This is a genomic window from Bradyrhizobium sp. GW821-FHT13H06, assembly GCF_058803975.1.
Window position 1 is genome coordinate 1 of sequence record NZ_JBXAPN010000014.1, and the last position, 112051, is coordinate 112051.

Sequence of the window (112051 nt, forward strand, 5' to 3'; positions counted from 1 at the left end):
CCCAACCCTCCCCCGCAAGCGGGGGAGGGAGCCTAGTGCCGATGCCGCCGCACCGTGCGCACCATATGCGATTGCCCTGCCGCAAGCGGGGAGAGGGGGAGGAGAGACCTCGCCCCGGAACAACGATGAATGTGGTTGGACTGTTGCCCTCAGCGCCCGAAGCGCTTCGCCAGCATCTCTTTCAGGATCTGCCGCTTGATGTTCTTGTTGGTGAGCACGCCGTCGTGCCACCAGAAGCCGTCGGCCTTCATCTTTTCGGCGGCGCGGACGAAGCGTTCGGCGACCTCGGTGAAGTCGGCGTCGGTGTAGTTGAGGCTGAAGATCAGCCGGCCGGTGCCGACCCAGCTCAGCGCCAGGCCCTCGGCGCGCAGGTAGTATTGCAGCATCCAGTTGTAGCGGGACGGCGTCGTGTATTTCACCGTCCAGATCGAGGAGAAGTTGGCGAACCGCACCGGCAGGTCGGCGCTCTCCATCATCCGGTTGAGCTTTTGGACGCGGCCGTTCCAGGTCTCCTCGAGGCCGTCATAGACCGCGCGGAAGTTCGGGCTGGCGAGGCGGCTCAGGAACTCGTCCATCGCCGTCATGACGTAGGGGTGGGAGTTGAAAGTGCCTCGGGCAAAGCAGATGTCGGCGGGACGATCGTCGCGGAAGCGGCGCATCAATTCCTTCTTGCCGCAGACCACGCCGACCGGCAGACCGCCGGCGAGGCTCTTGCCGTAGGTCACCATGTCGGCGCGCACGCCGAAATATTCCTGGGCGCCGCCGGCGGCGAGACGGAAGCCGACGAAGACCTCGTCGAAGATCAAGACGATGCCGCGTTCGGTGCAGACTTCGCGCAGCTTCTTCAGCCACTCCGTGTAAGCGGCCCGATCGAAATTGCCGCCGCGGGAGGAATCGACCAGCGAGGAATCGCCGGGCGCGTTGGCGTTGGGATGCAGGCCCTGCAGCGGATTGACCAGCACGCAGGCGATGTCCCTGCGCGTCTTCAGCACGTGCAGCGTCTTCTCCGACATCTCGGCGAGGGTGTAGGTCTCGTGCGCGGGGATAGGATTGCCGACGCCGGGCTGCACGTCGCCCCACCAGCCGTGATAGGCGCCGGCGAAGCGGACCAGATGCGTGCGCTTGGTGTGGTAGCGCGCCAGCCGCACCGCCTGCATCACGGCTTCGGTGCCGGACATGTGGAACGACACTTCGTCGAGGCCCGAGATCCGGCAGAGCCGGGTCACGTTGTCGAGGATGACGGGATGGTAGGGGCCGAGCACCGGTCCGAGCGCATGCGCCCGCTTCTCGGCGCCCTCGATGCATTCCTTGTAGAAGTCGTTGCCGAAGATGTTGACGCCGTACGAGCCGGTGAGATCGTAAGAGGTGTTGCCGTCGACGTCGGTGACTGTGACGCCGCGCGAGGATTCCATGAAGGTCGAGGTGCCCAGGTGCTCGCGGACGAGACGCGAGAACTGGAACGGCACGCGGTAGCTCTCGGTGAAGTTCAGGTCGGAGATTTTCTCCGCCGCCTCCTTCGTCATCGCGCGGCCCTTCGGGTAGCGCTCGGCGTAGAGGCGGGCGAGGCGGAAGAAGCCGTCCTTGCGTTGCGCGGCGATGTTCGCGGGCGCACCGTCGCAGGAGAAATAGTCGTTCTCTCCGTACTCGTAGAACGGCAGCAGCCGCGCTACCCGGCGCGACATCTTGGAGTGCCCGGCGAGCGACCGGTGCTTGGCGCGGGAGAGTTCGATGCGCGCCTTGAGCTTCGGGAAGGCGGCGGCAGCGGACGCTGCGGCGGCCACGGACATCGAGAGAATCGGGAGTGTCGTTTCCATGACAACAAGCGCTAACCCTGCGAGCTGACAGATTCATGACAGTCAAAGCCCTCATCGCCTCTTTCACCCAGCAGGAAGACCTCAACTTCCTGTTGACCAACCGCATCCCCCGCGCGGCCCTGACCCGCTTCATGGGCTGGTTCTCCAAGGTCGAGAATCCGCTCGTCCGCGACTTCTCGATTGCGCTGTGGAAGCTGTTCTCGGACCTCGATCTGTCGGAGGCGCGCAAGACGCATTTCAAGAGCCTGCACGACTGCTTCACCCGGGAGCTGAAGCCGGGCCTGCGGCCGTTTGATCCGGATCCGGCGGTGGTGGCGAGTCCCTCTGATGGAATCGTCGGCGCCCACGGCAAGATCGCCGACACCGAGCTGTTCCAGGTCAAGGGTGCGCCCTATTCGCTGCTCGACCTGCTCGGCGATTCCGCGCTGGTCGACCAGCACCGCAACGGCTCCTTCGTCACGCTGCGGCTGACGTCGAGCATGTATCACCGCTTCCACGCGCCCTATGACGCCCATATCGAACGCGTCACGCTGATCCATGGCGACGTCTGGAACGTCAACCCGATCGCGCTCAAGCGCGTCGAGCGTCTGTTCTGCAAGAACGAGCGCGCGGTGATCCGCACCCACCTCTCTACCGGCGAGGCGGTGACACTCGTGCCCGTTGCGGCGATCCTGGTCGCGAGCATCCGGTTGCACTTCCTCGACATGGTGCTGAACGCGCAGACGAAGGGGCCGGTCAATTTCCCCTGTGACGTCAACGTGGCCAAGGGCGAGGAGCTCGGCTGGTTCGAGCACGGCTCGACCATCATCATCCTGGCGCCCGGCGATTTCAACTTTTGCGACGGCATCGCCGAGGGTTCGCGCATTCGCGCGGGTCAAGCGCTCTTGAGGAGAAACTAGCCTTCAATCTGCCGTCCCCGCTGGCTATATCGTCTGTCGGGGACGACGATTTGGATGTGTGAGCGATGGCGCGGGCGCCGGTCTTGGCCGCGGGGGGTATTGTGCTGCGGCGTGGCTCGGCGCCGCTGATCGCGGTCGTGCGCCAGCGCAAGCGCAACGAATGGGTCCTCCCCAAGGGCAAGCTCGACGACGGCGAGACGCCGAAGGAAGCTGCGCACCGCGAGGTGCTGGAGGAGACCGGCCACGAGGTTGCCGTGCACGAATTTCTGGGCACCCTCGTTTATCAGTCCGGCGGGCGCTCCAAGGTCGTGCATTTCTGGCGGATGGAAGCTGACGGCGGACCGGTCCGCAAGCTGATGAACGACATCAAGGCGGTCGACTGGCTGACGCTGGACGATGCGATTGCCCGCCTGTCGCGCGAATATGAGCGCGCGTTCCTCAACCAGGTCGGCCCGATCGCGCTTGCGGCGGCGGGGCTGGCAGCGTCGCCGCCGCCGCCCGAGCCGGCGCAAGCGGCCGATGACATCGATACCGCCTTGCAGACGCTGACTCCGGCCGAGGCGGCGTCCGTCGACGAGCTGCGCCACGGTTTGCTGCAGAAGGTGAGGGCGTGGCTGCGCGGCGAGGCGTGAGACCTGTTCACGCCGCTCTGCCGCGGTCGCAATGACGGAGGGGCGGCGCCGTCACCGCCGCTCTTTCTTCTCCCTCGGAGAAGGCGCCGGTCTTCGTGGCGGTGCGAGGCGCTGCTGGAATCCACCGGGGCGCTGCATGCCCGGCTGCGGCGGCACGATTCCGCCGGGCTGGGGTTGCATCTGTCCATCGCGCTGCGGCCGGGTTTGCGGCGCGGCGCCCGGCTGCGTTGCTTCTCCGCGGCGCGGTGCGCCTGTCGGGCGACCTGCGCCTTGCTGCTGGCCCTGCTGCTGTCCCTGGCCTGCGCGCCGGCCACCCGGCTGCATGGCGCCGCCTTGTCCCTGCCGCTGCGGCGGCTGCGCGCCTCGCCGGTCAGGCGTACCCGGCTGCTGCTGACCCGGACGGATGTTCTGGCCAGGCTGGCCGTTCGGTCGCTGTTGTTCCGGCGGCTTATTCGGCCGCAATTGCTGCTGCTGCGGCTGGACCGGTCGCGGAATGCGGCTGAGTGCACCCGGATTGGCGCGGCGGAAGTCGCGCTGCTCGGTGACGATCTGGCGGCCCGTGGTTTGTGCCAGATGCACCTGGCTGACGAAGCCGCGGTCGCGCGCGATCTGCTGCGCGGGAATCGTGATCGGTACCGCGGCAAAGCGCATGACGCCGCCGCCCGCACCCGGCCGGATCGCAAAGCCGCTGGACGCCTGTGTCAGCGCGCCGAGCCGCGTGCCGCTGGTGCGGTCGTCGACGTCGATGTGGCCGACCCGGCCATCGGCGTCGGGATAGAGCTTGATGTTGACGTTGCTGGCCCTGCTCGCCGCCGCGCCTTCCGGCACCTCGACGACGCCGGTGGTGCCGCGGATGCCGAGCGTTGCCGTCGGCGTGGTGATCTTCATGTCGCCGGTCTTCGCCACCGCTGCCGCCACGAAGGCAACCGTGCCCTTGCCGACGTCGAAGATCGCCGAATTCTGCCTGCCGCCGTCCTCGTAGACGTAATTGTCGATCGTGATTTTGGCGCTGGCCGAGAGATTGAACGTGGTGGCGTCGTTGAAGGTGATGCCGAGCGAGGAGTTCGACGAAGTCTGCACCACGTCGTTGAGATAGATGTCGTCGCGCACGCGCAGCGGATAGGAGTTCTTGTCGCGGATCACGGTGGCGATCCCCGTCACCGTCGCGACGTTGCCGATCGGCTCGACGGCGGCGGGCTGCGCGTCTACAGACGGCGTCGGTGAGGCCGACGGCGTCGGGGAGGGGCCGGGTAGCGGCTGTGCTTGCGGTTGCGTCTGGGCGAGCTCGAAGGCCTCGAATGCACAAGCCGCGTTGCCGCCGGCCAGCGACAAGGCCAGCAGCACAAGCGCGAACGCGAAGCGGCGCCGAGCCACCATCAAATCCACGAAAAAGTCCCGGTGAGAACGCGAGGCGAGAGCTGCGGATATGAGCCGGGTTTGGCTGAATGGCGGATGAACATGTTTCGCAGGGCGAGGGGCGTTTGAAAGCCACGTTCGCCCAGAATGTGGCGTCGCCTTCTTGCTCGTCATTCCGGGGCGCGACGACGTCGCGAACCCGAAATCTCGAAATTGGAGTGGGTCTGCGGAGCGAGATCCTCAGGTGCGCAATTGCGCACCATAGTTCGATGCTTCGCATCGCCCCACGGTGGTAATATCAGCTCACGCGCTTCCAGGTCTGGCCGCCGCAGAACATGCCGCCGAAGGCGCAGCCCTGCACGCGCATCGCGTTCGGACCCTTCATCGCGATCGTGGAATCGTAGTTGCGGCCGGAGTCGGGATCGTGGATGCGGCCGCTCCACGTCGAGCCGTCGAGCCTCATGTTGATCAGGATGCGCGCATTGGTCTTCTCGGCGTAACCGCAGAGATTGGCGCCGCACTGCTCGACGCGGACATTGCCCTTGTTGCCTTCGGTCGCCCACAGGCCGATCGGCGAGTTCGGCGCCGCCACGGGCGCGGCGGCAACAGGAGCCGGGGCCGGCGCGGGAGCAGCAACGACGGGAGCGGGCGGGGCAACCGCAGCAGGCGCAGCAGCGGGCGCAGGTTGCGTGGCGTCGATGGCGACGGACGGAGCGGCGGCAACGGTCGCTGCCGGGGCGGCGGGCGGGGTCACGGCCGGCGCCGTGGGCGCAGCCGCCGGGACCGGAGCCGGCGCAGGCTGCGCCGTCGTGGGGGCGGGAGCCGGCGTGGCGTCGAGGTCATCGTCCTTGAAACCGCCAAGGCCCTTGAGGTTGATGTCGTTCAGCTTGATCGGCTTGTCCGACAGGCCCGGCGCGACGATGGTCACGCAATCGAGCGAGGCGCAGTTGCGCGGCGTCTCGATGCGAATGCGCTGCCCTTCGATCTGGAACGAGATCGAATTGCCGGCATATGCAGTCGAAGCGAGCAACAGCGCGGTGGCGGCGAAATAGAGCTTCTTCACGAGACCTCCAAAGATGCAGCCTTGAGCGGGTATGGTCTATGTCGCTAAGCCAGCGAGCGTGGTTCGACCCTAGGCCGCAAGCCTCGCTCCCTCTGTGACTGAAGTCACGGCCGCCGGTCCGCGCAGCGCGAAGTGTCGGGCGGCTCGCGGTCGTAACAGCGTCTCGCTGCTTGCTCGGTCTTGCGGAAGAAGCCATCCAGACCGGCAAGCGCCGTGACCCAGAGCAATAACAACTCGTTATCGGGAGTAGTGAATCCGTGCCACGCGTTCTTGGGAATGAACTTGGGAATGAATTTGGGAATGAATATCGTTGCGGCTTTCTCAATTGGGCAACTGACATCCATCATTCGCGTGAGATGTGTCGACGACGCTGTCCGCTTCTCGCCCATTTGCAACCGCCTCGACTTCTGGACTCCCTGTAGCCCTTCGATTAAGTTGATCGCTCCGGCTTCTGAATTGATCGCTCTGCCTTCCTGCGCAGCCAGCCGTCACTGACGCGCTCCTCCGTCCACGACGAACAAGGGGTCACGCATGGTGAAAGACGTTCCGGAGCTGGAGCACCGCTCGCCGCGTGAAGTCGAGCGGGAGCCAAAGAGGCCGCTCGAGACGCAGAGCGTCCCCATGATTCGAGAACTCAAGGATCACCCGAGCGCCAAGGCGTTTCCGGCGAACGACAGGCTCCAGGTCGCCGCTCCGGATACGGTCGTGGCCGACAGGGTGTTGCGGTCGGGGACGGCCGGGCACAACGGGTTCAGGAATTTCGTGTTTGCATACGCGAGAGGGTTGCCGGCGCGCGTATGCGCCGTAGTGCCGGACGGCACGACCGAGTTCACCCGCGCGCTCATCTTCTTCCATCCGCTGCCCACACCACGGGCCGGATACGACGACGGACAGTACGCGGACCAGACCGGCGGCTGGCACAACATCTACCGCTACTGCGAGCAGCAGGGCGCCCAGCTCGCCGCGTCGAACAAGAAGATCGTGCTCATCATGCCGATCTTCAGCCTCGCGTCGACGGAAACGTGCGGCGTGTTTCCCGACAAGTGGAAGGATTTGATCGAGTTGATCCTGAGACATATCCGCGACCAGCGTTTTCCGGGACGGAAAGACGAGGATATGGACCTCAAGGAAGTGATCACGGCGAGCTACAGTGCCGGCGTGGAATACATGAGCACGTTCCTGAACAAAGCCAAGGGCCTCAAGTCCGCTCTGAAAGAGGTGTGGGACTATGACGGCCGCTTCTCGACGAGCAAGGACAGGAGTGAGGGGCTGCGCTCTTTCGCCCCGAAGGTGTTGACCTACGACCAGCGGCCGGTGAAGCTGAACCAGGTCGTGCAGGAGTTCCGCCTCAACAAGGGGATCCACATTCCGCTGCCGCGGTGGCAGGACCTCGGCAAGTCGTCGAGCTTCCTCGACGTTGCCGACCCCAACGTCGCAGCGGTCCCGGGTGCATCGCTGTTCGTCCACGGCGCCATGCCGCGATATCTGATGTTTCACTCGCTGATGCAGAGCTCGGTTGGCTAGCACCCGGCTCAGGCTGGCATTCACACCGCTTTAGAGCCTCGGCTGCCTGATGGCAGGCTGTGATGCGGTCGGTGAACGCTTCTAGATCATGCCGAGGACGATAGCGCCGACGAAGGCCATGGCGAGGTAGGCGGTGATAACGCTCAGTCTGCCGGCGAACGTCATGAGTCGCTCCCGATGGTCGCGCGCTCTGCCACCACCATCATGGTTAACAGAGAGTCTCCTCGCGAAAAAGGCAGTCTCGCTGTCGCTCATCGTCGGCAGCCGACAGCGCGCGCGGCCGCCATGGTTAAGGAAGGCTGAAATCAACGTGTTGAAGAGTCTTTAAGTAAATTCACCGAACGTGCGTGCATGACGCGCGGAGTTCGTTTGTATCTCGTCGGCTCCATCGTCCTTGTTTCGCTAGCGGGTTGCGGTCGCGGCTTCTTTCAGGCCGAACGCGAACCGTGGCGGGCCGAGGCGGAAGCCGCATGCCTGAAATCGGGCGCGGTGAAGGAGGGGCCGGATCTCGTCCGCATCGACCCGATCTCCGGCCCGGGCATGTGCGGTGCCGAGTTTCCGCTCAAGGTCGCCGCCATCGGCGAACCCTCGAGCAGCTATGGCTTTGCCGACGAGGCCCTGCGCCCGCCGGCCAGCATCGGCGGCCAGCCGCGTTGGCCGGTGACGCAGCCGCGATCGAATTATCCGCAGAGCCAGAACGACCCGGCATCGACCTATCCGCAAGGCTCGAACTATCCCCAGAGCGCGGCGCGCCAGCCCGCCGGTTATGGCACCGGGCCGATATCGCTGAACGCGCCCGGCGTGGCGCCGCAGGAGGACGAGATCGACCTGCCGCCCGACGGCACTGACGCCGCGGGTGCGGCGCGCTACATGAACGCACCGAGCTATCCGGCACGGCCGGCGCCTTACTCGCAGGCGCCTGCGCAGCAGCCGCTGCCACGTCTCGGCCCTGCGCAGGGCAATCCCGTCACAACCGTCGGTCCCGTCGCGATCAAGCCGACGGCGACGCTCGCCTGCCCGATCGTATCCGAGCTCGACCGCTGGCTCGCCGACACCGTGCAGCCTTCGGCGATGCGCTGGTTCGGCGTCCGCGTCGCCGAGATCAGGCAGATCTCCGCCTATTCCTGCCGCGGCATGAACGGCAATTCGCGTGCTCACATCTCCGAGCACGCCTTCGGCAACGCGCTCGACATCTCCGCCTTCGTGCTGGCCGACGGCCGCCGCGTCACGGTGAAGGACGGCTGGCGCGGCATGCCGGAGGAACAGGGTTTCCTCCGCGACGTGCAATCGGGAGCGTGTGCGCATTTCACCACCGTGCTCGCGCCGGGCTCGAACGTCTTTCACTACGATCACATTCACGTCGACCTGATGCGCCGCGCCAGCCGCCGCCTGATCTGCCAGCCTGCCGCCGCGTCCGGCGAGGAGGTCGCCGCGCGCGCGCAGTCGCGCAGACCCTATGCGAGCGCGCGCGAGCCATCGGTGACCGGTTCACTCGGTGCGCGCAGGAGCATGGCGCGCAAGCACGAGGAAGACGAGTACATCGACGAATAGCGGCGCGTTTCACCCGTGGCCGAAATGGAGCGAAGCGCAGTCCGGGACAATCGTCCCCGCATTCCGCTTCGCTCCCTGCCGGCTACGATCTACGAGACCGGCTTGACGGTGCCGGGGCCAGCCCCATGCATCGCTGCACCTCACCCGGAACGTTGTAGGTGCGCATGATGTGGCGGCTGTCGCGCAGGCCGGATGCCTCACGTTGGACGACGAACATCCAAAGCGCGTGGCCGGCTTCCATCACCAGCTTGCGCCTGGCCGGCTGCATTGAGGCCGGAACCTCCGAAGGTGCGTGGGCGGCGTCGAATTCGCGCAAACGCGCGAGGCTCTGTTCGAGTGCGCGGCCCATCCGTCCAAGCGCCGAGGCCTGTTCCTGGACGATCTCATAGTGGAGGATGTCGACCGGCGGGCGAAGATCACGAGACATGGCCGCAATATAGTGCTGCCCGGCCCGTCTGCGCAACGCGCTGCTACTTCGTCTTGTATGCCGCCAGGAACATCCGCGTTGCGCTGTCGACCACCTCGGTCATGCGCTGTTCCGAAGGCGCGGGCGCGGCCTGGAAGACGAAGGGCAGGAACAGCGAGGCCTTGCACAGCTCCATGAACTGCGAGGCGGCAAGATCGCAATCGTCGATCTCGAGATCGCCCGCGGCGACGCGGGCCTTGAGATAACCGGAAAGGCGGTTGATGGACTTGTCCAGCACGCGCCCATAGTAACGGCGGCCGACATCGGGCATGCGTTCGGCGATCGCCATCACGGTGCGGATCGCCGATCCGCCACCGGGCCGGCAGACCAGGTGAAGGTAGGCGAGGCCAAACTCCTTCAGCGTGGTCTTGGCATCACGGGTGGGATCGAAATTGAACACGACCTGGCCGTGCTGGAGCGCTTCCTGCTCGAGGATGGCTTCGAACAGCGCGGATTTATCGGCGAAGTAGACGTAGAGCGTGCCCTTCGAGACCTGAGCGGCGCGCGCGATCTCGCCCATGCTGGCGCCATCGAAACCGAGGTCCATGAACACTTTGCGGGCGCCGTCGAGGATCTGGCGGCGCTTGGAGCTGTCCTCTTCATGGACAACCTGCGGATGTTCCTTGGCAACTACAACCATTGGTTTAGAGTCTCGGAAAGTTTTTGGACCGGATCAGGTCCATGAAACCCGAATAAAGCCTTCGAGGTCGTATGGTCTGTCCGTGAAGATTGTTTATATTGACCGAACGGTTCGGTCAATGATACTTGGGATCAGCGAGAGGGAACCGGCTGCGCAGCGGCCGCCCTCGATCGCACCTATTTGGGGGAGGCCTTTATGGCCGTATCGAGAGACCAGACTGCTCGCGTCCTTCGCCAGGACGCGGTGGCGGAGCAGTCGGGGGACGATGCTGCGTCCGAGACATCCGCACCTCATGCCGAGCAGTTGCGCGCTCATGTGGCCGAGGAAGCGAAACGTCCGACCCCGGAGGCGCCAAAGCCCGTGACCGACAAGCCGGCCGCACCCGCGCCAGGCGCACCCGCCGCCGGTGCGCGCAACTCCGGCAAGCGCAAATTCGTCCTGATGGGCATCGGCCTCGTCCTCGCGCTCGCGGCAGCGAGCTACGCCGGCTATTACACGCTGGTCGGCCGCTTCTATGTTTCCACCGACGACGCCTATGTCCGCGCCAACAATACGATGCTCGGCGCGCGCGTTGCCGGCCACATTGCCGCGATCCTCCCCGGCGACAACACGCCGGTGCGTGCCGGCGACATCGTCTTCCGCATCGACGACGGCGACTACAAGATCGCGGTCGAAGCCGCCGCGACCAAGATCGCGACCCAGCAGGCCACCATCGATCGCATCGGCCGCCAGGTCGCCGCGCTCGACAGCCAGGTCGCGCAGGCCAAGGCGCAGCTCGTCTCCGCGGAGGCGGGCCTCAAGCGCGCCGACCTCGATTATGAGCGCCAGCAGGCGCTGAGCAGCAAGGGCTTTGCCTCGCGCGCCACCTTCGAGAGCTCGGAAGCCGGACGCGATCAGGGCGCCGCCGCGGTCAAGGCAGCGCAGGCCGCCTACGACGTTGCCGTCAGCAATGTCGATGTCGCCAGGGCACAGCAGGCCGAGGCCCAGGCCCAGCTCGCCGAGCTCAAGACCACGCTCGCCAAGGCCGAGCGCGACCTCGCCTTCACCGCGGTGCGCGCGCCGGTCAACGGCACCTTCTCCAACCGCCTTGTCAACACCGGCGACTTCGTCGCGGTCGGCCAGCGCCTCGGCAACATCGTGCCGCTCGACGACATCTATATCGACGCCAACTTCAAGGAAACGCAGCTCAAGCGCATCCGCCCCGGCCAGCCGGTGACGATCAAGGTCGACGCCTACGGCATGCGCAAGTTCTCCGGCGTCGTCGACAGCATCGCGGCGGGTGCGGGCTCGGTGTTCACGCTGCTGCCGCCGGACAATGCCACCGGCAATTTCACCAAGATCGTGCAGCGCGTGCCGGTCCGCATCCGCGTGCCGAAATCGGTGGCGAAGCAGAATCTGCTCCGTGCCGGCATGTCGGTCTACGCAACCGTCGACACCAACAAGGGCGCCGCCGACGCCGACAGCGAGGTCGATCTCGACGATCCCGCGGTCCATCCGCAGTAAGCGCGGTGACATGAACCTCGACGCACTCTTACCCCGAGCGCAGGTGCGCTCCCTCCCCCGCCTGCGGGGGAGGGTTGGGGAGAGGGTGTCTCCGCCAGGGAGATTCCCCAAGAGGATAGAGCCCTCACCCGCCGCGCTCTTTGAGCGCGGCGACCTCTCCCGCAAGCGGGAGAGGCGTACCCAACTCGCAGCCTGCTCCAGTCAGAGCTGACACCATGGCAAACGCCACCACCGCTTCACCTGCCATGACGACGGATCCCGCTTCGGAGCGCATTGCGCCGAAGCGGCTGTTCGCGTTCATCATCATGGTGTTCGGGATGTTCATGTCGATCCTGGACATCCAGATCGTCTCGGCTTCCCTCAGCGAGATCCAGGCCGGACTGTCGGCGAGCTCCAGCGAGGTCTCCTGGGTTCAGACCGCCTATCTGATCGCCGAGGTGATCGCGATCCCGCTGTCCGGTTTTCTGTCGCGCGCCTTCGGCACGCGGCTGCTGTTCGCGATCTCGGCGGCCGGCTTCACCGCCTCGAGCCTGCTCTGCGGCTTCGCCACCACCATCGAGGAGATGATCGTCTGGCGCGCGCTTCAGGGCTTTCTCGGCGCCGGCATGATTCCGACGGTGTTCGCCTCGGCCTACACCGTCTTTCCGCGGACGAAATTCCACATCGTCGGGCCCATCATCGGCCTCGTCGCGACGCTGGCGCCGACCATCGGGCCGACGGTCGGCGGCTACATCACCGACCTGATGTCGTGGAACTGGCTGTTCTTCGTCAACGTCGTGCCCGGCATCGGCATCACCATCGGCGTGCTGGCGCTGGTCGATTTCGACGAGCCGCAGTTCGAACTGCTCGACCGCTTCGACTGGTGGGGCCTGCTGTTCATGGCCAGCTTCCTCGGGACGCTGGAATATGTGCTGGAGGAAGGCCCGCAATATGAATGGATGCAGGATACGTCGGTCGCGATCTGCGCCTGGATCTGCGCGATCTCGGCGATCGCCTTCTTCTGGCGCGTGTTCACGGTGGACGAGCCGATCGTCAATCTGCGCACCTTCTCCGATCGCAATTTCGCCGTCGGCTGCACCCTGCAGTTCTGCATCGGCATCGGCCTCTACGGCCTGACCTATATCTATCCGCTCTATCTCGCCCAGGTGCGGGGCTACAGCGCGCTGATGATCGGCGAGACCATGTTCGTCTCCGGCATCACCATGTTCCTGGTCGCGCCGCTGGTCGGCCGGCTGATGGCCACGCTCGACATGCGCTACATGATCGCGTTCGGCCTCATCGTATTCGCGATCGGCTCCTACCAGATGACCTGGATCACCCGCGAATTCGATTTCTACGAGCTGCTGGTGCCGCAGATCCTGCGCGGCGTCGGCATGATGTTCGCGATGGTGCCGACCAACAACGTCGCGCTCGGCACGCTGCCACCTGACCGGGTGAAGAACGCGAGCGGCCTGTTCAACCTGATGCGCAATCTCGGCGGCGCGGTGGGTCTTGCCGTCATCAACACCGTGCTCAACGACCGCACCGACCTGCACATCGCCCGCCTCCAGGAACGCGTGACCTGGGGCAACGCGACCGCGACCGAAACCCTGAGCATGTTCATGCAGAAATTCCAGGGGCTCGGCGATTCCACGCTGATGGCGATGAAGCAGCTCTCCCAGCTCGTGCATCGCCAGGCCGTGGTGATGAGCTTCGGCGACACCTTCCTCATGCTGACGCTGTTCTATCTCGGCCTCAGCCTGCTGGTCGCGCTGCTGAGCAAGCCGGCCTCGCCGTTCGGCGCCGGCGGCGACGCGCACTAGCCTGCTCCACGTTCGCTGTCGTCGCCGGGCGCGACCGGGCGATCCAGCATTTGGCGGAGATTGGTGCGGCGGCGAGGCGCACCAAATTGCAACACTCGTCCGTGATCTCGCGTGGGCCCCGTTGCAAATAGCAAACGACACATCTATAAAGCGCACCTCATTCATTCGAACCGGGAGGGATTTGCATGATTTCGTCGCATTCGCAGATCGTACGCCCGCGCTCGATGATGTCCTGGCTCGGTATGTACGCGGCCTGTTAGAGGCCTCTTCCGCCAGCTTCGATTGGGCCAAGGTTTCGACCCAGCGTCCCGATCGCTCCGCTTCCCAAGTCAAAGTCAGTTTTGAGTGACGCCGTTCCGGCCTTCGCGGCCGGCTTGCGTCCATCGATGGAGCCGGCCCGCGCGTGCGGCCGGATGATGCCATGACCGCTCTGTCAAAGAAGCCCGCCGCGATTCGCGTGGTGCTGCCCTTCGTGTTCCGGCACTGGCTGAAGCAGCCGGGGCGCGGCCTCATCGTGGCCGGCGGGCTGCTGGGTGCGACCGTTGCCGACCTGTTCATGCCGGTATTCTCGGGACATCTGGTCGATGCGCTGACCCGTGGTCCGTCCGATCCGGATGCGCGCCACGCGGCGCTGGTCGCGTTCGGCGCCATCGTGGCGCTCGGCGCGGCCTCGATGGTCCTGCGTCTCGTCGGTCTCCAGGCGATCGTGCCGTTCACGCTCAAGATCATGTCCGACGTCGCGCAGGACGCGTTCACGCGCGTACAGCGTTTCTCGACCGACTGGCACGCGAACTCCTTTGCCGGATCCACGGTGCGCAAGATCACCCGCGGCATGTGGGCGCTCGACCTGCTCAACGACACCATCCTGATGGCTCTGGCGCCGTCGCTGCTGGTGCTGGTCGGCTCGATGATCCTGATCGGCGCGCACTGGACCTCGCTCGGCCTGGTGATCGCGGTCGGGGCGATCTTCTACGTCACGATCACGGTGGTGTTCTCGACCCGCTACATCGCACCGGCGGCGCGCATCTCCAACGCCTGGGACACCAAGGTCGGGGGCACGCTGGCGGACGCGCTGACCTGCAACGCGGTGGTGAAATCGTTCGGCGCGGAGCTGCGCGAGGACACGCGGCTCGCCCGGGTCATCAACCGCTGGCGCGTTCGCGTGCGGCGGACCTGGTTCCGCTACAACTACACCGCCATGTCGCAGCTGGCCCTGCTGCTGTGCCTTCGCGCGTCCGTGATCGGCGGATCGGTGCTGCTGTGGATGTCAGGTCACGCCTCGCCCGGCGACGTCACCTATGTGCTGACGAGCTACTACGTCATTCACGCCTATCTGCGCGACGTCGGCATGCACATCAACAACCTCCAGCGCTCGGTCAACGACATGGACGAGTTGGTGGCGATCCATGACGAGCCGATCGGCATTGCGGATGCTTCCGACGCACGGCCGATCGCGATCGAGGGCGGCGAGATCGTGTTCGACGACGTCACGTTCCATTATGGCGGCCATCGCGCGCCGCTGTACGACGGCTTGTCTGTCAAGATCCGCGCCGGCGAACGCGTCGGCCTGGTCGGCCGCTCCGGCTCCGGCAAGACCACCTTCGTCAAGCTGGTGCAGCGGCTCTACGACGTCACCGGTGGCCGCGTGCTGATCGACGGGCAGGACATCGCGCACGCCACGCAGCAATCGCTGCGCAGCCAGATCGCGATCGTGCAGCAGGAGCCGATCCTGTTCCACCGCACGCTTGCGGAGAACATCGCCTATGGCCGGCCCGGCGCCGGCCTCGAGGCGATCGAGCAGGCGGCGCGGCTTGCCAACGCGCACGATTTCATCCTGCGCCTGCCGAAGGGCTACGGCACGCTGGTCGGCGAGCGCGGCGTGAAACTGTCGGGCGGCGAGCGGCAGCGCGTGGCGCTGGCGCGCGCCTTCCTGGCGGACGCGCCGGTGCTGATCCTGGACGAGGCGACGTCGAGCCTCGATTCGGAATCGGAGGCGCTGATACAGCAGGCGATGGAGCGTCTGATGAAGGGCCGCACCTCGATCGTGATCGCGCATCGCCTGTCGACGGTGAGGAGCCTCGATCGCATCCTGGTGTTCGACCGCGGCGAGATCGTCGAGCAAGGCACGCATGCGATGCTCGCAGCCAAGCAAGACGGCGTCTATCGCGGCCTGTTCGAGCGCCAGGTGGTGGAGCTCGGACAGATCGCAGCGGAGTGAGGCGCGCGGCGGCGGGGCGAAGGTCCCGACGTCACGCCGCCATAGGTGAATGACATGAAAGACCTGGCGAACGGCTCCATCGTGAGACACATCCTGGCCATGACGCCGCCGATCATGGCCGGCATGATCTCGATCATGGTCTGCCAGCTGGTCGACCTGTACTTCGTGTCGGGCCTGGGCGATGCCGCCGTGGCAGGCGTCGCCGCGGCCGGCAATGCCGGCTTTCTCGTCAACGCACTGATGCAGGTGCTCGGCATCGGCACGGTGGCGCTGATCGCGCACGCCGTCGGGCGCAAGGATCGGCCCGATGCCAATCTGATCTTCAACCAGGCGGTTGCACTGTCTGTGCTGTTCGGCGTGTTGACCCTGGTCGCGGGAGCGGTGCTGTCGCGCGCCTACATGCGTTCGGTCGCCGCGGACGAGGCCACGATCGAGGCGGGGACTACTTATCTGTTGTGGTTCATGCCGGCGCTCGCGCTGGAATTCGTCATGCAGGTGACGGCATCCGCCCTGCGCGCGACCGGGATCGTACGCCCGGCCATGTTGGTGCGGGTCATCGCGGTCGTCATCAATATCGCGCTGGCGCCGGTGCTGATCTCGGGCTGGGGCACCGGCTATGCGCTCGGCGTTGCCGGCGCGGGGCTGGCGAGTTCGATCGCGGTCGCGATCGGCGCGCTGATGCTGCTTGTCTATTTCCGCAAGGTCGAGCGCTATGTCACCTTCAATCCGGCGCAGTGGCGTCCACAGCCGCGTCATCTCATGCGCATTCTCAATGTCGGCCTGCCGGCCGGCGGCGAGTTCGCGATGATGTTCATCTTCATGGCGGTGGTCTACTACGTGCTGCGCGATTTCGGCGCGGCGGCGCAGGCCGGATTCGGCATCGGGCAGCGGGTGCTCGGCCTGATCCAGATGCCGGCGCTCGCGGTGGCGCTGGCGGCCGGGCCGATCGCCGGCCAGAATGTCGGCGCCGGCAACGGCGCCCGCGTGCGGGAAACCTTCGTCAAGTCGGCGCTGATCACCACCGCCGTGATGGTCGGCTTCATGATGCTGGCGCAGTTGAAGCCCGAGCTGCTGCTCGCCGGATTCTCGAACGACCGGGAGACGATGGAGATCGCCTACCTGTTCCTGCGGATCATCTCGCTCAACATGGTGGCGCAGGGTCTGATCTTCACCTGCTCGAGCATGTTCCAGGGCCTCGGCAACACCAAGCCTGTGCTGCTGAGCTCGGCGACGCGCGTCTTCACCTATTCGCTGCCGGCGATCTGGCTGTCGACGCGGCCAGGCTTCCGAATGGAGCACGTCTGGTACCTGTCGATCGCGGCGACGACGCTCCAGGCCGCGTTGAGCCTGTGGCTGTTGCGTCGCGAATTCAGGAAGCGCTTCGCGCCGTTGCCGCAGGACGAGGCTGCGGAGCGAGTGGAAGCTGAGCCTGTCGCGCCTCCTGCGCGTGCGCCCGCATAGCGGTTGACCTGCTCCCCACGTCTCCCGCCAATTTGCGGCGCCGTGGGCTAAAGCGGAATGGCTTTAGGTTGAATCGATTGCCATTGGCTCGGTGCCACCTCTCCCGCTTGCGGGAGAGGTCGCGCCGAAGGCGCGGGTGAGGGCTTTCTCCTCTAGGGGATTGTCCCATCGCGGAAACACCCCTCTCCCCAGCCCTCTCCCGCAAGCGGGAGAGGGAGTTCACCTCCGTTGTAGCAGTCAAACCTAATCGCATCGCGCTTTAGTGCGTGCCAACACTGTTCCAGACGAGGCCAAGGCCTGACAGGAACAACAGGCCGAGCACGACATCGCCGAAATGCTTGTCGCTCAGGGCGTGATAGACCCGGGCGCCGGCCCATGCGCCGATCAGCGTGCCCGGAAACGCGACCAGTGCGAGCCAGACCACTTTCAGTTCGACCAGGCCTGATGCCGTCTGCAGCACCAGCGCGGTGGCGAGCACCGTGAAGTTGAAGAGCTGGAAGATGCCGCGACGCTCGTGCTTGTTCCAGCCTCGGATGTTGGCCCAGAGGATCGGCAGCGGCCCCGAGAGTCCGGCGAGGCCGCCGAGAATGCCGCCGGCAAAGCCGATCGCTCCGTCGGCGATCCTGCCGCCGAACTTGAAGGCGAGGGGCCTCTTGTTGAGATAAAGCGCGCTCGAAAAGATCAGGAGCAGCACACCGACGCTCAGCTTGAATACCTTCGGATCGGCCGTGGCGACCATCATGGTTCCCAGCGGGACTCCGATCAGGCCTCCGATCAGGAACGGCCAGACCAGCGAGAGGTCGAAGCTTTTCCACATCGAGGGTAGCGTCGAGATCTGCGCGATCACCGAGCAGATCAGCACCAGCGGTACTGCGAGCGAGGGCGGCAGGACGTAGAGCCAGATGCCGAGCGCCATCAGCGCCGTGCCGAACCCGGCCAGTCCCGAGACGAAGCCGCCGGCCAGCGCGCCGAACAGCAGCAGGACGTAGGTGAGCGTTTCCAACAGATTAGCCTTGTCGCGAGGGGCGATCCCGGATGGCTGACCGCCATCGCTCGCATAACATGCTTGCTGCCGTTCCGGTCAATCCATGCTGCACGCAAGCGTGATCTGCCGCGTCGGGCTTTCCCGGAAGACACGCCTACATGATGGCCGTACTTCAATCCCGGGGCCGCCCGACGCGATCATGCGCCCGGATCGGTCAGTCCTGAATGCGATGATGGAGAATGACCATGACCGGCACCAAGATTGCCGTTGCAGCCGCGCTGCTGGCGGTCGCGTTGACGCCTACAATGGCCCAGGCACAGTTTTCCGAGCCTGCGGCCTATCAGGCCGCTCATCCTGATCGCGATGTGCTCAACGGCGGCCAGCTCACGCCTGCGGCGCGTGCGGCTCTCGGTCAGCGGGGAACGCCGGGCGATGCGTATGCATCGCAGGCCTATCCGTCACCTGCGGCACCCCCCGTGCGCTCCGGCCATCGCCGTCATCGCCGATGATCTAGACGATCTGCCTGGTGTCGGCAGGCTTCTGCAGCGCGCCGACCAGGATGCGCAGCGCCTCCGCCAATTCCGATCTGTTCCGCGCCGCCCCCAGTGAGACACGTGCCGCATGCGGCGGTGCCCCGTCGACCGTGAAGGCATCGCCGGCGACGACCGCAAGTCCGTTCCGCAGAAGATGTGCCGCGATATCGGGCCGGCCTTCCGGCAGCCGCAACCACAGATGATGGGCGGCGGGCCTGGCCAGGAATTGAAAACCCTTCAGCGTGCGCTGCGCGAGCTGCTGGCGGCCGACCGCCTCGCTGCGGATGGCGGCGATGATGCGATCGGCAATGCCGCTTTCGATCCAATGCGTCACCAGCGCGACCATCAATGGCGCCGGCATCTGCACGGTCGCCTGCAAGTACGTGCGCATGTCCCGTTGCGCGCTGCTGTCGGGCGTCACCAAGTAGGCGACGCGCAGCGCGGGCGCGATGCATTTTGACAGTGTGGTCGCGAGATAAGTCCGCTCCGGAATGAGGCTCGCGATCGGCGACGCCGAGCGCTCGAGCAGGCCGTAGGCGTCGTCCTCGATCAAGGTCGTGTCGGCATCGCGAATGATCTTTGCGACGGCATTGCGCCGCTCGGCGGACAGCGTCGCGGTGGTCGGATTGTGCAGCGTCGGAATGAGATAGACGGCCCGTGGCCGGTGCGCGCGGCACGCCTTCGCCAGCGCATCGGGCAGGATGCCGCCGTCATCCATGGCGACGCCGACGAGCTTGACGCCGAGCCGTGCCGCGGCGGCCTTGATGCCGGGAAAGGTGAGGGCTTCCGTCAGAACGATGTCGCCGGGCCGCGCGAGATGGGCGAGCAGGTTGAACAGGATGGTTTGCGCACCGGGGAAGATCAGGAGCTTGTCGGCCTGCGCATGCGGAACGCGTGCGCGCATCCAGCGCGCCGCGACCTCGCGCTCATGCGTGCTGCCGCCGGGCGGCTGATAGTTGAGATACGCCGTCAGGCCCGATTGCGCGCGGATGGCTTCCATGCCGGCGATGATGCGCTCGTCGAGCTGCGCCTCCAGCGGATGCGGCGGCACGTTCATCGAGAGATCGATCGCGACGGGATGCGGCAGGTCGACCGCGCGGCGCGCGCTGGTCTCCGACACGAACGAGCCCTGTCCGACGCGGGCTTCCATGATGCCGCGGCGCCGCGCCTCGGTATAGGCGCGCGTCACCGTGGTCAGGTCGATGCCGAGGGCTTTTGCGAGCGCGCGCTGCGTCGGCAATTGCTGGCCGCGCACCAGCCTGCCCGCAGCAATGTCGGCCTCCATCGCATCGACGATGCGCTGATAGCGCGGGCCGCTCAGCTCCGAGATTGTAGGGGTCCAATCCATGCAATTTAGCCCCATATCCTTTGAATGTATGGATGCAAGATATTATTGTATGGACCGTCGAAAAGGAAGAGGTGTGGTCATGGCGACGGTCTCTCTGGCAAAGGCGATGTGGCGCGGTTTCAGCGGCAAGTGTCCGAATTGCGGGGAAGGGCACATGTTCGGCCGTTTCCTGAAAGTGGCTGATGCCTGCGACCATTGCGGCGAGGAGCTGTTTCACCAGCGCGCGGACGACTTTCCCGCCTATCTCGTGATGGTCGTGGTCGGCCATCTCGTGGTGCCGGCGATCCTCGCGGTCGAGACCGCCTATGCGCCGCCGGAATGGTTGCAACTCGCGGTGTGGCTGCCGGTGACGCTGTTCGCCTCGCTCGCGCTGCTGCAACCGACCAAGGGCGCGATCGTCGGGCTGCAATGGCAGCTGGGCATGCACGGTTTCGAGGCGAGCAAGCTGCGGCGCGAGGCCGCCGAGCTTGCACCGGCCCTGGTGGAGGCGGATACCCGCGCGGCCTGAGCGGCGTTTACATCGCGCGCCCGGCCGCTACACTCCGTCGTACCAACAAGAACGATGGAAACGCCGATGGCCGCACGCGCGAAGACCTTCCTGCTTTGTCATGGCGCCTGGTCCGGCGGATGGGCCTGGAAGAAGATGCATCCGCTGATGGCGCAAGCCGGCCATCGCCTGGTGGCGCCGACCTACACCGGGCTCGGCGAGCGCGCGCATCTCGCAAGCCCCACGATCGATCTGGAGACGCACATCCAGGACATCCTCAACGTCATCGCCTTCGAGGATCTCAGCGACATCGTGCTGCTTGGCCATAGCTATGGCGGCATGGTCGCGACCGGCGTCGCCGATCGCGCGCGCGAGCGCGTGACGCAGCTGATCTATCTCGACGCCTTCGTGCCGCGCGATGGCCAATCGCTGTTCGATCTCAATGAGGGCGGCCGCGAGCCGATGCGAAGGGCGGCAAGCTCGGGCGACGGCTATCGCATCCCGCCGAATCCGCCGCCGCCCGACACGCCCCAAGCCGATCTCGACTGGCTCAATGCACGCCGGGTCCCAATGCCGATCAAGTGCTTCGAGACCAGGCTGAGGCTCGAGCACGGCGAGCCGGCGATGCCGCGCAGCTACATCTATTGCACGCGCATCCCGCCGGGCGACGTGTTCGGGCAGTTCGCCAAGCGGACGAAGAGCGAGGACGGCTGGCGCTATGTCGAGCTCGACGCCAGCCACGCGCCGAACGTGACGGCGCCGGAGGCCTTGATGGGCGTGCTGGAGAAGATCGTCGCCTGACTCCCGCTCGTCATTCCGGGGCGCGACGAAGTCGCGAACGCGGAATGACACCAGCTGAAGGACTGCGCGCTCGGCCAAATGGTGAGGGGTCCGATGCGTTGGCACCGAACCCCTCGTCGCTTACCGAGCAAGACGCGTTTTCTTCACGCGAACCGGAAACCCACTTCGCTCGAAAACGCTTTAGAGTATCAGCCGGCCTGTAAGCCGGGTTCTGTAGGGCACCGTCCGCTTGCGCGAACGATACGTGACGACCATTCCTCTGGGACCGTGTTTGCACATGGCCTCAAGCAACCTACCCGGACGGCGGGCCTGACATCGCCCCGCGGCGTTATCGCTTGCGCGAACAGCCCGCTTAAGCCGTCCCTATTCGGTTTTGCTCCCGGTGGGGTTTGCCATGCCGGCTCCGTTGCCGGAACCGCGGTGCGCTCTTACCGCACCTTTTCACCCTTACTTCCTCCGAGGAGGAAGCGGTTCGTTCTCTGTGGCACTTTCCCTGGGGTCACCCCCGCCGGACGTTATCCGGCACCGCATGTCAAGGGAGCCCGGACTTTCCTCCCCGGCGGCCTTTCAGCACGTGCCGGAGCGGCCGTCCGGCCGACTGACGGCCTACGCATGGGGCATTTGTGACGGTTTCGTCAAGCCGATATCGCGACGCGCGCCTCGCCGGCGAATAATTTATCCTGAAGATGTCGTTTGGTGCGTGTCCCGTTCGACTGGATGTCGGCAACACAGCCGGGCAACAGGAGTGAAGCAATGCAATATCTGCTGATGATCTATCAGAATGAGGTCGAGTACGCGAAGAACGACGCGGGGACGAGCCAGAAGATGCTGGCCGAATACCAGGCCTTCACGCAATCCATCATCCAGAGCGGCAACTTCAAGGCCGGCGACCGCCTGCAGCCGACCACGACCGCGACGACCGTGCGCGTGCGCGAGGGCAAGACGCTGACGACCGATGGTCCGTTCGCGGAAACGCGCGAGCAGCTCGGCGGCTACTATCTGGTCGAGGCGAAGGATCTGAATGCGGCCATCGAGATCGCGGCGCGGATTCCCAGCGCACGCATCGGCTCGATCGAGGTGCGGCCGATCTGGGTGTATGAGAAGTGACAACTCTCACCTTCGTCATTCCGGGATGCGCCGTAAGGCGCAGGCCCGGAATCCATATCCCCGAATCGTGGTTATGGATTCCGGGCTCGCGGCTTTGCCGCGCCCCGGAATGACGAGAGGGGAGTGATCGCCTGACATGACCCGCAGCGAGATCGACAAAATCTTCCGCGACGAGGCGGGGCGGGCGCTTGCCACGCTGATCCGTCTCGTCGGCGATTTCGATCTCGCCGAGGACGCGCTTCAGGATGCTTTTGCCGTCGCGCTGGAACGCTGGGCGGGGTCTGAGGTCCCCGGCAATCCGCGCGCCTGGCTGGTCAATGTCGCCAAGCACAAGGCGATCGACCGCATCCGTCGCCAGGCCGTCTTCCGCGGCAAGCAGCAGGCGCTGGTGCATGAGCTCGAACTGAACGCGCTGGGCCCCGACGAGCTGCCGGCAACGCTCGACGACGACATGCTGCGGCTGATCTTCACCTGCTGCCATCCCGCGTTCGCGCCCGAGGTCCAGGTCGCGCTGACGCTGCGCACGGTGTGCGGGCTCACCACGGCGCAGGTCGCGCGCGCCTTTCTCGTCGGTGAGGAGGCGATGGCACAGCGCCTCCTCCGCGCCAAGCAGAAGATCCGCCTCGCCGGCATCCCCTATGAGGTGCCCGAGCGCGACGCGCTGGCGCCGCGGCTCGATGGCGTGCTCGCCGTGATCTATCTCGTCTTCACCGAAGGCTATGTTGCGACCGAGGGCGCGGACCTGATGCGGCCCGATCTTGCGGCCGAGGCCATCCGGCTCGGCCGCTTGCTCGATCGGCTGATGCCTGATCGTGCCGGCATCAAGGGCCTGCTGGCCCTGATGCTGCTGCACGACGCCCGCCGCGCCGGACGCGAGACGCCGGCCGGCGACATCGTGCTGCTCGAAGAGCAGGACCGCTCGCTGTGGGACCGCGCGCAGATCGATGAGGGCCTGCGTCTGGTCGACGATGCGCTGCGCGTGCCCGGCCGGCCGCAGCCCTATGTGGTGCAGGCCGCGATCGCTGCGCTGCATGCGCGTGCGGCGAGCTTTGAGGAAACCGATTGGCCGCAGATTGCGGGACTCTACGAGGTCTTGCTGCGCATCAACCCGTCGCCGGTGATCGAGCTGAACCACGCCGCGGCGGTGTCGATGGTCGATGGGCCGGCACGAGCGCTCGATCTCGTCGATGCGATCACCGCGCGCGGCGGGCTTCGCGGCTATGAGCTGTTGCCCGCAGTGCGCGCGGATCTGTTGCGGAGGCTCGGCAGGACGGAGCAGGCGCGCGAGGCCTATCGTGCCGCAACGGAGTCGACGCAGCTCGAGCCGTTGCGGAGGCTCTATGCGCGAAGGATGAGGGAGATGGAGTAGTCGCCACACATTCCGTCATTGCGAGCGTAGCGAAGCAATCCAGAGTCTTTCCGCAGAGACATTCTGGATTGCTTCGTCGCAAGAGCTCCTCGCAATGACGGCGGATGTGGCCTACGCCGTCACTTCGACGCCACGGTCGTGCCTTCCGCCGGCAGGCTCGCCAGCAGTGCCTGCAAGGTCGACAGCGTCGAATGATCGGCGACGCCATCGAGCCGCGCCGGACGGAAATGGCGCTGGAAGGCGGTGACGACTTCCATCGTCGCGGCGTCGTATTTGCCGGTCAGCGGCACGCCGTAGCCGTACCTGGCGAGCGCCTGCTGCATGCTCAGCACGGCGTCGCTGATGGTGCCGAGCATCAGAGTCTCACCACGCACGATCGGGGCGGGCGTGACCCAGTGGCCGACGCCGGAATTGGCCAGCGAATGCCACGGAAACTTCTCGCCGGGGTCCTTCTTGCGGGCGGGCGCGACGTCGGAATGGCCGAGCACCCGGTGGGACGGCACCTTGCGCCGGAGCATGATGCCGCGGCACAGCGCGATCACGGCGGCGATCTGGCGCAGCGGAAACTCGGGATAGCCCCAGTCATGGCCGCGATTGATGATCTCGATGCCGATCGAGCAGGAATTGATGTCGTCCTCGCCGGCCCAGGAGGAGGCGCCTGCGTGCCAGGCGCGCTTAGCCTCGGGCACGCATTGCACGATGCGGCCGTCCTCCAGCACGACATAATGCGCCGAGACTTCGGTGCCGGCCGTGCACAGCCGTGCCAGCGCGCCCTCGACATCGGGCATGCCGGTGTAGTGCAGCACGATCATGTCCGGCTGCCGTCCCTTGTTGCGCTCGCCATAATTGGGCGAGGGGATGATGTCCGAGACGATCGACGAGTCAGGCTCGAACGTCCGCAGGCTCGCCACGGTCTTGGGAACCGGGAGAACGCGTTGGCGCTTCGAATCAGATCCAGACGGTGTGGACGAACCGGTGGGCATGAGCAGCTCGAACGAACGGAGAGTGGGGCAAGCCCTTCTCTTTACTATTCCTTTACCGTCCACCGTACGCAATCGCGCGGCGCGGTTAACGGATGCATTTCGGCGATGTGTGTGGATGAGGCATCACCCCGCTCGTCACCTTTACGACTTGTATCGAGTCGAGCAACGCTTTCTTAACGCTAAGGGCCGTTACTGAGGGATGAAGTGCCGACCCGCGTCCGGAGGCGGCCAAAGCGTATTTTGGCTCGAAATCCCATGGCTGCCCGACAAATTCCACTGGGAACACTGGGTTTGTGGCCTGGGACGACCGGGCTCGGTAACCATGCTGGACAGGGGCTTTGTCGTGGAACCGCCGCGACGCGGAATGATTCGAGGCGTTATGGGCTTGTTCGTCCCCGATCTTGCTTGGATGTCAGGCCGGTCGGTCGGCAGGCGTTACGCATGACCTCGGTTCCGCACATCCCCGTTCTTGGTCGGGAGGCCGTCGCGCATCTCGCCTTGCGCGAGGGCGGCGTCTATGTCGACGCCACTTTTGGTGCCGGCGGCTATAGCCGCGCGATCCTGGAAGTGCCGGGAACCCGACTCATCGCCATTGATCGCGACCGCACTGCGATTGCCGGCGGTGCCGAGCTGGTCGAACGTTCCGCGGGCCGGCTGATGCTGGTCGAGGGCCGCTTCTCAAGTCTTGCCGAGGTCTGCGCGGCGCAAGGCGTCGAGGCGATCGACGGCGTCGTGATGGACGTCGGCGTGTCCTCGATGCAGCTCGACCAGGCCGGCCGCGGCTTCTCCTTCCGCCTCGACGGTCCGCTCGACATGCGGATGGGGCAGACGGGCCCGACCGCGGCCGACGTGGTCGCGCGTGCGTCGGAAGGCGATCTCGCCGACATCATCTATCTCCTCGGCGAGGAGCGGCATTCGCGCCGCATCGCGCGAGCTATTGTCGCGGACCGCCAGGAGACCCCGTTCACCACCACGCGCGCGCTTGCCGATCTCGTCGGAAGGGTGGTGCGCTCAAAGCCGGGGGACATTCATCCGGCAACGCGGACGTTCCAGGCGCTGCGCATCTTCGTCAACGAGGAACTCGACGAGCTCCAGACCGCGCTCGCGGCGGCCGAGCGCGTGCTCAAGCCCGGCGGCCGCCTCGTCGTGGTCTCGTTCCATTCGCTGGAAGACCGCATCGTCAAGAATTTTCTCACTGAGCGCTCCAGGACCGGCGGCGGTTCGCGGCATCTGCCGGAAGTGGCGCAAGTGACGCCGAGCTTCCGGGTTCTGACGCGGCGGCCCGTCGTCGCCGGCGAAGACGAAGTTGCGCACAATCCTCGTGCGCGCTCCGCAAAGCTGCGCGCCGCCGAGCGCACCGCGGCGCCGGCCCATGAGGCCGACGAGGCATCGCCCTGGCCCAAACTCTCCGACGTGATGAGGGGCGGCTAGCGCATGCGCATCATCCACCTCCTCGTCATCGGCGCGCTGATCTTCGCGGCGGCCCATGTCTACCGGATCAAGATGGACTCCACGGCGCGCACCGAGAAAGTGCTGCGGCTGCGTGCAGAGATCCGCGAGGAGCGCGACGCGATCGCGGCGCTGCGGGCCGAGTGGGCCAAGCTCGATGCCCCGCTGCGGCTGCAAGGCCTGTCCGACCGGCATCTGCACCTCAAGCCGGTCAATGGCACGCAATATGACTCGCTGAAGAATCTGCCGGAGCGCCCGCCACGGATGTTCAGGCCGGGCGATCCCGATCCGATCGGGGCCATGCTAAACGTCATCGAAGCCGCGAGCGATCCCGATACCGTGACGGGCTCCGTACCTCAGCCCGAGGACAAGCAATGAGCGCGGCAACGCCTGCAAAACCGACCGAGAAGCCGGCTGAACCGTGGCGGCAGCGGCTGATCCGCAGCCTGCTCTACGGGCGCAATGTCGATCGCGCCGTGAAGGCGCGAGCGCGCGTGGGCCTTGCGATACTCGCCTTCGCTTCGGTCTATGTTTTGATCGGCGGGCGGCTCGTGATGTTCGCGATCGGCGCGGACGCCCACGGGGCGCGCCGCGCCGCGGCGCAGGAAGTGGTTGCGACCGCGCGGCCCGACATCGTCGACCGCAACGGCGCGATCCTCGCGACCGACGTCAAGGCCGCGAGCCTGTTCAGCGAGCCGCGCCGCATCATCGACAAGGATGAGGCGATCGAGCTCCTGACGGCGACCATTCCCGACCTCGACGAGGCCGAGGTGCGCGAGCGCCTGAAATCGCGCAAGGGCTTCGCCTGGCTCAAGCGCGAGGTCACGCCGGCGCAGCAGCAGGCCATCCACAAGCTCGGCCTTCCCGGCATCGGCTTCCTGCGCGAGAACAAGCGCGTCTACCCGACGGGCAACGAGGTCGCCCACATCATCGGTCTCGTCAACATCGACAACCAGGGCATCGCCGGCCTGGAGAAGTGGCTCGACAACCAGGGGCTCGCCGATCTCCACCGCGCCGGCTTTGCAACCGACCGGCTGCAGAAGCCGATCGAGCTCTCGGTCGATCTGCGCGTCGAGCACGCGCTGCGCGACGAACTCCTCAAGGCCAAGGACAAGTTCCGCGCCAAGGCCGCTTCCGGCATCATCTCCAACGTCAAGACCGGCGAGATCGTGGCGATGGTCTCGCTGCCGGATTTCGATCCCAACAATCCGAAGGAAGCGCACGACCCTGATCGCATCAATCGCCTGACCACCGGCGTTTACGAGATGGGCTCGACCTTCAAGGCGTTCACGTTGGCGATGGGGCTCGATTCCGGCAAGATCAATCTGAACTCGATGTGGGACGCACGTGGCAACCTGCACTACGGCAAGTTCACCATCCACGACAGCCATCCGCTCGGGCGCTTCATCAACACCAAGGAAGTGTTCACCTACTCCTCCAACATCGGCGCGGCGCGGATTGCGCTCAACCAGGGCGTGGAGGCGCACAAGGCGTTCCTCGCCAAGCTGGGCCAGACGACGCGGCTGCGCACCGAATTGCCGGAGAGCGCGGCGCCGCTGATCCCGCGGCGCTGGAGCGAGCTGAACACGGTCACCGCCGCGTTCGGCCAGGGACTGTCGGTGGCACCGCTGCAGGCCGTGATGGGCATCAATGCACTGGTGAACGGCGGCTATCTCATTCCGCCGACGTTCTTGAAGCGTAGCGAAGCCGAGGCCGCGGCAATGGCCAAGCGCGTCATCAAGCAGGATACCAGCGACAAGATGCGGTATCTGATGCGGCTCAATGCCGAGATCGGTACCGCCAAGACCGCCGACGTCAAGGGCTATTACGTCGGCGGCAAGACCGGCACGTCCGAGAAGGTCATCAACGGGCGCTACGCCAAGAAGCGCGTGCTCAACTCCTTCACCGCCATCCTGCCCTGCGACGATCCCAAATATCACGTCCTGATCATGCTGGACGAGCCGCAGGCGCTGCCCGAGACGCATGGTTTCATCACCTCGGGCTGGAACGCGGTGCCGACCGGCGGCAAGGTGATCGAGCGGATCGCGCCGCTCCTGGGCGTCGAGCCGCGGTTCGACCTGCCGCCGTCCGACCGCCTTATTCTTGCAGCATCCAGGACAACCCAGTAATCAACCGGGTGGGCCATCGCCGGTGCTGAGTCGGGATTTTCCCGGGGATTCGGCTTTCCGGCATGTCGACTGGAAGACCATGAAGCTGCGCGACCTCCTAGGCCAGGATGTTCTGGGCAATGATGCCGCGATCGAGCCCGCTGTTGCGGCGCTCGACGTGAGCGGCGTCGCGCTCGACAGCCGCATGGTCAGGCCGGGCGATCTCTTCTTCGCAATCGCGGGCAGCAAGACCGACGGCGCGCGCTTCATCGATGCTGCAATTGCCGCGGGCGCGATCGCAGTCGTTGGCGACCATGCGCCTGCGGCGACCAAGGTGCCGTTTGTCACTGTGGCCAATCCGCGCCGCACACTGGCGCTGGTCGCGGCAAGGTTCTTTCCCGCGCAGCCCGCCACGATCGCCGCCGTGACCGGAACCAGCGGCAAAACCTCTGTTGCGGCCTTCACACGTCAGATCTGGGAGCGGCTGGGGCATGCCTCCGCCAGCATCGGCACCATCGGTCTGGTCTCGCCCAAACGCACCGTCTATGGCTCGCTGACGACGCCCGATCCGATCGCGCTGCACCGGCAGATCGACGCGATCGCGCGCGAGGGCGTCACGCATCTCGCCTTCGAGGCCTCCTCGCACGGGCTCGACCAGTATCGCCTCGACGGCGTGCGCGTCTCCGCCGGCGGCTTCACCAACCTCTCGCGCGACCACATGGATTACCATCCAAGCGTTGCGCATTATCTCGCCACGAAGCTCCGCCTGTTCCGCGAACTGGTGCCGCCGGGTGGCGCCGCGGTGATCTCGGCCGATCATGATTGCTCGGCTGAAGCGATCGACGCCGCCAAGGCGCGTGGGCTGCGCGTCATGGCGGTCGGCCGCAACGGCGACGGGGCAGGCGAGGGCATCCGCCTGACGGAGGCGGTGGTCGAAGGTTTCGCGCAAAAGCTCACGCTCGAACATCGCGGCAAGCGCTTTGCCACCCGGCTGCCGCTGGTCGGCGAATTCCAGATCGAGAACGCGCTGGTGTCGGCGGGCCTTGCGATCGGTACCGGCAGCGATGCGGCAGATGTGTTCGCAACTCTCGAACATCTCGAAGGCGCCAAGGGCCGGCTCGAGCGCGTCGGCGAGCGCAACGGCGCGCCGATCTTCGTCGACTACGCGCACAAGCCCGATGCGCTGGCGAAGGCGCTGCAGGCGCTGCGGCCTTATGCGAAGCGCAGGCTGGTCGTCGTGTTCGGCGCCGGCGGCGACCGCGATGCCGGCAAGCGTCCGATCATGGGCGAGATCGCGGCCGAGAACGCCGACGGCGTCATCATCACCGACGACAATCCGCGCAGCGAGAAGCCGGAAGCCATCCGCGCCGCGATCCTCGCCACCGCGAAGGGCGCCCGCGAGATCGGCGACCGCGCCGCCGCGATCCGCGCCGCGATCGAGGAACTGGAAGACGGCGATGCACTGCTCATCGCCGGCAAGGGCCATGAGACCGGGCAGATCGTCGGCGGAGAAGTTCTGCCCTTCAGTGATCACGAGGCGGTTGCCGCCGCACTAGCGTCGAGGGTTGCATGAGCGCGCCAATATGGACGGTTGCCGAGGTCGCGCGTGCGCTGGGTGTCACCGGATCGTTCCCGGACACGGGAATCGACTTCATCACGCAGGACAGCCGGCTGGTGAAGCCGGGCAGCCTGTTCGTCGCGCTCAGCGGCACCCCGAGCGGCGGCTTCGTCTCGGCCTTCTCCAGCGCGCGCGACGGCTGGGAGTTCGCGGACAAGGCGGAAGCTTCGGGCGCGGTGGCGATGATCGTGCCGCACGAGATCGCCGGCATCCGCATTCCGCAGATCGTCGTCAAGGACACGCTGATCGACGGCCTCTGGGCCCTCGCACGCGCCGCGCGCGCGCGTTTCCACGGGCCGGTGATCGGGCTCACCGGAAGCGCCGGCAAGACCAGCACCAAGGAATTTCTGGCCGCCTATCCGAACGCCTATGCGAGCCCGTCGAGCTTCAACAATTTCTGGGGCGTGCCGCTGACGCTGTGCAATGCCAGGCGAGACGCCAGCCTCTGGGTCGTCGAGATGGGCATGAACCAGCAAGGCGAGATCGCGCGGCTCAGCGAATTGACGCGCCCGACGGTCGCGCTCGTCGTCAACGTGCAGCCTGTGCATCTGGAAAAGCTCGGCTCGCTGGAAGCCATCCGGCGCGAGAAGGTGTCGATCGCGCTCGGCCTGCCCGAGAATGGTGTGCTGGTGCTGCCCGCCGGGATCAAGGCGCCCGAGTGGAAGGGCAAGGTCTTGCGCTTCGGCGGCGAGCATGCCGAGGTGCACGAGGTCGCACACGCGCCTCACGGCGAGAGCTGGCAGGTCGTGGCCGCGATCGGCAAGAAGGAGATCGCCTTCAGCCTCACCCCTGGCGCGCCGCACCGGGTCCATAATGCGCTGGCCGCGCTCGCCACCGTTCATGCTGCGCATCTCGACGTCGCGACGCTGGCGATCAAGCTCGACCGCGTCGGCATCATGACCGGCCGCGGCGTCGAGCAGGCGGTCGGCGATATCACCGTGATCGACGACAGCTTCAACGGCAATCCGGCCAGCGTGGCGGCTGCGCTGCAGAGCCTCCAGGCGCGCCACGTGAGCGACGGCCGCCGCATCGCGGTTCTCGGCGACATGCTCGAACTGGGCGAGGACGCACCCAACTATCACACCGGCCTCGCCAAATATCTCGAAGGCATCGACGGCGTCTACTGCGTCGGTCCTCTGATGCGCCACCTCTACGACGTGCTGCCATCAGGCAAGGGCCTCGGCTGGCACGATGATCCGGCCACTCTGAAGCCGGGCGAGGTTGCGAGCCTGCTGAAGGCAGGGGATGTCGTGGTTGTCAAGGGCAGCAAAAAGATGTTCTGGGTCAACAAGTTTGTGCCGGGCCTGATGACCGCCTTGCAGGCGAAGGCGTAAACTGCTTGGAAGGCGCTGTTCCCGAATCCCACCCTTTGTGGCGCGAAGCCGTCCGTTTTCCCAGAGGTCGCGCGACCCATGACGAAGACCAGCGAATGCCCGTGAGGCACGTCGAGGCCAGGATAACGGCCACGAACAAGGCCAAGGCTGCGTGTGCAAAGGCGCCATAGGACCGTCTGAATGTTTTACTGGCTGATCGAGCTCTCCAACACATTTCCGGGCTTCGGTGCCATTCGCACCTTCCTGAACGTCTTCCGTTACATCACTTTCCGCACCGGCGGGGCGGTCGTGACCGGCGCGCTGTTCGTGTTCCTGTTCGGGCCCTGGATCATCGACCATCTGCGCATCCGCCAGGGCAAGGGCCAGCCGATCCGCTCCGACGGCCCGCAATCGCATCTCGCCAAGAAGGGCACGCCCACCATGGGCGGGCTGATGATCCTGTCCGGCCTCACCGTCGGCACGGTGCTGTGGGCCAATCCGCTCAACCCCTATGTCTGGATCGTGCTCGCGGTGACGCTCGGCTTCGGCTTCGTCGGCTTCTATGACGATTACCTCAAGGTGACCAAGCAGACCACGACCGGGTTCGGCAGCAAGCTTCGCCTGCTGATCGAGGCGGTCATCGCGCTGGTTGCCTGCTACGCGCTGGTGCGGCTGAACCGCGATCCCGCCTCGACCGCGCTGACGATCCCGTTCCTCAAGGACACCGTGCTGCATTTCGGCTGGTTCTTCGTCATCTTCGGAGCCTTCGTCATCGTCGGCTCCGGCAACGCGGTGAATCTCACCGATGGTCTCGATGGCCTTGCCATCGTGCCGGTGATGATCGCGACCGCCAGCTTTGCGATGATCGCTTACCTCGCCGGCAACGCCGTGTTCGCCGAATATCTCCAGATCAAATATGTCGCCGGCACCGGCGAGCTCGCGGTGCTCTGCGGCGCATTGCTGGGCGCCGGTCTCGGCTTCCTCTGGTTCAATGCGCCGCCGGCCTCGATCTTCATGGGCGACACCGGCTCGCTCGCGCTCGGCGGCATGCTGGGCGCGATCGCGGTCGCGGTGAAGCACGAGATCGTGCTCGCCGTGATCGGCGGCCTGTTCGTGCTGGAGGCGGTCTCCGTCATCGTGCAGGTGGTGTCGTTCAAGCTGACCGGAAAACGCATCTTCCGGATGGCGCCGATCCACCACCATTTCGAGCAGCTCGGCTGGACCGAGCCGCAGATCGTGATCCGCTTCTGGATCATCTCGGTGATGCTGGCGCTCGCCGGGCTGTCGACGCTGAAGCTGCGGTGATCGATCGATGATCCCGGTCACATCCTTCGCCGGCAAGACGGTCGCGGTATTCGGCCTCGGCGGCTCGGGGCTTGCCTCCTGCCACGCGCTGAAGGCCGGCGGCGCCGAGGTGATCGCCGCCGACGACAATGCCGAGAACATCGCCAAGGCCGCGCAGGCGGGCTTCATCACCGCCGATCTGCGCAACGTCTCGTGGGCGAATTTCGCCGCACTGGTGCTCGCGCCCGGCGTGCCGCTCACCCATCCCGTGCCGCACTGGAGCGTGCTGAAGGCGCGCGAGGCTGGTGTCGAGGTGATCGGCGATATCGAGCTGTTCTGCCGCGAGCGGCGAAGGCATGCGCCGGATGCGCCGTTCGTCGCCATCACCGGCACCAACGGCAAGTCGACCACGACGGCGCTGATCGCGCATCTGACGAAAGTCGCCGGCTACGACACCCAGATGGGCGGCAATATCGGCACCGCGATCCTGTCGCTGGAGCCGCCGCGCATGGGCCGCGTCCACGTCATCGAGATGTCGTCCTACCAGATCGACCTCACGCCCTCGCTCGATCCATCCGTCGGCATCCTGCTCAATGTCAGCGAGGACCATATCGACCGGCATGGTTCGATCGAGCACTACGCAGCCGTGAAGGAGCGCCTCGTCGCCGGCGTGCAGGCGGGCGGCACCGCGATCGTCGGTGTCGACGACGGCTATTGCCGCGATGTCGCCGACCGGCTCGACCGCGCCGGCAAGGATGTGGTGCGCATCTCCGTCAAGAATCCGCTGGCGAGCGGCATCTATGTCGAGCACGGCAATATCGTGCGCGCCTCGGGCGGGGCCCGCAGCGAGGTCGCCGCGCTGGGCGGCATCGGCTCGCTGCGCGGCCTCCACAACGCGCAGAACGCGGCCTGCGCCGCTGCCGCTGCGCTTGCGATGGGCATCAGCTTAGAGGTGCTGCAGAACGGTCTGCGCAGCTTTCCGGGCCTAGCCCATCGCATGGAGCAGGTCGGCCGCCGCGGCCACGTGTTGTTCGTCAACGATTCCAAGGGCACCAATGCGGACGCCACCGCGCATGCGCTGTCGTCGTTTGCCGACATCTTCTGGATCGCCGGCGGCAAGCCCAAGGCCGGCGGGATTACGAGCTTAACCTCCTTCTTCCCGCGCATCCGAAAAGCCTATCTGATCGGCGAGGCCGCGCAGGAATTTTCGGGCACGCTCGGCACGCAAGTCGCCCACGAGATCAGCCAGACCCTCGACGTCGCCGTCGAGCACGCCGCGCGCGATGCGGAAGCCTCCGGCCTCACCGATGCCGTCGTGCTGCTGTCGCCCGCCTGCGCCTCCTTCGACCAGTACCGCAATTTCGAGATCCGAGGCACCAAGTTCCGCGAGCTGGTGCAGGCGCTGCCGGGCGTGAAGCCGGTGGTGTAGGGCACACGGGATTTCCGCTGTCGTCGCCCGGCTTGACCGGGCGACCCAGTATTCCAGAGTCGGTTGTGATTGAACCGAGATGCCGCGGCGTACTGGATGCCCCGGCCGAGCCGGGCATGACACTGTGTCTCGCGGCGGCAGCGGAGATCATCTCCAAACATCCACGATTTCTTAACCCTCCGGTAACCAACCTCGGCGACCAATGGACGGACCTCTGTCCGAAAGCGGCCGCCCATGCTCTCCCGTGAAGAACGCACCCCCTTTTCCGAGTGGTGGTGGACCGTCGACAAGCCGCTGATGGGCGCCATCCTGGCGTTGATGCTGACCGGCGTGATCCTGTCGCTGGCGGCGAGCCCGCCGGTTGCGACGCGCATCGGGCTCGATCCCTTCCATTTCTTCAGCCGCCATGTGCTGTTCCTGGTGCCGTCCTGCATCGTGCTGCTCGGAGTGTCCTTCCTGTCGCCGCGCGCCATCCGCCGCAGCGCGCTCATCATCTTCGCGATCAGTATCGTCCTGATCGTGATGACGCTCGCCATCGGCCCCGAGGTGAAGGGCTCGCGGCGCTGGATCACGCTGCTCGGCGTCAACATCCAGGCCTCCGAGATCGCCAAGCCGTCGTTCGTCGTGATCGCGGCATGGCTGTTCGCGGAATCGACCAGGCGGCCGGAGATGCCGGCGACCTCGATGGCGCTGGTGCTGCTCTTGATGCTGGTGACGCTGCTGGTGATGGAGCCCGACTTCGGCCAGACCATGCTGGTCCTGATGGTGTGGGGCTCGCTGTTCTTCATCGCGGGCATGCGGATGATCTGGGTGTTCGGTCTCGCAGGTCTCGGCGCCGCCGGCCTGTTCAGCGCCTATCTGTTCGTCCCGCACGTCGCCGGCCGCATCAGGCGTTTCATGAATCCGGCCTCCGGCGACACCTTCCAGGTCGATACCGCCATGGAAGCCTTCTACAACGGCGGCTGGTTCGGCCTCGGGCCGGGTGAGGGCATTGCCAAGCGCAGCCTGCCGGACAGCCACACCGATTTCGTGTTCGCGGTCGCGGCCGAAGAGTTCGGCATCATCCTGTGCCTCGCCATGCTGGCCCTGTTCGCCTTCGTCGTCATCCGCACGCTGTCGCGGGCCTATGCCAACGAGGACATGTTCTCGCGCTTCGCGGCGTCGGGGCTTGCGATCCTGTTCGGCGTGCAGGCCGCGATCAACATGTCGGTGAACCTGCAGCTCATTCCCGCCAAGGGCATGACGCTGCCGTTCATCTCCTATGGCGGCTCGTCGATCGTGTCGCTGGCCTATGGTGTCGGCATGATGCTGGCGCTGACGCGGCTGCGCCCGCGCACCGAGGTCGAAGCCAGCGGTCACGCCGAGGCGATGCGCAGCTACGCATAACCGCTCTCGTGTCCCGGACAAGCGAAGCGCAGAGCCGGGACCCAGAATGCCGCAGCGTGGGCCCCGGTTCAGCAGCGCACCACGTCGCCGAGAGCGACGCGCTGCGCTGCGCCCGGGGCACGAGCACCGTCGTTGCGGCTCGCAATGACCGCTGAGAGCCTGTAAAACTTCCTCACCATGGACAATTCCCCCCTGATTCTTCTCGCCGCGGGCGGCACCGGCGGCCATCTGTTTCCGGCCGAGGCGCTTGGCGTCGAATTGATCCGGCGCGGTTTTCGCGTCCGCCTCGTCACCGACGAGCGCGCGCTGCGCTATAGCGGGCTGTTCAGCAAGGACATGATCGACGTCGTGGCAAGCGAGACGGCGCGCGGCCGCAATCCGCTCCAGCTCGCCTATGCCGGCCTGACGCTCGCCGCGGGCACGCTTTCCGCGTATCGCCTCATCAAGCGATTGAAGCCCGTCGCCGTCGTCGGCTTCGGCGGTTATCCGACGCTGCCGCCGCTGGTCGCCGCGAAATTCGCCGGCGTGCCTGGTATCATCCACGATGCCAACGCCGTGCTCGGCCGCGCCAACCGGTTCCTGTCGAGCCACGTCCGCGCCATCGCGACGTCCTTGCCCGGCGTGCTCGATCGCGATCCGGCGCTGGCAGGCAAGACGACGACCGTCGGCACGCCGATGCGGCCGGCGATCCTCGCAGCCGCTGCGGTAAAATATGTCGCGCCCGAGGTGAACGGCCCGCTGCGCCTGCTCGTCGTCGGCGGCAGCCAGGGCGCGCGCATCATGGCCGATATCGTGCCGGGCGCGATCGAGCGGCTCGAGCCCGCGTTATGGAGCCGCCTCGTCCTCACCCAGCAGGTGCGCGAAGAGGACATGAGCCGCGTGCGCGCGGTCTATGACAAGCTCAAGATCAAGGCGGAGCTCGCGCCGTTCTTCACGGATCTGCCGGCGCGGCTCGCCTCCAACCATCTCGTGGTGTCGCGCTCCGGCGCCGGTACCGTCGCCGAGCTCGCGGCGATCGGCCGGCCCTCCATCCTGGTGCCGCTGCCCGGCTCGATCGACCAGGACCAGTTCGCTAATGCCGGCGTGCTGGTCAAGGTCGACGGCGCGATCCGGATCCCGCAGACCGAGTTCACCTCCGATCGTCTCGCCGCCGAGATCTCCGGCCTGGCCGCCGAGCCCGCGCGCCTCGCCGCCATGGCCGCGGCCGCGAAGGGGGCAGGGCGGCTCGATGCGGCCGAGAGGCTCGCGGACCTCGTGGTGAAGACCGCCGGAATTTAGCCTCCGCGCCGTTCAAGCCTGCACATGGGTCGCTCGGCCCGATGGTCGCACGCGCGGCACGTTCAATCGTGCCCGGCGGAGGATTTGTTGGTGGCAGGCCTGCTGATTCACTCCCTCGCGGAGTTTTCCGATCTGGTCCTCGAGGCACTCAGGCTCGCGGATGCGCGCGAGATCGTCGAGATCGGCTCGGAATATGGCGGCATGTCGCCATTCCTTGCCGCGCATTGTCGTGAGCGCGGCGGACACCTCACCGCCGTCGATCCCGCGCCGAAGCACGAATTCATGGAGTGGCTGAAGATCAGCCCGGACGTTCGCCATCTCGCAAAAACGAGCCTGGAGGCGTTCGCCGATGTTGACGAGGCCGATGCCTGGGTCGTCGATGGCGATCACAACTGGTACACGGTCTACAACGAGCTCGGCCACATCGATGCGATCAGCCGTCGCGCCGGCAAGCCGCTTCTGGTCTTTGTGCACGACATCGGCTGGCCGTGTGGTCGGCGCGATTTCTACTATGCGCCCGAGCGAATTCCACCCGAGTATCGCCATGCCTACAGCTTTGACGCCGGTGCGGTTCCCGGTCAGGCAGCCCTGGTCGATGGGCGTGGCTTTCGCGGCATGGGCCAGTTCGCGTTTGCCGAGGTCTCCGGCGGTGCGCGCAACGGCGTGATGACGGCGATCGACGACTTTCTGGCCGACGCGCTCAGGGGCGGCCGCGAGCTCGGCTTTGCCGAGATCCCGGCCGTATTCGGGCTCGGGGTGATCTTCGATCTGGACGCGCCCTGGAGCGCGCCGCTCGCCGACCTCCTGTTGCCGTATCATCAGAACAAGCTCATTGGCGCGCTCGAGGCCAATCGCCTGCGCAACTATCTTCGCGTGCTCGATCTCCAGGATGAGGCGGCCGCGCGAACCGGCTCCCTCTGACCGCAGCGGCGACATGGTCCCCGTGATCCGAGTGCGGGCCTCGCGGTCCGCGAAACCGGCCAAAATGGGGCATCCAAGCGGGAAATTACCTCGTTTGGAGGCCGCACCGGGCTTGTCCCGATCCGTCCGGTCTTGCATGAAGTGGAGGAGATTCGCCGCTGGCCGGCCACGACGGGGGTAATGCCGCGGCCGCAGCCGGACTAGACAGAGATACAGCCATGAGACTGCCGCGCGAGATCGGACCCATCCACTTCGTCGGGATCGGCGGGATCGGCATGAGCGGCATCGCCGAGGTGCTGGTCAATCTCGGCTATGCCGTGCAGGGCTCGGACGCCTCCGACAACTACAATCTCGACCGTCTGCGCAAGAAGGGCGCGAAGGTTTCGGTCGGCCACAAGGCCGAGAATGTCGATGGGGCCGAGGTCGTGGTCGTGTCCTCCGCGATCAAGCGCGACAATCCGGAATTGATGGCGGCGCGCGAGAGGCGCATTCCCGTGGTGCGCCGCGCCGAGATGCTGGCCGAGCTGATGCGCTTGAAGAGCTGCGTCGCCATCGCCGGCACCCACGGCAAGACCACCACGACCACGATGGTCGCAACGCTGCTCGACGCCGGCGGGCTCGATCCCACCGTGATCAACGGCGGCATCATCAATGCCTACGGCTCCAACGCGCGGCTGGGGGCCGGCGACTGGATGGTGGTGGAGGCCGACGAGAGCGACGGCACCTTCCTGAAGCTGCCGACCGATGTCGCGATCGTCACCAATGTCGACCCCGAGCATCTCGACCACTTCAAGACCTTCGACGCCGTGCAGGATGCCTTCCGTCACTTCGTCGAGAATTTGCCGTTCTACGGCTTTGCCGTGATGTGCATCGATCATCCGGTGGTGCAGAGCCTCGTCGGCAAGATCGAGGATCGCCGCATCATCACCTACGGGGAAAATCCGCAGGCCGATGCGCGCCTGGTCGATCTCACCGCGGGCGGCGGCGGCTCGAAGTTCAAGGTCGTGATCCGCAACCGCAAGGCAGGCACCACGCACGAGATCGCCGACCTCGCGCTACCGATGCCGGGCCGGCACAACGCCTCGAACGCGACGGCGGCGATTGCGGTCGCTCACGCGCTCGGTGTGTCCGACGACAAGATCCGCAGCGCCATCGCAGGTTTCGGTGGCGTCAAGCGCCGCTTCACCAAGACCGGCCAATGGAACGGCGTCACCATCATCGACGATTACGGCCATCACCCCGTGGAGATCGCGGCGGTGCTGAAAGCGGCGCGCGATTCCTACACCGGTAAGGTCATCGCCGTGGTGCAGCCGCACCGCTACACCCGCCTGCAATCCCTGTTCGAGGAATTCTGCACCTGCTTCAACGATGCCGATGCGGTGATCGTGGCCGATGTCTATTCCGCAGGCGAAGCGCCGATCGAGGGCATCGACCGCGATCACTTCGTCGCCGGCCTGCGCGCCCACGGCCATCGCGAGGTGATCCCGCTACCGGCGGCATCGGAGCTGGCGGGCATCGTCAAGGGGCTCGCGAAGCCCGGCGATCTCGTCGTGTGCCTCGGGGCCGGCAACATCACGCAATGGGCGTATGCCTTGCCGGGCGAATTGAAGGCGCTGGGGTGAGCATGCGCTTGTGCAGCTCCTATGCCGCCACGCGGCACACTGCGCTCCCTCCCCCCTTGTGGGGGAGGGTGGGGGAGAGGGGTAGCCACAAACTCCGTTCTTGCTTGGGGCTACCCCCCTCCCTGACCCTCCCCCACAAGGGGGGAGGGAACGGAAGCAGCTTGCCTACCTCACTCTCGGAGGCGGCATGAGCTTTCCGGACATCACGCCCGCTCTCAAAGCCGCGATGCCAGACTTGCGCGGCCGGCTGCTGGCGAACCAGTCGCTGGCCGAGCTCACCTGGTTTCGCGTCGGCGGCCCGGCGCAAGCGCTGTTCACGCCCGCGGACGAGGATGATCTCGCCTATTTCCTCGCGCATCTCGCCAGCGACATTCCGGTCTACGTCGTCGGCGTCGGCTCCAACCTGATCGTGCGCGACGGCGGCATTGCGGGCGTCGTGATCCGCCTTGCGCCGCGCGCCTTCGGCGAGGCGAGCGCGAGCGGAGACATCGTCACCGCCGGCGCTGCCGCGCTCGACAAGCGTGTGGCGGAGGTGGCGGCGTCCGCAAATATCGGCGGGCTCGAATTCTACTTCGGCATTCCCGGCACGATCGGCGGCGCGCTGCGCATGAATGCGGGCGCCAATGGCGGCGAGACCAAGGATGTGCTGATCGAGGCGAGGGGTGTGGGGCGCGACGGCACGAAGCACGTCTTCTCCAACGCCGACATGAAGTTCGTCTACCGCAACAGCGGCGTCGATGCCTCCATCATCTTCACCTCCGCCCGCTTTCGCGGCGCGATTAGGGATTCGGAAGCAATTCGCGCGCGCATGGCGGAGGTGCAAAGCCATCGCGAGACTGCGCAGCCGATCCGGGAAAAGACCGGGGGCTCGACCTTCAAGAACCCGCCGGGACACTCCGCTTGGAAGCTGATCGACGCCGCCGGGTGCCGCGGCTTGCGCGTTGGCGGCGCGCAGGTCTCCGAGATGCACTGCAATTTCCTGATCAACACGGGCGATGCCACCGCGCACGATATCGAGACGCTGGGCGAGACCGTGCGCGAACGGGTGAAGGCAAATTCCGGAATCGAGCTACACTGGGAAATCAAGCGGATCGGGGTGTCCGCGTGAGTGTCGTTCCGGGTCGGTGCGAAGCACCGAACCCGGAACCTCGAGATTCCGGGTTCGCGCTTTGCGCGCCCCGGAATGACAAAGAAACAGAGGCAGCGAATGCGCATCACCATTCTTTTCGGCGGCTCCAATCGGGAGCGTCTGGTTTCGGTCGCCTCGGCCCAGGCCCTGCATCAGGCATTGCCCGAGGCCGATCTCTGGTGGTGGGACGTCGAGGACAAGGTGCATGTCGTCCAGTCCCGGCAACTGCTCGAACATGCCCGCCCATTCGAGGACGAGTTCAAGCCGGGCACATCGGGCATTCCGCTGGAGCAGGCGCTCGACCAGGCCAAGGCCGAAGGGCGGGTGCTGGTGCTCGGCCTGCATGGCGGACGGGCCGAGAACGGCGAATTGCAGGTGATGTGCGAGGTGCGCGGCGTGCCCTTCACCGGCTCGGGCTCTGCCTCCTCGCACCTCGCCTTCGACAAGCTCGCGGCCAAGCGATTCGCCGCGCTCGGCGGCGTGACGCCGCCGTCGAACGTTGCGCTTGATAAGATCGACGAGGCCTTCGCCGAATACGGACGGCTGATCGCGAAGCCGGCGCGCGACGGCTCGAGCTATGGGCTGATCTTCGTCAACGCCAAGCAGGACCTCGTCGCCGTCCGCAATGCGGCCAAGCACGAAGAGTATGTGATCGAGCCCTATATCGCCGGCGTCGAGGCGACCTGCGGCGTGCTGGAGCGCACCGATGGCTCGATCATCTCGCTGCCGCCGATCGAGATCATTCCGGGCGAGGGCAATTTCGACTACGCCGCGAAATATCTCCTGAAGTCGACCCAGGAGATCTGTCCTGGCCGCTTCGCACCCGAGATCACCGCCGCGCTCGAGGAGCAGGCGATGCTGGCGCATCGCGCGATGTCCTGCACCGGCTATTCCCGCTCGGACTTCATCGTCTCGGACAAGGGCCTCGTCTATCTCGAAACCAACACGCTCCCCGGGCTGACCAAATCCTCGCTCTACCCCAAGGCGCTGAAAGCCGCAGGGATCGAGTTCGTCGACTTCCTGCGCGGCCTGGTCGAGCTCGCCGGGCAGCGCGTGCGGAAATAGTCGGGACTGGTTAACGGCCGGATCGGCGAAATCGCCCGGTTTGGCGGCCAAAACCGGTAAAATGCCGGACATCGCGCCACAAATGCCGGATATCGCGGGGCAAAATGCGCATGTCGTTAACGAATTTTACCTTTTGTTTACCAGGACGTCCGAAGGTTAACGCTGGCGGCGCATATGGCGCTTTGGCTGCCGGCGCGTGAGCTGTCGCGGGTGATGTCACCTCCAGCGAACGCTTTGAAGGGGAGAGGTTTTCTTCTGCTGAAGACCAGCACCCGGCCCGGCAGGTCCGAGACGTCATGTTCGCCAGGATCCGCGCGCTGTCGCGGGGAAACTGTTGACGAGCTCGTGCAATGGATGGAGCAGGAAGCCTCACCCGATCGCTTTTCAGATCGCTGAGGCCCCAAGCTGACCTGAAGGCGGCCGCGATTGGAGCGGTCGTGCTTTTGCGCGAGTGGGTGCAGGACAAGCGCCAGGAAAGACTCCAGGCCGCGCGCGCCGCCGCCAAGGACAAGATCAAGAGCAGGGCCAAGGCCGTCGTCGAGCGTGAGCCGACACCGCGCGTCGTTGCGCTGGTCGAGCGCTATCTGCCGCACCGGGTCGGACTCGGCATGACCGTGCTGCTGCTGATCGGGAGCTGCGGCTTCGGCATCGTCAAGGGCGGCCATCTCCAGGACTTCGTCACCGCGGTCAGCAACGCCCGCAACGCGCTGGCCAATTCCGCCGGCTTCCGCATCACCTCGGTCGTGATCAACGGCCGCAAGCAGCTCACCCAGGACGAGATCCTCGCCATCGGCGGCGTCAGCGGCCGCTCCTCGCTGCTGTTCCTCGACGCCGAAGCGGTGCGCGACAAGCTCAAGGCCAATCCCTGGATCGCGGATGCGACCGTGCTGAAGCTCTATCCGGGCCAGCTCATGATCGAGCTCACCGAGCGCAAGGCGTTCGCGCTGTGGCAGGAGGCCGGCCGGCTCTCCGTCATCGCCGATGACGGCGCCGTGCTCGAACCCTACGTCTCGCGCCGCTTCCTGTCGCTGCCGCTCGTGGTCGGCAAGGGGGCCGACACGCAGGCGCGCGATTTCCTGGCGCTGCTGGCGCGCTATCCGCAGGTCAATTCGGTGACGAAAGCCGCGATCTTCGTTGGCGAGCGGCGCTGGAACCTGAGGCTCAAGGACGGCCTCGACATCCGCCTGCCCGAGCAGGACGTCGGCAACGCGCTTGCGATGCTGTCGAAGCTCGACAAGGACGACAGGCTGTTCTCCCGCGATATCGTCGCCGTCGACATGCGCCTGCCCGATCGGCTGGTGGTGCAGCTGTCGGAGGACGCCGCCAAGGCGCGTGAGGATCAGTTCAAGGACAAGAAGAAAAAGAAGGCCGGGGATTCCGCATGACCGGTCTCGATCGCACCCAGACGCCGAAGACGCGCCCGATGCCGCACAAGCGCGGCGGCATCGTCGCCTGCCTCGACATCGGCACCAGCAAGTTCGCCTGCATGATCGCGCGGCTGAAGCCGTCGCCGCCGAGCGATGCGCTGCGCGGCCGCACCCACGCCGTGGAACTGATCGGCTACAGCCAGATCCAGGCGCGCGGCATGAAGGCCGGCGCGGTGATCGATCTCGGCGAATGCGAGCAGGCGGTGCGCCAAGCCGTCGGGCTCGCGGAGAAGATGGCCAAGGTGCGGGTCGAGTCGGTGCTGCTGTCGGTCTCCGGCGGCCGCCTCTCCGGCCAGCTGGTCGAAGCCGCCGCGGACATCCGTGGCGGCGCCGTGACGCCGGCCGATGTCAGCCGTGTTACCTCCACCGGCATGCGCCACGCCACCGGCGAGGGCCGCACCGTGCTGCACGCGCTGCCGGTCGGCTACACGCTCGACGGCGTCAAGGGCATCCGCGATCCCCGCGGCATGGTCGCGCACCAGTTCGGCGTCGACATGAACGTCGTCACCTGCGACGCCACCGTGGCGCGGAACCTGATGCTGGCGGTGGAACGCTGCCACATCAATGTCGAAGCCATGGCGGCGAGCCCCTATGTGGCCGGCCTGTCGGTGCTGACCGACGACGAGGCCGATCTCGGCGCCGCCGTCGTCGAGATGGGCGCGGGCACCACCACGATCGCGGTCTATGCCGGCGGCCGTTTCGTGCATGCGGCGGGTTTTGCGGTCGGCGGGCAACACATCACGATGGATCTCGCGCGCGGACTCTCCGCGACCATTGCCGATGCCGAGCGAATCAAGACGTTATACGGGACCGTCATCACCGGCGGATCGGACTCGCGTGAGCTGATGTCTGTGCCGACAGCCGGTGACGAGCAGGATCTGCCGCAGATCGTCTCCCGCGCCACCATCGCGAACATCGTCAAGCACCGTGCCGAGGAAGTCTTCGAAATGGTTCGGGACAAGCTGAAGGATTCGCCCTTCGCCTCAGAGCCAAACGGCCGCGTCGTGCTGTCGGGCGGCGCCTCGCAGCTCACAGGCCTCGTCGAGCTCGGCACCCAGATTCTCGGCCGGCCCGTGCGGGTCGGTCGTCCGCTCGGTTTCGGCCGGCTGCCCAACGAGGCGAAGAACGCCGCGTTCGCGGTGCCGGCCGGACTCCTCGTCTACCCGCAATATGTTCACCTCGAACATGTCGAACCGCGGCATACGCGGCAGCAGGTCAGGACAGGGACCGGCGGATATTTCGGAAAGGTCGGACGATGGCTACGCGAGGGCTTCTGATGACAGCTTTCCGCAATCTTCGATTTTCACCAACTCCCGCGGCCGCCGGCCGGGGCGAACCCACGCGCGCGTGATCGAGAGGCAACCATGACCATCAGCATCAATGTTCCTGATATTCACGAACTGAAGCCCCGGATCACCGTGTTCGGCGTCGGCGGCGCCGGTGGCAACGCCGTCAACAACATGATCACGGCGGGCCTCCAGGGCGTCGATTTCGTGGTCGCCAACACCGACGCGCAGGCGCTGACGATGTCGAAGGCGCAGCGCATCGTGCAGATGGGCACGGCGGTCACGCAAGGCCTCGGCGCCGGCTCGCAGCCGAACGTCGGCGCCGCGGCGGCGGAAGAGGTGATCGACGAGCTGCGCGACCATCTCTCGGGCGCCAACATGGTGTTCGTCACCGCCGGCATGGGCGGCGGCACCGGCACCGGAGCCGCTCCCGTGATCGCCAAGACCGCGCGCGACATGGGCATCCTCACCGTGGGCGTCGTGACCAAGCCGTTCCACTTCGAAGGCGGCCGCCGCATGCGCACGGCCGAGGCCGGCATCGCCGAGCTGCACAAGGTCGTGGACACGCTCCTGATCATCCCGAACCAGAACCTGTTCCGGGTCGCCAACGAGAAGACCACCTTCGCCGACGCCTTCGCGATGGCCGACCAGGTGCTCTATTCGGGCGTCGCCTGCATCACCGACCTGATGGTCAAGGAAGGCCTGATCAATCTCGATTTCGCCGACGTCCGCGCCGTCATGCGCGAGATGGGCAAGGCGATGATGGGCACCGGTGAAGCCTCCGGCGACAAGCGTGCGCTGACCGCCGCGGAAGCCGCGATCGCCAACCCGCTGATCGACGATAGCTCGATGAAGGGCGCCAAGGGCCTCCTCATCTCCATCACCGGCGGCAAGGACCTCACTCTGTTCGAGGTCGACGAGGCCGCGACCCGCATCCGCGAGGAAGTGGACCAGGACGCCAACATCATCGTCGGTGCGACCTTCGACGAAGCCCTCGACGGCCTGATCCGCGTCTCGGTGGTCGCCACCGGCATCGAGCAGGCCGCGATCGCCCGCAACAGCCAGGCGACCTCCGCGCCCGTCGCAAACCCGGCACCGCAGGCGCAGCAGGCTGCCGCACCTGCCGCCGTTGCCGAGAGCCGTCTCGCCGACCTGACCGCGCGGCTCCGTGCCGACAACCAGCGCCTGGCCGAACGCGCCCAGAAGCTGGAAACGCAGAGCCCGGCCGCGCCGGCTCCGGGTGCTGCCGCGCCCCGTCCCAACGTCGAGCGTGCTGCGCTCGCCGCCATCGCCGCTGCCGTTGCCGAAGCCCCGCAGGCGCCGGCGCCGACGCAGACCTATGGCGACGTCACCGTGCGCCCGATCGCGCAGAAACCGACCCTGTTTCCGGAGCCTGACATGGCCCCGGTCGCGATGCAGGAGCCGATGACGCCCGAAAACTTCATTCCGCCGCAGGCGGAACGTCCGCCGGTCCGCGCGCCGCGGATGCCGCGCATCGAGGAACTGCCGATGCCGGCCCAGGCCGAGATTCGTCAGGCCCGCGGTGAAGTCGAGGAAGAGACCCCGCAGAAGACCCGCCTGTCGCTGCTGCAGCGCCTCGCCAATGTCGGCCTCGGCCGTCGCGACGAGGAGAGCGAGCCGCCGGTCGCCGCCCGCACCGCCGGTCCCGCCATGCCGCCGCTGCCCGAGCGTCGCCCGCAGAAGACCGTGGCGCAGCAGATCGCATCCAGCGAGCCGGTATCGGAGTATGCCCGTCGTCCCGCGCCGCAGGGCCTGGACATGCACGGCCGCCCCGCGCCTGTTGCGCCGGCGCCACAGGGCGACGATCATCTTGATATCCCGGCCTTCCTGCGGCGGCAGGCGACCTGAGGATTGTTACAATAAGGCAGACGGAAAAAGGTCCCGGCAGCAAGCTTGCCGGGACCTTTCCTTTTCTCCCGCCCGGCCCCCGATTTTTCTGCCAAGCAACTGATTTTAAATCATTAATTACACATTCGGTGGTTCAGTAAAACTGCCGATAACCGCCTCAAGCCTGGGCTCAATTTGGTTAAGCCTTGGCGCGAATACGGCGGGTTTGGGGTAACAATCGGTAAAAAAGCGTGAGTTGGCGCTGTTTGAGGCAGTGACTATGGTTTGCCGTGACTTGGGGATACGGATTCGCGGGGCGTCGGCACTGGCCGGCGAAGCGGGTTTGTATAAGTCGCGATGGTCGTAGTGGGGCGGTTCCTGATGAAACTCAACCGGCAAACAACGCTTCGTGCGCAAGCCTCTGTGGCAGGCGTAGGCGTTCATTCCGGTCTTCCCGTCACTCTCACCCTTGGGCCTGCGCCTGTCGACGCAGGTTTTATTTTTGTCCGTACGGGCCTCGAGGGAAGTGACCGTGAAGTTCAGGCGACCGCCGAGCAGGTGGTGGCAACCGACCTCGCTACCGTTCTCGGCGACCGCAGCGGGCCGCTGGTATCCACCGCCGAGCACGTGCTTGCCGCACTGCGGGGCATGGGCGTCGACAACGCCACCATCGAGATCGATGGTCCCGAAGTGCCGATCATGGACGGCAGCGCCGCCGCCTTCATTGCGGCGATCGAGCAGGCCGGCATCGTCAGCCAGCCGGCGCAGCGCCGCCTCATTCAGGTTTTGAAGCCGATCTCGGTCAAGGTCGGCGACTCCTTCGGCGAGATCAGGCCGCACGCCAGCGGGTTCCGCGTCGAGGTCGAGATCGACTTCACCAATCCCGTCATCGGCCAGCAGAGCTACGTCTTCGACCTCAACCCTGAAGGTTTCCGCCGCGAAATCGGCCGGGCCCGGACGTTCGGTCTGATGTGCGACGTCGCGCGGCTCTGGAGCGCGGGCTATGCCCTCGGCGCTTCCTTCGACAATACCGTCGTGTTCGACGATGAGCGGCTGCTCAATCCCGAGGGCCTGCGCTACGCCGACGAATGCGCCCGCCACAAGGTGCTCGACGTGATCGGCGACCTCTCGTTGGCCGGCCTGCCGCTGCTTGGCGCCTACCGCTCGGTGCGTGGTGGCCACAAGCTCAACCACGCTGTCCTGACCGCGCTGCTCGCCGACCGTACCGCCTGGCGCGTGGTCGAGGGCGAGGCTGCCCGCCGCACCACCCGTCCCGTGGGCGAAGTCGGTCGCGGCATCGTCGGTGGCCGGGTTGCCGCGGCGTTCGGACCGGACGTGTCCTGAAAGAGACCCGTCGCCTCGGCGTTTGGTTGGCGGCTTCCTCCCCCCGGGAAACTCCTGGTAACCAAGATCGGCTAGGATTGCGGCACGTTCGCCTTAATCCGGGCGAAATGCCTGCCTATCCGGTGGTTTACGATCGTTTGTCGGATACATTGGCGTGGTCGCATGGCAGGCACCACGGTTACAACTCGCGCCCAGGACGGGGTTCGTGGGCTGGCGGACACCGCATCACAGGGCGTCAGGGCTTAAACTCATGTCGGCACAGCGTATGACGCGCGGATATTTCTCGGTCTCGTCGCGAGCCCGTGGGCTGCTGCAGGCCGTCACCTTCATCATGCTCGCCCTGCCGCTCGCCGGCTGCGGCACGGGCTCGCTCTGGGACAAGTTCACTGCCAAGGACGACACCTTCGTCGAGGAGCCCGCCGACAAGATCTACAATGAGGGCCTGTACCTCATGAACGAGAAGAAGGACATGAAGGCGGCGACCAAGAAGTTCGAAGAGGTCGACCGCCAGCATCCTTATTCCGACTGGGCCCGCAAATCGCTGCTGATGTCGGCCTATGCGTCCTATCAGGGCGGCGACTATGACGGCTGCATCGGCGCTGCCACCCGCTACGTCACGCTGCATCCGGGCAGCCCGGACGCGGCCTATGCGCAATATCTGATTGCCGCCTCCCATTACGACCAGATCCCGGACATCAGCCGCGATCAGGCCCGCACCGAGAAGGCGATCGCCGCTCTGGAAGAGGTGGTGCGCAAATATCCGACTTCCGAATATGCGACTTCGGCCAAGGCCAAGATCGAGGGTGCGCGCGACCAGCTCGCCGGCAAGGAAATGAATGTCGGCCGCTACTATGCGCAGAAGCGCGACTACACCGCCGCGATCAACCGCTACAAGACCGTCGTCACGCAGTACCAGACCACCCGCCATGTCGAGGAGGCGCTGTTCCGGCTCACCGAGGCCTATATGGCGATCGGCATCGTCGGCGAGGCGCAGACCGCGGCGGCCGTGCTTGGGCACAATTTTCCTGACAGCCGCTGGTACAAGGACGCCTATAATCTTGTAAAATCCGGCGGTCTCGAGCCGAGCGAGAATCAGGGGTCCTGGATCAGCCGGACCTTCAAGAAGATGGGTCTCGGCTAGGAAATTTGGTTCCATGCTGGCGCGTCTGTCGATCCGTGACATCGTCCTGATCGAACGGCTCGATATCGAATTCGCCTCGGGCCTCGCGGTTTTGACCGGCGAGACCGGTGCGGGCAAATCCATCCTGCTCGATGCCTTTGCACTGGCGCTCGGTGGCCGGGGCGATGCCGGCCTCGTGCGCCACGGCGCGGAGCAGGGGCAGGTCACCGCCGTATTCGATATCCCGAAGAATCACCCCGCGGCGAAGATCCTCGCCGAGAACGGCCTCGACGATACCGGGGAGATGATTCTCCGTCGGGTGCAGCTCGCCGACGGTCGCACCCGCGCCTTCATCAACGACCAGTCGATCAGCGTGCAGACGCTGAAGGCGGTCGGTGCCGCCCTGGTCGAGATCCACGGCCAGCACGACGAGCGCGCGCTGGTCGATGCCGCCACCCACCGCCGCCTGCTCGATGCTTTTGCCGGCCTGGAAAAGGACGTCGCGGCGGTCGAATCGCTCTGGGACGCGCGCCGCACCGCCAATACCGCGCTGGAGGAGCATCGCGCCGCCATGGAGAGCGCCGCGCGCGAGGCCGATTATCTCCGCCATGCCTCCGACGAGCTGAAGCAGCTCGCGCCCAAGGATGGCGAGGAGACCGCACTGGCCTCGCGCCGCACCACCATGATGCAGGGCGAGAAGATCGCCTCCGACCTGCGCGAGGCGCAGGAGGCAGTCGGCGGCAATCATTCGCCGGTCGCTACGCTGTCGGCGGCGGTGCGCCGGCTGGAGCGCCGAGGCGTCAACTCGCCGGCGCTGGTCGAGCCTGCGGTGAAGGCGATCGACGCTGCGATCAACGCGCTGGAGGAAGCCGATCAGCATCTCCAGGCGGCGCTGGCGGCGACCGATTTCGATCCGGCCGAGCTCGAACGCATCGAGGAACGGCTGTTCGCCCTTCGCGCCGCCTCGCGCAAATATTCGACGCCGGTCGACGGCCTCGCCGCGTTGGCCGCCAAATATGCCGCCGACGTCGTGCTGATCGATGCCGGTGCCTCGCGGCTCAAGAAGCTGGAGCAGGCCGCGATCGAGGCAGACGGCCGCTATGCCGCCGCCGCCAAGAAGCTGTCATTGGCGCGGCAGAAATCGGCGGAGAAGCTCAACAAGGCCGTCAATGCCGAGCTCGCGCCGCTCAAGCTCGAACGGGCCAAGTTCATGACCCAGGTCGAGACCGATGAGGCCGCACCCGGTCCGCAAGGCTTCGACCGTGTCGAGTTCTGGGTCCAGACCAATCCGGGCACCAAGCCGGGTCCGCTGATGAAGGTCGCCTCCGGCGGTGAGCTGTCGCGCTTCCTTCTGGCGCTCAAGGTCGTGCTGTCCGACCGCGGTTCGGCACCGACCCTGGTGTTCGACGAGATCGACACCGGCGTCGGCGGTGCGGTTGCGGACGCCATCGGCGGGCGCCTCGCGCGCCTTGCCGGCAAGGTCCAGGTCATGGCCGTGACCCACGCCCCACAGGTCGCCGCCCGCGCCGACCAGCACCTCCTGATCTCCAAGGACGCCCTGGACAAGGGCAAGCGCGTCGCCACCCGCGTCAATGCGCTCGCCGCCGACCACCGCCGCGAGGAGATCGCGCGCATGCTCGCGGGTGCGGAGATCACGGCAGAGGCGAGGGCGGCCGCGGAACGGCTGCTCAAGGCGGCGACGGCCTAAGCCGTGTCCCGGACGCGCGTAGCGCGAGCCGGGACCCAGAATGCCGCCCCCGTGGGCCCCGGCTCTGCAGCGCACCGCACCGGACGATGCTTCGCATCGCCGGGAGCGCTGCGCTGTGTCCGGGGCACGAGACTTCTAACCGCCTTTACCCTTCCGCCCGCTCCGTCGTATCCAAGCACCATGGCCAGAGCAGCAAGATCCAAAGCAACACCGCTTCGCGACGTCGCCGACCTCACCAAGGCGCAGGCCAAGGTCGAGCACATGCGGCTCGCGCTCGAGATCGAGGGGCACAACGAGCGCTACTATCAAGAGGACGCGCCCACCGTCACCGATGCCGAGTACGACGCCCTGCGCCAACGCTTCAACGCGATCGAGAAGCGCTTTCCCGAGTTCGTCACCGCGGACTCGCCCTCGCAGAAGGTCGGCGCGGCGCCGTCGGGCCGCTTCAGGAAGGTCCGGCATGCCGTTCCCATGCTGTCGCTCGACAACGCCTTTGCCGAGGAGGACGTGCGCGACTTCGTCGGCCGCATCGTGCGATTCCTGAAGCTCGACGACGACAAGGTCGATTTCTCCGCCGAGCCGAAGATCGACGGGCTCTCGATGTCGCTGCGCTACGAGGGCGGCGAACTCGTCACCGCCGCAACGCGCGGCGACGGCGCGGTCGGCGAGGACGTCACCGCCAACATCCGCACCCTCGAAGACGTGCCGCAGACGCTGAAGGGCCGCAACGTCCCCGACATCTGCGAGGTGCGTGGCGAGGTCTACATGACCAAGAAGGCCTTCCTGGCGCTCAACGAAAGGCAGAAGGCCGAAGGCGGCACCATTTTCGCCAATCCGCGCAATTCGGCCGCGGGCTCGCTCCGGCAGAAGGACCCGACCATCACCGCCTCGCGCCCGCTCGGCTTCTTCGCCTACGCGTGGGGGCAGATGAGCGCGATGCCGGAAGAGACGCAGAGCGGCATGATCGCCTGGTTCGAGCGCTGCGGCTTCAAGACCAATCCACTGACCAGGCTCTGTCACTCCGTCGAGGAATTGCTCGCCTTCCATCATGCGATCGAGGAGCAGCGCGCTCGGCTCGACTACGACATCGACGGTGTCGTCTACAAGGTCGATCGCATCGACTGGCAGGAGCGGCTCGGCTTCGTCTCACGCACGCCGCGCTGGGGCATCGCGCACAAATTCCCGGCCGAGCGCGCCATGACGGTGCTGCGCGACATCGAGATCCAGGTCGGCCGCACCGGCTCGTTCACGCCGGTCGGCAAGCTCGAGCCGGTCGGCGTCGGCGGGGTGATCGTGCAGAACGTCACGCTGCACAACGAAGACTACATCAAGGGCATCGGCAACAAGGGCGAGGTGCTGCGCGAGGGCCGTGACATCAGGATCGGCGACACCGTCGTGATCCAGCGCGCCGGCGACGTCATCCCGCAGGTGGTCGACGTCGTCCTCGACAAGCGGCCGAAGTCCGCCAGGGAATTCCACTTCCCGAAGAAGTGCCCGTGTCCGCTCCACACCGACGTCGTGCGCGAGGAGACGGCGACGGGCGAGGAGGGCTCGCGCGCCCGCTGCACCGGCGAATTCGCCTGTCCCTATCAGAAGATCGAGCATCTCAAGCTGTTCGTCTCGCGGCGCGCCTTCGACATCGACGGCCTCGGCGAGAAGCAGCTTCAGTATTTCTTCGACGAGGGGTGGGTGAAGGAGCCCGCCGACATCTTCACGCTGGAGAAGCGCAACGCGAAGCTCAAGCTCGAGGAGATCGAGGGCTATGGCACGACCTCGGTCCGCAATCTGTTCAGCGCCATCGAGAGCCGGCGCAGAATCGCGCTGGAACGCTTCATTTATGCGCTCGGCATGCGCCATGTCGGCGAGACCACGGCGCTGGCCCTGGCTCGTGGCTACGGCTCGTGGGAGGCCTTCCACGATGCCTGCCTCAAGGTCGCCAAGGGCGAGGAGGAGGCGATCGCGGAGATGGACGCGCTCGACCAGATCGGCGACACCGTGATCAAGAGCATCGCCGACTATTTCGGCGAGAGCCACAATCGCGGCATCGTCGAGCGGCTGACCAAGGAGGTCGAGATCGTCGACGCCGAGAAGCCGAAGAGCAATTCGGCCGTCGCCGGCAAGACCGTGGTGTTCACGGGCTCGCTGGAGAAGATGACGCGGGATGAAGCCAAGGCCACGGCAGAGCGTCTGGGGGCAAAGGTGTCGGGCTCGGTGTCGAAGAAGACCGATCTCGTCGTCGCCGGCCCCGGCGCGGGCTCGAAGCTCGCGGAAGCCAACAAGCACGGGGTCAAGGTGCTGACGGAAGACGAGTGGCTGAAGCTGATCGGGGAGTGAGGTCTCTCTCCGTCATTGCGAGGAGCGTAGCGACGAAGCAATCCAGAATCTTTCCGCAGTGACGGTCTGGATTGCTTCGCTCCGCTCGCAATGACGCGGGAGAGAGCACCGCCCCCCTACATCATTCCCGTCTCTTCCTCCTCGGCCTTCTCGATCAGTGTCTCGCTCACCATCACCTCGCGCCGAGGGACGACGAAGATCATCATGCAGGCGCAGAGCAGCGAAATTGCGAGGACCGCGGAGGTGAGCGGCAGAGTCGTTGCGGAATGGCCGCCGAGATAGGCGCCGAATTGCGACATCAGCGCGCCGATGCCTTGCTGGAGGAAGCCCATGGCGCCCGAGGCGGTGCCGGCGGCCTCCGGGCGGATGCTGATGGCGCCGGCGGCGGAATTCGCCATCACGAACGCATTGCCGGCCATCACGATCATCTGCGTGCCGAACAGCCAGGCGGGCGCCTCGTTCCAGCCGACAAGGCTCCAGAGCAGGTTCAACAGGCTGCCGCAGAGCTGCAGGGCGATCCCGAGCCAGATCAGTTTCTCCAGCGAGTGCCGCGGCGCAAAGCGCACGCAGAGCAGATTGCCGACGAGATAGGCAAAGCCCGTCGTCGCGAACCAGGCGCCGTATTCGGCGCTGGTGCGGCCCATCTGCGTCACCACGATGTAGGGGCCGCCGCCGGCGAAGGTGAAGATGATCTGCGAGGCCAGCACCTGGCACATGACATAGCCGACGAAGGCGCGATTGCGGATCAGCATGCCGACGTCGCCGCGGAAGCCGCTGCCGGCGGCGCGGCTGCGGCGCGTCTCGGGCAGCGCCACCGCGATACCCACGGCGACGACGATCGCGGCGATGGTGATGGCGTAGAAGATCGCGCGCCAGCCGAACGCGGTCTCGATCAGGCCCCCGGTGAGCGGCGATACCATCTGCCCGATCATCAGCGCGGCGATGACGAGGCTGATCATCGAGGCGACACGGTCGCGCTCGTAGATGTCCCGGATGATGGCGCGGCTGACCACCATGCCGGCGGCGCCGCCCAGCGCCTGGAAGAAGCGCGCGGCGATCAGTTGCGGCAGGTTCTGCGCGAAGATGCAGGCGATGCTGGCCGCGACCATCAGCGCCAGCCCTCCGAGCAGCACCGGGCGCCGTCCGAACCGGTCCGACAGCGGTCCCATGATCAGCTGCGACAGCGCGATGCCGACCATGTAGAGCGAGACCGTCATCTGAGCGATCGAGATGTCGCTGCCGAAATTCGTCGCCAGCACCGGCAGCGCCGGAACCAGCATGTAGAGCGAGATCGGCGCGATCCCGGTCATGACGACCAGCAGCAGCAACACGACGCGCGATGTCGCGATGCTGGTGGCCGCTCCCGGCGGCTTGCTGATCATGCCGTGCATGCGTGTCCGTCTCTCGAATTCGAATCGACTGTAGCGCGCCCGCGCAAGACGGATATCGGCGTTTCGGAATGCGGCTATACGGATTCCGGGACGGTTATGATTGGGCACGCTGCTTGCGCGATAAAGCAGGTGTCATTCCCCGCGCAGGCGGGGAATCCGGTATTCCAGAGACAGAAGAGGGATATGGAGAAGCCGCGGCGTCCTGGATGCCGCGCCTGCGCGCGGCATGATGGCTGTGATGGGGAAGCAGCGTTGCGTTGATCGCGTAGTGCTATGCGGCCCGGAATGAGTGATTAAGCCTTCAGCTCCGCGGTCGCCTGATCGAGCCAGGCCTTCGTCGCCTCGTCCAGCGCCGGCCGCACCTCGGCCCGGACGCGGGCGTGATAGGCGTTGAGCCAGTCGAGTTCATCGCGGCTCAGCATCGCCGCATCGATCAGCCGTCGGTCGATCGGCGCCAGCGTCAGCGTCTCGAACGCATTCATCGGCTTCTCGGCGCCCTTGATGTCGGCGGCGACGACCAGCTCGAGGTTCTCGATACGGATGCCGAAACCGTCGGTCTTGTAGTAGCCGGGCTCGTTGGAGAGGATCATGCCGCGCTTCAGCGGCGTGGTGCCGAGCTTCGAGATCCGCGCCGGGCCTTCGTGCACCGAGAGATAGCTGCCGACGCCGTGGCCGGTGCCGTGCTCGAAATCGAGGCCGGCAGCCCAGAGGTATTGCCGCGCCAGCGTGTCGAGCTGCGCGCCCGTGGTGCCGTCGGGGAAGACCGCGCGCGCGATCGCGATATGGCCGCGCAGCACGCGGGTGAAGCGGTCGCGCATCTCTGCCGTGGGCTCGCCGACCGCCATGGTGCGCGTGACGTCGGTGGTGCCGTCTTCATATTGCGCGCCGGAATCGATCAGCAGCAGGTCGCCGGGCGCGATCCGCCGGTTGCTCTTGCGGGTGACGCGGTAATGCACGATGGCGCCGTTCGGGCCGGTGCCGGAGATGGTCGGAAACGACACGTCCTTGAGCGCGCCGGTATCGCGGCGGAACGTTTCCAGCGCCTCCACCGCATCGATCTCGGTCAGCTTGCCGCTTGGCGCCTCGCGATCGATCCATGCGAGGAAGCGCGCCAGCGCCACGGCGTCGCGCACATGGGCCGTCTTGGTGCCCTTGATCTCGGTCGCGTTCTTGACCGCCTTGAGCAGTGCGACCGGATCGCTGCCGCGCACCGGCTTGCCGCCGGCGCCCGCGATCAGCCGGCTCAGCGCGTCGGCCGCGGTGGCATTGTCGAGCGCGATCGCCGCGCCGCTTTTGGCGAGCGCCATCAGTGTCGGCGCCATCGCATCGGGCTCGCGCACGTCGGCGGACTGCTCGAGATGGTCGCGCGTCAGGTTGGAGAGCTTGCGGTGGTCGATGAAGATGGTTGGTCGTCCCTCCTTCGGCACCAGCGCGTAGGACAGCGGCAGCGGGGTATGCGCGACGTCGGCGCCGCGGATGTTGAAGGTCCAGGCCACCGCGTGGCTGTCGGACAGCACGAGCGCATCGGTTCCGAGCTTGGCGATCTCGCCCCTGATCTGCGTCAGCTTCTCGGCCTCAGCGACGCCGGCATGCTGGAGGCCGTGCACGGCGACGGGAGCGAGCGGCGGCTGCGGCCGGTCCTGCCAGATCGCGTCGATCGGATTGCTGTCGACGGCCACCAGCTCGGCGCCGGCCTTGGCGCAGGCTGCAGACAGGCGCTCTGCTGCCGCAAAAGTGTGCAGCCACGGATCAAATCCGAGGCGGTCACCGGCTTTCAGATGCGCCGCCACCCAGCTCTCCGGCGGCGGGTCGATCAGCGATTCCACGGCCCAGGCCTTTGCGTCGACCTGCTTGGCGGCCTGAAGCGTGTAGCGGCCATCGACGAACACCGCAGCTTCCTGGGACAGCACCACCGCCAGTCCCGCCGAGCCGGTAAAGCCGGTCAGCCAGGCCAGCCGCTCTTCCGATGGCGGCACATACTCGTTCTGCTGCTGATCGGCGCGCGGGATCACGAAGCCGGTCAGCTTGCGACGGGCGAGTTCTTCGCGAAGTGCGGCCAGCCGTGCCGTTAATGCGACACCGGCCTCCGGCTCCTCGAATGTCTGGAAGTGTGCTTCGAACATGGTGGATCACTTTAGGATCATGGGGGTCGGTCCGCAATCTCGACGCATTTACGTCGCATGTGGCATGGACTGTGCTTGAAATAGTTCTATTCGAATCGAGTGGAGTAAGGATGCGGCAGTTGCGCTTCGTCCGGATAACAGGGAAATTCGAGCAAGTGGTTCATCTCAACGGCGAGGGGACACACGATGCCAGCGTTCACGTTTGAGAAGATTTCGCCGCCAGTGCGCCGCGGCCCGGCTGCAACACCACCGAAGAAGCCGCGCGGCCTCATCAGCCAAATGATCGACCGTTTAGCCGAGCGCCGCGCGAGGCGCACCTTGCAGCAGCAGCGCGCGATGCGCCGTGACGAGAAGCCGGCAGAGTAGTCTCAGCAGTGGCGGCGTCGTCACCTCGCCCAGTTCACCCGACCTTCCGCAGCAACAGGCTGCTCCACCCCTCGATCCGCAGATGCCTCAGCGGCACGAGGCCCCGCGCGCGATAGGCGGCGATCACGGCCGGGGCCTGGGGCGTCAGCAGGCCGGAAAGGATGACGCGGGCGCCGGGCGCAAGGTGCTGTGCCATCGGGCTCGCCAATTGCCGCAAGGGATTGGCAAGGATGTTCGCGAGCACCAGGTCGAACGGGCCGGCGCGCGCAAAATCCGGCGCCGCAAACCCGGTGGCGCGGATCACCCGGACCTGGTTGCCGACTTCGTTCAGGGAGGCGTTCTCAGCCGCTACCTGCACCGAGGGCGGATCGATGTCGGAGGCAAGCACGGCGCGATGCAGCGCCTTCGCCGCTGCGATCGCCAGCACGCCGGTCCCCGTGCCGAGGTCGAGCACGTTCTGCGGCCGGGAACTCTTCAGGGCATGGTCAAGCAGGAGTAAACAGCCGCGCGTCGTGCCGTGGTGACCGGTGCCGAAGGCGAGCGCCGCCTCGATCTCGATGGCGAGCTTGTTGGGCGCCACACGGTCACGGTCATGGCTGCCGTGCACGACGAAGCGCCCGGCCGGGACCGGCACGAGATCTTCGAGGCTGGCCTTGACCCAGTCCTTGGCCTCGACGGTATCGAAGGCGAGGGTCGCGGCGATCTCATTTCCTGCTGAAGTTGCAACGAGTTCGCGCAGCCATGCGTGATCCGGCGCCTCGGCGAAATGGAGCGTGACGTCCCATTCTCCGTCCGGCCGCTCGAAGGCGGCGACCGCCGCATCGCCGTCGAAAAACACCTCGGTGAGCACGTCGACGACGCGCCTGGCGTCGGCCTCGCTGCCGATTGAAAAGCTGGCGCGATGGGTGGGCGAAGGCTGCATTCAGGGTTCCATTGAGTTCAATTTTTGGAGCTTTTGGTACCAATTTCCCGACAATTTGCGGTTCCCGGGTTAACTGGGCCGAAGGTTCCGCCCTATACATTCTCAATTGTTGGATCCAGCTAGCACAGCTTGGAGTTGAAACGGAGGCGAGTCTTGAAGCGCATGATGCAGAAGTTCTGGTCGGACGAGTCCGGTGCAACCGCGATCGAATACGGTCTGATTGCCGCGGGTATCGCCCTGGCGATCATCACCGTGGTGAACGGCCTGGGCACCGCCATGAATGAGAAGTTCACTTCGATTAGCACCTCCTTGAAGTAATTTCCGCCTGCATTTCCCAGCGGGGGGCTGTTTTTCTTCAGAGGCTGTTCCTGATCACCGCCCGCCAGGGATTTCCCTGGCGGGCGGTGTCGTTTCTGCGGCATCTGTTCTGCGGATCTTCAACAGGTTATCCGCCGGCTTGCCGGGACCCTATCCACCGCTTTTCCCGCAATTGTCCCTGCGATTTCCACCGACTTTCCCCAGCTTCGGCGCGACGGTCTTGCCCAGGCATCCTCTGCCCGACCACAGGCCGTTCGACGGGCTGTCCACAAGCAATCCACAGACCTAACCACGGCTTCCGAACAGCGACCGGTGATCCCGCAGGATCGCCTGCGCCGCGTTGTGGCCGGGGGCGCCGGTGACGCCGCCGCCGGGATGGGCGCCGGAGCCGCAATGGTACAGGCCCTTCAGCGGCCCGCGATAATCGGCATGGCCCAGCATTGGCCGCGCCGAGAACAGCTGGTTCAGCGTCAGCGCGCCGTGGAAGATGTCGCCTCCCAACAGTCCGAACTGCCGTTCGAGATCGAGCGGGGACAGGATCTGACGGCCGAGCACGCTCGCCGCAAAGCCGGGCGCGTATTTGTCCACCGTCGCGATCATGAGATCGGCGACCTCTTCGCGATGGTCGTCCCACGAACGTCCACCGGGAAGCTCCGGGGCGACATGCTGGCAGAACAGGCTCGCGACATGCTTGCCAGCGGGCGCCAGCGTGTCGTCGAGCGTCGAGGGGATCAGCATCTCGACGACGGGCGAACGGCTCCAGCCCTGCGCTCGCGCATCGAGCCAGGCGTGGTCCATGTAGTCGAGGCTTGGGGCCAGGATGATGCCGGAGCTGAGATGATCGCCCTCGCCCGGCAGCGCAGTGAAGGAGGGCAGGCGGTCCAGCGCCACGTTCATGCGGAAGGTGCCGGAGCCGTTCTTCCAGCGCCGGATGCGGGCGAGGAAGTCCGCAGGGAGAGCGTCGGCCGCGACCAGCCGCGTGTAGAGCAGCTTTGGATTGACGTTGGCCGCGACATATCTTGCGCGGATGGCCGGGCCGTTCTCCAGCACGACGCCGACGGCGCGGTCGCGCTCGACGATGATCTCACGGACGCCGGCATCCGTTTCGATGACGACGCCGTGGTCGCGGGCCGCGCGCGCCATCGCCTGCGTGATCGCGCCCATGCCGCCGATGGCGTGGCCCCAGACGCCTTTCTTGCCGTTCACCTCGCCGAACGCGTGATGCAGCATCACATAGGCCGAGCCGGCAGCATAGGGACTGGCATAGTTGCCGACGATGGCGTCGAAGCCGAACAGCGCCTTGACCAGATCATGTTCGAAACGTTCGTCCAGCATTTCGCCGGCGGAACGGGTGAAGAGATCGAGCAGGCTGCGGCTCTGTTCCAGCGTAAGCCCGCGCAGGATGTTGGCGCTCTGGAGCGCGTTCACGGCTTCGCGGATCGCGCTCGTGCCAAATCCGTCGAGCAGGTTCGGCGGCGCGCGCAGCACGAACTGCCTGAGCACGTCGGCGATGTCTTCCAGCTCGCGCGAGAAGCCGTCGAGGGCTTCCGCATCATGCGCGCTGAGCCGGGCGACTGACGCTTTCGTCCGCCCCTCGCCGGTGAGGAGATGGCTGCCATCTGGCGCGGGCAGAAAATTCTGCGCGCGCCGTTCGACGATCCGCAGGCCGTGCTCGGCGAGCTTGAGGTCACGGATCACCCGCGGATTGAGCAGGCTCACGGTGTAGGCCGCGACCGAATTGCGGTATCCCGGATGAAACTCCTCCGTGACTGCGGCCCCGCCGACCACCTTGCGGCGCTCGACCACGCGCACCCGCAGGCCCGCCATCGCGAGATAGGCCGCGCAGGTGAGGCCGTTGTGGCCAGCGCCGATGATGACGACGTCGGTTTCGCTCATGAAGATGCAAGGTCCAGTCTACCGTCATTCCGGGGCTCGCGAAGCGAGAACCCGGAATCTCGAGGTTCCGGGTTCGATGCTCCGCATCGCCCCGGAACGACGTCTAATATCAAGCAATTCACGCTGCAACATCACGCGCCCCTTTATTGCCCGATCAGGCGCCTTGTGCTCCATTGCGCGCGTCCGGCGCCCGCCGGAGTCTTGCCGGAGCATCCATGGATTCCATCGTGCAACCCGCCGCCACGGAGCAGCCTTCGTCGTCGCGCAACCGGCTGCTGCTGGCGGTCTACACGGCTGCGATCTTCGTCAGCGCGCTGCTGCTGTTCTCGGTGCAGCCGCTGTTCACGAAGATGGTGCTGCCTCGGCTCGGCGGCTCGCCGGCGGTGTGGTCGGTGGCCATGGTGTTCTTCCAGTCGCTGCTGCTCGCGGGCTACGCCTATGCGCATCTGCTGATGCAGGTGAGGAACCGCACCGTTCCGGTCGCGGTGCATCTGGTGCTGCTGATCGCGGCCTTCGCCACGCTGCCGCTCGGCATCGCCTCCGCCTATGGCGAGCCGCCCGCTTCGGGCTATTCGTTCTGGCTGCTCGGCCTGTTCGCGGTCTCGATCGGGCTGCCGTTCTTCGCGCTCGCCGCCAACAATCCGCTGCTGCAGGCCTGGTTCGTCCGCACCGGGCATCCCGCCGGGCATGATCCCTATTTCCTCTATGCCTCCTCCAACATCGGCAGCTTCCTCGCACTGTTGTCCTATCCGTTCCTGCTGGAGCCGATGTTCACACTGCACCTGCAGAACCGGTTCTGGACCGGCGGCTATGGCCTGTTGATCCTTCTCATCGCCGCCTGCGGCGTGCTGTTGCTGCGTTCGCCGAGGCTGGCAGTCGTCGACGCGCGAGACGAGGAGGTGAACGCGCCGGCGCCCGGACTTGTCACGCGGCTGCGCTGGATCTTCCTGGCCGCGGTGCCGTCCGGCCTGCTCATCGCGGTGACTGCGCACATCTCCACCGACGTCGCGGCGGCGCCGCTTCTGTGGGTACTGCCGCTGTCGCTGTACCTGCTGACCTGGGTCCTCGTGTTCCAGTCGCGTCCGCTGCTGCCGCACAAATGGATGCTGATGCTCCAGCCGGTCGCCATTGCGGGCGTCGTCGTGCTGCTGGCCTTCGGCGGCGAGCAGAATCTGCTGCTGACGCTCGGCGGCCATCAATTGTGCTTCTTCGTCATTGCCATGGCCTGCCACGGCGAACTGGCGCGGACGCGGCCGGCCGCCAAATATCTCACCGGCTTCTACGTCGCACTGTCGTTCGGCGGCATGGTCGGCGGCCTGTTCGCAGGGCTCGTTGCTCCATTCACCTTCTCGTGGATCGCCGAATATCCGATCCTGATCGCGCTTGCTGCGCTGTGCCGCCCCTCCGCGAACGAACGTCTCGCCGGCATCGTCAAATGGTACTGGCTGGCGCTCGCCGCGCTCGCGGTGGCGCTCGTCGTGCCGTCTTATACGACCGGCGACCTCTCGACCTGGTTAGAGGATCACCGCGTCTGGGTCGCCGGCGCCGTCGGCGTGCTCGCCGCGCTGCTCGCGCTGATCCTCAATGCCGGCCGCTGGAAGATATTTGCCACCATCGCGCTCGCGCTGGCGTTGATCCGTGTTTATCCCGCGGACGAGGGGCGCGTCACGACGGTGCGCAGCTTCTTCGGCGTGCACAAGATCGTGGTGACGCCGGGCGGCTATTTCCATGTGCTGATGCACGGCACCACCATTCATGGCGCCGAGCGTTTCCGCAACAATGACGGCACGCCGGTCATCGGCCGGCCCGAGCCGATCACCTACTACCACATGGACGGCGGTATCGGTCAGGCCGTCAGCGCCATCCGCGAGCGCAAGGGCGCGCCGCTGAAGGTCGCCGCGATCGGCGTCGGCTCCGGCACGCTCGCCTGCGCAGCCGAACCGGGAGAGAGCTGGACCTTCTTCGAGATCGACCAGTCCATGGTCGACGCGGCGCGCGACCCCAGGAATTTCCGCTACATCTCGAGCTGCATGCCGGACATGAAGCCCGTCATCGGCGATGCGCGCCTCACCTTCGCGAAGGAGCCCGATGGCGCTTACGATCTCATCATCGTCGATGCCTATTCGTCCGATGCGATCCCGATTCATCTCGCCACCGAAGAGGCGATGAAGATCTACAAGGACAAGCTCGCGCCCCATGGCGCGGTCGTGATGCACGTCTCCAACCGGCATCTGGATCTCGAGACGGTCGTTGTCGGCATTGCGGATGCCAACGATCTCACGAGCTGGGTCTTCAACGAGGATTCCGGGCGCGATTCCGACTACATCTTCTCGACCGACGTCGTCATCTCCGCGCGCGAGGAGGCGGATATCGGCAGGCTCGCATCCTCCAAGCAATGGGTACAGACCGAAGCCGACGACAGGGTGCGGGTCTGGACCGACGACTACTCGAATATCCTGGGCGCGCTGTATCGGCGTTTGCGGGACGGGGAGTAGGGCAGCTCCGTCGCCCGGACGAATCCCGTGTCTCGGAGCTGCGCAGCACGAAGTGATGCGCTGCAGAGCCGGGACACGAGATCGGAGTTATGGCGCTACCGGCGTCCCCGCCGGCAGCGCGATTCCCTTCTCGCCGGCGATCTGCCGCAGCAGGTCCGGCCTGTCCGAGATGATCCCATCGACGCCGAGCTCGATCATGCGCGCCATGTCTTCGGGCTTGTTGACCGTCCAGACCACGATACGCAATCCGAGTTCATGGGCCTCGGTGACCAGTGACGCGGTCACATCGCCGAAGTAAGGCGACCAGATCGCACCGCCCGCAGCCTTGATCGTCCGTGGCAGCGAGCCGCCGTGATCGGCCGGGTTGAAACCCGCCGTCCAGTTGGTCGCCTTGTCGCGTGCCACCGTCGGGCTCGAGCCGCGCTGGAGCGTCAGGTACACGGTCGGAATCTTCGGCGCCTGCTGCTGGACGAGAAGCAGGGTTCGCCAGTCGAACGACTGGATCGTGACGCGGTCGGAGAGTCCTTCGGTCTCGATCAGCCCGAGCAGCTTCGCGACGAAGGCCTGCGGATCAGGCGCTTCGTCCGGATGGTTCGGATCGATCTTGGTCTCGATGTTGAAGCCGACGCGCGCGTTGCCGGACTTGCGCACCAGCGCGAACAGCTCGCGCAAGGTGGGAATGCATGTCCCCGGCACGGCACGCTGGTCGGGGAATTGTCTTGCGTAGGCACTGTCCGGCCGGATCTGGCCGACGTCATAGGTCCTGACCTCGTCGAGCCGCAGCTTCACGAAAGGCGTGCCGGGCGGAACGATGTAGACTCCATCGGGGCCGCGGGCGAGATCGGGGCTGAGCCTGCGCTCATGTGACAGGATGACTTCGCCGTCGGCGGTGACACCGACGTCGAGCTCCAGCGTGTCCACGCCCATCGACAGCGCATTGGCGAAGGCGGGCAGGGTGTTTTCCGGCAACAGCGCCCGCCCGCCGCGATGCGCCTCGAGATCGAAGCCCACATCAGATCCCATGGCCCGTCCCGCCATCAGAACGCAGAGCACGATCACAATGGTCGTGGCACGTGGCTTCATGGTGCCTCGGCCGGCGAGGGCGGTTGATGGCGGCTGCGTCAGTTCTGATAGTAATAGCCGCGTGGCTGATAATACTGCCGCGGCTGCGGCTGATAGTAGTAGCCCTGCTGGCCGTAGCCCTGGTCGTAATAGGTCCGCGGCTGCTGCTGCTGATAGACCTGCGTGTCGTAGAGCGGGCGGGTGGCCGAGCGCGGCGCCGGATAGCGCGCGCCGGTGTCGCTGCCATCGGCCGGGTAGATGTAGTTGTCGTCCTGCGGCATGTAGCGGCGCGCGGGCTGCGCCGGCGGCGCCAGGTTCACGGGATCGCCGGCGGTCGCGTATTGCTCCTCAGCCGGCTGCGGTGCGCGGGCCACCGCATTGGCGTTGCGGCCGCGCGGATTGCGAGCCAGCGCCACCTGGGCCGAGCCGGTCAGCGTCACCGTGGTGTTGAGCACACCCTGCTGCTGAACCAGCGCATAGAGCGTCGAGGCATTCTGGCGCGACAGCCGCACGCAGCCATGGGAGGCGGGGGAGCCGAGCCGGCCGACCGAGTCCGTGCCGTGGATGGCATGCCCGACCTTGGTGAAGAAGATCGCGTGCGGCATCGGCGCGTCGTCGAATTCCTTGGAGTAGTGATCCTCTTCCATGCGGAAGGCGCGAAACGCGCCGTTCGGCGTCTCGCGCGAGGGGATGCCGGTCGACACCGGCCAGTGATAGCGCGCGACGCCGTCGACGGCGACGGTCATCTGCTGGTTGTCCTTGTCGACGGTGATCTCGACCTTGGCCTGCGCGGCGCCCGCGCTCAAAAGCAGCGATGAGGTGAAAGCAATGAAAAACGAACGCATCTGGAAACGCATATCAATCTCGGCCTCCGGCCTGTTCACGCTAGGCGCCGCGGCTCTCCGTCCCCGGCGTGCAATATGCCTGCAATCCGGCTTTCGTTCCAGCGAGCTGCAAGCCCATCGTTAACGCGATGCCGGGCGTAAGCAAGGCCGCTTTGTGCCGCGTCACGCGCGGCAGCGCTGACATTTTCGCGAGCGGAGGCGCGTTCACAACACCGACAATTCGTCACAAAGGCGCAACCATTCCGCCGCGCGGCGCGTTGGTGATGGCCTCTCTCGACAGGCGGCACGTCCGCCGCCGTTTACCTCTTTCCTTTCCTGGGGACCCGAAAATGAACAAAGCACGTCTCGCCGTTGCGCCTTTGCCGGCCAATCTGCCCATTCGCCTGCTGTTCGCCGCCGCCACTCTGCTGGCGCTATCGTCGTTGCCGCAAGTCAGTCACGCCCAGGGCATCGTGCGCGGCGCACAGGAGGGCTCTTATGAAGGCAACCGCATCGCCGGGCCCGTGGGCGGCGCGGTCGGCGGTGTCGTCGGCGCCGGCGTTGGCGGGGCTGTCGGTGCAGTCGAGGGCGTGCTCGGCGTTCCCCACCGCCATTACCGGCACCGCTGTCGCGGATATTACGACAGCCATCACCGTTTTCATTGCTACAGGTGAGACCATCGCCGTCATTCCGGGATGCGCGTAGCGCGAGCCCGGAATGACGATCAGTTCTTCAGCCGGTATCCCGTCCGGAAAATCCACCAGATCACGACGAGGCAGATCACCAGGAACGCCAGCGTCATTCCGATGCTGACGGCGACGCTGACATCCGCAATCTCGTAAAAGCTCCAGCGGAAGCCGGAGATCAGGTAGACCACCGGGTTGAGCAGCGCGACCGTGCGCCAGGTGGGCGGCAGCATGTCGATGGAATAGAAGCTGCCGCCGAGGAAGGTCAGCGGCGTCACCACCAGCATCGGGATCATCTGCAGCTTTTCGAAGCCGTCGGCCCAGATGCCGATGATGAAGCCGAACAGGCTGAACGTCACCGCCGTCAGCACCAGGAAGGCCAGCATCCAGACCGGATGCTGGATGTGCAGCGGCACGAACAGGCCGGCCGTCGCCAGGATGATGAGGCCCAGAATGATCGACTTGGTCGCGGCGGCGCCGACATAGCCGAGCACGATCTCGAAATAGGAGATTGGCGCCGACAGGATCTCGTAGATCGTGCCGGTGAATTTCGGGAAGTAGATCCCGAAGGAGGCGTTGGCGATGCTCTGCGTCAGCACCGAGAGCATGATCAGGCCCGGGACGATGAAGGTGCCGTAGCTGACGCCCTCGACCTGGCTGATGCGGGAGCCGATCGCGGCGCCGAACACCACGAAATAGAGCGAGGTCGAGACCACGGGCGAGACGATGCTTTGCAGCAGCGTGCGCCAGGTGCGCGCCATTTCGAACAGATAGATGGCGCGAATGGCGCGATGGTTCATGACGTCCTCACGAGGTCGACGAAGATGTCCTCGAGCGATGATTGCGTCGTGTCGAGGTCGTTGAAGCGGATGCCGGCGGCGCGGAGATCGCCGAGCAGGCTGGTGATGCCGGTGCGCTCGCCCTTGGTGTCGTAGTCGTAGACCAGCGTCGCGCCGTTGTCGCAGAGCTCGAGTTCGTAGTGGCGAAGGCTCTCCGGCAGCGAGGCGATCTTGCCCTGCAGATGCAGCGTCAGCCGCTTATTGCCGAGCTTCTGCATCAAGGTCGTCTTGTCCTCGATCAGCACGATCTCGCCCTTGTTGATGACGCCGATGCGGTCGGCCATCTCCTCGGCCTCCTCGATGTAGTGCGTGGTGAGGATGATGGTGACGCCGGACTGTTGCAGCCCGCGCACCACCTCCCACATGCCCTTGCGCAGTTCGACGTCGACGCCGGCGGTGGGTTCGTCCAGGAACAGGATCTGCGGCTCGTGCGACAGCGCTTTGGCGATCATCACGCGACGCTTCATGCCGCCGGAGAGCGTGATGATCTTGTTGTCCTTCTTGTCCCACAGCGAGAGGTCCTTCAGCACCTTCTCGATATGTTCGGGGTTCTTCGGCTTGCCGAACAGGCCGCGCGAGAAGCTCACGGTCGCCCATACGCTCTCGAAGGCGTCGGTGTGCAATTCCTGCGGCACGAGGCCGATCAGCGAGCGCGCCTTGCGATAGGAGCTCTGGATGTCCTCGCCGCCGACCAAGACCCTGCCTTCGCTCGGGTTGGCGATGCCGCAGATGATCGAGATCAGCGTGGTCTTGCCGGCCCCGTTGGGGCCGAGCAGCGCAAAAATCTCGCCGCGCTTGATGTCGAGATTGACGTTCTTGAGCGCCTTGAAGCCGGACCCATAGGTCTTGGACATATTGGCGACGGAAATGATGGGGGGCATGATGGCCGCGAGGCTGAGGGCAGGGCTGGGGAGGGAGGGCTGGACCGATCCGGGAGGGCGGGTCGGCGGAGCCCTGAAATAGGAACGCTGTCATCGGCCCGCAATTCCCCGGAGGAAAATGGTCTCAAACCAGGCCGTTCAGTGGCATGTTTCGGGCAAGTGTTGCGCGATGGTCACGGCTTGCTGCGAAGATTGCCGCTCACGCGGCTCTTTGTTGCGTCTGCGAGCGGGCCGTGGCTACGATTCCGGCCAATCGCCAAGCGTATTGTCTCCAGGGAAAAAATCGATGAGACCGAACGGCCGTCACACCGCCGGCGCCCGCCAATTGTCCACCCTGCGGGTGTGGGCGATGGGCCTGCTCCTGCTGTCAGCTGTTGCCATCAGCCCGACCACCGCCAAGGCCGCGCCGAGCCAGGCCGCTGTGGCAACCACGCATGTCTACCTGCTCCGTGGCGTGCTCAACATCTTCTCGCTCGGGCTCGACACGATCGGCGCCCGGCTCCAGGCGCAGGGCATCCCGGTGACCGTCGCCAACTTCGTGTCCTGGTCCTCGCTCGCCGACGAAGCGGCGGCCGCCTACAGGGCCGGTCGGCTCAAGACCATCGTCCTGGTCGGCCATTCCTCCGGCGCGACGGCGCTGCCGGACATGATCGCCAAGCTCAATCAGCTCGGCGTGCCCGTGAAGCTCGCGATCGGCCTCGACTCCGTGTTCAAGACCAAGCTCTCGACCGGCGCGGAGCGTTACATCAACATCTATATCGGCGATGGTCCCGGTGAGCCGGTGCGGGCCGCGGCGGGTTTTCGCGGCAAGCTTGACAATGTCGACGTGCGCGGCACCGGCGTCGGCCACGTCTCGATCGACAAGAACGAGGCGATCCAGCGTCGCGTCATTGCCGAGATCGATGCCGCCATCATGCGCTCGCGCGCACCGGCGGCGCCGGTCGCCGAACCCGGCACGCCGCGACGGGCACGCTCGGCGGCGGCCGCTCCTGCCAGGAACTGAGCTTCCTTGCGCGACGGACTCGTCGCGCAGCCATCCTCCGGCGATCGCGGGAATAGCGCGGTCGGGAAGTCCGGGAAGGCGGGATAGAGCGCCTTGTAGCAAGTAGACGCCCTATCGCTTCCTAACCAGCGTGAGGGGACGGCCGGTCCTTTGATCGCGGGGCTTGCTCGCGGCGCTTTCGGCTTCGGGCGGGCTCAGGAAGCGGATGAGCATCGTCTTCAGATGCGCAGTGCTCTGCTTGATATCCAGCTTCGGATTGCGGATCGGCATTGCGCGCGATCCGTCGATGATCGCGATCAGGATGTTCGCCGTCGCTTCTGGGTCCAGTCCCGGATCCACCCGTCCCTGGCCTTGCGCCTGGCGCAGGAAGTCGGCCCACATGCGGCGAACCGCTTCGGTGTGCCGTTCGATGATCTTGGCGAATTCCGGATTGCGGGCGGCCTCCGCGAGGCCATCCAGACTGAGGATCTGGGCAGGACGAAACCGCAGGCTGGTTTGCTCGATGTCGGCGAGCAGCGCCTCGATCACGTCCGTGGCCGCGAGAATCTTTTCGAAACGCTCCGCCGAACGGGCCAGACCCAAATCGATCATCGCCTCGATGATCGCGATCTTGCTCGGAAAGTAGTGATAGAGGTGCCCCGGACTGATCCCGGCCTCGGTACAGATGTCGGTCGTGCTGGCGCCGCGGAAGCCGTCCCTGGTGAAGCAGCGGATCGCCGCGTCGAGGATCTCCCCGCGCTTCCGCTCATGCTTGACGGGGTCCACCTTCCTCAAGGCGCGTTCTCCTTTTCGTGAGAGCCCAATTTAGCATGCCGGTCCGTCACGAGAAAATCAAAATTAGAGAGTTCCATCTATTTATGTTGACGGGCGGCAACCGGCGTGAGAATGTTTAATAGAGTGATCTCTCTAGTAAAGAGTCCGGGCCTGAGCGGGACCATGCGCGTTCGATGGGCGACACTGGTGTCTATCACGCTCGCGCTCGGTGGTTGTGCGACCGCGCCGCTCGAACGGGCCGGCTCGCTCAGGAGCTACGACCGGATGTCGGATGCGAACGGACTGGTGACGCGATCGCAGATCCGCGTGAACAAGAAGGATTTGCTGGCGGCGAAGACGATCCGGATCGCGACGACGGTCTTTCCCGCGCGTTCCGACGTCGCGCTGACCGAAAAGGAGCGGCGCCTGGTCGCAAACGCCGTCAGCCGCGAGCTTTGTCTGCGCCTGAGCGAGCGCTTCCGCATCGTTGCCGCCGATGACGATGCCGACCTCACGGTGCAGGCGACGGTGACGCATGCCGCGCCGACCAGCCCGACCGCCTCGGGCGCGTCGAAAGCGCTGTCGATCGCCAAGACCGTTGCGCTGCCCGCCGTACCTGTGCCGGTGCCGCGACTCCCGGTCGGGCTCGGCAGCCTGTCGGTCGAGGCGGAGGCGCGCGACTTCGCCGGATTTCAGAAGGCGGCCATGGTCTGGGCGCGCAGCGCCAACTCCATCACGAATTCTCCGCGGGTCGCCAACGAGGGCGATGCGTACGATCTCGCTGCCGATTTCGGCGCCGACTTCGCCAAGCTGGTTGCGACGGGAGAGTCGCCGTTCGGCGGCATCCCTGCGCTGCCTCCGATGGACAGCATTCCCGTGCGGTTCGGCGGTGCTCCCAAATATGTCGCGTGCGAGGCGTTCGGGCGGTTTCCCGGCATCACCGGCTTCGCGGGGCAGGGGCTCGGCCTGCCGCCGGCCTGGACGGATTCCGGCGCCAAGGAGAGTCCGGCCGGGAATCCGGCCCCGGCAACCCAGGTGAATTCAGAGCAGACGCTCACGCAATGATCCGCATGCGGTTGCCGTCGCGTCCGACTTCAACAACATTCGTGGCTGACCAGAGTAGATGAAATGACCCAGGCAACGATCCGTCCCTTGCGCCAAAGTGCAGCGCGCGCCGATGCGCGTGTGTGCGCGAGGAGCGCGCCTCTGTTCACGGCCGATGAGGTGTGGAGCCGAACCAACGCGGATCGGCGTTCGGCCGGCGAGACGGACGACCAGGATTCGATCCTGGAATCCGGCTTCTGGATGGCGACCGTGGTCGCGTTCCTGCCCACGGTCGCGGGCTGCCTCTATCTCTTTCTGACCCAAGGATGAGGCTCAAGGATGAGGCGCGTATCGAGCGCGGCGGCCTTGTCCGCGGTCTTAACACTGTTGCTGGCGGGCTGCGGGTCGAGCGTCGATCTTCCTCCGGCGTATGAACCTCCGCAGCCGCCCAGTGCCAAAGCGGTGAAAGACGGCGTCACGAAAGCGGCTGCCGAAGCCAAGCTGAACGGGGGACTGGAGACGTCCGCCGTCCGCCATTCCGACCACGGGCCGGGATCGTATTTCGTCTGCCTGAGGCAGAGTGGCCCATCAGCCAGCAGGCGCCCCGCCTATTCGGTCTTTTTCGACGACGACACCTATAAGGGTGTCCAGACTTCGGTGATTCTCGAGGCCTGCGAAGCCGAGGCATGGACACCCTTCAATTAAATGGGTTCCCTCCAATGATGCCAAGATGCTGCGGGTGTCACGGTCCCGGTTCCGTGCCCCAAATTCCACCCAATCGGCGGTCACTAAGCGCGGCGGGGGAGCCTCTGCTTCCTGTAGTGGGACTGCTGGACTGATGCTTGATCCAAGGCGAATTGTCGCGCTGGCAGCGATTGCGCTGCTCGCCTTCGGCACCGGCACGGCCGCTGCCACACCAGCCAAGTCCAAGACCAACGCGGCCGCCCCCGCCGCGGCGCCGTCCCCTGTGCCGTTCGAGCCATTGCCGCCGCCAAAGATCTACCTGTTCCGCGGCGCCATGGGTCCGATCTTCTCGACCGGCATGGATCGGCTCGAAGAGAAACTGACCAAGGCTGGCTTCTCGGCCAGCGTCTACGAATTCACCATCTGCCGGTGGATCGGCGATCGCGCCATCTCCAGCTACAAGGAATCGCCGGCGCCGATCGTGCTGATCGGCCACTCCATGGGCGGCCTGTGCTCGATCGTCATCTCCGAGATGGCGGCCAAGGAGAACATCCCGATCAGCCTCGTCATCGTCATCGATCCTGCGCATGCGACCGGCGACGTGCCGCTCAACGTCGAGCGCTTCATCAACATCTTCCTGTCCGACAGCGTGCTCGGCGGCGGCGACGTCGTGGCCGTGCCCGGCTTTCGCGGCCATTATGCGAGCTACGACCTGAAGGAAAGCTCGCGCGTCAGCCACATCAACATCGAGAAGTCCGACGACATCCACCGCCAGATCGTCGAGATGGTGACGCAGCTCCCGCGCATCCCGCCGCAAGCCCAGGCCGATGCCGTGCCGCTGCGCTACCTGGTGCCGGCGGACACGCTGGTCGAATTGTGGGACAGCGGCGTTCGCGTGCCGGTGCGCCGAGGCGACACCATGGAGAGCATCGCCGCAGCCAATCGCGTGCCGCTGTGGACGCTCGCGCAGAGCAATTCATTGCCGGAGAACGCGCAGCTCACCCCGGGGCAAACCATCATCGTCCCGCGTCACCTGACGCCGCCGGAGCCTGCGGCTGCGATGGCACTGCCACCGCCGGGGGCGGGTGGACGAAAATAAAACGTCATGTCCGGGCTCGTCCCGCCTGCGCGGTCGAAGCCGCTTCGGCGAGGCCGGGGCATCCACGTTCTTGATTGCCGCGCGAAACACCGTGGCCGGAGCAAGCCCGGCCATGACGTAGAGCAGTGATCAGACATTCGACCCGTTGATCGCGTCGATCACGGCATCGGTCACTTCCTTGGTGGTGGCCTTGCCGCCGACATCCGGCGTCAGCACGCCGGCCGCGCAGACGCGTTCGACGGCCGCCATCAGCCTCGAGGCGGCATCCTTCTCGCCGAGATGCTCGAGCATCTGCGCGCCGGTCCAGAACGTCGCGACCGGGTTGGCGATGCCCTTGCCGGTGATGTCGAAGGCCGAGCCGTGGATCGGCTCGAACATCGAGGGGAAGCGGCGCTGCGGATCGATGTTGCCGGTCGGCGCGACGCCGAGGCTTCCGGCCAGCGCACCGGCGAGATCGGAGAGGATGTCGGCGTGGAGATTGGTCGCCACGATGGTGTCGAGGCTCTTCGGATGCAGCGTCATGCGCACAGTCATGGCGTCGACCAGCATCTTGTCCCAGCTGACGTCGGGGAACTCACCGGCAACCTCGGCCGCGATCTCGTCCCACATCACCATGCCATGGCGCTGCGCATTCGACTTGGTCACGACGGTCAGCAGCTTGCGCGGCCGCGACTGCGCGAGCTGGAACGCGTAGCGCATGATCCGCGTCACGCCGACGCGGGTGAAGACCGCCACTTCCGTGCCGACCTCCTCCGGCAGGCCCCTGTGGGCGCGGCCGCCCATGCCGGCATATTCGCCTTCCGAGTTCTCGCGCACGATCACCCAGTCGAGATCGCCGACGCCGACATTGCGCAGCGGCGAGGCCACGCCCGGCAGGATTTTTGTCGGCCGCACATTGGCGTATTGGTCGAAGCCCTGGCAGATCGGCAGCCGCAGGCCCCACAGCGTGATGTGGTCGGGCACGTCAGGGGCGCCGACCGCGCCGAAATAGATCGCGTCGAACTTCTTCAGCTCGGTGAGGCCGTCGGCCGGCATCATCACGCCGTGCTTCTTGTAATAGTCCGAGCCCCAGTCGAACGTCGTAACGTTGAAGGCGAGATCGCCGCTGCGTTTTGCCAGAGCCTCCAGCACGCGGACACCGGCCGAGATCACCTCGGGCCCGATGCCGTCGGCGGGGATGGCTGCGATCGAATGGGTGCGCATGGGAATGCTCCGTGTGAGATTGCGGCGAGGATCACGGTCCGGGCCGCAGCGAGTCCTTGCCGGCCGCAGGGCCAATTCAATTGACGCTGGCTTATACAGAAAATGATACGCTATGACATCAATCGGGCGGGAAAGTGGGATGCGATGACCGGTCAGAGGGGCCAGAGTGAGTTGCGGGTTGCCATTGCAGGGCTGGGCTCGATCGGCACCAAGATCGCGACCGCGCTCGACCAGGGCATCGAAGGACTGGCGCTGTCCGCCGTCGCTGTGCGCGATCCCGCCAAGCATCGGGCCTTCCTTGACGGCCTGAATCGTGTGCCGCAGGTTCTGCCCCTCGACCAGCTCGGCGATGCCGCCGATATCGTGGTCGAATGCGCGCCGAGCAGTCAGCTGCGCGCGATCGTCGAGCCCGCGGTGAGGCGCGGCAAGGCCGCGCTCGTCGTCAGCGTCGGCGGGTTGCTCGACAATTTCGATCTCGTCGATCTCGCCCGCGCCAATGGCGGCCGCATCCTCGTGCCGACCGGCGCGCTGATCGGGCTCGATGCCGTGAACGCCGCCGCGGTCGGCACCATCCATTCGGTGAAGATGGTGACGCGCAAGCCGATCGATGGGCTGAAGGGCGCGCCGTTCATCGTCAAGAATGACATCGACATCGACAATCTGCGCGAGCCGCTGAAGCTGTTCGAGGGCACGGCGCGCGAGGCCGCGAAGGGCTTTCCAGCCAATCTCAACGTCGCGGTTGCGCTGTCGCTCGCGGGCGTCGGGCCAGACCGCACGATGGTGCAGATCTGGGCCGACCCGACCGTGACGCGCAACGTTCACCGCATCGAGGTCGAGGCGGATTCGGCGCGGTTTTCGATGTCGATCGAGAACATCCCGTCCGACAATCCCAAGACCGGGCTGATCACGGCGCTCTCGGTGATCGCGCTGCTGCGCAAGCAGCGCGCCACGCTCTGCGTCGGGACGTGAGTCTCAAGCGCCCGTCACGCGCCAGATCACGTTGCCGACGTCGTCGGCCATCAGCAGCGATTTGTCCGGGCCGATCGCGACGCCGACCGGGCGTCCATAGGACTCCTTCTCGTCCGGCGCGAGGAAGCCCGACAGGATGTCGCGCGCGGGACCGGACGGGCGGCCGTTCTCGAACGGGATGAACACGACCTTGTAGCCAGACAATTTGCTGCGATTCCACGAGCCGTGCTGGCCGATCACCATGCCGTCTCCGAAGCCCGGCAGCGTGCCCGCGGGCATCCAGCACAGGCCGAGCGAGGCGGTGTGGCCGCCGAGCGCATAGTCCGGTTGAAGCGCCTTGGCGACCATCGCCGGATCCTGCGGCACGCGGTCGTCCACCGTCCTGCCCCAATAGCAATAGGGCCAGCCGTAGAAGCCGCCGTCGCGCACCGAGGTGAGATAATCGGGCGGGGTCTCGTCGCCGAGGCCGTCGCGCTCGTTGACGACGGTCCAGAGCGCGCCCGTCGTCGGCTCCCAGGCAAGGCCGACAGGATTGCGCAGGCCGGCCGCAAAAATGCGATGCGTGCCGGCGACGAGGTCGAGCTCGTAGACCGCGGCGCGGCCTTGCTCGACCTCCATGCCCATCTCGGCGATGTTGCTGAGCGAGCCGACGCCGGCATAGAGCTTCTTGCCGTCGGGGCTTGCCAGAAGACTGCGCGTCCAGTGTCCGCCCGGCTTGAACGTCGTGAGCCGCTTGCCCGGGGCGGTGATGCGGTCGGCGTTCGCGGCGTAGGGAAAGGCCATCACGCCGTCGGTGTTGCCGACATAGAAGGTGTCGCCGACCAGCGCCATGCCGAAGGGCTGGCTGAGATTCTCCATGAAGGCGCCGCGATATTCGGCGACGCCGTCGCCGTCCTTGTCGCGCAAAAGCGTGATGCGGTTGGCGGAAACGCCGAGCGCCGCGGCACGCCGCATCGTCGCCTGCATGGCATAGTGGAACACGGAGCGCGGGGGACCGGCGATCTGCGTTGCTTCCGCGATCAGCACGTCGCCATTGGGCAGCACCTCGATCCAGCGCGGATGGTCGAGGCCGGTCGCGAACGCATTGACCTTGAGCCCGGGCGCGACCGTCGGCTGCTGGCCCTCGCGCCAGCCGCGCGCGGTCGGCATCTTCAAGGTCGGGATCGCGCCTTGCGGCTTCGCCTCGGGAATGGCCGGCTTCTCGCCCCAGGCAGGTGCGGGCTCGGTGCCCGTCATCTTGCGCCATTGCAGCGCCATGCCGCCGAGGATCGCGACGAACTGCGCGAAGATGCTGGAGAAGGTCATGAGGAGCCCCTGTTTGCGCGCGCATCCAACTGGCTGACGGGGCAGACGTCAACCGGTGCGGGCTGCCGCCAGGGCCTATTCCCGCGGAATGGCAGCCGATCGAATTTGCATGGGACGAGCGCCGACGAGGAGTGCCCGGAGATCAACGGCCAATCTGCCGCTCGAGCTGCCGTGCCGTGCGAAAATCATCCAGGTGCTGGATGTTCGGCGCCAGCGCGGCTTCCCTGGACAAGAGATGATACACCCGCGCGACCGTGCGCTGCTTCTGCTTGGTCCGCCCGGGCGGCAGCGCCCGCGCCTTGCGGAGCGCGGCGATCGCGTGCGCGCGGAAATAATCGTAGGCGTCCGACATGGCTCGATGCTCTGCGGCAGGTAGCAGGTGTCGAGGGCTAACGGGCGAGTGGAGAGGCGGTTCCGTGGCGAAGATCGTAGCCCGGATGAGCGAAGCGCCATCCGGGCGACTGATCCCGCATGTCGCTTTGCTCATGCGGGCTACAGGTCTCGCGCTTGCGAGCTTACCGCGGCGACAGGAACGGAATGATCATCGGAACGCGGCGGCAATAGGCGCCGTAGGCGTCCTCGCCGAGCTCCTTGGAGAGGAACACCTCTTCCATCCGGCCCTTCTGCCACATGCCGAGCGAGATCAGGATCGCGCCGAGCATCGCAGTCACCGTGCCGACCGCGATGCCGGTCGCCAGCATGCCGGCGATCAGGCCGGTGTAGATCGGGTGGCGCACGATGCCGTACGGCCCGGTGTCGATGACGCGATGGTCTTCCTTGTGGGTGATGGTGTTGGACCAGAATTTTCCGAGATGCAGCCGGCCCCACCATGTGAAGGAGATTCCGGCGAGCACGATCAGCGCCGTGATGTAGACGGCCGTATTGCTGAACACCCAGAGCGGCTTTTCGTTCAGCACTTCGGCGGTCCACGGCGTAAACAGGATGCCGCCGACCAGGATCGGAATGCGATAGCGGCCGGACTCCAGCGTCATCACCTGCTTCTGCGTGCGCCCCTGCCAGAACGAGGCGCCGACCCAGCTGGCGAGCCAGGCGAGCCAGATCAGGGCGAGCAGTTGCGTCGGCCAGGTCGTGGTCCAGCCACCCCAGGCGACAGAGAGAAGCTTGCTGAAATCGAAGGACATGAAGGTTCTTTGCGTTGGGCGGAGCGATCAGCTCGCGCGCGAGGAGAGCGCGTGATGCTTGATGGCGCCGGAGGCCTGCTGACCGTTGCGGGCGAGCAGATGGGTGATGGTTTCGCGCAAGACCGGCTCGATCGGACGCGGCGAATAGCCGAGCTCGGTGCGCGCCTTGCCGATCGAGAGGTCGCTCGCGGCGAGCGCGATGCGCACGCCCTCGGCGGTGCCGTTGGGCGGCCGGCGCGTGACGTGATCGGCGATGTATTCGAGCATGATCGCGGAGAGCTCGGCGATCTTTCCGGGCACGACGACCGGAAACTGCCGGCGGCCGCTCATCGCCGACATCATCCGCAGGATGTTGCCGAGCGGGACGCAGTCGCCGCCGAGAATGTAGCGCTGGCCGATGCGGCCGCGTTCCATGGTCAGCACGAGGCCCATGGCGACGTCGCGGACGTCGACCAGGTTGACCAGGAAGTTGAGATGCGGCTGCACCTTCTTCTGGAGGAAGTACCACAGCATCGCGGTCGGCGGCGTCAGATTGTGGTCGGCAGCGCCGATGGGCATGGTCGGCGTGCCGATCACGAGCGGGAAGCCCGCGGCCGCCGCCTTTGCGGCATGATGCTCGGCGAGCGACTTCGATCGCGTATAGGCGCCGGGCATCGCATCGGCCGGTTGCAGCGCCTCTTCGGCGGGAACGCCTTTGAGGTCGGAATAGGGGAACAGGATCGATTCGGTCGAGCAGTGCAGGAAGCGCGAGACACCGCGCTTCATGGCAGCCGCGAGCACGATCTCGGTGCCGCGGCAATTCACGTCGTGAAAGTCCTGCTTGTTGGCGACCCACATGCCGGGCAGGCCGGCGAGGTGATAGACCTGATCGACACCGGCGATCGCAGCATCGACCGCGGCGCCGTCCAGCACCGAGCCGTGGACGTGTTCAACGTCGGCATTCGCTGTGGCCGGCACCCGGACATCAAGAACACGGACCCGCTGCCCACGGGCGCGGAGCGCTTCGACGAGATGATGTCCGATGAAGCCACTGCCACCGGTAACCAGGACGAGAGCCATGCAGAAGGTTGCTGTTTCGCTTTTGGAGTTATCGGGTCGAAAGGGAATTGGTCGGAAGAGGCGCCAGAATCGCGGCAAGGTCGCGACGGAAGCCCAAGGCAATGAACAATTTTGCCATCACGAACATCGGTCCAAGCAAAAGATGCGAAGGAAAAGTGAACAACGAGGCCTCGCGGCCCTCGAAAACCTTGTGGCCGATGGTCTGCGCGGCGAAGCCGAGCACCACCAGCGTGGCGAAAATTGCCCACATGGCCGTAGTGCTGACTTGCGCTGCGGTCGTTGTCGCAACCGAAAATAGGACGACGGAGACGGCCAGAATGCCGAGCCCGAGCGCCATGTCGAGCAGCAGCCAATAGATCAATACCGGCAAGGCGAGGACCACCGCCAGGCTGACGTTGAAACCGAGCAGCGGAAGCTTGACCAGCGTCAGCGGCAGCACGGCGCCGGTGAACAGCAACAAAATGCCGACCACATGCATCGCCGTGTTCCGGGGATCGCGATGGTACTCAACGTAAACGGCAAGTTGGCGCTGAAAAAAGCCACCCATTTCGGTCTCATGCTGCACGGGGTCAGGAAGGGCGAACAGAGGCTATAGCACTGGACCCGGCGGTGCACAAACCGGCGCTTTTGTCGCGCCAAGCCGTGCTGATGCGCCCCGGGACAGGCTGCAAAACGCCAGCGCCTCAAAGGGTTCCGCTCGCCGCGGAACCGCGTTCGCTCAGCGCTTCTTGGCGGGTTTTTTCGCCGCAGGCGCAGGGGCCGCAGCCGGACGCGGCTCCTCCGGCAGCTTGGCATAGGTCAGGATCTGCAGCTGCCCGTTGACGGCCGAGGTCGGCTTCGCCCGGTCGAGAAATTGCTCCTCGCCGAGGCCGATCGGATGCAGCCGCTTGGTCGAGATCTTGAACGTGTTCACCAGCACGTCGCGGATCGCGTCTGCCCGCCGCTGGCTCAGGATCGCATTGGCCTCGCGCGTCTTCGAATTGGATTCGACGTGGCCGACGATCAGGAACGTGTAGGGCAGCAGCGAGGCATGTACCAGCGCATCGGCGATCCGGCCGACGGTCTGGTAGGACGCCGGCTGGATGATCGGCGTGTCAGCGTCGAACTGGATCTGCGCATTGAAGGCCGGCAGCTTGGCGAGGTCAGGCGCGATCAGCGGCCGGTTCACGGGTCCCGGATCGTTCTTGATCCTGGTCTTGGCGCGCTCCATCACCTGCTGCTTCAGCGCGGGCAGATCGACCTCGGCGGCCTCTTCGAAATGATTCAGCTTGCCGACGATGTCGTCGCGGGTCGGCGCTGCCGTTTGCGCGCCGGCAGTGCCCGCGAGCAAGGCGAGCCCCAGCGCAACGATCGTTCCGGCAGTGAAGAGCCCCTTCGCGCGCATCAGCGGTACCCCGCGTCGTCGACGGCCTTCAGGCAGCTGTTGCTGATGCCCTTGGGCGTCGAGACCAGGCAGGGGACCGATTTGCTGGTCTCCTTGGTCGAGCCGCCGCAGACCTTGACGATCTCGCGCTGGCACGCGTTCGCCACCGTGACGCGCGCGGCGACGCGCTTCTGGATGGCGTCGAACACGCCGAAATAGTCGCTCGCGCATTGTGGGGACAGCACGTCGCGGTTGCGCGACAGGCACTCCTTCAGCCGGTTCGAATCCGGATTGACGCCGCGGCAATTGGCGACGATTTCCGCGCCGCAGCTCGCCGCCAGCTTTCCGATCGAATCGCCAAAGCTCATGGTCTCCGCCGCCGCAAGCGACGGCATCCCCAATGCAAGCACGATCAATGTGATGGAGCCCCGGAACATGGGTTTATCTGATACGGGGAAGTTCGCGATGGTCAAGGCCTGTTGGGGGGAGAACCGTCGAGAGTCCGGCCAGTGCGGCGAACAGTCCTCACTCGGCGGCATCGGTGCGGGCGGGAAATTCGATCTCGGCGACCATGTGTTTCCCCAGCTCGTCGGCGACCTCCGGATCGGCCTCGAGCTCGGCCAGCGTCCGTGGCGGGGGAAGCTGCCGGCCGTCCGCGATCAGTTCCTGTGCGTAGAGCGCGAGGGCCTCCGGCGCATTCTCCAGGGCCTCGTCGACGTCGTCACCGCCGGAGATGCAGCCGGGCAGGTCGGGAAACCACAAGCCGACGGCCTCGTCCGGGCCTGCGTCCTCGATGATGGCGATGTAGTGGGGCATGGCAGGACCGGTGACCATGAAGGTTGTGCCGCTTGGTTTGCGTCAATTATGAATACCTCGTCCGAGGAGGCAAGCAATTGAGCGAATTGACTCTGGCTGAAGGTGCCGGCTCGTTCCTGTTTCGAGACGATGGCGCGGCCCCATTGCCACGTTCGATGCGGGTCTTTTCGTTCTGCCCCCGATCGAGCAACCGGCACACGCGCATCGTCATTGCCATGCACGGCGTTGATCGTGCCGCAGCGGCGTTTCGCGATCTGCTCGCGCCTCAGGCCGAACGCAACGGGCAGATCGTGCTGGTGCCGGAGTTCGATTTGGATCAATTCCCGGGCGTCCACGCATACAATTTCGGGGGCGTGCGACGGCCGCCGCCAGACAATACGGCCCTGCCGCGAGGTCATTGGAATTTCGAGAGTATCGACCGGCTGTTCCATCATGTTCGGCATGCGATCGGGTCGAGCCGGGACAGCTTCGGCCTGTTCGGCAACTCCGCGGGTGCGCAATTTGTCCTGCGTTATCTTGCATTGAACGAGGGCGCTTCCGTTGACCTTGCCGTTGCCGCCAACTGTGGATGCTACATGCTGCCGAACCTCAGCGTGGACTATCCAGATGGCATGGGAGGGATTGGCCTTAACGCAAGTCATCTGCGCAGGTATCTGGAACGCCGCCTCGTCATCTTGCTGGGCGACGCGGACAACGACCCGGACGCGCCCGATCTGCCGCGCTGGGATGGCGCGATGGCACAAGGACCACATCGGCTCGCGCGCGGCCTTTGGCATTTCGAGCGTTGTACGGAGCTCGCCAGGAATCTTGGCGTGCAGTTGGGCTGGAGGCTCCAGATTGCCTCCGGGGCCGGGCATGTCGATCAGCAGATATACGACCAGGGGGCGAACATTTTGAACGGCTGAGCGGATGGCCTCGTGCGCGACGTCCGCCTCACGCCCTTTGCACGAAACTGTCCACGACCTTCTTCTCGCCGGCCTTGTCGAAGGCGATGGTGAGCTTGTTGCCGTCGATCTTGGTGACGCGGCCGTAGCCGAACTTCTGGTGGAAGACGCGGTCGGACAGCGAGAATTCCGAGGTGGTGCCGGTCGACTTGGCGACCAGTTCGCCCTCGATGGTCAGAGGCCCGCGGCGGCGCGAGGAGAAGCTGCCGAAATCGGGTGAGGACGAGGCGGAGGAGAACGTGGTGGCCTCCTCCTCGAAGCCGCCCCGGCCGCCGCCGCTGCGGCCACCTTGACCGCCTCGGTTGCGATTGGCCTGCGCCCGCTGCCAGCCCGGCGTCGAATAGCTGGAGCCGAACGCCTCCATGTCGTCGAAGCGCGAGGCGCCGTAGCCGCCGGTGCCGCCCCAGGCCGAGCCGCCCTTGGATTCCGTGATCTCGACATTGGCCGCCGGCAATTCGTCCAGGAAGCGCGACGGGATCGTGGTCGACCAGGTGCCGTGGATCCGCCGGTTGGTCGCAAAATAGATCTTTGCGCGGCGGCGGGCGCGGGTGAGGCCGACATGGCCGAGCCTGCGCTCCTCCTCGAGACCGGCGCGGCCCTGTTCGTCCAGCGTGCGCTGGCTCGGGAACAGGCCTTCCTCCCAGCCCGGCAGGAATACGTTGTCGAATTCGAGACCCTTGGCCGAATGCAGCGTCATCAGCGACACCGCGTCGTCCTCGGCGCCGCCTTCGCGGTCCATCACCAGGGAGATGTGCTCCAGGAACCCCTGCAGGTTCTCGAACTCCTCCATCGAGCGCACGAGTTCTTTCAGGTTCTCCAGCCGGCCCGCGGCGTCTGCCGAGCGGTCCTTCTGCCACATCTCGGTGTAGCCGCTCTCGTCGAGCACGATCTGGGCGAGGTCGGTATGTGCGGTGACCTCGCGCTGGGCGCGCCAGCGGTCGAACTGGGCGACGAGGTCGCGCAAGCTTCCGCGCGCCTTCGGCTTCAGCTCGTCGGTCTCGACCACCGCGCGCGCGGCCTCGAACAGGGGAATGCGGCGCTTGCGGGCATGGTCGTGCAGCATCTGCACGGTGGCATCGCCGAGGCCGCGCTTCGGCGTATTGACGATGCGCTCGAAGGCGAGGTCGTCGGCCGGCGAATTGATGACGCGCAAGTATGCCAGCGCGTCGCGGATTTCGGCGCGCTCGTAGAAGCGCGGGCCGCCGATGACGCGGTAGGGCAGGCCGAGGGTGACGAAGCGGTCTTCGAATTCGCGCATCTGGTAGGAGGCGCGCACCAGGATCGCGATCTCGTTGAGCTTCTCGCCCTGGCGCTGGAGCTGCTCGATCTCCTCGCCGATGCCGCGGGCTTCCTCTTCCGAATCCCAGGAGCCCGTCACCGTGACCTTCTCGCCGTCCTGATCCTCGGTGCGCAGGGTCTTGCCGAGCCGGCCTTCATTGTGCGCGATCAGATGCGAGGCGGCGGCGAGGATGTGGCCGGTCGAGCGGTAGTTGCGCTCGAGGCGGATGACCTTGGCGCCCGGGAAATCATGGTCGAAGCGCAGGATGTTGTCGACCTCTGCGCCGCGCCAGCCATAGATCGACTGGTCGTCGTCGCCGACGCAGCAGATGTTCTTGGTGGGGCCTGCTGCAGATGCCGTCATTCCGGGATTCGCCGCAGGCGCAGACCCGGAATCTCGAGCTGAGGACTCATTTCCAGATTCCGGGTTCGGCTCTTCGAGCCGCGCCGGAATGACAGTGGGGGCGGGCTTTGCCGGCGCCTGCGACAACAGCCGCAGCCACAGATATTGCGCGACGTTGGTGTCCTGGTATTCGTCGACCAGGATGTATTTGAAGCGCTGCTGGTACTGCCGCAGGATGTCCGGGTGCTCGCGGAAGATCCGGATGTTCTCCAGCAGGAGATCGCCGAAATCGGCCGCGTTCAGGATCTTCAGCCGTTCCTGGTAGCTCGCATAGAGCTTGCCGCCCTTGCCATTGGCGAAGACGGCGGCCTCGCCCGAGGGCACCTGCGACGGCATCAGGCCGCGGTTTTTCCAGCCGTCGATCAGGCCGGCCAGCATGCGTGCCGGCCAGCGCTTGTCGTCGATGTTCTCGGCCTGCAGCAGCTGCTTGAGCAGCCGGACCTGGTCGTCGACGTCGAGCACGGTGAAATTCGACTTGAGCTGCGCCAGCTCGGCATGGAAACGCAGGATGCGGCCGCCGATGGAGTGGAAGGTGCCGAGCCACGGCATGCCCTCGACGGCATGGCCGAGCATCTGGCCGAGCCGATGCTTCATCTCGCGCGCGGCCTTGTTGGTGAAGGTCACCGACAGGATCTCGGCGGGGCGGGCGCGGCCCTGGCTCAGGATGTGGGCGATGCGCGTGGTCAAGACGCGCGTCTTGCCGGTGCCGGCGCCGGCCAGCACGAGAACCGGGCCGTCCAGCGTCTCCACGGCCTCACGCTGCTCGGGATTGAGCCCGGAGAGGTATTTCGGGCCCACCGAGGCGCGCGCACGCGCGGCGATGCCGCCGGCTGCGGGCTGGTGGTCGGGGACATTCTGGGACGTGATCTTGCTCGGCTCGGTCATGCGAATCATTGGCCCCACGATGGCACCGCGGGGTGACGGAAGGGAGCCTTCTTAACAGGGATTGGTGCCTATATGGGGCGCCGGGGACAGGTTTTCCACGTGCGCGGCAGGCCGATTTGTTCCAGCGCCGGCCGCGAATTTCGCCCCCGCATGGGCCGGAACCATCGTTCCCGCGTCGAGATTGTCTGGGCAAGTGGCGCGGCCAGCCGCGTCGACGCAGACAAACATCAAGACGAGGGTTTGACCATGCTAGGCTGGGTTGTGACGTTTCTGGTTATTGCACTGATCGCCGGCGTCCTGGGCTTCGGCGGCATCGCCGGCGCCTCGATCGAGATCGCCAAGATCATCTTCTTCATCGCGGTGGTCCTGTTCCTGGTCTCGGCCGTGGTCAGCCTGGCGCGCGGCCGCAACAGGATATAGCGCGATCCTCGCGGCGCATCCTTCGAGACGCCCGCCTTCGGCGGGCCCTCAGGATGAGGGCAGAGTGTGCGGCAGCAGTCTCGAAGAGCGCAAATGCCGCTTAGCCTCATCCTGAGGAGACCGCGAAGCGGTGGTCTCGAAGGACGAGGCGCGCGCTCAGACCGCGGCCATAACGCTGCGGCAGCGCTTTGAAACTACCGCTTCGCGGGCATCGCCACGCTCCGGCCGATGCCCTCGGGCCGCGGCACCGCGCTGTGGGCCTTGGTGACCGCAGCGATGCGCTCGCTTATATCGGGCGGAAACGGCGCGACGCGCCGTGCATTCATGTCCATGTGCAGCGACATGTTCTCCGAGGTCGCCGACAGCCAGCCCTCGGTCGCGTGCCGCATCTCCTCGAACGTGTGCAGCCGCTTGTCGTCGGCCTCCAGCAGCCAGACGAAGATCTGCACGGGATCGCCGAGGTGGATCTCGCGCAGGTACCGGACGTGGCATTCGGCCGTGAAGGTCGAGCCGCCTCGCTCCTTCATGTAGGTCGGCCCGATGCCGAGCTCGCTCCAGAGCTGGTCGATCGCGCGGTCGAACATCACGTTGTAATAGGCCATGTTGAGATGGCCGTTATAGTCGATCCATTGCGGCTCGATCTGCATGATCGAGGCGCGGAACGGCTCGGCTTTGGGCGCTGAGGCGGTGGTCTCCGGCATGTTTCCTTCCAGCTATGCGTCCGGTCGCTTGACTTGACCGGTTTTATGTCCTTTGCCACGGTTCTTCTTTCGGGAGGAATTCCGTGGGTACGACCATCACCAATAATCCGCCGCGGCCGGAGCCGAAAGCCCTCGCGAGCACGCTGGAGCAGCTTGCCGCACGCTTCGGCAACCGCCTCATCACCTCGCAGGCCGTGCGCGAGCAGCACGGCCATACCACCACATGGATCCCCAACCAGCCGCCGGACGGCGTGGTGATGGCGCAGGAGACCGCCGACATCCAGGACGTGGTGCGGATCTGCGCCAAAAACCGCGTGCCGGTCATTGCCTTCGGCACCGGCACCTCGCTCGAGGGCCAGGTCAACGCGCCCGCGGGCGGCATCTCGATCGACCTGCGCGACATGAACAAGGTGCTGGCGGTGCATGCCGAGGATCTCGACTGCGTGATCCAGCCCGGCGTCACCCGCAAGGCGCTGAACGAGCATCTGCGCGACCAGGGCCTGTTCTTCCCGATCGATCCCGGCGCGGATGCTTCGCTCGGCGGCATGGCCTCGACCCGCGCCTCCGGCACCAATGCGGTGCGCTACGGCACCATGCGCGACAGCGTGCTGGCGCTGAAGGTCGTGCGCGGCGACGGCGAGATCATCACCACGGGCACGCGCGCCAAGAAGTCGTCCGCGGGCTACGACCTCACGCATCTGTTCGTCGGCGCCGAGGGCACGCTCGGCATCATCTCGGAATTGACCATTCGCCTGCGCGGCATCCCCGAGACGATCGCGGCGGGCGCGGTCTCGTTCGAGACCGTGCACGGGGCCTGTCAGGCCGTGATCCTGGCGATCCAGACCGGCATTCCCGTCGCGCGCATCGAGTTGCTCAATGCCGCGCAGGTGAAGGCCTGCAATGCCTATTCGAAGCTGACGCTGCCGGAGACGCCGCTGCTCTTGATGGAATTCCACGGCAGCGAGATCGAGGTCGGCGAGCAGTCCAAGGCGTTCGGCGAGATCGCAAGGGAGTGCGGCGGCGGCGATTTCTCCTGGACCACCAAGCCCGAGGATCGCACCAAGCTGTGGCAGGCGCGGCACGATGCCTATTGGTCCGTGAAGGCGCTGCGGCCCGGCGACAGCATCGGCGTGGTCGCGACCGACGTCTGCGTGCCGATCTCGCGGCTTGCCGATTGCGTCAGCGAAACTGAGGAAGATCTCAAGCGGCTCAACCTGCTGTCGCCGATCGTCGGCCATGTCGGCGACGGCAATTTCCATTGCTCGCTGGTCTGCGACGTCAACGACGTGGACGAGATGGCGCGCGGCGAAGAATTCATGCATCGCCTGGTCGAGCGCGCGCAGGCGATGGACGGCACCTGCACCGGCGAGCACGGCATCGGCCAGGGCAAGCAGAAATATCTCAAGGCCGAGCTCGGCCCCGAGGCGCTCGATGCGATGCGGGCGCTGAAGAAGGCGCTCGATCCGCTCAACATCTTCAACCCCGGCAAGATCGTGCCGGAGGCTTGAGGCCTTCGCAGCAAGGCATCGGGGAGACGATGCGGCGCATCGCATCGTCGACCTCTGCATGGAGGCTGACGTCGTCGAGACCGCGCAGATATTGTCGCGTGCGATCCGGTCAGGCCGGTCTCGCGAGACCGTGCAGCGGGACTGTCCGGCCCTGTCGCGGTAGATCCGGCTCGCGCGTTTGGCGCGAGCGCGGATGTCATGCTTGTTCTGGACCGGTTCAGTACCTGCGGTAGTCGCCGCCGCGATAATGGTCTCCACCGCGGCTGCCCATTCCCATGCCGAGGCCGATACCAACACCGACGCCGATGCCTTGCATGACAGCCTCGGGCGGCGGGCCGCGATCCGGCGGCGGCGCGCGCTCGTAGATCACCTGGTCAGACGGCGGTCGCCGCTTGGGCGGCGTCTCGACCACCTTGCGCCTCGGCGGGGTCTCGTCGACGCGCTTCTTGATGACGGGCGCGGTCGACGGGTTGACCGGCGTTGCCGGCGGCGTCGGAGTCGAGCACGGGCAGGTCGGCGCCATCGCAACGGCGACCGGGGCGGGCGTCGCCGCGGCGGCAACGGGCTGGCCATAGTTGCGGTTCTGCACGCGCAGCAGCAGCCTGCGCGCGGTGGCAGCCAAATCGCTGTTGTCCCAGTTCGCCAGATAAGCCTCGAACGAGGCGCGTGTATTGATCGCGGTCGCGCGCTCCCAGGCCAGCATCTGCCGCCGCCGCTCGAGCACGGTGCGCAGGCGCGGCGTGCGGGCGTCCTGTGCGTAGAGTTCGATATAGGCCTGATAAGCGGGCACCGTGTCCTCGGTGATCACGAGTTCATAGGCGACCGGGGCCGGCTTGCCCTGCAATTCCTTGCGCCAGTCCTCGAGGCTGCGCGTGGCACTCGCAAGCGCCATTGAAGCTGCGCCTGGAAGGGCGGACGCCTGGACGCTGCTCTCGCCGAAGAACCTGAAGTCCGTGGTCAGCGACGAGCTTTCCCAGGGGATCTGCCGGCCGTCGGTCGATTGCGCCACGGCGACACGGATGCGCTTGAACACCTCCTCGATCGGCAGATTGGGCTGCCTGGCGATGGTCAGCGCAGCCGCGGTGTAGGGGCTGTCGATGCCGTTGCCGTCCTCGGCTTCGGCGCCGGGCGAGGTCGAATAAGAGATGAAGGAGCCGGGCGCGCCGGCCTTGGTGTCGACGATCGCAAGTCCGTGGCCGGCGCCGCTGAGCGCGGGGAACGGATTGTTGCGGCAGGCATCGAGCATGAAGATGCGCGCCCGCGTCGGCAGCGCGCCGAGCGTGTTGAGCAGGTCGTTCAGCCGCACGCCCTGGAGCGGAATGTCGGCCTCGCGCTTGGGGTCGAGATCAACCGGCACCAGATAATTCTCGCCGTCGATCTGCAGGCCGTGGCCGGCATAGAACACCAGTGCGACGGTATCGGCGCCGCTGGCACCGACCTTGCCGGCAAAATCCGAGATCGCCGCGCGCATCTCGTTCTGCGACAGGTTGGCCGCGGTGGTGACGGTGAAGCCGGCATTGCCGAGCAGCTCCGTCATGCCTTTGGCATCGTTGGCGGCGTTGGGCAGCTCCGGCACGGCGCGATAGGCGGATTGGCCGATCACCAGCGCAAGCCGCGTTTCGGCGGCGGCGCCGGTCGGCGTCATCAATTGCGTGAGCGCAAGAAGCCCGGATGCAAGCAGAAGATTGGAAAAGGTCGGACGGCGCATGGTGTCACCTCCATCGGCAATACGCGCGATGATGTCACTTTTTCTATGTCTGCGCCATGAGACCGTCTGTGCGCTGGATCACGGAGCGGGCCGATCTTCCACGGCTACAATCGATCGACAGCCCTGAACGTCCCGTCCTTCTGGATCACCGTCAGGAATACCTTCGGCGGCGCGTCGATCATGCGCGGGCCGACGGTGACGATGTTGCCGCTGATGTCGAAACGGCCGATATCGTTGATGGTGCGCAACAGGCTCGCGCGCGTCGGCTGCGGTCCGGCCTTTTCCAGCGCCGCGGCCGCGAGGCGACCGGAGATATAGCCTTCGAGCGACACGAAGTCCGGTGTCAGCGTCGGATCGAACGCCTGCTGCGCCCTCTGGTAGTCGGCGACGAGCTTGAGCGAGCGGTCCCAGGGAAAAGGCACGACCTGCGAGACGATGACGCCTTCGCCGTCCGGGCCAAGCTCCCCGGCGAGCGCGTTGGCGCCGACGAAGGAGACGTTGACGAAGGTCGGAGCGAAGCCGCTGCGGCGCGCGAGCTTGATGAATTCCGCGCAGGGGCCGTAGGTCCCGACCATGATGACGGCTTCGGGCTCGGCGCGCTTGATCATCCGCAAGGCCGCGGCGACCGCGCGGGTGTTGCGCTCGAAAGTGCCTTCGGCGGCGAGTTCGAGGCCGCGCCTCGCAAGCGCCCGCTTGACGCCGAGGAGGCCGTCGCGGCCGAAGGAATCGTCCTGGTAGAAGATGCCGATGCGGGTGAAGCGGCGATCCTCGGTGAGGTGCTTGACCCAGGCCTCGGCCTCCGCGCCGTAGCTCGCGCGGATGTTGACGACGTTGGGAAGCTCGAGGTCGCGGAGAAATTCGGCGCCGGTGAAGGGGCCGATGAAGGGAATGTTCCTGGTGCTGGTGATCGGAATTGTCGCGATGGCGGTCGGCGTGCCGACCGCGCCGATCAGCGCGAACACCTTGTCGTCCTCGATCAGGCGCAGCGTCTGCGTCACCGAACGATCGGGATCGTAGCCGTCATCGCGGCTGATGAGCTGGAGCTTGCGGCCGTGGACGCCGCCCTTGGCGTTGATCTCGGTGAACGCCGCGACGATACCTTGCCGCATGCGCTGTCCGAGCGCGGAGGAGGGGCCCTCGAGCGCTGCCGCCTGACCGAACAGGATCGCGTCCTCGCCGACGCCGATTTCGTCGCCCTTGGCGGAAAGCGTCGCTGCGGCCAACAATGCGATGGTCAAGCCGACGTAGCTCGCGAATGGCGATCGTGACATGAGAATGCTTGCCGGATACAGGACGCGTTGCGGAGACGATAAATCCTGCGGGCTGAACAGGACGCTAATTTGTGCCGCGTCGACGGTCCGTAAGACTCCGGGTAAAATCGGCAAGTTACTGCCACTCTGCCGGAACTTTCGGGGCAATCGTTAACTAAGCCGCGCGATGCGCGGCGGTGCGGTTTGCGAAATTGGGCAGTTCTTAACCCCGATCCTGGTCCGATAGTCGCGCCGGCGGCTCAACCAGAAGTTCGTGCCGCCGTACCGATGGGGACTTGCAGATCAAGATGGGCGATCGCGATCAGAACGATCAGGATCGGAGGCGTATGAGCGGATGGTGGCGTGCCGCGCCGCTGCTCGGGCTCTACCGCCCTGCGCTCGTGGCGATCGGCATCGGCCTGCTGTTCTCGATCGTGGGCGCTGCCGCCGTGGCGCGGTGGGAAGATCGCGTCAACCGGGGCGAGTTCGAGAACGCGGCCGAGACCCAGTCGATCGTCATGCAGAACGGCATGAACGAGTACATCTCGCGGCTCCTCGCACTGCGCACGCTGTTCGAATCGACCAGCGACGAAGTCACTCGCAGCGAATTCGAGACCTTCAGCGCCCGCCTGTTCGAGCGACATCCCGGCATGCTGCGCCTTGCCTGGTTGCCGCGCGTCAACAGCAAGGAGCGCGCCGAATACGAGGCCGCGGCGATCGCCGACGGCGTGTCCGGCTATCGGATCAAGTCGCTGCAGGGTGAGAGATTCGTCACCGCGACGCAGGGCGACGAATATTTTCCGGTGTTCTACTCGACTCAGCCGAAGACCTCGTCGGTCTATGGCATGGACTACGCGACCGTTCCGGAGCGCCGGGCGCTGCTGGAGCGCGCGCGCGACAACGATCGCGTCGCAGCCATTCGCACGCGCCTCTTCGAGCCGAAGCAGGGGGGCAGCGGTGTGCCCGACGTTCTCGTCGCCATTCCCGTCTACGCCAAGGGCACGTCGCGCGAGGAGATCGCGGACCGGCGCCGCAATCTCGCCGGTTTCGTGGTCGGCATCTTCGACCTGCCGCTGCTGATCCAGTCCATTCGCGTGACCACCGGAGCAAGCCCGGCGGTCAGCATGAACGTCTACCCGCCCTTCGCGGCGCAGGTCGCCAACGAAGAGGAAACGCTGCCGGACTACTCGTCGGCCGCCACCGCGCCGCGTTCGATGCGGGACATCGCGCAGGCCGTGCACTGGTCGGGCAGTCTCAAGATCGGCGATACCGACTGGCAGGTGCGGGCGGTTCCAACCGCCGGCGGTCCGCTGGCGACGACTTACGATCGCGCGGTCGCGGTGCTGATCGTCGGCATGCTGCTGACGATGTCGCTGTCGACCTATCTGATGCTCGCGAGCCGCAATTCGCGGCGGCTGTCGCAGGCGAACCGGCGGGTGCTCGAGCTTGCCCAGACCGACATACTCACCGGACTGCCGAACCGCGCCTTCTTCCTCACCCGGCTCGACGAGATGAACGGGCAATCCGGCGTGACGGGTCTGCCCTTCGCGATCCTGATGCTCGACCTCGACCGCTTCAAGAACGTCAACGACTCCCTCGGTCACGCAGCCGGCGATGCGCTGCTGCGCCAGGTGGCGCAGCGGTTGAAATCCGCGATGCGCGCGAACGACGTGCTGGCGCGGCTCGGCGGCGACGAATTCGCCATCATCCAGGAAGCCTGCGAGGATCAGCGCGCCTGCTCGACCGAGCTGGCGGCGCAGATCGCCAAGCTCGTGAGCGAACCGTTCCTGCTGCCGGGACACCGCGTCGAGATCGGCACCAGCATCGGCATCGCGATCTCGCCGGACCACGGCAGCGATCAGGAGCAGCTCCTGAAGAAAGCGGATCTCGCGCTTTATCGTTCGAAATCAGCGGGCCGCAACTGCTTCACCATCTACGACGAGGCGATGTCGGCCGAGCTGGAGGCCCGCAACACGCTGGAAGGAGATCTGCGCGACGCCATCGCACAGTGCCAGCTGGAGGTGCACTACCAGCCGTTCGTCGACGCCCTCAGCGGCGTACGGCGCGGCTTCGAGGCGCTGGTGCGTTGGCGGCATCCGACGCGCGGACTGATCCCGCCGGACCAGTTCATCTCGCTTGCGGAGGAGACCGGGCTGATCGTGCCGCTCGGCGAATTCGTGCTGCGGCGCGCCTGCGCGGACGCCGCCGGCTGGCCCTCCGATCTCATGGTCGCCGTCAATTTGTCGCCGATCCAGTTCAAGGAGGCCGAGCTGTTCGACATGATCTGCGCGGCGCTCGCCGATTCCGGCCTGCCGCCGCAGAGGCTGGAGATCGAGATCACGGAATCCGTGCTGCTGGAGCGCGCGGTCGAGAACCACGCCTTCATGGAGCGGCTGAAGAGCATCGGGATCGAGCTGGCGCTCGATGATTTCGGCACCGGCTATTCGTCGCTCAGCTACCTGACCGCGTTCCCGTTCGACAAGATCAAGATCGACAAGTCGTTCATCCGCAACCTCACGCATCAGCCGCGCAGCTCCGCCATCATCTCCGCGATCGTAACACTGGCGCGCGGGCTGGACATGTCGGTCACGGCCGAGGGCGTCGAGACCTGCGAGGAGTTCGAGCGGCTGAAGGTGCTCGGCGTCAATTTTGCGCAAGGCTATCTGTTGGGCAGGCCGCAACCGATCGAAGGGATCCAGTTCGACGAGCCGGCCAAACCTTCGCGGCGCGACGCCGCCTGAACGCGCCTCGGCGAGGCGTGTATGGCCGGAACGAAGTCCGGTCCGACGCCGTGGAAGCCCCGTCCTCGCTCAGCGGGCATGCGCGAAAAAGCGCTTGACCAGAGCATCCCCGGATGATCCGAAGGAACGTCTAGGGATGAAACAAGCACAACATGCGGCTTCCGTTCTTCTACGGCTGGGTGGTGGTCGCCGTGACCTTCGTTACCATGGCCATCGGCGTCAACGCGCGTACCGCCTTCTCGCTGTTCTTTCCGCCCATCATCTCCGAGTTCGGCTGGGAGCGCGGCGTCACGGCGGGCGCCTTCTCCTTCGGCTTCGTGGTGTCGGGCGTGGTCAGCCCGCTGATCGGCCGCCTGATGGATCGCGCCGGTCCGCGCGCGGTGATGGAGCTCGGCGTCGTGCTGATGGGCGGCGGACTGCTGCTGGCACCGCTGACCAGCGCGCCGTGGCATCTCTATGTCACCATCGGCGTCATGGTCGGTGCGGGCTCGGTGTGCCTCGGCTATTCCGGCCAGTCGCTGTTCCTGCCGAACTGGTTCATCCGCAAGCGCGGCTTCGCCATCGGCATCGCTTTCGCCGGTGTCGGCATCGGCTCGGTGACGCTGCTGCCATGGGTGCAGCACATGATCGAGCAGACCGGCTGGCGCACCGCCTGCACGGCGATGGGCCTGCTCGTCGTGGTGGTGCTGGCGCCGGTCAATCTGCTGCTGCACAAGCGCCCGCAGGACATCGGCCTTGAACCGGACGGCGACGCCGCCCCGGCGCCGGGCGCAGCCCAACCGGTCTCCAACATCGTCGATCCCGTCTGGGTCGGGATCGACTGGACGCTCAAGCGAGCCGTCGCGACCGCGCGTTTCTGGTGGATCGCGCTCGGCTATTTCTGCGGTCTTTACATCTGGTACGCGGTGCAGGTGCATCAGACCAAATTCCTGCTCGACATCGGCTTCAGCGCCAGTGTTGCGGTGTGGGCACTCGGCATCGTCAGCCTGCTCGGAATTCCCGGCCAGATCCTGCTCGGCCATGTCTCTGACCGGATCGGGCGAGAATGGGTGTGGGCGATCAGCTGCGCGGGCTTTGCGATCTGTTTTGCGGCGCTGATGGCGCTGAAGTTCCAGCCGTCGCTGTGGCTGGTTTACCTGATGGTCCTCACGCAAGGCGCGCTCGGCTACGGTCTCACCTCGATCATGGGGGCGGTGGTGTTCGAGATTTTCCAGGGCAGGCACCAGGGCAGTATCTTCGGCACGATCATGCTGGCGGCGCTGGCGGGTGGTGCGGCAGGACCGTGGGTGACGGGCTTCCTCTATGATCGTGCCGGCGACTACACGCTTGCGTTTGCCATTGCGATCGTCATGAGCGGATTGTCGGCGCTCTCGATCTGGCGGGCCGCGCCGCGCAATGTGCGGGCCGTCGCCGGCCGGCTGCACAAGCTCCCCGGCGGTATTGCGCGGTAGGTTGTCTCAAGCATCGCATTGCTCGTTTCTTCTTCGGAGAGCGTTAAGCATATCGCGTCTTGGCGTGACGCCACGGACCCGCAAAAACGTCTTGGACACCATCGGAGCGCTAGCGTCGGCTCAGTACCACTTCTTCCCGACGCCGTCCGGTTCCAACGATGTCTGCCTCCGATTGTCCCGCGACCGAAATGCCGGACGTGCTGCGCGCCGCACTCGCACGCGCCGAGGACGGCGTCGTCATCGTCGATGACGCGCATCGCATCACGCACTTCAACCCTGCCGCGGAGCGGATCTGGAAGCTTGCTGCCACCGAGGTGCTCGGCCGCAACGCCGCAGTTCTCACCCTCAAATGTCTCGAGGCCGGCGCGACCCCGGAGTTCCGCGAGGAGATCAGCCTCGTGCGGCGCGACGGCAGCCGTATCAAGGCGCTGGTGTCGATGTCGTCAACGACGATTGGCTGCGCGACCCATCGCATCGTGTTCGCACGCGACGTCACTCTTGATGCGGAGCGGCGCGTCAGGACCGGGCTTCTCCACGCCGTCGCCGACCAGACCAACCGCGCGGTGATCATCACCGACGTCGGGCGGAACATCGTCTACGTCAATTCGGCGTTCACGGCGCTGTTCGGCTATACCAGCGAGGAGGCCGCAGGTCGCAGCGCCGACGGCCTCGTTGCCGGTCGTCACACCGACCGCAAGGCCCTCGCGAAGCTCGTCAGGCGTCTGATGCGCGGCGGACATCGCGCCGAGGCCGAGCTGCTCGTCTACGACAAGGACGGCGAGGAGATCTGGGTCTCCGCCCGGATCGACACGTTCCGCGACAGCAAGGGCCGGGTCAAGCATATCTTCGCGCTGCTCGAGGATATCACCGAGACCAAGCAGCTTCGCTCGCTTCAGCAGCTCATCATGAGCGCGCTCGCCGACGAGGTGCCGATCGGCGAGATCGCCGACCGGCTGTGCCGCCGCGTCGAGGAGATCGCGCCCGACGTGGTCTGCTCGCTGCTTCACGTCGATGCCGCCGGCCTGATCCATCCGCTCGGCGGTCCCAGCCTGCCAGAGGACTATTCCCGCGCGCTGGACGGCATCGCGATCGGCCCCAATGTCGGCTCCTGCGGCACCGCGGCCTTCTACGGTACACCGGTTCTGGCGACCGACCTCGACACCGATCCGCGCTGGCAGCCCTACAAGGCGATGCCGCTCGCGATCGGCCTGCGTGCGTGCTGGTCGACCCCGGTCAAGGCCAAGGACGGCCGCGTCATCGCGACCTTCGCCTTCTACTATCGCGAGCCGCGCGCGCCGAGCAATTGGCACCGGCGCATCGTCGAGGCCTGCGTCAACCTCGGCGCCTTCGCGATCGAGCGCAAGGAGGCGCGCGCCGAGATCGCGCGGCTCGCCTATCACGACATCCTCACGGGCCTGCCCAATCGAGCCCAGTTGCGGCACCTGATCACCACGGCCATCGATGCCTGCCCGACCAGCAGCCACGTCGCGCTGGCCTTCCTCGACGTCGATCATTTCAAGGACGTCAACGATACGCTCGGTCACGCGGCCGGCGACGAGCTCCTGGTCCAGCTCGCGCAACGCCTGCGCGAGCATATCGGTCCCGGCGACATGCTGGGTCGGCTCGGCGGCGACGAGTTCGTCATCCTGCTGCCGCAACGCAACGTCGAGAGCGCCGAACGCGTCGCGGCCGATATCGCCGAAGCGCTGGCGCGACCGCTCCGGCTCGGGTCGAAGCTGATGCCGATGTCCGCCAGCATCGGCATCAGCCTCTACCCCGATCACGCCACCGATATCGACACCTTGATGCAGCAGGCGGACGCCGCGATGTACATGGCCAAGCAGGCCGGACGCTCGACCCATCGCATCTTCAGCGCCGAGATGAACGTGCTCGCCGAGCAGCGGTTGGCCCTGATCGCGGCGCTGCGCCGCGCGATCGCGGAGGGCGCGCTGAGTCTCAGCTATCAGCCGCAGATCCGCAGCTGCGACGGCGCGATCCATGGCGTCGAAGCGCTGGCGCGCTGGCGCGATGCCGTGCTCGGCGACGTCTCGCCGGCAAAGTTCATCCCGCTCGCCGAGGAATGCGGCCTGATCGAGCAGATCGGCCTGTGGTCCGTGCGCGAGGCCTGCCGGCAGATCGCGAGCTGGCGCCACGCCGGGCTCAACATTCCCTGCGTCTCGGTGAACCTGTCGCCGATCAATTTCCGCAACGTCGCGCTGGCGGCGCGGCTGAAGGACATCCTGGCCGAATACGATCTGCCGCCGGACGCGCTGATGCTGGAGATTACCGAAGGCGCGTTCATGCAGGACGGCGTCGCAGCGCTGGAGACGATGAACGCGATCCGCGAGCTCGGCGTCGGCCTCTCGGTGGACGATTTCGGCACCGGATATTCCAGCCTCAGCCGGCTCGCGCATTTGCCGATCCGCGAATTGAAGATCGACCGCAGTTTCATGCGCGACATCGAGAAAGACGCGGGCGCGCTCGCGATCGCCACCGCGGTGGTCCGCGTCGGCCAGGGCCTCGGCATCACCGTGGTTGCCGAGGGCGTCGAGACCGAGGGGCAGCGCAAGACGCTGGCCGAGCTCGGCTGCGACATCGTCCAAGGGTTCCTCTACACACCCGCGTTGCCTCCTGTCGCCTTCGAGCGCTGGCTGATCGACCACTGCGCCGAGCAGGCGAGGGCGATGCTGGGGCGGCTTGATATTGCGCCGGCGGGCGCGGCTGCGGTGAAGCGGTCGGCGTAGCTGCCTTCGAGCGATATTTCCGGCCGGTAGGAACGCATCAAGGCTCAGCGGCTTGGTCTTCGACGTCTCCCTGAAGGGGCGCCAGGCCTTGTCCTGCTTGCAAACCGCATGAGCCCAAATGAAACGACGGGAAACCGGCGCCACTGCCCGAGCGGCAGGCTTTCGACCTTCGCCACCGCAGCTCAAGGCCATCACGGCATGGATGGCTTGTCAGAGCGACGAGCCCAGCCTGTCCGAAGCGATAGGTCGCCTGGTGGAACTGGGGCTTGCGTCGCACGCCGCTCCGGATCGCCAGAAGCAGCGCGCGCGCAAGATGGCCGGCGATGCGATCGATCGCATGGGCGACACGACGACGACGGCGGAGGACAGGGCAATCCGCAAGCGGGATCTGCTCGATGGACCCAAGGAGTTCGATCGCGTACGAATTGATCGGTCCAAATGCAGCAAGCCGATTCGAGAATAGGCTGGGTGACAAGACGTCGCCGACACCGAAGCAATTCGAACCACCGGCGATATGGAGGACAAGCAATGAAACGGTATTCCCAATCGCATGCGACGAAAGAGGCGAACAGTCTCTTCAAGCAGACCGTGACGAAGCCCGCGACCGATTACGAGAAGGCGGAACAGACCTTCCACGCAAATCGCGAACGGCTGAAGGCTGAACGGTTGGCGAGGGAGGCTGAACGACGCAGCCAGTCCGAGAGGACGACTTGAGTGTCGCTGTTCTACTTCGACATCTGGGACGGTGAATCGCTCGTCGTGGACGAAGAAGGTCTGGATCTGGCCAGCCGGCGGGCCGCGGAGATCGAGGCGGCGCTGTCTCTTGCCGACATCGCCAAGCAGCTTGAACCGTTCGACAGCAGCGACGGCCTCGCCATCATTGTTCGGGATGCGAGCGGCCCCGTCTCGAGAGCGACATTCATCGGCGAAAGAGTTCGCCAGGTCAATTGAGATCGCGCTCTCGCCCACGTGTGTGCGCTGGATGAATCGTCATCGCGCTCTAGGTCGTCGTTTGAGCATGATCTTGTCGGAGAACCGCCGCGCACTTCTCCGGATCATGCTTTAGAGCATCGGAAGCACGACAATCCCGTCTTCGAGCTCCCCTGAAGCAAGGCGCGCCCGCGCCATACGCTCGAACTCCGTTCGGTGCTTCTGCAGATAGCTGAAGGCCTGCTTCTGGGTATTGAATGTCGTGGCAAGCCGGCACAGCTGGCGGTTTGCGCCGGATGCGAGGAAGAAGGTGATGGTTCCGTGGTCTGGCTTGATTCTAGGCACGATCTGCACTCTCCGGCAATGAGATCGGCACTCAAGTCTGGCCGGCGGCGTTGAAGTCGACTATCGCGCCGGCTTCCTTGAACGCCTCTTCAGCGTAGGCGCCGGCAAAGCTGTTCGAAGCGCGTCATCAGCCGCTTCCTTCGCCTCGCGCACCTCTCGAAGCCGCGCCATGTTCTTGCGAACCTCGATGGCTTGTCTTTCGACGTCTGCCAATGCCCGGGCTCCCTCTTCAGCGGCGAGGCGCTTGCGATCGGAACGCGCAATGCTTTCGGGTGACGGCTCTGCCGGTTTCTTGGTGCTCATCGTTCACCCGGATCCGCAACAGCCAAACCCGCTCAATCCCGGGATTGAGCGGGCGAAGCAACCGTTTCAGTACATCCGTGAAACGGCGCCACGATATCAAGCCAGCGAGAGGTTCTCAGCGCTGACTTTGCCTCGCATCTTGTCGGTCTTGATCTCGAAATTGACCTTTTGGCCCTCGCCGAGACCAGCAAGACCAGCTCGTTCGACCGCGCTGATGTGAACGAACACATCGTTGCCGCCATCGCTCGGCTGGATGAAACCGAAGCCCTTTTGGCCATTGAACCACTTGACTGTACCTGTCGTCATTCTCTTCTCCAAAGCGCGCAAGCGCATCCCGCGCGACAATCACGCAGGTATCTTCAACTTCGTCGATGTCTTTGGAAAAGGAGCCCGCGGGCGCATTCAACAAGGCACAGCGGCTAATCGAACGACCCACAATATACACCGCTTTCGCGATTTTGCAAGGAGCGCAGCCGGTTTGTTTTCTGCGGGCCAGTTCTTCTGTTCCGATCGAGGCGTTTTGCGTGTGTCCGTCGACCTGCAGGCAGGACGTTATCGATTGACAGCGCTGCGCGACAGTGGTCACGTTGACGCCACCAAGGTGCTCGCCGTGACAGGCAGATCGGCTCGTCCGAAGCCGCGACGATGTCGCCATCGCTATCCTCAAAAATTCGCAATGAAGCTCCTGCGCAATTGGGCTGCCCTGCAGGACGTGTCGCATTCGCAGCCCGGGCCAGGAGGATCAAATTGCACGTACTCGTCAGAGACAACAACGTTGAGCAGGCACTCCGCGTTCTCAAGAAGAAGATGCAGCGCGAGGGCGTCTTCCGGGAAATGAAGCAGCGCCGTTCCTACGAAAAGCCGTCCGAGAGAAAGACCCGCGAGAAATCCGAGGCCATTCGCCGCGCCCGCAAGCTCGCCCGGAAGCAGGCGATCAGGGAGGGATTGCTGCCCGCGCCACCGAAGAAGAAACCCTTCGAGCGCAAGCCGCCCCTGCCGGAGATCAAAGCAAGGCCGGAGTAGAAGCGATCTTGATTCCGGATATCATCACGGCGCGTCACCGCTGAGGCCGCAGAAAGGCCGGGCCTGGCTGTCCCGGCTGCTGTCTTCATTATGGCCTGAAATCGATGCCTCGAAGCACGATGCCCGGCGGCGTGCCTTCGAACTCGGTGGCGCGATATTTGCTCTCGGCGCATGCTTCGATGCGATCGCGTAGACGGGCGAATTGGGCTTCCCGCTGCTCGGGCTTGACTTGCGCGCCGCGCTCGAGGTCATCCATCGCGGAGGTCGAGATCGCGCAAGGAATCTCCCGGGCGCCGTCATGCATCGAGAACCGGACGATCATCCGGTCGTATTCGTGGTCGATAAAGCGGCTGCTGGTCAGTGTCATGGCTCACTCCGTTACGTGTTGGCTTCCTTGCGAGTTCGCGCCATCCAATCATTGAACGGTACCGCGCGCCCGCTCCCCGGCTCCCGCCGAGCATGCACGTGTCGAGAATGCAGGTGGCCCTCGCTCAGCCCTCTCCGGACAGCCGGGCGAAATCGTCGAACAGCGCCGAGACGAGCGCGCGATGGCGCGTGTCCTCGGCCGGCAGGCCCGCAGCATAGAGGTTGAGCAGATGGCGCGCCTTCATCGAGGCTTCCTGCCAGGACGCAGCGGGCACTGTCATCATGCGGTGTTCGAGGTCGGCCTCGCGCTCGCGCAGCTCTCTGACATGGGCCTCGACCTCCGCCAGCGCGCGGCGCAGGTCGGTGGCCTTTTGCGCGGCCATGCCACGGCGCTTGTCGAGATCGACCGGCTGGTCACTCATTGGCGATGCTCGCGTCTGCAGCTTGAGCATTCGCAAGATCGACGGAGCCGATCGACAGCATCTCCATGGCGCCGCCCGCACCTTCGGCTGGCACGGTGATCATCGTGGCGACCCGGCGATACGCAGCGAAGGTCAGGCCTTCGATCGTCTCCTCATCGGTGACGACCTCATAGGCGCCGGCCGGCAGAATGCGCTCGATGCCGCGGATGTGGAACGGATGCCTGAAGGTGACGGTCTCTCGCCGCGAGCGGATGGTCATGCGCACGCCTGCCTTTCGCAAGTGAAGCCCCAACCGGTGCCGGCTGGTGCGAGCATGCGCTTTTGGCACGGCAATAGCCAGCACTATCGTGTCCGTACGGGCAAACGGTCATGTCGCGATGCGACGACAAGAGGCACTTAACGCTCGCTATTGGTTCGGCGCGGGCGTAGGCTCGCTGCCATCACCGCGCGTCTCGACGGCTTCGGCCGGTGACTGTGGGCAAATGTGCTTCCGCCGAAGGCTGCGCTGGAGCGTTCGATGTCGGGTGATCGCATTTCGGAATGTATCGTGCCGCCGGTGATCGTTCCGCTGTTCCTGCTTCTCGAGTGCGGAGCCGCGGTCCTCAATGGCTAGGACAATACGCGTGCCGTATCTGGTCAGTGGAACCAACGAATACGGCAGCTCCAATCTCGGCCGGGGAACGGCGGCGGTCGCGCTACGCCTTGCGGAAAAACTGCTGCGCGAGGGCTACATGGACGTCAGGGTCTGTACCCCGCGCGGCCGGGTCCTGCAGCCGAGTGAATTCGACGAACTCAAACCAGCAAAGGAGAGCGACATGGCAAAGGGCCAACAACGCGGCAACCGCGAAGTCAAGAAGCCGAAGAAGGACAAAGCCAAGGTGATCGCCGCGGCGCCGTCCCGCAAGGAAGCTGCCTGGCAGCCAGATTTCGGACCTGCGAAGAAGAAGTAGCGAGGGGGCCGCATCTAAAGCGCGACAAGCATGTCGCGCGGCGATCGAAGGCACAGATGCTGATGCGACGCCGATCCCCTCCGACGCCGCAACCGTGATCGCGCGCAGGAAGCTGTCGGCCGGCATCGATCGGCCGGTCACGGATGCTCCAAGCAGGCGCGCGCTTTCACAAATGCACGATGGGCGGACGACGAGTTGTCGAGGTACTGAACGGAGATCGCGCGAGAGGCATCAGAATCCGTTGAAATCTCATGTGAAAACCTCTCTTGAACGATAGCTGCGGCGAGCGGTCACACGGCTGGCGTTCCAACGCGTAAATCTGGACCGTCGGTTGCCGATGTCAGATAATTGCGTGGATCTGGTGTGGCGCCTCCGCTCCCCAGGCTCCTCGCATTATTGAGACACACGCCATGGCACAGGCGCGCGCCTTCGCGCAGAAGCTCGAACGGTTCTTGCATTTGAAGGATGCGCCGCCAACGCTGGTCACGCGTTCACTGCGCAGCGCCGAGCTCGCTGTCACCGAGACACGGGATGATCATCCGATTCCGCGTCTCTCCGAGTCGATGCCCTCGGAGGACGCCTATCTCGTCAGCCTCAAATTCCGTGATTTCGCCGATTGTGAGTGCTGGGAGCGCGGCCGGTGCGTGATCAAGCGCGATATCCGCGCCGGTGCCACTTATCTGTACGACCTGAAACGCGATCCACGCTACGTGATCGACAAGCCCTTCCATTCTCTGTTCTTCCATCTGCCCCGTTCGGCGTTGGACGACATGGCGAGGCAAAGCGGCGCGTCGCGGATCGGTGAGCTCGCCTATCAGCCCGGCGTCGGCCACGACGATATGACGATCCGTCATCTCGGGGCGTCGTTCCTGGCGGCGTTGCGGCAGCCTGAAGAGGCCAACCAGCTCTTCATCGACCACATGATGCTCGCGCTCACCGCACATGTTGCGACGACCTATGGCGGATTGCGGCGCGCCGCCGAGCCGGCGCGCGGCGGCCTCGCCCCCTGGCAGGTGAAGCGGGCTTGCGAAAGGCTGGAGTCCGATCTCCGCGGAAAGCTTTCGCTGGAGAAGATCGCAGCCGAGTTCGATCTCTCGGTCAGTCATTTTTCGCGCGCATTTCGCGTCTCGACCGGCCTGCCGCCGCACCAATGGCTGCTGCGCCAGCGCGTGGACACGGCCAGGCAATTGATGACGGTGCGCGACCTGTCGCTGGCGGAGATCGCGATATCGGCTGGGTTCGCCAATCAAAGCCACTTCACCCGGGTGTTTTCCTCGGTGGTCGGCATCAGCCCGGGAATGTGGCGCCGTGAGGCGCAAGGCGTGCCGGACGGCGAAACGTGATCCCTCCGTTCAGCGGCGCTCTGTCTGGGAAATGGCGTAGGCGTCGCGCCGCGCCGCAAATATCTCGTCCGGCGGATGGCCGATGCCTTCGGCAAGATTGGCTGGATTGAACACGGACGCCTCGCACGCTTCGTTTGGTTCAGTGCCCGTTATCACGATCGTTCCGAGGCGCACCGCTTCGCGTCCATCCTCGTCGGGCCAACGGATGGTTACGTCCATGACGGGATCGCCGGGACGGTCCAGCAGCGCCATCACGCTGAACCTGACATCGCGCGCCGCAATCCGGGAGTCGAGATCGCGCAGCAAGCCGGTGGACTTGGCCGTGGCCGTGTCCTCGCTCGGCCTGCGTTCGTCACCGACCGGCGCGACCTTGAACTTGATGAACCGTGTCTCACCGCTCGCGTTCGTTGCGGGAAAGGCGTGCACGCCCCAATAGATCGTGCGGGCGAGGCTTGCCGGCGGCGGATTCGCGGCAAGGTAGCTTGTCTGACGCAGCGTTTCGGGATTGGCGGCGGAGCATGCCTCGACTCGGGCCATGTCCGGCCTGCCGTCCGGTCCCGGCATGTGTGCTTGCAGGAAGGCCAGCATCTGGTCGAGCGTTCTGGCGAAATGAACCGGGGCGCTCTGGGTGACGATTTCGGAGCGCTGATTGCCGCTGCCGAGCCGGAAGCTGAAGCCGCGCAGCGAGCGACCGTCCGTATCGGCCGTGTTCGCGGGGACGCCGTCCACCGAGAAACGCGCCAGCACCCGGGAGGGCATGGTGAAGCTGCAGGACCTGGTGATCTCCCTGGCCTGATCCGAGGGGGCATAGGTGCCGCGAACGCATCGGCCCCAGCAAAAGCTCGCGCGCGCCTTCGGCGGAAGACCGGCAACCGCCCTCAAGGCATCGACGACGGACATCGGCGTGGCTGCGCCGCTCGGGAACTGAGGCAGAACGGAACCTTTGGATTCGAACGATGGGCTTGTTTATGGCGCAGGGCGCGCCGAAAAATCTTTCCCAAAGCGGACATGCCTTGTCCGATCCTGCGACGAATCTCGCAACTCGCTGGCTCGGGCCGCGCCGCTCGCTCAAGACACACTATGGCATGTGCTCAACAAGCGATGGCCGCCTGATGTCCGGTCTACCGCCTACAGCGGCCGAAGAGCGAATGGTCTCGCAGGTCGCAGATGGGCCAACAGGCGACAGTCGCCGGTAATCAGCACGATTTGAATTAAGCGTTTAAGTGACCTGAAAGAGCGCCTCGCCTATAGGTTGTTATCGCTGCGCCGCAGATTGCACGCGAAAAGCGGGACGGAGGCCGAGACACTGTCATGAGATGGCCTCTACCGTATCCAAGGCGCGGTGATGTGATGGGTATTCTATTCATCGTCGTTCTGCTGTGCCTTATCGCTATCAGCTTCTATTGGTTTCCAACTTCTAAGCCGAATAACGGCTTCGGTCCGAATTGGGATTGCACCCCTGTTCCTAATGGCCAACCGATTTGCATCAAAAAGCTAGTTCAGTGAACGCGGTTCGCTGACGGAATTAGAGATGGAGATGTCCGAAGTGGGTAAAAATGCGAAGAACTCAACCTGAGCAAATCTTGTCCGCCATGAGCGGACCTCGTGGAGCGATGCTTCCACTTCGACGAAGGGCCACAACCCGACACTCTCCCCGTATAGTAAAGCTGTCGAAACGGAGAGAACATGAACATGCCGGAAATCATTCGATGAGCCGTCGAAATCGGTGAACGGAACGGCAGGATTACCTTCGATGAGTTGAATCAATTGTGTGACAGCGAAGAACTGGACCCCAAAGACATCGAACGTATTCTCAACACTCTGAGCGAAGCAGGAATTTGGATTGAAGGGGACTGACCCTTGGCTCTGGTCTAACGATATAAGTCGGCAAGGGTAAAAACGCGAAGGGAGCGAGCGCGGCTATCCAACCGCCATCAAGCAGAGCCTAGCCATCACGAGTTTAAGCATGCCGAAAACGCACATCATGTATGTTGAGAATAAATCAGCGTCGCTGAACGGCCCAGCGCGGATTGGGCGCGTCACGTTCTCGAAGACGGGCAAATCTATCGGCTATGGAGGGCGCACGTTCCAAAGCCTGAAAGGTAGTGGGTTCAAAGCAAACTACTTTGACGTTGAGACTGGAGAAAGGTTCTGGATTTCAGGTCCGCGAAAAGATGGCAAAGATCGCCTCTATGCTGAGAGCTCCGCGCCTATCGAAATCGACCCCGACGTCGCGGAGGAATACTGGCGCGACATTAGAGGACAGCGCTCCGAATGAATTCCACAATAGCCGGCCGTCATGTCGATTGTGGGTCAAAGGCCGCCCTTGCCCGCTCGCATCGCCCTGTTCGGGTCAGCTACAGGAGGCGGACCTTGCGGCGCTTTGGGCTAAGGTCAGGCACGGGCCAACACCAGACGTAGCCTTCGTGGAAGCGGCCGGGTAGTTTTGCTTGATCAAGGTGAAGCGAAGGCACCCGATGCACCGGATCTTATGCGGAGTGGTGGCGGCGTTCGCATACGGAACGGCGGCCGGACATTGCCGGACGCCGCAGACAGACGCGACCACAATCACGTTTTAGTCTGTCACCTACAGCGACATGCGCCAGCTTTTGGCGCGAGACGCCACGACCGGACCGGTGACGATCAAGGCGACCCTCGCGCTTCCCGAACAAGTGAAGGACCAATACCCCGCCGTCATCGTCGTGCACACGCTCGCCGGCTATCGCGATGCAAACGAAGGCTATATCGCTGCCGAATTGCGCAAGGCAGGCTTCGCCACGTTGACCTATGACAGCTTCGCTGCGCGCGGAACCACCGGCACTGCCCTGCAGGGATCACCAGGTTATTTGCCGATTGGCGTTGCGGACGCATACGCCGCATTGCGCGTTCTTTCCGGCGAGAGTCGGATCGACGCCAGGCACATTGCGATCATCGGGTTCTCGTATGGTGCTGAAGTGGCCCATCTTGCGGCTATGGAGGCGCTGCGGTCGGCGCTCAATCCCGGATCAGAGCGGTTTGCCGCCCACGTCGCATTCTATCCCGGAGGTACTTTTGCCGCGATTGCCGATCCGGCCGCCTATACCGGCTCCCCGATCCTGATGCTGCTTGGCGACAAGGACGATAACCTTCCAGTGACAAAGATCGACGGTTACCTGGCTTACGCGCGCGCCGCTGGGGCGCCAGCTCCAATCCAGACCGTAATCTATCGGGGGGCCTACCACGCATGGACAGTTCCCGATCTGACCACTGCCCGCTTCTACCCGGACCTCGTCAGCACGAAAAAATGTCCGCTCCTCCTGCTGGGACCGAAGCGGCCGGCCCTGCTAATCGACGGAGAGCCGAAGCCATTTGACCCGGCCGCTATTGGAGCCTGCCTTGCCGCAGCGCCCGGATATTCGATGGGATTTGACGCGGCGGTTCGCGCCCAGTCGATCGCTGATACGGTTTCCTTCCTTCAACGAAGCCTGCGGCCTTAAGGCAAAAATCAGCGTCATTGCTGCAATTCAACCCGAGGCGCCACAATGTCTGCTCGGGGGCAATCTGTTCGGTTTGGCCCGGTCAAAGTGGCGTCCGGTTTACACCTCACGGCCGACACTTTGAGGTCGGCCGGAATTTGTCGCAACGAGGCCACTAGCGAACGCCTGCGACGGGTCCAGGTGCCGCATTGCCCTCCCAGCCGCTCGAACAACTAGGCGGCTTGCGCGAACCAAGCGATCAACGGATAGGACAGCGTGAGCTGCGCGTTGAAAAGTGTGTGGACGAGCCAAGCGGGAGAAAGCGATTCGTAGCGCAAGCGCAGCGCATACGTCACCAGGCCCAGCAAGATCATCGCTGCAGCCCAAACGAGACCGAGCGGAATAATATGATTGGCAGCAAAGATCACGGTGCCAAAGGCCAAGATGTTGGAATCTTGCCAGCCAATTCGACGCAGCCAAGAAACCAAGAGGCCCCGGTAGAGGATTTCTTCGGTCACCGGCGTTGTCACGACGAAAAGAAAGACCACAATTGCGATTGCCTTCGCGTCATGAAAATCGATCCGAACATCCTGGCTTCGATTTCCAGTTACGCTGGCCAACCAATGTGTCACGATGGGCACGCCGGCCGTGACGATCCCGAAGCCAATGAGGCTCGCGGCGAGGGCGGGGAGGGTTAGTCTGCGAAATCTGAAGACGTCCGAGCGCAAGGTCTGACGCGTTGTCCAGACCAACGCCAAGGCTACGGCAAGCCAACTGCTGATTGCGTACGACAGCAGGCCATAGAGCCTGAAGCTGGGTGGCGCGGGCAGCTCGGCGGGAGCGCCGTGTATGACGAGCCACATCGCCCGGGCGGCAAGTCCAATGGTCATCACAATGACCGCAAGCGCCATGGGGGCAAGAACCAGCATCAAAGTTATGATGCTCCGACGCCATTCGAAACCGGCGCGCGAAGTGACGTTCAGGCCGGTGGGCGGCCCCTCGGTTTGCGACATGCGATCAATCACCCCTCGCTCCGCGCGCCTGACCGTATAACAACCTTTGCGGGTTCTCTAGTGGTCCCGCACCATCAAGGGAGCCAGAATGTCCGCTCTTTCTGGAAGCTGCGGTCGGTTCGGTCATAGCTCTTGATAAAGTCGTCACCGTTGCATGGCTCTCGGCAGAGAGCTGGATGCTACCGTTGGTATCGATCAAGCGAGGGATATGGCTAAGCGCAACGAGCCTTACGGATACTGCATCGTCGAGAGCTACTACCCGGACGGCACCGCAGGCCTGCACGGACCGGTGTACATCCGGCCGGTCTCCGGGCGAGATTTCTCGACGCATCGGCGCGTCGAGTGCAGCAAACGACCTGATGAAGCTGCGCATAGATCCGATCGGTCCCCGACTACGGGTCAACCTAACCGACCGCGAGGTCGGAGGGGAATTCCTGTATTCGTATTTTGGATGGCGCGAGGAGCCGGTCGGTCCCGACGAGGCCTGATCAGGGCCCGACGCGGACCACTTCGACGTAGTCCGAGGCCAATCCCGTCCTGCGCCTGAGATCCGTGATCGCGCGCAGGAAACTGTCGGCCGGCGTCGTCTCCGGATCGATCAGCCGGTGCAGGCGAAAGCCGTCTTCCAGCGCGAGCACGATTGCGGCCATCCAGGGTGGGTTCAGATTGTCGTTGCGCCCGTTGCTCTTCAATGTCGCCTCGACGATGTCGGCGACCAGCTTGCGCCGCGCGCGCAGGCGCTTGGCAAGCTCCGGGCGCCGCTTCTCGGCGCGTGCGACGAACAGGATCATCTCCATGTGGAGGAGGGGCGAGCGGCCGAGCGGATCCTGCCGGCTGCGGTCCATCGTCTTCAGCGCAGCGATGAAATCGTCGAGATTGTCGTGCTGCGCGAGGATGTCCATGTTGCGCCGGATCGACTGCTCGACATGGTCCTCGAGCATGGCGATGATCAATTCGTCCTTGCTCTTGAAGTTCGAATAGAACGCCCCGCGGCTAAAGCCCGCCGCCGCCGCGATCGCCTCGATGCTGGCGCCGCCGATGCCGTCCTGTTCGAACACGCGCGCGGCCGCCTCGAACAGCCTGTCGCGCGTGTCGTCCCTGGTCGGTCTCGTTCTCACCCTTGACATCGGCACAGGTTAGGGCAGACTGCAACTCGATACAACAATGTATCGAGTTCGATAATTCAGGGATGGTTACGCTGCGCATGAGGGGCTGCCCGGCGTATTCGATTCATGCGGCAACCGGTCTGAGGTCACCATGAACGAGCACGTGCAAGGCGCCGGCGGCGGACCGCTGTTCAACCCGCTCTCGCCGGACTTCATCCGCGATCCCTATCCGCATTACGACCGGCTGCGCAGGCTCGATCCGATCCATGTGACGCCGTTCGGCCAGTTCGTCACCAGCCGCCACGCCGAGGTGAGTCTCGTGCTGCGCGACAAGCGCTTCGGCAAGGATTTCGTCGAGCGCACCACGCGCCGCTACGGTCCCGAGATCATGAAGGAGCCGGTGTTCCGCAGCATGAGCTACTGGATGCTGCAGGCCGATCCTCCGGACCACACCCGCTTGCGCGGCCTCGTGGTAAGGGCCTTCACCGCCCGCCGGGTCGAGGACATGCGGCCGCGAATCCAGCAGATCGTCGATGAGGCCATCGACGCCGTGATCGACCGCGGCCACATGGACCTGATCGAGGATTTCGCCTTCCGCCTGCCCGTCACCATCATCTGCGACATGCTCGGCATCCCCGAGGAGCACCGCGAAGTCTTCTACAAGAGCTCGCGCGACGGCGGGCGGCTGCTCGATCCCGTGCCTTTGTCTGCGGAGGAGATCAAACAGGGCAACGCCGGCAACCTGATGGCGCAGATGTATTTCCAGCAATTGTTCGAGCTGCGCCGTCGCAACCCCGGCGACGACCTCATCACCCAGCTGGTGCAGGCCGAGGAGGACGGCAACAAGCTCACCAATGAGGAACTGACCGCCAACATCATCCTCTTGTTCGGCGCAGGCCACGAGACCACGGTCAACCTGATCGGCAACGGCCTGCTCGCGCTCCACCGCAATCCGGATCAGCTGGCGCTGCTCAAGGCGCGGCCGGAAATGATGGTGGGCGCGATCGAGGAATTCCTGCGCTACGATTCCTCGGTGCAGATGACCGGGCGCGTCGCGCTGGAGGACATCGACGATCTCGGCGGCGCGAGGATTCCGAAGGGCGAGAGCGTGCTGTGCCTGCTCGGCTCGGCCAACCGGGATCCCGCGGTCTATCCTGATCGGCCCGACCGGCTGGACGTCACCCGCCCGAATGTGAAGCCGCTGTCGTTCGGCGGCGGCATCCATTTCTGCCTGGGTGCCCAGCTGGCGCGCATCGAGGCCGAGATCGCCATCGCCACGCTGCTGCGGCGGCTGCCCGACTTGCGCATCGACGACGTCGAGAACCCGGAATGGCGGCCGACCTTCGTGCTGCGCGGCCTGAAGCGGTTGCCGGCGAGCTGGTGAGGCGCGCCAGCGTTAACCTCCGCGCGCAACAGTCGCTGTGACTTCGCCACACTTCCCTCTATATAAGGGGCTGTTCCGGCGCGCCTGAGGCCCTCAGGTTCGGCCCGGGCCGGTTTGGCCGAGGGGAGACCCGTGCAGACGACGCTGCTCGGATTGGCGATTGCCTTCATCATTGCGCTGCTGGCCGCGCTGATCGGGCCTTACTACGTCGACTGGAACCAGTTCAGGCCCCAGTTCGAGGCGGAGGCCGGCAAGATCATCGGCGTGCCAGTGCGGGTCGCAGGCGAGCTCGACGCGCGGCTGCTGCCGGCGCCGACGCTGCGGCTGCGCGGCGTCACCTTCGGCGGCAACAACGATCTCGGCCGCCTGCGCGCCGACAAGCTCGACGTCGAGTTCAGCCTGGGCTCGCTGATGCGCGGCGAGTGGCGCGCCACCGAGCTTTCGGTGGGCGGCATGGCGGTCGATCTCGGCCTGGATGCGCGCGGGCGGGTCGATCTGCCGTCGAGCGCGAGCGGCACCTTCAACCTGGCGTCCCTCGCCATCGAGCGGCTGAATCTCACCGGCCGCATCGCCCTGCACGATGCCGCCAGCCGCTCGACGCTTGAATTGAACGACATCACCTTCTCCGGCGACGTGCGCTCGCTCGCGGGCTCGGTGCGGGGCGACGGCAGTTTCACCGCCGCCGGGGTGCGCTACCCGTTCCGCGTCTCCTCCGGCCCGAGCGCCGACGGCAGCGCGACCCGCCTCCACCTCAACATCGATCCGGGCGAGCGTCCCATCCTCGCCGATCTCGAAGGTGTGCTCGCCTTCGACAACCGCCAGCCGAAATTCGACGGCGCGCTGACGCTCGCCGTGCCCGCGACCAAGAAGGCGGGCGAGGCGGGGCCGACGCCCTGGAAGCTCGCGACCAGGCTCAAGGCCGATCCGGCCGGCGCGAAATTCGAGCAGATCGACGCCAGCTTCGGCACGGAGGATACCGCGCTGAAGCTCGGCGGCGTCGGTGATCTCAGGTTCGGCGCCTCGCCGCTGCTCCGCGCGGTGCTGTCGGCGCGGCAGGTCGATGCCGACAGGCTGACGGCCAGGGACGATGCCGATCCGCAGCGCGTCCTGCCGGCGCTGCGGGCGGGCCTTGCGGCGATCCCGCAGACGCCAATCCCGGCGCAGATCGAATTCAATGCCGATCAGATCATGCTCGGCGGCCGTCCGCTTCAGAACATTGCGGCCGAACTTCAGACCGACGGCAGGTCATGGACCTTCCAGCGGCTCGAATTGCGTGCGCCCGGCACGACGCAGCTTTCGCTCAACGGCGCGACCCCCGGCGCGGACAGCTTCAGCGGCCGTCTGCGCATCGAATCGTCGGATCCCGACACGCTGGTGGCCTGGCTTCAGGGCCGCAGCGAGGTCAACCGGCGCAGCACGCGGCCGCTGCGCCTCGCCGGCGAAGTGACCATCGCCGCCAATCACCTCGCCATCGACAGGCTGAAGGCCGACATCGACGGCGGCGCGGTGGAGGGCCGCATCGCCTTCGTGCAGACCGGCGCGAGCAAGGGCTCGCGGATCGACGCGGAGCTCAAGGCCGACCGGCTCGATCTCGATGCCGCCGCGAGTTTTGTCCGCGCGCTCGCGGGGCCGCAGGGCGAGTGGCCGGAAGAGGCGAAGCTCTCACTGGATATCGGCCGCGCGATCTCCGCCGGGCAGGAGCTGCGGCCGTTCGCAGCCAGGCTCGCCTACAGCGCCGCATCGCTGTCGCTGGAGCAGTTGCGATTCGGCCAGGCCAGCGGCCTCACCACGGAGGCGAGCGGCAGCTTCGAGCGCACCAAAGCCACCGGCAAGCTCGCGGTGAAATCCTCGGCCAGTTCGCTGCGCGAGCTCACCGCGCTGATCGAGCCGTTTGCGCCCGCGGTGCGCGCGCGCTTCGATGCCCTGCCGTCCTCGCCCGGCGCGACCCGTCTCAAGCTCGATCTCAGCCTCGACAGGAACACCGAGCAGGCCGATCGCAGCAATGCCCGAATCGTGCTCGACCTCGACGCGCCGCAGCTCAAGGCGACCACGACCCTGGTCGCGCAGACGCCGGCGGCCGCCATCGGAGGGATCGACCTCGAAAGGTTGCGCAACAGCGACTTCACGCTGGACACGAAGGGCTCGGCATCGCAGGCCGGCGCGCTGCTGGCGCTGCTCGGGCTCGATCGCGTCGTGGCCGCGGGCGAGGGCGCCTCGCAATTCGAAGGCCGCTTGAGCGGCGCCTGGCGCCGACCGCTGCAATTGAACGCGAAGCTCAGCGGCGGCGGGCTCGATGCGGATGCGCAAGGCAGCGTCGAATTGTCGGAGCCGAAGGCCAGCGTGAACCTGCGCGTGCGCAACGCCAATCTGGCGCCGCTGCTCGGCACCGGCCCGACCGACAAATCGGCGCAGAATGTCAGCCTGTCTTCCCGCCTCACGCTGTCAGGCAATCGCCTGACCTTCGACGATCTCGACGGCAATGCAGCAGGCTCGCATCTGCGCGGGCATCTTTCGGTGATGCTCGATCAGGAGAAGAGCGTCGATGGCGAGGTCGGCCTCGACTCGCTCGATCTTGCGCCGGCGCTCGCAATCGCGATCGGCGCGGCCGGACATGAGTCCGGTGAGCCGTTCAGTCCGGGGCTCGTCGGCGGCTGGCGCGGCCGCATCGCCTTCCAGGCCTTGCGCGGAACGTTGCCGGGCGGCATCGAGCTGCGCCCCTTCGGCGGCACGATCCGGAGCGACGGGCAGTCGCTCGCGTTCGATGCGCTCAAGGGCGGCGTCGGTGGCGGCGAGATGTCCGCGAGCCTTGACGCGCGCAATGGCGCGAATGGTCTTGCGCTGAACGCGCGCATCGAGCTCGGCAATGTCGATGCGGCGACGCTGCGCTATCGTGACCTCGCGCTGTCCAAGGGGCGCGCCTCGGTGCAGATGGCGCTGACCAGCCAGGGCCGCAGCGTCGCGGCTTTGACCGGTGCGCTCGCCGGCAACGGCACGGTGACGCTCGAGTCCGCGGAAATCAGCGGCCTCAATCCGCGTGCGTTCGAGATCGCGATCCGCGCCAGCGACGGCGGCCAGGTCGCGGACGACAACCGTCTGCGGCAGCTCGTCGAGCCCGCGCTGTCGGCGGGTCCCATTACGATCGCCTCGGCACAGATCCCGTTCACGATCCGCGACGGCCGGCTGCGCGTCGGCGCGACGTCGCTGGAGGCCAAGAACGCCCGCGCCATCGTCTCGGGCGGCTACGACATTCCCGCCGACCAGGCCGACATCCGCGCCAGCCTGACGCCGATCATGACCGGCCTCTCCGGCGCCCCTCCGGAGATCCAGCTGTTCGCGGCAGGGCCCCCCGACAAGCTGAGCCGCACCATCGACCTCACGCCGCTGTCGTCATGGCTTGCGGTGCGCACGATCGATCGCGAGACGCGTCGGCTCGATGCCATCGAACGCGGCGAGCCGCCGCCGGCCACCGCTGCGCTGCCGACGCTGGTCTCGCCCGATCCGGAGCCGCCGCTGCTGGATGTGCCGCTGCCCGGCCGCGATCCGCGCCGCGCGCCGCAGAAGTCAAAGGCCGCGCCGACGCCGAAGGCCCCGCAGGCCGCTCCCGCCGCGCCAAGCCCTCCACTCACAAGCCCTCCACTCACAAGCCCGCCGCTCGCAAGCCAGCAGGCCGCGCCACTGCCGCCGCCGATCGAGGTGAAGCCGGCTCCGGGCCCGCCGCCCGCCAAGCCGAGGCCGAAGCCGCCGCTGGTGCTGACGCCGCAGAATCCGTGAGGGCGAAGTCGGTTTGGAGAGACGGAGCCGCAGGCTCGTTTAACCTCTTCCGCTTGCGGGAGAGGTCGGCGCGAAGCGCCGGGTGAGGGTTCTCTCCTCTGGGGGACTATCCCGTTGCGGACACACCCTCTCCCCAACCTCTCCCGGAAGCGGGAGAGGGGGCGCACCGTCTCCGTTGCCCGCCCCTTAACCCATTCCCTCGCATTTGAACGAATTTTCGTCGGCAAAACTGATTTGCCGATTTTACTGAATTCTCGCGTTTCATCTCTAGCGTCGGCTCCCAGAGGAATTCGGCGTCGCGCCAAGAGCGGCGGGACGGCTTGCCGAACGGCTACCAAGAACTGGGGTGATCGAGATGAACGGGGCGAAATCGCTTCTACAGGATCTGGACGACGCGATCGCGCGCGGCACCGACGAAAGCCGGGCGAAGGCGTTGTGGCACGCGACCGATATCCTGATCACGGGCCGCTACAGCGACGACGAGATCTCCACGTTCGGCGAGGTCATCGGCCGGCTCGCCGAGGAGATCGAGGTCGCCGCGCGGGCGCAGCTCTCGGAACTGATGGCGGCCTGCGATCACGCGCCGCTCAACGTTATCGAAAAGCTCGCGCTCGACGACGAGATCGAGGTCGCCGGTCCCGTGCTGCGCGAGTCCAATCGTCTCGACGAGAAGATGCTGGTCGAGAGCGCCCTCACCAAGAGCCAGTCGCATCTGCTGGCGATCGCCCAGCGCAAGTCGATCGGCGAAGCCGTGACCGACGTGCTGGTCAAGCGCGGCAACCAGGAGGTCGTGACGTCGGTTGCCAGGAACGACGGCGCGCGCTTCTCCGGGTCCGGCCTGCTGCACATGGTCCGCCGCGCCGAGGGCGATTCGATTCTCGCCGAACAGCTTGGCCTGCGCAAGGACGTGCCGCGCCACATCTTCCAGCAGCTGATCTCGAAGGCGTCGGAAGACGTGCGCCGCCGCCTCGAGACCGAGCGGCCCGAGATGATGGCGCAGATCCAGAGCTCGGTGACCGAGCTCACCGGCGACCTCCAGTCCAAGTTCGGCCCGTCCTCGCGCAGCTATTTCGTCGCCAAGCGCGTGGTCACGACGCAGTACCGGCAGGGCAACCTCAATCAGGACTCCATCTCGAACTATGCGCGCCAGCAC

General features: G+C 65.6%; 102 protein-coding genes and 1 other RNA gene (1 of these 103 cut by a window edge). 61 read left to right on the plus strand and 42 right to left on the minus strand.

Annotation, left to right across the window (positions count from 1 at the left end; genetic code table 11):
* Positions 1 to 149: 149 nt before the first annotated feature.
* Positions 150 to 1814, minus strand: a complete 1665-nt coding sequence (locus AC1RQP_RS36025; RefSeq protein WP_492942074.1) for an aminotransferase class III-fold pyridoxal phosphate-dependent enzyme — start codon at positions 1812 to 1814, stop codon at positions 150 to 152.
* A gap of 35 nt (positions 1815 to 1849) precedes the next feature.
* On the opposite strand from AC1RQP_RS36025, the gene asd reads away from it, so the two are divergent.
* Together asd and AC1RQP_RS36035 are read left to right on the plus strand one after the other, a co-directional pair.
* Complete coding sequence (gene asd, locus AC1RQP_RS36030; protein WP_197968177.1) at positions 1850 to 2713, plus strand: archaetidylserine decarboxylase; 864 nt, start codon at positions 1850 to 1852, stop codon at positions 2711 to 2713.
* 65 nt (positions 2714 to 2778) lie between these two features.
* Positions 2779 to 3345, plus strand: coding sequence for an NUDIX hydrolase (locus tag AC1RQP_RS36035; protein WP_492942076.1), 567 nt, complete (start codon positions 2779 to 2781; stop codon positions 3343 to 3345).
* Between the two features lie 51 nt (positions 3346 to 3396).
* On the opposite strand, the gene AC1RQP_RS36040 is transcribed toward AC1RQP_RS36035, so the two are convergent.
* The 3 genes from AC1RQP_RS36040 to AC1RQP_RS36050 form a co-directional block, all read right to left on the minus strand.
* The gene (locus AC1RQP_RS36040) at positions 3397 to 4722 is read right to left on the minus strand and encodes a FecR family protein (protein ID WP_492942291.1); all 1326 of its coding nucleotides are present in this window, start codon (positions 4720 to 4722) and stop codon (positions 3397 to 3399) included.
* A 277-nt stretch (positions 4723 to 4999) separates the two neighbouring features.
* Positions 5000 to 5764 carry a DUF2147 domain-containing protein gene (locus AC1RQP_RS36045; protein ID WP_492942078.1) on the minus strand — a complete coding sequence of 255 codons (765 nt, stop codon included), beginning with the start codon at positions 5762 to 5764 and terminating at the stop codon, positions 5000 to 5002.
* A gap of 104 nt (positions 5765 to 5868) precedes the next feature.
* Positions 5869 to 6153: a hypothetical protein gene (locus AC1RQP_RS36050; RefSeq protein ID WP_492942080.1), complete on the minus strand. Its 285-nt coding sequence runs from the start codon at positions 6151 to 6153 to the stop codon at positions 5869 to 5871.
* A gap of 232 nt (positions 6154 to 6385) precedes the next feature.
* Between AC1RQP_RS36050 and AC1RQP_RS36055 the strand changes: the two genes are divergently transcribed.
* The gene (locus tag AC1RQP_RS36055; protein ID WP_492942082.1) at positions 6386 to 7288 is read left to right on the plus strand and encodes a hypothetical protein; all 903 of its coding nucleotides are present in this window, start codon (positions 6386 to 6388) and stop codon (positions 7286 to 7288) included.
* An 81-nt stretch (positions 7289 to 7369) separates the two neighbouring features.
* On the opposite strand, the gene AC1RQP_RS36060 is transcribed toward AC1RQP_RS36055, so the two are convergent.
* Positions 7370 to 7543, minus strand: coding sequence for a hypothetical protein (locus tag AC1RQP_RS36060; RefSeq protein ID WP_492942084.1), 174 nt, complete (start codon positions 7541 to 7543; stop codon positions 7370 to 7372).
* Between the two features lie 96 nt (positions 7544 to 7639).
* Here AC1RQP_RS36060 and AC1RQP_RS36065 point away from each other — a divergent pair, with 96 nt between their 5' ends.
* The gene (locus tag AC1RQP_RS36065; RefSeq protein ID WP_492942086.1) at positions 7640 to 8839 is read left to right on the plus strand and encodes an extensin-like domain-containing protein; all 1200 of its coding nucleotides are present in this window, start codon (positions 7640 to 7642) and stop codon (positions 8837 to 8839) included.
* 82 nt (positions 8840 to 8921) lie between these two features.
* Here the strand turns inward: AC1RQP_RS36065 and AC1RQP_RS36070 are convergent, their stop codons facing one another.
* Together AC1RQP_RS36070 and AC1RQP_RS36075 are read right to left on the minus strand one after the other, a co-directional pair.
* Positions 8922 to 9266, minus strand: a complete 345-nt coding sequence (locus tag AC1RQP_RS36070) for a DUF6665 family protein (RefSeq protein WP_492942088.1) — start codon at positions 9264 to 9266, stop codon at positions 8922 to 8924.
* Positions 9267 to 9309: 43 nt separating this feature from the next.
* Positions 9310 to 9945, minus strand: coding sequence for a TetR/AcrR family transcriptional regulator (locus AC1RQP_RS36075; RefSeq protein WP_492942090.1), 636 nt, complete (start codon positions 9943 to 9945; stop codon positions 9310 to 9312).
* Positions 9946 to 10140: 195 nt separating this feature from the next.
* On the opposite strand from AC1RQP_RS36075, the gene AC1RQP_RS36080 reads away from it, so the two are divergent.
* The 4 genes from AC1RQP_RS36080 to AC1RQP_RS36095 all read left to right on the plus strand — a co-directional run bounded on the left by AC1RQP_RS36080 (position 10141) and on the right by AC1RQP_RS36095 (position 16929).
* Positions 10141 to 11448 carry an HlyD family secretion protein gene (locus AC1RQP_RS36080; RefSeq protein WP_492942092.1) on the plus strand — a complete coding sequence of 436 codons (1308 nt, stop codon included), beginning with the start codon at positions 10141 to 10143 and terminating at the stop codon, positions 11446 to 11448.
* A gap of 215 nt (positions 11449 to 11663) precedes the next feature.
* On the plus strand, positions 11664 to 13250 hold the full coding sequence (locus tag AC1RQP_RS36085) for a DHA2 family efflux MFS transporter permease subunit (protein ID WP_492942094.1): 1587 nt from the start codon (positions 11664 to 11666) through the stop codon (positions 13248 to 13250).
* 421 nt (positions 13251 to 13671) lie between these two features.
* Entirely contained in the window at positions 13672 to 15468 is a 1797-nt protein-coding gene (locus tag AC1RQP_RS36090) for an ABC transporter ATP-binding protein (protein ID WP_492942096.1), read from the plus strand.
* 54 nt (positions 15469 to 15522) lie between these two features.
* Positions 15523 to 16929 (plus strand): MATE family efflux transporter, encoded by a 1407-nt coding sequence (locus AC1RQP_RS36095; RefSeq protein WP_492942098.1) that lies wholly within the window; start codon positions 15523 to 15525, stop codon positions 16927 to 16929.
* A 259-nt stretch (positions 16930 to 17188) separates the two neighbouring features.
* Here the strand turns inward: AC1RQP_RS36095 and AC1RQP_RS36100 are convergent, their stop codons facing one another.
* Positions 17189 to 17932 carry a sulfite exporter TauE/SafE family protein gene (locus AC1RQP_RS36100; protein ID WP_239626460.1) on the minus strand — a complete coding sequence of 248 codons (744 nt, stop codon included), beginning with the start codon at positions 17930 to 17932 and terminating at the stop codon, positions 17189 to 17191.
* A 227-nt stretch (positions 17933 to 18159) separates the two neighbouring features.
* On the opposite strand from AC1RQP_RS36100, the gene AC1RQP_RS36105 reads away from it, so the two are divergent.
* Positions 18160 to 18423: a hypothetical protein gene (locus AC1RQP_RS36105; RefSeq protein ID WP_492942100.1), complete on the plus strand. Its 264-nt coding sequence runs from the start codon at positions 18160 to 18162 to the stop codon at positions 18421 to 18423.
* A 1-nt stretch (position 18424) separates the two neighbouring features.
* Here the strand turns inward: AC1RQP_RS36105 and AC1RQP_RS36110 are convergent, their stop codons facing one another.
* On the minus strand, positions 18425 to 19795 hold the full coding sequence (locus tag AC1RQP_RS36110; protein ID WP_492942102.1) for an aminotransferase-like domain-containing protein: 1371 nt from the start codon (positions 19793 to 19795) through the stop codon (positions 18425 to 18427).
* A gap of 79 nt (positions 19796 to 19874) precedes the next feature.
* Between AC1RQP_RS36110 and AC1RQP_RS36115 the strand changes: the two genes are divergently transcribed.
* Positions 19875 to 20303 carry a DUF983 domain-containing protein gene (locus AC1RQP_RS36115; protein ID WP_492942104.1) on the plus strand — a complete coding sequence of 143 codons (429 nt, stop codon included), beginning with the start codon at positions 19875 to 19877 and terminating at the stop codon, positions 20301 to 20303.
* 66 nt (positions 20304 to 20369) lie between these two features.
* Positions 20370 to 21083, plus strand: coding sequence for an alpha/beta fold hydrolase (locus AC1RQP_RS36120; RefSeq protein WP_271530903.1), 714 nt, complete (start codon positions 20370 to 20372; stop codon positions 21081 to 21083).
* 184 nt (positions 21084 to 21267) lie between these two features.
* Here AC1RQP_RS36120 and rnpB read toward each other — a convergent pair.
* Positions 21268 to 21685, minus strand: an RNA gene (rnpB, locus tag AC1RQP_RS36125) — RNase P RNA component class A.
* 151 nt (positions 21686 to 21836) lie between these two features.
* On the opposite strand from rnpB, the gene AC1RQP_RS36130 reads away from it, so the two are divergent.
* Positions 21837 to 22190: a YciI family protein gene (locus AC1RQP_RS36130; protein ID WP_492942106.1), complete on the plus strand. Its 354-nt coding sequence runs from the start codon at positions 21837 to 21839 to the stop codon at positions 22188 to 22190.
* A 136-nt stretch (positions 22191 to 22326) separates the two neighbouring features.
* Positions 22327 to 23559 carry an RNA polymerase sigma factor gene (locus AC1RQP_RS36135; protein ID WP_239626450.1) on the plus strand — a complete coding sequence of 411 codons (1233 nt, stop codon included), beginning with the start codon at positions 22327 to 22329 and terminating at the stop codon, positions 23557 to 23559.
* Between the two features lie 119 nt (positions 23560 to 23678).
* Here the strand turns inward: AC1RQP_RS36135 and AC1RQP_RS36140 are convergent, their stop codons facing one another.
* Positions 23679 to 24542, minus strand: coding sequence for an N-acetylmuramoyl-L-alanine amidase (locus AC1RQP_RS36140; RefSeq protein WP_492942108.1), 864 nt, complete (start codon positions 24540 to 24542; stop codon positions 23679 to 23681).
* Positions 24543 to 24983: 441 nt separating this feature from the next.
* Between AC1RQP_RS36140 and rsmH the strand changes: the two genes are divergently transcribed.
* The 20 genes from rsmH to ligA all read left to right on the plus strand — a co-directional run bounded on the left by rsmH (position 24984) and on the right by ligA (position 52211).
* Positions 24984 to 25973: a 16S rRNA (cytosine(1402)-N(4))-methyltransferase RsmH gene (gene rsmH, locus AC1RQP_RS36145; protein ID WP_239626448.1), complete on the plus strand. Its 990-nt coding sequence runs from the start codon at positions 24984 to 24986 to the stop codon at positions 25971 to 25973.
* A gap of 3 nt (positions 25974 to 25976) precedes the next feature.
* Positions 25977 to 26369, plus strand: a complete 393-nt coding sequence (ftsL, locus tag AC1RQP_RS36150) for a cell division protein FtsL (protein ID WP_239626446.1) — start codon at positions 25977 to 25979, stop codon at positions 26367 to 26369.
* Positions 26366 to 28120: a peptidoglycan D,D-transpeptidase FtsI family protein gene (locus tag AC1RQP_RS36155; RefSeq protein ID WP_492942110.1), complete on the plus strand. Its 1755-nt coding sequence runs from the start codon at positions 26366 to 26368 to the stop codon at positions 28118 to 28120. The genes ftsL and AC1RQP_RS36155 overlap by 4 nt, the downstream gene beginning before the upstream one ends.
* 79 nt (positions 28121 to 28199) lie before the next feature.
* Positions 28200 to 29672 carry a UDP-N-acetylmuramoyl-L-alanyl-D-glutamate--2,6-diaminopimelate ligase gene (locus tag AC1RQP_RS36160; protein ID WP_492942112.1) on the plus strand — a complete coding sequence of 491 codons (1473 nt, stop codon included), beginning with the start codon at positions 28200 to 28202 and terminating at the stop codon, positions 29670 to 29672.
* On the plus strand, positions 29669 to 31051 hold the full coding sequence (locus AC1RQP_RS36165; protein ID WP_492942114.1) for a UDP-N-acetylmuramoyl-tripeptide--D-alanyl-D-alanine ligase: 1383 nt from the start codon (positions 29669 to 29671) through the stop codon (positions 31049 to 31051). Before AC1RQP_RS36160 ends, AC1RQP_RS36165 begins: the two co-directional genes overlap by 4 nt.
* Positions 31052 to 31231: 180 nt before the next feature.
* The gene (gene mraY / locus AC1RQP_RS36170; protein ID WP_061877567.1) at positions 31232 to 32335 is read left to right on the plus strand and encodes a phospho-N-acetylmuramoyl-pentapeptide-transferase; all 1104 of its coding nucleotides are present in this window, start codon (positions 31232 to 31234) and stop codon (positions 32333 to 32335) included.
* Between the two features lie 7 nt (positions 32336 to 32342).
* Positions 32343 to 33743 (plus strand): UDP-N-acetylmuramoyl-L-alanine--D-glutamate ligase, encoded by a 1401-nt coding sequence (murD, locus tag AC1RQP_RS36175; protein ID WP_492942116.1) that lies wholly within the window; start codon positions 32343 to 32345, stop codon positions 33741 to 33743.
* A 234-nt stretch (positions 33744 to 33977) separates the two neighbouring features.
* Complete coding sequence (gene ftsW / locus AC1RQP_RS36180) at positions 33978 to 35129, plus strand: putative lipid II flippase FtsW (RefSeq protein ID WP_492942118.1); 1152 nt, start codon at positions 33978 to 33980, stop codon at positions 35127 to 35129.
* 177 nt (positions 35130 to 35306) lie between these two features.
* The gene (gene murG / locus AC1RQP_RS36185; protein WP_492942120.1) at positions 35307 to 36407 is read left to right on the plus strand and encodes an undecaprenyldiphospho-muramoylpentapeptide beta-N-acetylglucosaminyltransferase; all 1101 of its coding nucleotides are present in this window, start codon (positions 35307 to 35309) and stop codon (positions 36405 to 36407) included.
* A gap of 90 nt (positions 36408 to 36497) precedes the next feature.
* Positions 36498 to 37328 carry a class I SAM-dependent methyltransferase gene (locus AC1RQP_RS36190; protein ID WP_492942122.1) on the plus strand — a complete coding sequence of 277 codons (831 nt, stop codon included), beginning with the start codon at positions 36498 to 36500 and terminating at the stop codon, positions 37326 to 37328.
* Between the two features lie 218 nt (positions 37329 to 37546).
* Positions 37547 to 38950, plus strand: coding sequence for a UDP-N-acetylmuramate--L-alanine ligase (gene murC / locus AC1RQP_RS36195; RefSeq protein WP_492942124.1), 1404 nt, complete (start codon positions 37547 to 37549; stop codon positions 38948 to 38950).
* 187 nt (positions 38951 to 39137) lie between these two features.
* Positions 39138 to 40058 (plus strand): UDP-N-acetylmuramate dehydrogenase, encoded by a 921-nt coding sequence (gene murB, locus AC1RQP_RS36200; RefSeq protein ID WP_492942126.1) that lies wholly within the window; start codon positions 39138 to 39140, stop codon positions 40056 to 40058.
* A gap of 99 nt (positions 40059 to 40157) precedes the next feature.
* Entirely contained in the window at positions 40158 to 41144 is a 987-nt protein-coding gene (locus tag AC1RQP_RS36205) for a D-alanine--D-alanine ligase family protein (RefSeq protein WP_239626427.1), read from the plus strand.
* Between the two features lie 350 nt (positions 41145 to 41494).
* The gene (locus tag AC1RQP_RS36210) at positions 41495 to 42529 is read left to right on the plus strand and encodes a cell division protein FtsQ/DivIB (RefSeq protein ID WP_239626425.1); all 1035 of its coding nucleotides are present in this window, start codon (positions 41495 to 41497) and stop codon (positions 42527 to 42529) included.
* Positions 42526 to 43848: a cell division protein FtsA gene (gene ftsA, locus AC1RQP_RS36215; protein ID WP_239626423.1), complete on the plus strand. Its 1323-nt coding sequence runs from the start codon at positions 42526 to 42528 to the stop codon at positions 43846 to 43848. The genes AC1RQP_RS36210 and ftsA overlap by 4 nt, the downstream gene beginning before the upstream one ends.
* 87 nt (positions 43849 to 43935) lie before the next feature.
* On the plus strand, positions 43936 to 45726 hold the full coding sequence (gene ftsZ / locus AC1RQP_RS36220) for a cell division protein FtsZ (protein WP_239626421.1): 1791 nt from the start codon (positions 43936 to 43938) through the stop codon (positions 45724 to 45726).
* Between the two features lie 360 nt (positions 45727 to 46086).
* Positions 46087 to 47049 carry a UDP-3-O-acyl-N-acetylglucosamine deacetylase gene (gene lpxC, locus AC1RQP_RS36225; RefSeq protein WP_492942129.1) on the plus strand — a complete coding sequence of 321 codons (963 nt, stop codon included), beginning with the start codon at positions 46087 to 46089 and terminating at the stop codon, positions 47047 to 47049.
* A gap of 250 nt (positions 47050 to 47299) precedes the next feature.
* A complete protein-coding gene (locus AC1RQP_RS36230) occupies positions 47300 to 48190 on the plus strand; it encodes an outer membrane protein assembly factor BamD (RefSeq protein WP_028177055.1) in 891 nt (296 codons plus the stop codon).
* Between the two features lie 13 nt (positions 48191 to 48203).
* Entirely contained in the window at positions 48204 to 49877 is a 1674-nt protein-coding gene (gene recN / locus AC1RQP_RS36235; protein ID WP_492942131.1) for a DNA repair protein RecN, read from the plus strand.
* Between the two features lie 180 nt (positions 49878 to 50057).
* Positions 50058 to 52211: an NAD-dependent DNA ligase LigA gene (gene ligA / locus AC1RQP_RS36240; RefSeq protein ID WP_239626414.1), complete on the plus strand. Its 2154-nt coding sequence runs from the start codon at positions 50058 to 50060 to the stop codon at positions 52209 to 52211.
* A gap of 116 nt (positions 52212 to 52327) precedes the next feature.
* On the opposite strand, the gene AC1RQP_RS36245 is transcribed toward ligA, so the two are convergent.
* Both AC1RQP_RS36245 and AC1RQP_RS36250 read right to left on the minus strand, forming a co-directional pair.
* The gene (locus tag AC1RQP_RS36245; protein ID WP_239626412.1) at positions 52328 to 53602 is read right to left on the minus strand and encodes a multidrug effflux MFS transporter; all 1275 of its coding nucleotides are present in this window, start codon (positions 53600 to 53602) and stop codon (positions 52328 to 52330) included.
* Positions 53603 to 53895: 293 nt separating this feature from the next.
* Entirely contained in the window at positions 53896 to 55725 is a 1830-nt protein-coding gene (locus AC1RQP_RS36250) for an aminopeptidase P family protein (RefSeq protein ID WP_492942133.1), read from the minus strand.
* A 186-nt stretch (positions 55726 to 55911) separates the two neighbouring features.
* Here AC1RQP_RS36250 and AC1RQP_RS36255 point away from each other — a divergent pair, with 186 nt between their 5' ends.
* Positions 55912 to 56091 carry a hypothetical protein gene (locus AC1RQP_RS36255; protein WP_082821949.1) on the plus strand — a complete coding sequence of 60 codons (180 nt, stop codon included), beginning with the start codon at positions 55912 to 55914 and terminating at the stop codon, positions 56089 to 56091.
* A gap of 34 nt (positions 56092 to 56125) precedes the next feature.
* On the opposite strand, the gene AC1RQP_RS36260 is transcribed toward AC1RQP_RS36255, so the two are convergent.
* Entirely contained in the window at positions 56126 to 57013 is an 888-nt protein-coding gene (locus AC1RQP_RS36260; RefSeq protein WP_492942135.1) for a 50S ribosomal protein L11 methyltransferase, read from the minus strand.
* Between the two features lie 162 nt (positions 57014 to 57175).
* On the opposite strand from AC1RQP_RS36260, the gene AC1RQP_RS36265 reads away from it, so the two are divergent.
* Positions 57176 to 57331, plus strand: coding sequence for a Flp family type IVb pilin (locus AC1RQP_RS36265; protein ID WP_376709005.1), 156 nt, complete (start codon positions 57176 to 57178; stop codon positions 57329 to 57331).
* A gap of 285 nt (positions 57332 to 57616) precedes the next feature.
* On the opposite strand, the gene AC1RQP_RS36270 is transcribed toward AC1RQP_RS36265, so the two are convergent.
* A complete protein-coding gene (locus AC1RQP_RS36270) occupies positions 57617 to 59227 on the minus strand; it encodes a phytoene desaturase family protein (RefSeq protein ID WP_492942137.1) in 1611 nt (536 codons plus the stop codon).
* Between the two features lie 215 nt (positions 59228 to 59442).
* Here AC1RQP_RS36270 and AC1RQP_RS36275 point away from each other — a divergent pair, with 215 nt between their 5' ends.
* Positions 59443 to 61722 carry a fused MFS/spermidine synthase gene (locus AC1RQP_RS36275; RefSeq protein ID WP_492942139.1) on the plus strand — a complete coding sequence of 760 codons (2280 nt, stop codon included), beginning with the start codon at positions 59443 to 59445 and terminating at the stop codon, positions 61720 to 61722.
* Between the two features lie 87 nt (positions 61723 to 61809).
* Here the strand turns inward: AC1RQP_RS36275 and AC1RQP_RS36280 are convergent, their stop codons facing one another.
* Together AC1RQP_RS36280 and AC1RQP_RS36285 are read right to left on the minus strand one after the other, a co-directional pair.
* Positions 61810 to 62805, minus strand: a complete 996-nt coding sequence (locus AC1RQP_RS36280; RefSeq protein ID WP_492942141.1) for a glycerophosphodiester phosphodiesterase — start codon at positions 62803 to 62805, stop codon at positions 61810 to 61812.
* Between the two features lie 38 nt (positions 62806 to 62843).
* Complete coding sequence (locus tag AC1RQP_RS36285; RefSeq protein ID WP_492942143.1) at positions 62844 to 63641, minus strand: L,D-transpeptidase; 798 nt, start codon at positions 63639 to 63641, stop codon at positions 62844 to 62846.
* Between the two features lie 317 nt (positions 63642 to 63958).
* On the opposite strand from AC1RQP_RS36285, the gene AC1RQP_RS36290 reads away from it, so the two are divergent.
* On the plus strand, positions 63959 to 64282 hold the full coding sequence (locus AC1RQP_RS36290; protein WP_239626400.1) for a hypothetical protein: 324 nt from the start codon (positions 63959 to 63961) through the stop codon (positions 64280 to 64282).
* A 50-nt stretch (positions 64283 to 64332) separates the two neighbouring features.
* Here the strand turns inward: AC1RQP_RS36290 and AC1RQP_RS36295 are convergent, their stop codons facing one another.
* Together AC1RQP_RS36295 and AC1RQP_RS36300 are read right to left on the minus strand one after the other, a co-directional pair.
* Complete coding sequence (locus AC1RQP_RS36295) at positions 64333 to 65094, minus strand: ABC transporter permease (RefSeq protein WP_239626399.1); 762 nt, start codon at positions 65092 to 65094, stop codon at positions 64333 to 64335.
* The gene (locus tag AC1RQP_RS36300) at positions 65091 to 66014 is read right to left on the minus strand and encodes an ABC transporter ATP-binding protein (RefSeq protein ID WP_492942145.1); all 924 of its coding nucleotides are present in this window, start codon (positions 66012 to 66014) and stop codon (positions 65091 to 65093) included. Before AC1RQP_RS36300 ends, AC1RQP_RS36295 begins: the two co-directional genes overlap by 4 nt.
* A 286-nt stretch (positions 66015 to 66300) precedes the next feature.
* Here AC1RQP_RS36300 and AC1RQP_RS36305 point away from each other — a divergent pair, with 286 nt between their 5' ends.
* On the plus strand, positions 66301 to 67017 hold the full coding sequence (locus AC1RQP_RS36305) for a hypothetical protein (protein WP_492942147.1): 717 nt from the start codon (positions 66301 to 66303) through the stop codon (positions 67015 to 67017).
* A 111-nt stretch (positions 67018 to 67128) separates the two neighbouring features.
* Here the strand turns inward: AC1RQP_RS36305 and AC1RQP_RS36310 are convergent, their stop codons facing one another.
* Positions 67129 to 67791 (minus strand): TetR/AcrR family transcriptional regulator, encoded by a 663-nt coding sequence (locus tag AC1RQP_RS36310; protein WP_492942149.1) that lies wholly within the window; start codon positions 67789 to 67791, stop codon positions 67129 to 67131.
* Positions 67792 to 67977: 186 nt separating this feature from the next.
* Here AC1RQP_RS36310 and AC1RQP_RS36315 point away from each other — a divergent pair, with 186 nt between their 5' ends.
* The 4 genes from AC1RQP_RS36315 to AC1RQP_RS36330 all read left to right on the plus strand — a co-directional run bounded on the left by AC1RQP_RS36315 (position 67978) and on the right by AC1RQP_RS36330 (position 70597).
* Positions 67978 to 68835 (plus strand): DUF3313 domain-containing protein, encoded by an 858-nt coding sequence (locus AC1RQP_RS36315; RefSeq protein ID WP_492942151.1) that lies wholly within the window; start codon positions 67978 to 67980, stop codon positions 68833 to 68835.
* A 63-nt stretch (positions 68836 to 68898) separates the two neighbouring features.
* Entirely contained in the window at positions 68899 to 69144 is a 246-nt protein-coding gene (locus AC1RQP_RS36320) for a hypothetical protein (RefSeq protein ID WP_492942153.1), read from the plus strand.
* Positions 69145 to 69153: 9 nt separating this feature from the next.
* Entirely contained in the window at positions 69154 to 69519 is a 366-nt protein-coding gene (locus tag AC1RQP_RS36325) for a hypothetical protein (protein ID WP_492942155.1), read from the plus strand.
* Positions 69520 to 69652: 133 nt separating this feature from the next.
* Positions 69653 to 70597, plus strand: coding sequence for a LysM peptidoglycan-binding domain-containing protein (locus tag AC1RQP_RS36330; protein ID WP_492942157.1), 945 nt, complete (start codon positions 69653 to 69655; stop codon positions 70595 to 70597).
* A 129-nt stretch (positions 70598 to 70726) separates the two neighbouring features.
* Here AC1RQP_RS36330 and AC1RQP_RS36335 read toward each other — a convergent pair whose 3' ends face one another.
* Positions 70727 to 71800 (minus strand): tartrate dehydrogenase, encoded by a 1074-nt coding sequence (locus AC1RQP_RS36335; protein ID WP_317249763.1) that lies wholly within the window; start codon positions 71798 to 71800, stop codon positions 70727 to 70729.
* 144 nt (positions 71801 to 71944) lie between these two features.
* Here AC1RQP_RS36335 and AC1RQP_RS36340 point away from each other — a divergent pair, with 144 nt between their 5' ends.
* Positions 71945 to 72769, plus strand: coding sequence for an aspartate dehydrogenase (locus AC1RQP_RS36340; protein ID WP_492942159.1), 825 nt, complete (start codon positions 71945 to 71947; stop codon positions 72767 to 72769).
* Positions 72770 to 72772: 3 nt separating this feature from the next.
* Here the strand turns inward: AC1RQP_RS36340 and AC1RQP_RS36345 are convergent, their stop codons facing one another.
* The 8 genes from AC1RQP_RS36345 to AC1RQP_RS36380 form a co-directional block, all read right to left on the minus strand.
* Positions 72773 to 74074: a PQQ-dependent sugar dehydrogenase gene (locus tag AC1RQP_RS36345; RefSeq protein WP_492942161.1), complete on the minus strand. Its 1302-nt coding sequence runs from the start codon at positions 74072 to 74074 to the stop codon at positions 72773 to 72775.
* A 142-nt stretch (positions 74075 to 74216) separates the two neighbouring features.
* The gene (locus AC1RQP_RS36350; protein WP_375159106.1) at positions 74217 to 74426 is read right to left on the minus strand and encodes a hypothetical protein; all 210 of its coding nucleotides are present in this window, start codon (positions 74424 to 74426) and stop codon (positions 74217 to 74219) included.
* Positions 74427 to 74589: 163 nt separating this feature from the next.
* Entirely contained in the window at positions 74590 to 75216 is a 627-nt protein-coding gene (locus AC1RQP_RS36355; protein ID WP_212471266.1) for a methyltransferase family protein, read from the minus strand.
* A 27-nt stretch (positions 75217 to 75243) separates the two neighbouring features.
* Positions 75244 to 76275: an NAD-dependent epimerase/dehydratase family protein gene (locus tag AC1RQP_RS36360; RefSeq protein WP_239626379.1), complete on the minus strand. Its 1032-nt coding sequence runs from the start codon at positions 76273 to 76275 to the stop codon at positions 75244 to 75246.
* A gap of 28 nt (positions 76276 to 76303) precedes the next feature.
* Entirely contained in the window at positions 76304 to 76822 is a 519-nt protein-coding gene (locus tag AC1RQP_RS36365; RefSeq protein ID WP_239626377.1) for an Mpo1 family 2-hydroxy fatty acid dioxygenase, read from the minus strand.
* A 171-nt stretch (positions 76823 to 76993) separates the two neighbouring features.
* Entirely contained in the window at positions 76994 to 77659 is a 666-nt protein-coding gene (locus AC1RQP_RS36370; protein ID WP_239626375.1) for an OmpA family protein, read from the minus strand.
* Positions 77659 to 78075: a hypothetical protein gene (locus tag AC1RQP_RS36375; RefSeq protein WP_239626373.1), complete on the minus strand. Its 417-nt coding sequence runs from the start codon at positions 78073 to 78075 to the stop codon at positions 77659 to 77661. Before AC1RQP_RS36375 ends, AC1RQP_RS36370 begins: the two co-directional genes overlap by 1 nt.
* Before the next feature lie 88 nt (positions 78076 to 78163).
* Entirely contained in the window at positions 78164 to 78454 is a 291-nt protein-coding gene (locus AC1RQP_RS36380; RefSeq protein ID WP_239626371.1) for a type II toxin-antitoxin system HicB family antitoxin, read from the minus strand.
* A 77-nt stretch (positions 78455 to 78531) separates the two neighbouring features.
* Between AC1RQP_RS36380 and AC1RQP_RS36385 the strand changes: the two genes are divergently transcribed.
* On the plus strand, positions 78532 to 79359 hold the full coding sequence (locus tag AC1RQP_RS36385; protein WP_492942165.1) for a hypothetical protein: 828 nt from the start codon (positions 78532 to 78534) through the stop codon (positions 79357 to 79359).
* 28 nt (positions 79360 to 79387) lie between these two features.
* Here AC1RQP_RS36385 and AC1RQP_RS36390 read toward each other — a convergent pair whose 3' ends face one another.
* Complete coding sequence (locus AC1RQP_RS36390) at positions 79388 to 81973, minus strand: ATP-dependent helicase (RefSeq protein ID WP_492942167.1); 2586 nt, start codon at positions 81971 to 81973, stop codon at positions 79388 to 79390.
* 237 nt (positions 81974 to 82210) lie between these two features.
* Here AC1RQP_RS36390 and AC1RQP_RS36395 point away from each other — a divergent pair, with 237 nt between their 5' ends.
* Positions 82211 to 82384 (plus strand): DUF1328 domain-containing protein, encoded by a 174-nt coding sequence (locus tag AC1RQP_RS36395; protein ID WP_492942169.1) that lies wholly within the window; start codon positions 82211 to 82213, stop codon positions 82382 to 82384.
* A gap of 194 nt (positions 82385 to 82578) precedes the next feature.
* Here AC1RQP_RS36395 and AC1RQP_RS36400 read toward each other — a convergent pair whose 3' ends face one another.
* A complete protein-coding gene (locus AC1RQP_RS36400; RefSeq protein ID WP_239626365.1) occupies positions 82579 to 83085 on the minus strand; it encodes a thioesterase family protein in 507 nt (168 codons plus the stop codon).
* Positions 83086 to 83168: 83 nt separating this feature from the next.
* Here AC1RQP_RS36400 and AC1RQP_RS36405 point away from each other — a divergent pair, with 83 nt between their 5' ends.
* Positions 83169 to 84593 (plus strand): FAD-binding oxidoreductase, encoded by a 1425-nt coding sequence (locus AC1RQP_RS36405; RefSeq protein ID WP_492942171.1) that lies wholly within the window; start codon positions 83169 to 83171, stop codon positions 84591 to 84593.
* A gap of 217 nt (positions 84594 to 84810) precedes the next feature.
* On the opposite strand, the gene AC1RQP_RS36410 is transcribed toward AC1RQP_RS36405, so the two are convergent.
* The gene (locus tag AC1RQP_RS36410; RefSeq protein ID WP_492942173.1) at positions 84811 to 86301 is read right to left on the minus strand and encodes a caspase family protein; all 1491 of its coding nucleotides are present in this window, start codon (positions 86299 to 86301) and stop codon (positions 84811 to 84813) included.
* A 104-nt stretch (positions 86302 to 86405) separates the two neighbouring features.
* The gene (locus AC1RQP_RS36415; protein ID WP_492942175.1) at positions 86406 to 87572 is read right to left on the minus strand and encodes an ABC transporter substrate-binding protein; all 1167 of its coding nucleotides are present in this window, start codon (positions 87570 to 87572) and stop codon (positions 86406 to 86408) included.
* Between the two features lie 326 nt (positions 87573 to 87898).
* On the opposite strand from AC1RQP_RS36415, the gene AC1RQP_RS36420 reads away from it, so the two are divergent.
* From AC1RQP_RS36420 to AC1RQP_RS36445, 6 genes are all read left to right on the plus strand, one after another.
* The gene (locus AC1RQP_RS36420) at positions 87899 to 90292 is read left to right on the plus strand and encodes a bifunctional diguanylate cyclase/phosphodiesterase (RefSeq protein WP_492942177.1); all 2394 of its coding nucleotides are present in this window, start codon (positions 87899 to 87901) and stop codon (positions 90290 to 90292) included.
* A gap of 152 nt (positions 90293 to 90444) precedes the next feature.
* On the plus strand, positions 90445 to 91743 hold the full coding sequence (locus tag AC1RQP_RS36425) for an MFS transporter (protein WP_492942179.1): 1299 nt from the start codon (positions 90445 to 90447) through the stop codon (positions 91741 to 91743).
* A 158-nt stretch (positions 91744 to 91901) separates the two neighbouring features.
* Positions 91902 to 94487 carry an EAL domain-containing protein gene (locus AC1RQP_RS36430; RefSeq protein ID WP_492942181.1) on the plus strand — a complete coding sequence of 862 codons (2586 nt, stop codon included), beginning with the start codon at positions 91902 to 91904 and terminating at the stop codon, positions 94485 to 94487.
* 118 nt (positions 94488 to 94605) lie between these two features.
* Positions 94606 to 94950: a hypothetical protein gene (locus AC1RQP_RS36435; RefSeq protein WP_239626353.1), complete on the plus strand. Its 345-nt coding sequence runs from the start codon at positions 94606 to 94608 to the stop codon at positions 94948 to 94950.
* A gap of 65 nt (positions 94951 to 95015) precedes the next feature.
* Entirely contained in the window at positions 95016 to 95201 is a 186-nt protein-coding gene (locus AC1RQP_RS36440; RefSeq protein WP_492942183.1) for a hypothetical protein, read from the plus strand.
* Positions 95202 to 95438 carry a DUF6894 family protein gene (locus AC1RQP_RS36445; protein ID WP_239626350.1) on the plus strand — a complete coding sequence of 79 codons (237 nt, stop codon included), beginning with the start codon at positions 95202 to 95204 and terminating at the stop codon, positions 95436 to 95438.
* A 111-nt stretch (positions 95439 to 95549) separates the two neighbouring features.
* On the opposite strand, the gene AC1RQP_RS36450 is transcribed toward AC1RQP_RS36445, so the two are convergent.
* The 3 genes from AC1RQP_RS36450 to AC1RQP_RS36460 form a co-directional block, all read right to left on the minus strand.
* Positions 95550 to 95771, minus strand: a complete 222-nt coding sequence (locus AC1RQP_RS36450) for a hypothetical protein (protein ID WP_028181636.1) — start codon at positions 95769 to 95771, stop codon at positions 95550 to 95552.
* A gap of 51 nt (positions 95772 to 95822) precedes the next feature.
* Positions 95823 to 96065 carry a transcriptional regulator gene (locus tag AC1RQP_RS36455; protein WP_131869777.1) on the minus strand — a complete coding sequence of 81 codons (243 nt, stop codon included), beginning with the start codon at positions 96063 to 96065 and terminating at the stop codon, positions 95823 to 95825.
* 96 nt (positions 96066 to 96161) lie between these two features.
* A complete protein-coding gene (locus AC1RQP_RS36460; RefSeq protein WP_028181638.1) occupies positions 96162 to 96371 on the minus strand; it encodes a cold-shock protein in 210 nt (69 codons plus the stop codon).
* A 441-nt stretch (positions 96372 to 96812) separates the two neighbouring features.
* On the opposite strand from AC1RQP_RS36460, the gene rpsU reads away from it, so the two are divergent.
* Positions 96813 to 97088: a 30S ribosomal protein S21 gene (rpsU, locus tag AC1RQP_RS36465; RefSeq protein ID WP_025038058.1), complete on the plus strand. Its 276-nt coding sequence runs from the start codon at positions 96813 to 96815 to the stop codon at positions 97086 to 97088.
* A gap of 88 nt (positions 97089 to 97176) precedes the next feature.
* Here the strand turns inward: rpsU and AC1RQP_RS36470 are convergent, their stop codons facing one another.
* From AC1RQP_RS36470 to AC1RQP_RS36480, 3 genes are all read right to left on the minus strand, one after another.
* Positions 97177 to 97455 (minus strand): DUF1488 family protein, encoded by a 279-nt coding sequence (locus AC1RQP_RS36470; RefSeq protein ID WP_239626348.1) that lies wholly within the window; start codon positions 97453 to 97455, stop codon positions 97177 to 97179.
* A 124-nt stretch (positions 97456 to 97579) separates the two neighbouring features.
* Complete coding sequence (locus AC1RQP_RS36475; protein ID WP_239626347.1) at positions 97580 to 97876, minus strand: hypothetical protein; 297 nt, start codon at positions 97874 to 97876, stop codon at positions 97580 to 97582.
* A complete protein-coding gene (locus AC1RQP_RS36480) occupies positions 97869 to 98135 on the minus strand; it encodes a hypothetical protein (protein WP_492942187.1) in 267 nt (88 codons plus the stop codon). Before AC1RQP_RS36480 ends, AC1RQP_RS36475 begins: the two co-directional genes overlap by 8 nt.
* A gap of 364 nt (positions 98136 to 98499) precedes the next feature.
* Between AC1RQP_RS36480 and AC1RQP_RS36485 the strand changes: the two genes are divergently transcribed.
* Positions 98500 to 98826 (plus strand): hypothetical protein, encoded by a 327-nt coding sequence (locus AC1RQP_RS36485; RefSeq protein WP_239626343.1) that lies wholly within the window; start codon positions 98500 to 98502, stop codon positions 98824 to 98826.
* A gap of 410 nt (positions 98827 to 99236) precedes the next feature.
* Positions 99237 to 100169, plus strand: coding sequence for a helix-turn-helix domain-containing protein (locus tag AC1RQP_RS36490; RefSeq protein ID WP_492942189.1), 933 nt, complete (start codon positions 99237 to 99239; stop codon positions 100167 to 100169).
* 9 nt (positions 100170 to 100178) lie between these two features.
* Here AC1RQP_RS36490 and AC1RQP_RS36495 read toward each other — a convergent pair whose 3' ends face one another.
* Positions 100179 to 101069, minus strand: a complete 891-nt coding sequence (locus AC1RQP_RS36495; protein ID WP_492942191.1) for a catalase — start codon at positions 101067 to 101069, stop codon at positions 100179 to 100181.
* An 822-nt stretch (positions 101070 to 101891) separates the two neighbouring features.
* Here AC1RQP_RS36495 and AC1RQP_RS36500 point away from each other — a divergent pair.
* The 3 genes from AC1RQP_RS36500 (at position 101892) to AC1RQP_RS36510 (ending at position 103645) form a co-directional block, all read left to right on the plus strand.
* Positions 101892 to 102026 carry an RNA polymerase sigma factor region1.1 domain-containing protein gene (locus AC1RQP_RS36500; RefSeq protein ID WP_492942294.1) on the plus strand — a complete coding sequence of 45 codons (135 nt, stop codon included), beginning with the start codon at positions 101892 to 101894 and terminating at the stop codon, positions 102024 to 102026.
* Between the two features lie 109 nt (positions 102027 to 102135).
* Positions 102136 to 102447: a 1-deoxy-D-xylulose-5-phosphate synthase gene (locus AC1RQP_RS36505; protein WP_492942193.1), complete on the plus strand. Its 312-nt coding sequence runs from the start codon at positions 102136 to 102138 to the stop codon at positions 102445 to 102447.
* 358 nt (positions 102448 to 102805) lie between these two features.
* Positions 102806 to 103645 carry a dienelactone hydrolase family protein gene (locus tag AC1RQP_RS36510; protein WP_492942195.1) on the plus strand — a complete coding sequence of 280 codons (840 nt, stop codon included), beginning with the start codon at positions 102806 to 102808 and terminating at the stop codon, positions 103643 to 103645.
* Between the two features lie 212 nt (positions 103646 to 103857).
* On the opposite strand, the gene AC1RQP_RS36515 is transcribed toward AC1RQP_RS36510, so the two are convergent.
* Both AC1RQP_RS36515 and AC1RQP_RS36520 read right to left on the minus strand, forming a co-directional pair.
* On the minus strand, positions 103858 to 104649 hold the full coding sequence (locus tag AC1RQP_RS36515) for a CPBP family intramembrane glutamic endopeptidase (protein ID WP_492942196.1): 792 nt from the start codon (positions 104647 to 104649) through the stop codon (positions 103858 to 103860).
* Between the two features lie 476 nt (positions 104650 to 105125).
* The gene (locus AC1RQP_RS36520) at positions 105126 to 105764 is read right to left on the minus strand and encodes a TetR/AcrR family transcriptional regulator (protein WP_492942198.1); all 639 of its coding nucleotides are present in this window, start codon (positions 105762 to 105764) and stop codon (positions 105126 to 105128) included.
* Positions 105765 to 105894: 130 nt separating this feature from the next.
* Here AC1RQP_RS36520 and AC1RQP_RS36525 point away from each other — a divergent pair, with 130 nt between their 5' ends.
* The 3 genes from AC1RQP_RS36525 to AC1RQP_RS36535 all read left to right on the plus strand — a co-directional run.
* Positions 105895 to 107127, plus strand: a complete 1233-nt coding sequence (locus AC1RQP_RS36525) for a cytochrome P450 (RefSeq protein ID WP_492942200.1) — start codon at positions 105895 to 105897, stop codon at positions 107125 to 107127.
* Between the two features lie 132 nt (positions 107128 to 107259).
* Positions 107260 to 110898, plus strand: a complete 3639-nt coding sequence (locus AC1RQP_RS36530) for an AsmA family protein (RefSeq protein ID WP_492942202.1) — start codon at positions 107260 to 107262, stop codon at positions 110896 to 110898.
* Between the two features lie 355 nt (positions 110899 to 111253).
* Positions 111254 to 112051: the 5' portion of a DUF2336 domain-containing protein gene (locus AC1RQP_RS36535; RefSeq protein WP_197967870.1), read on the plus strand. The gene runs 327 nt beyond the window's last position; only the first 798 of its 1125 coding nucleotides appear in the window; it begins with the start codon at positions 111254 to 111256; its stop codon lies beyond the right edge, outside the window.

What these genes read in the sequence shown, in the direction of transcription:
- AC1RQP_RS36025 (WP_492942074.1), bottom strand. Translation starts at nt 1,814, where the DNA reads ATGGAAACGACACTCCCGATTCTCTCGATGTCCGTGGCCGCCGCAGCG.
- asd (WP_197968177.1), top strand. Translation starts at nt 1,850, where the DNA reads ATGACAGTCAAAGCCCTCATCGCCTCTTTCACCCAGCAGGAAGACCTC.
- AC1RQP_RS36035 (WP_492942076.1), top strand. Translation starts at nt 2,779, where the DNA reads ATGGCGCGGGCGCCGGTCTTGGCCGCGGGGGGTATTGTGCTGCGGCGT.
- AC1RQP_RS36040 (WP_492942291.1), bottom strand. Translation starts at nt 4,722, where the DNA reads ATGGTGGCTCGGCGCCGCTTCGCGTTCGCGCTTGTGCTGCTGGCCTTG.
- AC1RQP_RS36050 (WP_492942080.1), bottom strand. Translation starts at nt 6,153, where the DNA reads ATGGGCGAGAAGCGGACAGCGTCGTCGACACATCTCACGCGAATGATG.
- AC1RQP_RS36055 (WP_492942082.1), top strand. Translation starts at nt 6,386, where the DNA reads ATGATTCGAGAACTCAAGGATCACCCGAGCGCCAAGGCGTTTCCGGCG.
- AC1RQP_RS36060 (WP_492942084.1), bottom strand. Translation starts at nt 7,543, where the DNA reads ATGAGCGACAGCGAGACTGCCTTTTTCGCGAGGAGACTCTCTGTTAAC.
- AC1RQP_RS36065 (WP_492942086.1), top strand. Translation starts at nt 7,640, where the DNA reads ATGACGCGCGGAGTTCGTTTGTATCTCGTCGGCTCCATCGTCCTTGTT.
- AC1RQP_RS36070 (WP_492942088.1), bottom strand. Translation starts at nt 9,266, where the DNA reads ATGTCTCGTGATCTTCGCCCGCCGGTCGACATCCTCCACTATGAGATC.
- AC1RQP_RS36075 (WP_492942090.1), bottom strand. Translation starts at nt 9,945, where the DNA reads ATGGTTGTAGTTGCCAAGGAACATCCGCAGGTTGTCCATGAAGAGGAC.
- AC1RQP_RS36080 (WP_492942092.1), top strand. Translation starts at nt 10,141, where the DNA reads ATGGCCGTATCGAGAGACCAGACTGCTCGCGTCCTTCGCCAGGACGCG.
- AC1RQP_RS36085 (WP_492942094.1), top strand. Translation starts at nt 11,664, where the DNA reads ATGGCAAACGCCACCACCGCTTCACCTGCCATGACGACGGATCCCGCT.
- AC1RQP_RS36090 (WP_492942096.1), top strand. Translation starts at nt 13,672, where the DNA reads ATGACCGCTCTGTCAAAGAAGCCCGCCGCGATTCGCGTGGTGCTGCCC.
- AC1RQP_RS36095 (WP_492942098.1), top strand. Translation starts at nt 15,523, where the DNA reads ATGAAAGACCTGGCGAACGGCTCCATCGTGAGACACATCCTGGCCATG.
- AC1RQP_RS36105 (WP_492942100.1), top strand. Translation starts at nt 18,160, where the DNA reads ATGACCGGCACCAAGATTGCCGTTGCAGCCGCGCTGCTGGCGGTCGCG.
- AC1RQP_RS36110 (WP_492942102.1), bottom strand. Translation starts at nt 19,795, where the DNA reads ATGGATTGGACCCCTACAATCTCGGAGCTGAGCGGCCCGCGCTATCAG.
- AC1RQP_RS36115 (WP_492942104.1), top strand. Translation starts at nt 19,875, where the DNA reads ATGGCGACGGTCTCTCTGGCAAAGGCGATGTGGCGCGGTTTCAGCGGC.
- AC1RQP_RS36120 (WP_271530903.1), top strand. Translation starts at nt 20,370, where the DNA reads ATGGCCGCACGCGCGAAGACCTTCCTGCTTTGTCATGGCGCCTGGTCC.
- AC1RQP_RS36130 (WP_492942106.1), top strand. Translation starts at nt 21,837, where the DNA reads ATGCAATATCTGCTGATGATCTATCAGAATGAGGTCGAGTACGCGAAG.
- AC1RQP_RS36135 (WP_239626450.1), top strand. Translation starts at nt 22,327, where the DNA reads ATGACCCGCAGCGAGATCGACAAAATCTTCCGCGACGAGGCGGGGCGG.
- AC1RQP_RS36140 (WP_492942108.1), bottom strand. Translation starts at nt 24,542, where the DNA reads ATGCCCACCGGTTCGTCCACACCGTCTGGATCTGATTCGAAGCGCCAA.
- rsmH (WP_239626448.1), top strand. Translation starts at nt 24,984, where the DNA reads ATGACCTCGGTTCCGCACATCCCCGTTCTTGGTCGGGAGGCCGTCGCG.
- ftsL (WP_239626446.1), top strand. Translation starts at nt 25,977, where the DNA reads ATGCGCATCATCCACCTCCTCGTCATCGGCGCGCTGATCTTCGCGGCG.
- AC1RQP_RS36155 (WP_492942110.1), top strand. Translation starts at nt 26,366, where the DNA reads ATGAGCGCGGCAACGCCTGCAAAACCGACCGAGAAGCCGGCTGAACCG.
- AC1RQP_RS36160 (WP_492942112.1), top strand. Translation starts at nt 28,200, where the DNA reads ATGAAGCTGCGCGACCTCCTAGGCCAGGATGTTCTGGGCAATGATGCC.
- AC1RQP_RS36165 (WP_492942114.1), top strand. Translation starts at nt 29,669, where the DNA reads ATGAGCGCGCCAATATGGACGGTTGCCGAGGTCGCGCGTGCGCTGGGT.
- mraY (WP_061877567.1), top strand. Translation starts at nt 31,232, where the DNA reads ATGTTTTACTGGCTGATCGAGCTCTCCAACACATTTCCGGGCTTCGGT.
- murD (WP_492942116.1), top strand. Translation starts at nt 32,343, where the DNA reads ATGATCCCGGTCACATCCTTCGCCGGCAAGACGGTCGCGGTATTCGGC.
- ftsW (WP_492942118.1), top strand. Translation starts at nt 33,978, where the DNA reads ATGCTCTCCCGTGAAGAACGCACCCCCTTTTCCGAGTGGTGGTGGACC.
- murG (WP_492942120.1), top strand. Translation starts at nt 35,307, where the DNA reads ATGGACAATTCCCCCCTGATTCTTCTCGCCGCGGGCGGCACCGGCGGC.
- murC (WP_492942124.1), top strand. Translation starts at nt 37,547, where the DNA reads ATGAGACTGCCGCGCGAGATCGGACCCATCCACTTCGTCGGGATCGGC.
- murB (WP_492942126.1), top strand. Translation starts at nt 39,138, where the DNA reads ATGAGCTTTCCGGACATCACGCCCGCTCTCAAAGCCGCGATGCCAGAC.
- AC1RQP_RS36205 (WP_239626427.1), top strand. Translation starts at nt 40,158, where the DNA reads ATGCGCATCACCATTCTTTTCGGCGGCTCCAATCGGGAGCGTCTGGTT.
- AC1RQP_RS36210 (WP_239626425.1), top strand. Translation starts at nt 41,495, where the DNA reads ATGGATGGAGCAGGAAGCCTCACCCGATCGCTTTTCAGATCGCTGAGG.
- ftsA (WP_239626423.1), top strand. Translation starts at nt 42,526, where the DNA reads ATGACCGGTCTCGATCGCACCCAGACGCCGAAGACGCGCCCGATGCCG.
- ftsZ (WP_239626421.1), top strand. Translation starts at nt 43,936, where the DNA reads ATGACCATCAGCATCAATGTTCCTGATATTCACGAACTGAAGCCCCGG.
- lpxC (WP_492942129.1), top strand. Translation starts at nt 46,087, where the DNA reads ATGAAACTCAACCGGCAAACAACGCTTCGTGCGCAAGCCTCTGTGGCA.
- AC1RQP_RS36230 (WP_028177055.1), top strand. Translation starts at nt 47,300, where the DNA reads ATGTCGGCACAGCGTATGACGCGCGGATATTTCTCGGTCTCGTCGCGA.
- recN (WP_492942131.1), top strand. Translation starts at nt 48,204, where the DNA reads ATGCTGGCGCGTCTGTCGATCCGTGACATCGTCCTGATCGAACGGCTC.
- ligA (WP_239626414.1), top strand. Translation starts at nt 50,058, where the DNA reads ATGGCCAGAGCAGCAAGATCCAAAGCAACACCGCTTCGCGACGTCGCC.
- AC1RQP_RS36245 (WP_239626412.1), bottom strand. Translation starts at nt 53,602, where the DNA reads ATGCACGGCATGATCAGCAAGCCGCCGGGAGCGGCCACCAGCATCGCG.
- AC1RQP_RS36250 (WP_492942133.1), bottom strand. Translation starts at nt 55,725, where the DNA reads ATGTTCGAAGCACACTTCCAGACATTCGAGGAGCCGGAGGCCGGTGTC.
- AC1RQP_RS36255 (WP_082821949.1), top strand. Translation starts at nt 55,912, where the DNA reads ATGCCAGCGTTCACGTTTGAGAAGATTTCGCCGCCAGTGCGCCGCGGC.
- AC1RQP_RS36260 (WP_492942135.1), bottom strand. Translation starts at nt 57,013, where the DNA reads ATGCAGCCTTCGCCCACCCATCGCGCCAGCTTTTCAATCGGCAGCGAG.
- AC1RQP_RS36265 (WP_376709005.1), top strand. Translation starts at nt 57,176, where the DNA reads ATGATGCAGAAGTTCTGGTCGGACGAGTCCGGTGCAACCGCGATCGAA.
- AC1RQP_RS36270 (WP_492942137.1), bottom strand. Translation starts at nt 59,227, where the DNA reads ATGAGCGAAACCGACGTCGTCATCATCGGCGCTGGCCACAACGGCCTC.
- AC1RQP_RS36275 (WP_492942139.1), top strand. Translation starts at nt 59,443, where the DNA reads ATGGATTCCATCGTGCAACCCGCCGCCACGGAGCAGCCTTCGTCGTCG.
- AC1RQP_RS36280 (WP_492942141.1), bottom strand. Translation starts at nt 62,805, where the DNA reads ATGAAGCCACGTGCCACGACCATTGTGATCGTGCTCTGCGTTCTGATG.
- AC1RQP_RS36285 (WP_492942143.1), bottom strand. Translation starts at nt 63,641, where the DNA reads ATGCGTTTCCAGATGCGTTCGTTTTTCATTGCTTTCACCTCATCGCTG.
- AC1RQP_RS36290 (WP_239626400.1), top strand. Translation starts at nt 63,959, where the DNA reads ATGAACAAAGCACGTCTCGCCGTTGCGCCTTTGCCGGCCAATCTGCCC.
- AC1RQP_RS36295 (WP_239626399.1), bottom strand. Translation starts at nt 65,094, where the DNA reads ATGAACCATCGCGCCATTCGCGCCATCTATCTGTTCGAAATGGCGCGC.
- AC1RQP_RS36300 (WP_492942145.1), bottom strand. Translation starts at nt 66,014, where the DNA reads ATGCCCCCCATCATTTCCGTCGCCAATATGTCCAAGACCTATGGGTCC.
- AC1RQP_RS36305 (WP_492942147.1), top strand. Translation starts at nt 66,301, where the DNA reads ATGAGACCGAACGGCCGTCACACCGCCGGCGCCCGCCAATTGTCCACC.
- AC1RQP_RS36320 (WP_492942153.1), top strand. Translation starts at nt 68,899, where the DNA reads ATGACCCAGGCAACGATCCGTCCCTTGCGCCAAAGTGCAGCGCGCGCC.
- AC1RQP_RS36325 (WP_492942155.1), top strand. Translation starts at nt 69,154, where the DNA reads ATGAGGCGCGTATCGAGCGCGGCGGCCTTGTCCGCGGTCTTAACACTG.
- AC1RQP_RS36330 (WP_492942157.1), top strand. Translation starts at nt 69,653, where the DNA reads ATGCTTGATCCAAGGCGAATTGTCGCGCTGGCAGCGATTGCGCTGCTC.
- AC1RQP_RS36335 (WP_317249763.1), bottom strand. Translation starts at nt 71,800, where the DNA reads ATGCGCACCCATTCGATCGCAGCCATCCCCGCCGACGGCATCGGGCCC.
- AC1RQP_RS36340 (WP_492942159.1), top strand. Translation starts at nt 71,945, where the DNA reads ATGACCGGTCAGAGGGGCCAGAGTGAGTTGCGGGTTGCCATTGCAGGG.
- AC1RQP_RS36345 (WP_492942161.1), bottom strand. Translation starts at nt 74,074, where the DNA reads ATGACCTTCTCCAGCATCTTCGCGCAGTTCGTCGCGATCCTCGGCGGC.
- AC1RQP_RS36350 (WP_375159106.1), bottom strand. Translation starts at nt 74,426, where the DNA reads ATGTCGGACGCCTACGATTATTTCCGCGCGCACGCGATCGCCGCGCTC.
- AC1RQP_RS36355 (WP_212471266.1), bottom strand. Translation starts at nt 75,216, where the DNA reads ATGTCCTTCGATTTCAGCAAGCTTCTCTCTGTCGCCTGGGGTGGCTGG.
- AC1RQP_RS36360 (WP_239626379.1), bottom strand. Translation starts at nt 76,275, where the DNA reads ATGGCTCTCGTCCTGGTTACCGGTGGCAGTGGCTTCATCGGACATCAT.
- AC1RQP_RS36365 (WP_239626377.1), bottom strand. Translation starts at nt 76,822, where the DNA reads ATGGGTGGCTTTTTTCAGCGCCAACTTGCCGTTTACGTTGAGTACCAT.
- AC1RQP_RS36370 (WP_239626375.1), bottom strand. Translation starts at nt 77,659, where the DNA reads ATGCGCGCGAAGGGGCTCTTCACTGCCGGAACGATCGTTGCGCTGGGG.
- AC1RQP_RS36375 (WP_239626373.1), bottom strand. Translation starts at nt 78,075, where the DNA reads ATGTTCCGGGGCTCCATCACATTGATCGTGCTTGCATTGGGGATGCCG.
- AC1RQP_RS36380 (WP_239626371.1), bottom strand. Translation starts at nt 78,454, where the DNA reads ATGCCCCACTACATCGCCATCATCGAGGACGCAGGCCCGGACGAGGCC.
- AC1RQP_RS36390 (WP_492942167.1), bottom strand. Translation starts at nt 81,973, where the DNA reads ATGATTCGCATGACCGAGCCGAGCAAGATCACGTCCCAGAATGTCCCC.
- AC1RQP_RS36395 (WP_492942169.1), top strand. Translation starts at nt 82,211, where the DNA reads ATGCTAGGCTGGGTTGTGACGTTTCTGGTTATTGCACTGATCGCCGGC.
- AC1RQP_RS36400 (WP_239626365.1), bottom strand. Translation starts at nt 83,085, where the DNA reads ATGCCGGAGACCACCGCCTCAGCGCCCAAAGCCGAGCCGTTCCGCGCC.
- AC1RQP_RS36410 (WP_492942173.1), bottom strand. Translation starts at nt 86,301, where the DNA reads ATGCGCCGTCCGACCTTTTCCAATCTTCTGCTTGCATCCGGGCTTCTT.
- AC1RQP_RS36415 (WP_492942175.1), bottom strand. Translation starts at nt 87,572, where the DNA reads ATGTCACGATCGCCATTCGCGAGCTACGTCGGCTTGACCATCGCATTG.
- AC1RQP_RS36420 (WP_492942177.1), top strand. Translation starts at nt 87,899, where the DNA reads ATGAGCGGATGGTGGCGTGCCGCGCCGCTGCTCGGGCTCTACCGCCCT.
- AC1RQP_RS36425 (WP_492942179.1), top strand. Translation starts at nt 90,445, where the DNA reads ATGCGGCTTCCGTTCTTCTACGGCTGGGTGGTGGTCGCCGTGACCTTC.
- AC1RQP_RS36430 (WP_492942181.1), top strand. Translation starts at nt 91,902, where the DNA reads ATGTCTGCCTCCGATTGTCCCGCGACCGAAATGCCGGACGTGCTGCGC.
- AC1RQP_RS36435 (WP_239626353.1), top strand. Translation starts at nt 94,606, where the DNA reads ATGAAACGACGGGAAACCGGCGCCACTGCCCGAGCGGCAGGCTTTCGA.
- AC1RQP_RS36440 (WP_492942183.1), top strand. Translation starts at nt 95,016, where the DNA reads ATGAAACGGTATTCCCAATCGCATGCGACGAAAGAGGCGAACAGTCTC.
- AC1RQP_RS36455 (WP_131869777.1), bottom strand. Translation starts at nt 96,065, where the DNA reads ATGAGCACCAAGAAACCGGCAGAGCCGTCACCCGAAAGCATTGCGCGT.
- AC1RQP_RS36460 (WP_028181638.1), bottom strand. Translation starts at nt 96,371, where the DNA reads ATGACGACAGGTACAGTCAAGTGGTTCAATGGCCAAAAGGGCTTCGGT.
- AC1RQP_RS36470 (WP_239626348.1), bottom strand. Translation starts at nt 97,455, where the DNA reads ATGACACTGACCAGCAGCCGCTTTATCGACCACGAATACGACCGGATG.
- AC1RQP_RS36475 (WP_239626347.1), bottom strand. Translation starts at nt 97,876, where the DNA reads ATGAGTGACCAGCCGGTCGATCTCGACAAGCGCCGTGGCATGGCCGCG.
- AC1RQP_RS36480 (WP_492942187.1), bottom strand. Translation starts at nt 98,135, where the DNA reads ATGACCATCCGCTCGCGGCGAGAGACCGTCACCTTCAGGCATCCGTTC.
- AC1RQP_RS36490 (WP_492942189.1), top strand. Translation starts at nt 99,237, where the DNA reads ATGGCACAGGCGCGCGCCTTCGCGCAGAAGCTCGAACGGTTCTTGCAT.
- AC1RQP_RS36495 (WP_492942191.1), bottom strand. Translation starts at nt 101,069, where the DNA reads ATGTCCGTCGTCGATGCCTTGAGGGCGGTTGCCGGTCTTCCGCCGAAG.
- AC1RQP_RS36505 (WP_492942193.1), top strand. Translation starts at nt 102,136, where the DNA reads ATGCCGAAAACGCACATCATGTATGTTGAGAATAAATCAGCGTCGCTG.
- AC1RQP_RS36520 (WP_492942198.1), bottom strand. Translation starts at nt 105,764, where the DNA reads ATGTCAAGGGTGAGAACGAGACCGACCAGGGACGACACGCGCGACAGG.
- AC1RQP_RS36525 (WP_492942200.1), top strand. Translation starts at nt 105,895, where the DNA reads ATGAACGAGCACGTGCAAGGCGCCGGCGGCGGACCGCTGTTCAACCCG.